At 65.2% G+C, this 110,645-nt stretch carries 104 protein-coding genes, 1 tRNA gene and 4 pseudogenes (2 of these 109 running past the window's edge); 53 read left to right on the forward strand and 56 right to left on the reverse strand.

Going from position 1 to position 110,645, the window contains the following annotated elements; translation table 11 throughout:
* From pstC to uvrA, 3 genes are all read right to left on the reverse strand, one after another.
* Positions 1-918 carry the 5' portion of a phosphate ABC transporter permease subunit PstC gene (gene pstC, locus B5X69_RS06455; RefSeq protein ID WP_079637873.1) on the reverse strand. The gene continues 459 nt to the left of window position 1, outside the view, so only the first 918 of its 1,377 coding nucleotides appear in the window; it begins with the start codon at positions 916-918; its stop codon lies off the left edge, out of view.
* A 64-nt stretch (positions 919-982) separates the two neighbouring features.
* Positions 983-2,032 carry a substrate-binding domain-containing protein gene (locus B5X69_RS06460; RefSeq protein WP_079638010.1) on the reverse strand — a complete coding sequence of 350 codons (1,050 nt, stop codon included), beginning with the start codon at positions 2,030-2,032 and terminating at the stop codon, positions 983-985.
* Positions 2,033-2,181: 149 nt separating this feature from the next.
* Positions 2,182-5,073: an excinuclease ABC subunit UvrA gene (gene uvrA, locus B5X69_RS06465; protein WP_079637874.1), complete on the reverse strand. Its 2,892-nt coding sequence runs from the start codon at positions 5,071-5,073 to the stop codon at positions 2,182-2,184.
* A gap of 167 nt (positions 5,074-5,240) precedes the next feature.
* Here uvrA and B5X69_RS06470 point away from each other — a divergent pair, with 167 nt between their 5' ends.
* Entirely contained in the window at positions 5,241-6,392 is a 1,152-nt protein-coding gene (locus tag B5X69_RS06470; RefSeq protein WP_139375691.1) for a hypothetical protein, read from the forward strand.
* A gap of 298 nt (positions 6,393-6,690) precedes the next feature.
* Here the strand turns inward: B5X69_RS06470 and B5X69_RS06475 are convergent, their stop codons facing one another.
* A complete protein-coding gene (locus B5X69_RS06475; RefSeq protein ID WP_079638011.1) occupies positions 6,691-8,226 on the reverse strand; it encodes a BCCT family transporter in 1,536 nt (511 codons plus the stop codon).
* Positions 8,227-8,343: 117 nt separating this feature from the next.
* Here B5X69_RS06475 and B5X69_RS06480 point away from each other — a divergent pair, with 117 nt between their 5' ends.
* Complete coding sequence (locus tag B5X69_RS06480; RefSeq protein WP_139375692.1) at positions 8,344-8,802, forward strand: hypothetical protein; 459 nt, start codon at positions 8,344-8,346, stop codon at positions 8,800-8,802.
* A gap of 9 nt (positions 8,803-8,811) precedes the next feature.
* Here the strand turns inward: B5X69_RS06480 and B5X69_RS06485 are convergent, their stop codons facing one another.
* The gene (locus tag B5X69_RS06485) at positions 8,812-9,315 is read right to left on the reverse strand and encodes a hypothetical protein (RefSeq protein WP_079637877.1); all 504 of its coding nucleotides are present in this window, start codon (positions 9,313-9,315) and stop codon (positions 8,812-8,814) included.
* Positions 9,316-9,543: 228 nt separating this feature from the next.
* Here B5X69_RS06485 and B5X69_RS06490 point away from each other — a divergent pair, with 228 nt between their 5' ends.
* Complete coding sequence (locus B5X69_RS06490; RefSeq protein ID WP_079637878.1) at positions 9,544-9,882, forward strand: UrcA family protein; 339 nt, start codon at positions 9,544-9,546, stop codon at positions 9,880-9,882.
* Between the two features lie 53 nt (positions 9,883-9,935).
* Here B5X69_RS06490 and B5X69_RS06495 read toward each other — a convergent pair whose 3' ends face one another.
* The 6 genes from B5X69_RS06495 to B5X69_RS06520 form a co-directional block, all read right to left on the reverse strand.
* Complete coding sequence (locus B5X69_RS06495) at positions 9,936-10,667, reverse strand: LytR/AlgR family response regulator transcription factor (protein ID WP_079637879.1); 732 nt, start codon at positions 10,665-10,667, stop codon at positions 9,936-9,938.
* Between the two features lies 1 nt (position 10,668).
* The gene (locus B5X69_RS06500) at positions 10,669-11,841 is read right to left on the reverse strand and encodes a sensor histidine kinase (protein WP_079637880.1); all 1,173 of its coding nucleotides are present in this window, start codon (positions 11,839-11,841) and stop codon (positions 10,669-10,671) included.
* A gap of 88 nt (positions 11,842-11,929) precedes the next feature.
* The gene (locus B5X69_RS06505) at positions 11,930-13,390 is read right to left on the reverse strand and encodes an MATE family efflux transporter (protein ID WP_245798654.1); all 1,461 of its coding nucleotides are present in this window, start codon (positions 13,388-13,390) and stop codon (positions 11,930-11,932) included.
* A complete protein-coding gene (locus B5X69_RS06510; RefSeq protein ID WP_139375693.1) occupies positions 13,387-16,068 on the reverse strand; it encodes a valine--tRNA ligase in 2,682 nt (893 codons plus the stop codon). Before B5X69_RS06510 ends, B5X69_RS06505 begins: the two co-directional genes overlap by 4 nt.
* A 158-nt stretch (positions 16,069-16,226) precedes the next feature.
* Positions 16,227-18,302 carry a S9 family peptidase gene (locus B5X69_RS06515; RefSeq protein ID WP_079637882.1) on the reverse strand — a complete coding sequence of 692 codons (2,076 nt, stop codon included), beginning with the start codon at positions 18,300-18,302 and terminating at the stop codon, positions 16,227-16,229.
* 30 nt (positions 18,303-18,332) lie between these two features.
* Positions 18,333-19,199 (reverse strand): LysR family transcriptional regulator, encoded by an 867-nt coding sequence (locus B5X69_RS06520; protein WP_176141528.1) that lies wholly within the window; start codon positions 19,197-19,199, stop codon positions 18,333-18,335.
* A 103-nt stretch (positions 19,200-19,302) separates the two neighbouring features.
* Between B5X69_RS06520 and B5X69_RS06525 the strand changes: the two genes are divergently transcribed.
* The gene (locus B5X69_RS06525) at positions 19,303-20,064 is read left to right on the forward strand and encodes a hypothetical protein (RefSeq protein ID WP_079637884.1); all 762 of its coding nucleotides are present in this window, start codon (positions 19,303-19,305) and stop codon (positions 20,062-20,064) included.
* A gap of 4 nt (positions 20,065-20,068) precedes the next feature.
* On the opposite strand, the gene B5X69_RS06530 is transcribed toward B5X69_RS06525, so the two are convergent.
* Together B5X69_RS06530 and ypfJ are read right to left on the reverse strand one after the other, a co-directional pair.
* Positions 20,069-21,355: a Xaa-Pro dipeptidase gene (locus B5X69_RS06530; protein ID WP_079637885.1), complete on the reverse strand. Its 1,287-nt coding sequence runs from the start codon at positions 21,353-21,355 to the stop codon at positions 20,069-20,071.
* Positions 21,328-22,230, reverse strand: a complete 903-nt coding sequence (gene ypfJ / locus B5X69_RS06535; RefSeq protein WP_079637886.1) for a KPN_02809 family neutral zinc metallopeptidase — start codon at positions 22,228-22,230, stop codon at positions 21,328-21,330. Before ypfJ ends, B5X69_RS06530 begins: the two co-directional genes overlap by 28 nt.
* Positions 22,231-22,365: 135 nt before the next feature.
* Here ypfJ and B5X69_RS06540 point away from each other — a divergent pair, with 135 nt between their 5' ends.
* The 3 genes from B5X69_RS06540 to B5X69_RS06550 all read left to right on the forward strand — a co-directional run bounded on the left by B5X69_RS06540 (position 22,366) and on the right by B5X69_RS06550 (position 25,237).
* Entirely contained in the window at positions 22,366-23,184 is an 819-nt protein-coding gene (locus tag B5X69_RS06540) for a 3-hydroxybutyrate dehydrogenase (RefSeq protein WP_281250922.1), read from the forward strand.
* Between the two features lie 77 nt (positions 23,185-23,261).
* Positions 23,262-23,900: a DUF4893 domain-containing protein gene (locus tag B5X69_RS06545; protein ID WP_079637888.1), complete on the forward strand. Its 639-nt coding sequence runs from the start codon at positions 23,262-23,264 to the stop codon at positions 23,898-23,900.
* Between the two features lie 14 nt (positions 23,901-23,914).
* Positions 23,915-25,237: an amidohydrolase gene (locus tag B5X69_RS06550; protein WP_079638014.1), complete on the forward strand. Its 1,323-nt coding sequence runs from the start codon at positions 23,915-23,917 to the stop codon at positions 25,235-25,237.
* A 326-nt stretch (positions 25,238-25,563) separates the two neighbouring features.
* Here the strand turns inward: B5X69_RS06550 and B5X69_RS06555 are convergent, their stop codons facing one another.
* Positions 25,564-26,331: a crotonase/enoyl-CoA hydratase family protein gene (locus tag B5X69_RS06555; RefSeq protein ID WP_079637889.1), complete on the reverse strand. Its 768-nt coding sequence runs from the start codon at positions 26,329-26,331 to the stop codon at positions 25,564-25,566.
* 265 nt (positions 26,332-26,596) lie between these two features.
* On the opposite strand from B5X69_RS06555, the gene B5X69_RS20890 reads away from it, so the two are divergent.
* Positions 26,597-26,776, forward strand: coding sequence for a hypothetical protein (locus tag B5X69_RS20890; protein WP_139375694.1), 180 nt, complete (start codon positions 26,597-26,599; stop codon positions 26,774-26,776).
* 66 nt (positions 26,777-26,842) lie between these two features.
* Here the strand turns inward: B5X69_RS20890 and B5X69_RS06565 are convergent, their stop codons facing one another.
* Together B5X69_RS06565 and B5X69_RS06570 are read right to left on the reverse strand one after the other, a co-directional pair.
* Positions 26,843-27,142: a hypothetical protein gene (locus B5X69_RS06565; protein ID WP_079637891.1), complete on the reverse strand. Its 300-nt coding sequence runs from the start codon at positions 27,140-27,142 to the stop codon at positions 26,843-26,845.
* A 213-nt stretch (positions 27,143-27,355) separates the two neighbouring features.
* Positions 27,356-28,948, reverse strand: coding sequence for an isocitrate lyase (locus B5X69_RS06570; protein ID WP_079637892.1), 1,593 nt, complete (start codon positions 28,946-28,948; stop codon positions 27,356-27,358).
* A 138-nt stretch (positions 28,949-29,086) separates the two neighbouring features.
* On the opposite strand from B5X69_RS06570, the gene B5X69_RS06575 reads away from it, so the two are divergent.
* Entirely contained in the window at positions 29,087-30,475 is a 1,389-nt protein-coding gene (locus B5X69_RS06575; protein ID WP_079637893.1) for a helix-turn-helix domain-containing protein, read from the forward strand.
* Positions 30,476-30,572: 97 nt separating this feature from the next.
* Here B5X69_RS06575 and B5X69_RS06580 read toward each other — a convergent pair whose 3' ends face one another.
* The 3 genes from B5X69_RS06580 to B5X69_RS06590 form a co-directional block, all read right to left on the reverse strand.
* On the reverse strand, positions 30,573-32,342 hold the full coding sequence (locus tag B5X69_RS06580; RefSeq protein ID WP_079638015.1) for a tetratricopeptide repeat protein: 1,770 nt from the start codon (positions 32,340-32,342) through the stop codon (positions 30,573-30,575).
* A gap of 149 nt (positions 32,343-32,491) precedes the next feature.
* Entirely contained in the window at positions 32,492-33,526 is a 1,035-nt protein-coding gene (locus B5X69_RS06585; protein ID WP_079637894.1) for a mannose-1-phosphate guanylyltransferase, read from the reverse strand.
* A gap of 142 nt (positions 33,527-33,668) precedes the next feature.
* The gene (locus B5X69_RS06590; RefSeq protein ID WP_079637895.1) at positions 33,669-34,940 is read right to left on the reverse strand and encodes an MFS transporter; all 1,272 of its coding nucleotides are present in this window, start codon (positions 34,938-34,940) and stop codon (positions 33,669-33,671) included.
* A gap of 148 nt (positions 34,941-35,088) precedes the next feature.
* On the opposite strand from B5X69_RS06590, the gene pgsA reads away from it, so the two are divergent.
* The 3 genes from pgsA to B5X69_RS06605 are packed head-to-tail and all read left to right on the forward strand — an operon-like array spanning position 35,089 to position 36,357.
* The gene (pgsA, locus tag B5X69_RS06595) at positions 35,089-35,661 is read left to right on the forward strand and encodes a CDP-diacylglycerol--glycerol-3-phosphate 3-phosphatidyltransferase (RefSeq protein WP_079637896.1); all 573 of its coding nucleotides are present in this window, start codon (positions 35,089-35,091) and stop codon (positions 35,659-35,661) included.
* A gap of 7 nt (positions 35,662-35,668) precedes the next feature.
* Positions 35,669-35,920, forward strand: a complete 252-nt coding sequence (gene moaD, locus B5X69_RS06600) for a molybdopterin converting factor subunit 1 (protein WP_079637897.1) — start codon at positions 35,669-35,671, stop codon at positions 35,918-35,920.
* A complete protein-coding gene (locus B5X69_RS06605) occupies positions 35,917-36,357 on the forward strand; it encodes a molybdenum cofactor biosynthesis protein MoaE (RefSeq protein ID WP_079637898.1) in 441 nt (146 codons plus the stop codon). The genes moaD and B5X69_RS06605 overlap by 4 nt, the downstream gene beginning before the upstream one ends.
* A gap of 24 nt (positions 36,358-36,381) precedes the next feature.
* Here B5X69_RS06605 and B5X69_RS06610 read toward each other — a convergent pair whose 3' ends face one another.
* The gene (locus B5X69_RS06610; RefSeq protein WP_079637899.1) at positions 36,382-37,287 is read right to left on the reverse strand and encodes a hydrogen peroxide-inducible genes activator; all 906 of its coding nucleotides are present in this window, start codon (positions 37,285-37,287) and stop codon (positions 36,382-36,384) included.
* A 175-nt stretch (positions 37,288-37,462) separates the two neighbouring features.
* Complete coding sequence (trmFO, locus tag B5X69_RS06615) at positions 37,463-38,809, reverse strand: methylenetetrahydrofolate--tRNA-(uracil(54)-C(5))-methyltransferase (FADH(2)-oxidizing) TrmFO (RefSeq protein ID WP_079637900.1); 1,347 nt, start codon at positions 38,807-38,809, stop codon at positions 37,463-37,465.
* A 78-nt stretch (positions 38,810-38,887) separates the two neighbouring features.
* Between trmFO and B5X69_RS06620 the strand changes: the two genes are divergently transcribed.
* Positions 38,888-39,550, forward strand: a complete 663-nt coding sequence (locus tag B5X69_RS06620; protein WP_079637901.1) for a lysoplasmalogenase family protein — start codon at positions 38,888-38,890, stop codon at positions 39,548-39,550.
* A 13-nt stretch (positions 39,551-39,563) separates the two neighbouring features.
* Here the strand turns inward: B5X69_RS06620 and B5X69_RS06625 are convergent, their stop codons facing one another.
* The 4 genes from B5X69_RS06625 to gyrA are packed head-to-tail and all read right to left on the reverse strand — an operon-like array spanning position 39,564 to position 43,993.
* On the reverse strand, positions 39,564-40,025 hold the full coding sequence (locus tag B5X69_RS06625) for a host attachment family protein (RefSeq protein WP_079637902.1): 462 nt from the start codon (positions 40,023-40,025) through the stop codon (positions 39,564-39,566).
* 50 nt (positions 40,026-40,075) lie between these two features.
* On the reverse strand, positions 40,076-40,930 hold the full coding sequence (locus B5X69_RS06630; protein ID WP_079637903.1) for a TauD/TfdA dioxygenase family protein: 855 nt from the start codon (positions 40,928-40,930) through the stop codon (positions 40,076-40,078).
* A 31-nt stretch (positions 40,931-40,961) separates the two neighbouring features.
* Positions 40,962-41,270 (reverse strand): DUF952 domain-containing protein, encoded by a 309-nt coding sequence (locus B5X69_RS06635; protein WP_079637904.1) that lies wholly within the window; start codon positions 41,268-41,270, stop codon positions 40,962-40,964.
* Positions 41,267-43,993 carry a DNA gyrase subunit A gene (gene gyrA, locus B5X69_RS06640; RefSeq protein ID WP_176141533.1) on the reverse strand — a complete coding sequence of 909 codons (2,727 nt, stop codon included), beginning with the start codon at positions 43,991-43,993 and terminating at the stop codon, positions 41,267-41,269. The genes B5X69_RS06635 and gyrA overlap by 4 nt, the downstream gene beginning before the upstream one ends.
* A gap of 188 nt (positions 43,994-44,181) precedes the next feature.
* Here gyrA and B5X69_RS06645 point away from each other — a divergent pair, with 188 nt between their 5' ends.
* Genes B5X69_RS06645 through B5X69_RS06655 form a run of 3 tightly spaced genes read left to right on the forward strand, consistent with a single transcriptional unit; the run spans position 44,182 to position 47,877 of the window.
* Complete coding sequence (locus tag B5X69_RS06645; RefSeq protein WP_245798655.1) at positions 44,182-45,462, forward strand: glycosyltransferase family protein; 1,281 nt, start codon at positions 44,182-44,184, stop codon at positions 45,460-45,462.
* Between the two features lie 58 nt (positions 45,463-45,520).
* On the forward strand, positions 45,521-46,504 hold the full coding sequence (locus tag B5X69_RS06650; RefSeq protein ID WP_176141529.1) for a hypothetical protein: 984 nt from the start codon (positions 45,521-45,523) through the stop codon (positions 46,502-46,504).
* Positions 46,501-47,877: a sensor histidine kinase gene (locus tag B5X69_RS06655; protein ID WP_079637907.1), complete on the forward strand. Its 1,377-nt coding sequence runs from the start codon at positions 46,501-46,503 to the stop codon at positions 47,875-47,877. Before B5X69_RS06650 ends, B5X69_RS06655 begins: the two co-directional genes overlap by 4 nt.
* A 110-nt stretch (positions 47,878-47,987) precedes the next feature.
* Here the strand turns inward: B5X69_RS06655 and B5X69_RS06660 are convergent, their stop codons facing one another.
* The 10 genes from B5X69_RS06660 to B5X69_RS06705 form a co-directional block, all read right to left on the reverse strand.
* Positions 47,988-49,274: a citrate synthase gene (locus B5X69_RS06660; RefSeq protein ID WP_079637908.1), complete on the reverse strand. Its 1,287-nt coding sequence runs from the start codon at positions 49,272-49,274 to the stop codon at positions 47,988-47,990.
* A 37-nt stretch (positions 49,275-49,311) separates the two neighbouring features.
* Positions 49,312-50,766, reverse strand: coding sequence for a glutamate--tRNA ligase (gltX, locus tag B5X69_RS06665; RefSeq protein ID WP_425441507.1), 1,455 nt, complete (start codon positions 50,764-50,766; stop codon positions 49,312-49,314).
* A 338-nt stretch (positions 50,767-51,104) separates the two neighbouring features.
* Positions 51,105-51,782, reverse strand: coding sequence for a transcriptional repressor LexA (gene lexA / locus B5X69_RS06670; RefSeq protein WP_079637910.1), 678 nt, complete (start codon positions 51,780-51,782; stop codon positions 51,105-51,107).
* Positions 51,783-51,847: 65 nt separating this feature from the next.
* Positions 51,848-53,038: a molybdopterin molybdotransferase MoeA gene (locus B5X69_RS06675; protein WP_079637911.1), complete on the reverse strand. Its 1,191-nt coding sequence runs from the start codon at positions 53,036-53,038 to the stop codon at positions 51,848-51,850.
* Positions 53,035-53,508 (reverse strand): cyclic pyranopterin monophosphate synthase MoaC, encoded by a 474-nt coding sequence (gene moaC / locus B5X69_RS06680; protein WP_079637912.1) that lies wholly within the window; start codon positions 53,506-53,508, stop codon positions 53,035-53,037. Before moaC ends, B5X69_RS06675 begins: the two co-directional genes overlap by 4 nt.
* A 176-nt stretch (positions 53,509-53,684) precedes the next feature.
* Positions 53,685-54,470: an indole-3-glycerol phosphate synthase TrpC gene (trpC, locus tag B5X69_RS06685; protein ID WP_079637913.1), complete on the reverse strand. Its 786-nt coding sequence runs from the start codon at positions 54,468-54,470 to the stop codon at positions 53,685-53,687.
* The gene (trpD, locus tag B5X69_RS06690) at positions 54,467-55,465 is read right to left on the reverse strand and encodes an anthranilate phosphoribosyltransferase (protein WP_079637914.1); all 999 of its coding nucleotides are present in this window, start codon (positions 55,463-55,465) and stop codon (positions 54,467-54,469) included. Before trpD ends, trpC begins: the two co-directional genes overlap by 4 nt.
* Entirely contained in the window at positions 55,462-56,052 is a 591-nt protein-coding gene (locus B5X69_RS06695) for an anthranilate synthase component II (protein ID WP_079637915.1), read from the reverse strand. Before B5X69_RS06695 ends, trpD begins: the two co-directional genes overlap by 4 nt.
* A 6-nt stretch (positions 56,053-56,058) precedes the next feature.
* Positions 56,059-57,582, reverse strand: coding sequence for an anthranilate synthase component I (gene trpE, locus B5X69_RS06700; protein WP_079637916.1), 1,524 nt, complete (start codon positions 57,580-57,582; stop codon positions 56,059-56,061).
* An 8-nt stretch (positions 57,583-57,590) separates the two neighbouring features.
* Positions 57,591-59,534 (reverse strand): peptidylprolyl isomerase, encoded by a 1,944-nt coding sequence (locus B5X69_RS06705; protein ID WP_079637917.1) that lies wholly within the window; start codon positions 59,532-59,534, stop codon positions 57,591-57,593.
* A gap of 161 nt (positions 59,535-59,695) precedes the next feature.
* On the opposite strand from B5X69_RS06705, the gene tpiA reads away from it, so the two are divergent.
* The 4 genes from tpiA (at position 59,696) to B5X69_RS06725 (ending at position 63,465) form a co-directional block, all read left to right on the forward strand.
* Positions 59,696-60,439, forward strand: coding sequence for a triose-phosphate isomerase (gene tpiA, locus B5X69_RS06710; protein ID WP_079637918.1), 744 nt, complete (start codon positions 59,696-59,698; stop codon positions 60,437-60,439).
* Between the two features lie 154 nt (positions 60,440-60,593).
* The gene (secG, locus tag B5X69_RS06715; RefSeq protein ID WP_079637919.1) at positions 60,594-61,013 is read left to right on the forward strand and encodes a preprotein translocase subunit SecG; all 420 of its coding nucleotides are present in this window, start codon (positions 60,594-60,596) and stop codon (positions 61,011-61,013) included.
* Positions 61,014-61,122: 109 nt separating this feature from the next.
* Complete coding sequence (locus B5X69_RS06720; protein WP_079637920.1) at positions 61,123-62,754, forward strand: CTP synthase; 1,632 nt, start codon at positions 61,123-61,125, stop codon at positions 62,752-62,754.
* A 24-nt stretch (positions 62,755-62,778) separates the two neighbouring features.
* Positions 62,779-63,465: a Crp/Fnr family transcriptional regulator gene (locus B5X69_RS06725; protein ID WP_079637921.1), complete on the forward strand. Its 687-nt coding sequence runs from the start codon at positions 62,779-62,781 to the stop codon at positions 63,463-63,465.
* 38 nt (positions 63,466-63,503) lie between these two features.
* On the opposite strand, the gene B5X69_RS06730 is transcribed toward B5X69_RS06725, so the two are convergent.
* Complete coding sequence (locus tag B5X69_RS06730; RefSeq protein WP_079637922.1) at positions 63,504-65,864, reverse strand: coiled-coil domain-containing protein; 2,361 nt, start codon at positions 65,862-65,864, stop codon at positions 63,504-63,506.
* A 69-nt stretch (positions 65,865-65,933) separates the two neighbouring features.
* Here B5X69_RS06730 and B5X69_RS06735 point away from each other — a divergent pair, with 69 nt between their 5' ends.
* Positions 65,934-66,230 carry an Hpt domain-containing protein gene (locus B5X69_RS06735; RefSeq protein WP_079637923.1) on the forward strand — a complete coding sequence of 99 codons (297 nt, stop codon included), beginning with the start codon at positions 65,934-65,936 and terminating at the stop codon, positions 66,228-66,230.
* Between the two features lie 169 nt (positions 66,231-66,399).
* On the forward strand, positions 66,400-67,704 hold the full coding sequence (locus tag B5X69_RS06740) for a hypothetical protein (protein WP_079638016.1): 1,305 nt from the start codon (positions 66,400-66,402) through the stop codon (positions 67,702-67,704).
* A gap of 78 nt (positions 67,705-67,782) precedes the next feature.
* On the opposite strand, the gene B5X69_RS06745 is transcribed toward B5X69_RS06740, so the two are convergent.
* Positions 67,783-68,256, reverse strand: coding sequence for an Lrp/AsnC family transcriptional regulator (locus B5X69_RS06745; protein ID WP_053554032.1), 474 nt, complete (start codon positions 68,254-68,256; stop codon positions 67,783-67,785).
* Positions 68,257-68,424: 168 nt separating this feature from the next.
* Here B5X69_RS06745 and B5X69_RS06750 point away from each other — a divergent pair, with 168 nt between their 5' ends.
* The 5 genes and pseudogenes from B5X69_RS06750 to B5X69_RS06770 all read left to right on the forward strand — a co-directional run bounded on the left by B5X69_RS06750 (position 68,425) and on the right by B5X69_RS06770 (position 72,934).
* The gene (locus B5X69_RS06750) at positions 68,425-70,059 is read left to right on the forward strand and encodes a histidine kinase dimerization/phospho-acceptor domain-containing protein (protein WP_245798656.1); all 1,635 of its coding nucleotides are present in this window, start codon (positions 68,425-68,427) and stop codon (positions 70,057-70,059) included.
* 30 nt (positions 70,060-70,089) lie between these two features.
* Positions 70,090-71,112 carry a polysaccharide deacetylase family protein gene (locus tag B5X69_RS06755; RefSeq protein ID WP_176141530.1) on the forward strand — a complete coding sequence of 341 codons (1,023 nt, stop codon included), beginning with the start codon at positions 70,090-70,092 and terminating at the stop codon, positions 71,110-71,112.
* A gap of 51 nt (positions 71,113-71,163) precedes the next feature.
* Positions 71,164-71,239: transfer RNA gene (locus B5X69_RS06760), tRNA-Ile, on the forward strand.
* A gap of 157 nt (positions 71,240-71,396) precedes the next feature.
* On the forward strand, positions 71,397-72,440 hold the full coding sequence (locus B5X69_RS06765) for a tyrosine-type recombinase/integrase (RefSeq protein ID WP_079637926.1): 1,044 nt from the start codon (positions 71,397-71,399) through the stop codon (positions 72,438-72,440).
* A 39-nt stretch (positions 72,441-72,479) separates the two neighbouring features.
* Positions 72,480-72,934: pseudogene (locus B5X69_RS06770) on the forward strand (transposase).
* A gap of 53 nt (positions 72,935-72,987) precedes the next feature.
* Here the strand turns inward: B5X69_RS06770 and istA are convergent.
* Positions 72,988-73,719 (reverse strand): annotated as a pseudogene (istA, locus tag B5X69_RS06775) (IS21 family transposase); the annotation flags it as partial.
* 246 nt (positions 73,720-73,965) lie between these two features.
* Between istA and gdhA the strand changes: the two are divergent.
* The 3 genes from gdhA to B5X69_RS06790 all read left to right on the forward strand — a co-directional run bounded on the left by gdhA (position 73,966) and on the right by B5X69_RS06790 (position 77,768).
* On the forward strand, positions 73,966-75,315 hold the full coding sequence (gene gdhA, locus B5X69_RS06780) for an NADP-specific glutamate dehydrogenase (protein WP_079637927.1): 1,350 nt from the start codon (positions 73,966-73,968) through the stop codon (positions 75,313-75,315).
* Positions 75,316-75,581: 266 nt separating this feature from the next.
* Positions 75,582-76,388: an acetate and sugar kinases/Hsc70/actin family protein gene (locus B5X69_RS06785; protein WP_079637928.1), complete on the forward strand. Its 807-nt coding sequence runs from the start codon at positions 75,582-75,584 to the stop codon at positions 76,386-76,388.
* Positions 76,389-76,547: 159 nt separating this feature from the next.
* Positions 76,548-77,768 carry an acetate and sugar kinases/Hsc70/actin family protein gene (locus tag B5X69_RS06790; protein ID WP_079637929.1) on the forward strand — a complete coding sequence of 407 codons (1,221 nt, stop codon included), beginning with the start codon at positions 76,548-76,550 and terminating at the stop codon, positions 77,766-77,768.
* Here B5X69_RS06790 and B5X69_RS06795 read toward each other — a convergent pair.
* Positions 77,742-77,927 carry a hypothetical protein gene (locus B5X69_RS06795; protein WP_079637930.1) on the reverse strand — a complete coding sequence of 62 codons (186 nt, stop codon included), beginning with the start codon at positions 77,925-77,927 and terminating at the stop codon, positions 77,742-77,744. The two genes, B5X69_RS06790 and B5X69_RS06795, sit on opposite strands and share 27 nt — an antisense overlap.
* 86 nt (positions 77,928-78,013) lie before the next feature.
* Positions 78,014-78,238: pseudogene (locus tag B5X69_RS06800) on the reverse strand (helix-turn-helix domain-containing protein); the annotation flags it as partial.
* Here B5X69_RS06800 and B5X69_RS22220 point away from each other — a divergent pair.
* From B5X69_RS22220 to B5X69_RS06820, 4 genes are all read left to right on the forward strand, one after another.
* Positions 78,195-78,716 (forward strand): DUF4142 domain-containing protein, encoded by a 522-nt coding sequence (locus B5X69_RS22220; RefSeq protein WP_079637931.1) that lies wholly within the window; start codon positions 78,195-78,197, stop codon positions 78,714-78,716. The pseudogene B5X69_RS06800 and the gene B5X69_RS22220 overlap by 44 nt on opposite strands.
* A 247-nt stretch (positions 78,717-78,963) precedes the next feature.
* The gene (locus tag B5X69_RS22405) at positions 78,964-79,278 is read left to right on the forward strand and encodes a YkvA family protein (protein ID WP_217699102.1); all 315 of its coding nucleotides are present in this window, start codon (positions 78,964-78,966) and stop codon (positions 79,276-79,278) included.
* A gap of 40 nt (positions 79,279-79,318) precedes the next feature.
* A complete protein-coding gene (locus B5X69_RS06815; protein ID WP_079638018.1) occupies positions 79,319-80,035 on the forward strand; it encodes a cytochrome c oxidase assembly protein in 717 nt (238 codons plus the stop codon).
* Positions 80,032-80,697: a cytochrome b gene (locus tag B5X69_RS06820; RefSeq protein WP_079637932.1), complete on the forward strand. Its 666-nt coding sequence runs from the start codon at positions 80,032-80,034 to the stop codon at positions 80,695-80,697. The genes B5X69_RS06815 and B5X69_RS06820 overlap by 4 nt, the downstream gene beginning before the upstream one ends.
* Before the next feature lie 7 nt (positions 80,698-80,704).
* Here the strand turns inward: B5X69_RS06820 and B5X69_RS22410 are convergent.
* Positions 80,705-81,262, reverse strand: a pseudogene (locus B5X69_RS22410) (c-type cytochrome); the annotation flags it as partial.
* A 62-nt stretch (positions 81,263-81,324) separates the two neighbouring features.
* Here B5X69_RS22410 and B5X69_RS06830 point away from each other — a divergent pair.
* The 4 genes from B5X69_RS06830 to B5X69_RS06845 are packed head-to-tail and all read left to right on the forward strand — an operon-like array spanning position 81,325 to position 85,456.
* The gene (locus tag B5X69_RS06830) at positions 81,325-81,702 is read left to right on the forward strand and encodes a c-type cytochrome (protein ID WP_079637934.1); all 378 of its coding nucleotides are present in this window, start codon (positions 81,325-81,327) and stop codon (positions 81,700-81,702) included.
* Positions 81,692-82,645 (forward strand): cytochrome c oxidase subunit II, encoded by a 954-nt coding sequence (coxB, locus tag B5X69_RS06835; protein ID WP_079637935.1) that lies wholly within the window; start codon positions 81,692-81,694, stop codon positions 82,643-82,645. The genes B5X69_RS06830 and coxB overlap by 11 nt, the downstream gene beginning before the upstream one ends.
* Positions 82,642-85,167, forward strand: a complete 2,526-nt coding sequence (locus tag B5X69_RS06840; protein ID WP_079637936.1) for a cbb3-type cytochrome c oxidase subunit I — start codon at positions 82,642-82,644, stop codon at positions 85,165-85,167. The genes coxB and B5X69_RS06840 overlap by 4 nt, the downstream gene beginning before the upstream one ends.
* Before the next feature lie 4 nt (positions 85,168-85,171).
* On the forward strand, positions 85,172-85,456 hold the full coding sequence (locus B5X69_RS06845) for a hypothetical protein (RefSeq protein ID WP_079637937.1): 285 nt from the start codon (positions 85,172-85,174) through the stop codon (positions 85,454-85,456).
* Positions 85,457-85,504: 48 nt separating this feature from the next.
* Here the strand turns inward: B5X69_RS06845 and B5X69_RS06850 are convergent, their stop codons facing one another.
* Positions 85,505-85,765 carry a hypothetical protein gene (locus B5X69_RS06850; protein ID WP_079638020.1) on the reverse strand — a complete coding sequence of 87 codons (261 nt, stop codon included), beginning with the start codon at positions 85,763-85,765 and terminating at the stop codon, positions 85,505-85,507.
* Positions 85,766-85,947: 182 nt separating this feature from the next.
* Here B5X69_RS06850 and B5X69_RS06855 point away from each other — a divergent pair, with 182 nt between their 5' ends.
* Positions 85,948-86,211, forward strand: coding sequence for a hypothetical protein (locus B5X69_RS06855; RefSeq protein ID WP_139375696.1), 264 nt, complete (start codon positions 85,948-85,950; stop codon positions 86,209-86,211).
* A 67-nt stretch (positions 86,212-86,278) separates the two neighbouring features.
* Here B5X69_RS06855 and B5X69_RS06860 read toward each other — a convergent pair whose 3' ends face one another.
* Positions 86,279-87,502 (reverse strand): sensor histidine kinase, encoded by a 1,224-nt coding sequence (locus B5X69_RS06860; RefSeq protein ID WP_079637939.1) that lies wholly within the window; start codon positions 87,500-87,502, stop codon positions 86,279-86,281.
* Between the two features lie 150 nt (positions 87,503-87,652).
* Here B5X69_RS06860 and B5X69_RS06865 point away from each other — a divergent pair, with 150 nt between their 5' ends.
* Positions 87,653-88,066, forward strand: coding sequence for a hypothetical protein (locus tag B5X69_RS06865; protein ID WP_139375697.1), 414 nt, complete (start codon positions 87,653-87,655; stop codon positions 88,064-88,066).
* Positions 88,067-88,126: 60 nt separating this feature from the next.
* A complete protein-coding gene (locus B5X69_RS06870; protein WP_079638021.1) occupies positions 88,127-89,128 on the forward strand; it encodes a fumarylacetoacetate hydrolase family protein in 1,002 nt (333 codons plus the stop codon).
* Between the two features lie 59 nt (positions 89,129-89,187).
* Here B5X69_RS06870 and B5X69_RS06875 read toward each other — a convergent pair whose 3' ends face one another.
* The 7 genes from B5X69_RS06875 to B5X69_RS06905 all read right to left on the reverse strand — a co-directional run bounded on the left by B5X69_RS06875 (position 89,188) and on the right by B5X69_RS06905 (position 96,241).
* Positions 89,188-90,162 (reverse strand): type II secretion system F family protein, encoded by a 975-nt coding sequence (locus B5X69_RS06875; RefSeq protein ID WP_079638023.1) that lies wholly within the window; start codon positions 90,160-90,162, stop codon positions 89,188-89,190.
* A 67-nt stretch (positions 90,163-90,229) separates the two neighbouring features.
* Positions 90,230-91,195, reverse strand: coding sequence for a type II secretion system F family protein (locus B5X69_RS06880; protein WP_079637941.1), 966 nt, complete (start codon positions 91,193-91,195; stop codon positions 90,230-90,232).
* A gap of 58 nt (positions 91,196-91,253) precedes the next feature.
* Positions 91,254-92,531 (reverse strand): pilus assembly protein CpaE, encoded by a 1,278-nt coding sequence (locus tag B5X69_RS06885; protein ID WP_079637942.1) that lies wholly within the window; start codon positions 92,529-92,531, stop codon positions 91,254-91,256.
* Entirely contained in the window at positions 92,528-93,169 is a 642-nt protein-coding gene (locus tag B5X69_RS06890) for a CpaD family pilus assembly protein (RefSeq protein WP_079637943.1), read from the reverse strand. Before B5X69_RS06890 ends, B5X69_RS06885 begins: the two co-directional genes overlap by 4 nt.
* Before the next feature lie 26 nt (positions 93,170-93,195).
* Complete coding sequence (locus tag B5X69_RS06895; protein WP_079637944.1) at positions 93,196-94,695, reverse strand: type II and III secretion system protein family protein; 1,500 nt, start codon at positions 94,693-94,695, stop codon at positions 93,196-93,198.
* 1 nt (position 94,696) lies between these two features.
* Complete coding sequence (gene cpaB / locus B5X69_RS06900; protein WP_079637945.1) at positions 94,697-95,734, reverse strand: Flp pilus assembly protein CpaB; 1,038 nt, start codon at positions 95,732-95,734, stop codon at positions 94,697-94,699.
* A 48-nt stretch (positions 95,735-95,782) separates the two neighbouring features.
* Complete coding sequence (locus tag B5X69_RS06905) at positions 95,783-96,241, reverse strand: A24 family peptidase (RefSeq protein WP_079637947.1); 459 nt, start codon at positions 96,239-96,241, stop codon at positions 95,783-95,785.
* Positions 96,242-96,368: 127 nt separating this feature from the next.
* Between B5X69_RS06905 and B5X69_RS06910 the strand changes: the two genes are divergently transcribed.
* Both B5X69_RS06910 and B5X69_RS06915 read left to right on the forward strand, forming a co-directional pair.
* Complete coding sequence (locus tag B5X69_RS06910; protein ID WP_079638024.1) at positions 96,369-97,499, forward strand: NAD(P)/FAD-dependent oxidoreductase; 1,131 nt, start codon at positions 96,369-96,371, stop codon at positions 97,497-97,499.
* A gap of 85 nt (positions 97,500-97,584) precedes the next feature.
* Positions 97,585-97,761 (forward strand): YegP family protein, encoded by a 177-nt coding sequence (locus B5X69_RS06915; RefSeq protein ID WP_079637949.1) that lies wholly within the window; start codon positions 97,585-97,587, stop codon positions 97,759-97,761.
* Positions 97,762-97,785: 24 nt separating this feature from the next.
* On the opposite strand, the gene rnhA is transcribed toward B5X69_RS06915, so the two are convergent.
* From rnhA to ispH, 3 genes are read right to left on the reverse strand one after another with little or no spacing between them, the layout of a single operon-like run.
* The gene (rnhA, locus tag B5X69_RS06920; RefSeq protein WP_079637950.1) at positions 97,786-98,244 is read right to left on the reverse strand and encodes a ribonuclease HI; all 459 of its coding nucleotides are present in this window, start codon (positions 98,242-98,244) and stop codon (positions 97,786-97,788) included.
* Positions 98,241-99,200 carry a homoserine kinase gene (gene thrB, locus B5X69_RS06925; protein ID WP_079637951.1) on the reverse strand — a complete coding sequence of 320 codons (960 nt, stop codon included), beginning with the start codon at positions 99,198-99,200 and terminating at the stop codon, positions 98,241-98,243. The genes rnhA and thrB overlap by 4 nt, the downstream gene beginning before the upstream one ends.
* Positions 99,200-100,177, reverse strand: a complete 978-nt coding sequence (gene ispH / locus B5X69_RS06930; RefSeq protein ID WP_079637953.1) for a 4-hydroxy-3-methylbut-2-enyl diphosphate reductase — start codon at positions 100,175-100,177, stop codon at positions 99,200-99,202. Before ispH ends, thrB begins: the two co-directional genes overlap by 1 nt.
* A 155-nt stretch (positions 100,178-100,332) precedes the next feature.
* Here ispH and B5X69_RS06935 point away from each other — a divergent pair, with 155 nt between their 5' ends.
* The 9 genes from B5X69_RS06935 to tatC all read left to right on the forward strand — a co-directional run bounded on the left by B5X69_RS06935 (position 100,333) and on the right by tatC (position 107,649).
* A complete protein-coding gene (locus B5X69_RS06935; RefSeq protein ID WP_079637954.1) occupies positions 100,333-101,004 on the forward strand; it encodes a hypothetical protein in 672 nt (223 codons plus the stop codon).
* A 134-nt stretch (positions 101,005-101,138) separates the two neighbouring features.
* Positions 101,139-102,866, forward strand: a complete 1,728-nt coding sequence (gene argS, locus B5X69_RS06940; RefSeq protein ID WP_079637956.1) for an arginine--tRNA ligase — start codon at positions 101,139-101,141, stop codon at positions 102,864-102,866.
* Complete coding sequence (locus B5X69_RS06945) at positions 102,866-103,639, forward strand: SPOR domain-containing protein (RefSeq protein ID WP_079637957.1); 774 nt, start codon at positions 102,866-102,868, stop codon at positions 103,637-103,639. Before argS ends, B5X69_RS06945 begins: the two co-directional genes overlap by 1 nt.
* Before the next feature lie 105 nt (positions 103,640-103,744).
* A complete protein-coding gene (gene nagZ, locus B5X69_RS06950; RefSeq protein WP_079637959.1) occupies positions 103,745-104,752 on the forward strand; it encodes a beta-N-acetylhexosaminidase in 1,008 nt (335 codons plus the stop codon).
* Positions 104,730-105,533: a segregation and condensation protein A gene (locus tag B5X69_RS06955; protein WP_079637961.1), complete on the forward strand. Its 804-nt coding sequence runs from the start codon at positions 104,730-104,732 to the stop codon at positions 105,531-105,533. The genes nagZ and B5X69_RS06955 overlap by 23 nt, the downstream gene beginning before the upstream one ends.
* Positions 105,530-106,129: an SMC-Scp complex subunit ScpB gene (gene scpB / locus B5X69_RS06960; RefSeq protein ID WP_079637962.1), complete on the forward strand. Its 600-nt coding sequence runs from the start codon at positions 105,530-105,532 to the stop codon at positions 106,127-106,129. The genes B5X69_RS06955 and scpB overlap by 4 nt, the downstream gene beginning before the upstream one ends.
* 70 nt (positions 106,130-106,199) lie before the next feature.
* Positions 106,200-106,433 carry a twin-arginine translocase TatA/TatE family subunit gene (locus B5X69_RS06965; RefSeq protein ID WP_079637964.1) on the forward strand — a complete coding sequence of 78 codons (234 nt, stop codon included), beginning with the start codon at positions 106,200-106,202 and terminating at the stop codon, positions 106,431-106,433.
* Positions 106,434-106,465: 32 nt separating this feature from the next.
* The gene (tatB, locus tag B5X69_RS06970; protein WP_079637966.1) at positions 106,466-106,843 is read left to right on the forward strand and encodes a Sec-independent protein translocase protein TatB; all 378 of its coding nucleotides are present in this window, start codon (positions 106,466-106,468) and stop codon (positions 106,841-106,843) included.
* The gene (tatC, locus tag B5X69_RS06975) at positions 106,840-107,649 is read left to right on the forward strand and encodes a twin-arginine translocase subunit TatC (RefSeq protein WP_079637967.1); all 810 of its coding nucleotides are present in this window, start codon (positions 106,840-106,842) and stop codon (positions 107,647-107,649) included. Before tatB ends, tatC begins: the two co-directional genes overlap by 4 nt.
* Before the next feature lie 20 nt (positions 107,650-107,669).
* Here the strand turns inward: tatC and B5X69_RS06980 are convergent, their stop codons facing one another.
* A complete protein-coding gene (locus B5X69_RS06980) occupies positions 107,670-107,798 on the reverse strand; it encodes an entericidin A/B family lipoprotein (protein WP_079637968.1) in 129 nt (42 codons plus the stop codon).
* A 227-nt stretch (positions 107,799-108,025) separates the two neighbouring features.
* Positions 108,026-109,477, reverse strand: a complete 1,452-nt coding sequence (mgtE, locus tag B5X69_RS06985; RefSeq protein WP_079637969.1) for a magnesium transporter — start codon at positions 109,475-109,477, stop codon at positions 108,026-108,028.
* A gap of 172 nt (positions 109,478-109,649) precedes the next feature.
* Between mgtE and B5X69_RS06990 the strand changes: the two genes are divergently transcribed.
* A complete protein-coding gene (locus tag B5X69_RS06990) occupies positions 109,650-110,099 on the forward strand; it encodes a peptidylprolyl isomerase (protein WP_079638025.1) in 450 nt (149 codons plus the stop codon).
* Between the two features lie 150 nt (positions 110,100-110,249).
* On the opposite strand, the gene B5X69_RS06995 is transcribed toward B5X69_RS06990, so the two are convergent.
* On the reverse strand, positions 110,250-110,645 hold the end of the coding sequence (locus B5X69_RS06995) for an NAD(P)H-dependent flavin oxidoreductase (RefSeq protein ID WP_079637970.1). The gene runs 741 nt beyond the window's last position; only the last 396 of its 1,137 coding nucleotides appear in the window; its start codon lies beyond the right edge, outside the window — the gene reads right to left on this strand; it ends in the stop codon at positions 110,250-110,252.

Here is a 110,645-nt window from a genome sequence, read left to right on the forward strand (position 1 = left end):
CGAGGCGTTGGGTACCCCCAGCATCGCTGCAAATTCGCGCAGGGCAGGGGCGACGGTGAGCGCGGCGAAATAGCCATAAACTACCGTCGGCACGCCTGCGAGGACCTCAAGGCACGGCTTCACCCATCGCCGTACGCGCGGCGCGGCATATTGGGTGAGATAGACAGCGGTCATCATGCCGATCGGTATCGCGACGATCATCGCGATGATCGCGCCGATCAGCACCGTACCCCAGAAGAGCGGAATGCCGCCGAAGGTGCCGGGCTGCGGCGCGCCGCTTTGCGGGTTCCAGTGGGTACCAAAGAGCAGTTCAGCCGGCGAAACGAGGCGAAAGAAGCGGATCGATTCAAAAAGAAGCGACATCACGATACCGAAGGTCGTGAGGATCGCGACGAGCGAGGCGAGGAGAAGCATCGCCATCACGATCCGCTCGACCCGCGAGCGCGCGCGCAGGCCGGGCCCGACCCGCGAATAGCCATAAAGTCCGCCGGCAAGCGCGAGCGCGAGCATTGCCCCGATTCCGATCGCGCCATAGCGCTGCGCCGCCTGCCGGTAAGGCTCGACGAGCGGCGCTGCGGCGGGAAGCCGTACGGCCGCCTGCCGCCCTGCAGCCGTGCTGCGTGCATCGGAGAGGATCGCCCCGCGCTCGAAGCCGAATTCGGGCAGGCCTTGTGCTGCGGGGGTCTCGAGCACGGCGCTTGTGACCAGCGCGGGCGACACGCTCGACCAGAGGGCAAGGAAAAGGGCGGCGGGCGCGAACAGCCACAAGGCGACGTACCAGCCATGATATTGCGGGCGCGAATGGAGCTTCACTCCCGCGCGTGCGGCGAGCAGCGCGGACCGCGCCCGGCCGGCAAGCCAGCCGATCAGCGCGAGGCCGACAATCACGAACAGGAGAGCAGGGGCGTTGAAGGTCACTTGGCTTTCCTTGACCGGCCCGCCTCCCGCTCGGATCGAGCGGAGAGGGGGCTCGTCTCGTCTTCTACTTCAGCCCCGCCCCATCGAGCGGCGTCATATCCTTCGCTGCAGCCCGCGCTGCCTCGGCGACGCTCTTTGGCGACACGATCAGTCCCTTGGCGGCCAGATAGCCCCCCTCGCCCGCGCCATTGACAAATTCTCTGACATAGTCCGCGAGGCCCGGAACGACGCCGACATGCGCCTTTTTGACATAGAGGAACAGCGGCCGCGATCCGGGGTAGCTGCCGTCGGCGATCGTCGCATAGGTCGGCGCGACACCCTGCACCGGCACCGCCTTGATCTTGTCCTTGTTCGCATCGAGGTAGGAAAAGCCGAAGATGCCGAGGCTCTCCGGGTTCTTGTCGAGCTTCGAGATGATGAGATTATCATTCTCGCCCTGCTCGACATAATAAGGCGCACCGCGCAGGTTGGTGCAAACCGCCTCATGCTGCTCCTTGTCCTTGTCCTTCAGCGACTTCATGTCGGGGTTCGCGTCGCAGCCGCGGGCGAGGATCAGTTCCTTGAACGCATCATAGGTGCCGCTTGTCGATGGCGGGCCAAAGACCGAGATGCCGACCGCGGGGAGCGCGGGGTTCACATCCTTCCATGTCCTCGCCGTGTTGGGCTTGCCATAGGGGTTTGCGGCGAGCGCCTTGTAGACATCTTCCTCGGTGAGCTTGAAGCCCGGTCCGCGTGCCGCCTCGCCAAGAGCAATGCCGTCGATTCCAATCTGGATTTCGACGATTTCGGTCACACCGTTCGCGGCGCAGCGATCGAACTCCGACTTCTTGATCCGGCGCGACGCATTGGCGATGTCGGGTGTGTCGCCGCCGAGGCCGGCGCAGAAGCGCTCAAAGCCGCCGCCGGTCCCCGTGCTGTCAATCTTGGGTGTCTTGTTGCCGGTGGCCTCCGCAAAGGTCTCGCCGACTGCAGTGGCGAAGGGGTAGACCGTCGAGGAGCCGACTGCGCTGATATAGTCACGTGCGCCGCCGCCCATGGACGCCTGATCCTGACACGCGGACAGTGCCAGCGCGGCACATGCGACGCCTGCGATCAAAGCAAATTTCTGCAACATGACAATGTCCCGTTGGGGGTCGCTTCCAAACCAAGCCGCCACCCCCGCGGGCGACTTGCCGAGCCGCCAATGGGACATTTGTGTGACGGGTTTGTGACAGCGTCTTTAGGGGAAGCTGCTCGCCATGGGGTCCTGACCGCCGCCTGACCCTATCTGGCGAGCAGCGGCGCCAGATATTGCCCGGTAAAGCTGCGCGGTTCCTTCACCACCTGCTCGGGCGTCCCCGCGGCGACGATTTCGCCCCCCTTGACCCCGCCTTCGGGGCCGAGGTCGACGATCCAGTCAGCGGTCTTGATGACATCGAGATTATGCTCGATCACCACCACGCTGTTGCCCTGGTCGACCAGCGCCTGCAGCACTTCCAACAGCTTGCGCACATCCTCGAAATGAAGCCCGGTGGTCGGCTCGTCGAGGATATAGAGCGTCTGCCCGGTGGAGCGCCGTGACAGCTCTTTTGCAAGCTTCACGCGCTGCGCCTCGCCGCCCGAGAGCGTCGTCGCCTGCTGCCCGACCTTGATATAGCCAAGCCCCACGCGGCAGAGCATCGCCATCTTGTCGCGAATCGCCGGGACCGCCTTGAAGAAGTCGGCCGCATCCTCGACCGTCATGTCGAGTACGTCGGCAATGCTCCTGCCCTTGAACTTCACCTCCAGCGTTTCGCGGTTGTAGCGTTTGCCGTGGCACGTCTCGCACGTCACATAGACATCGGGCAGAAAGTGCATCTCGATCTTGATGAGGCCGTCGCCGGTGCAGGTCTCGCAGCGTCCGCCCTTGACGTTGAAGCTGAAGCGCCCCGCCTTGTAGCCGCGTGCCTGCGCCTCCGGCAGGCCCGCGAACCAGTCGCGGATCACCGTGAAGGCGCCCGTATAGGTCGCCGGGTTCGACCGCGGGGTGCGGCCGATCGGCGACTGGTCGATGTCGATCACCTTATCGCAATGCTCAAGGCCCGTCAGCGCGTCGTGCGGTCCCGCGACCAGCCGCGCACCGTTGAGCGTCCGCGCCGCGCTCGCATAGAGAGTGTCGATGACAAGGCTCGACTTGCCTGAGCCTGAGAGACCCGTGACGCAGGTGAAGGTGCCGAGCGGGATCTTCGCGGTGACATTGCGAAGATTGTTCGCCCGCGCGCCCTGCAATATGAGGTCAAAGCCATTGCCGGGACGGCGATGCGCCGGGACTTCGATCTTCTTCGCGCCCGTCAGGTACGCAGCCGTCAGGCTCTTCTTGTTCGCAAGGACCTGTTTGAGCGTCCCTTCAGCGACGATCTCGCCGCCGTGGACGCCGGCGCCGGGCCCCATGTCGACGACATAGTCGGCGCTTCGAATCGCATCCTCGTCATGCTCGACGACAATGACGGTGTTGCCGAGATCGCGGAGGCGCTTGAGCGTCGCGAGCAGCCGGTCGTTGTCGCGCTGGTGGAGGCCGATCGAAGGTTCGTCGAGAACATAGAGCACGCCCGACAGCCCGCTGCCGATCTGGCTGGCAAGGCGGATACGCTGACTTTCGCCGCCGGATAGGGTGCCGCTCGTGCGGTTGAGGTTGAGGTAGTCGAGCCCGACATTGTTGAGGAAGCCAAGCCGCTCGTTGATCTCCTTCAAGATCGCATGGGCGATCTGCTTTTGCTGATCGGCCAGTTTCTCCTCGAGCGTGCCGAACCAGTGGAGCGCATCGGCGACGCTGCGCCGCGCAGACTGGCTGATGTCCTCGCCCGCGATCCTGACCGCGAGCGGTTCGGGACGCAGGCGCGCGCCGTGGCACGTCTCGCACGGCTGCGCGGTCTGATATTTGCCGAGCTCCTCGCGCATCCACGCGCTTTCGGTCTGCAGCATCCGCCGGTTGAGGTTGCCGATGACGCCTTCGAATGCCTTGTGCGTCGTATATGTTCGGCGCCCGTCCTTGAAGGTCAGCTCGACGGGCTTGCCGCCGCTGCCATAAAGGATGATGAGCTGCACCTCGCCCGGCAGCTCCTGCCAGGGCGTCTCGAGCGAGAAGCCATAGGCTTTGCCCAGGCTCTCGAGAACTTGCATGTAATAGGGGGAGGGCGGGTTCGATTTTGCCCACGGCACCACCGCGCCCTTCTTGAGGCTCAGCGCATGATTGGGAACGACAAGCTCCGGGTCAAACTCGAGTCGCTCGCCAAGCCCGTCGCATGCGGGGCAGGCGCCCTGCGGTGCGTTGAAGCTGAACAAGCGCGGTTCAATCTCCGCGATGGTGAAGCCTGAGACCGGGCAGGAGAATTTCTCGCTGAAGATCAGGCGATTGTCGGGTATCCCGGCGCCCTTCATCGCGCCGCCCACCTCGCCCTCGCGCCCAGGAACCTTCGCGTCGGCCATGTCGACATAGGCGACACCTTCAGCCAGCTTCAGCGCCGTTTCGAAACTGTCGGCAAGGCGCGTCTCGATTCCTTCGCGCACGACGATACGGTCGACGACAACCTCGATGTCATGCTTGTATTTCTTGTCGAGCGCGGGGGCCTCTTCGATCTCGTAGAAGGTCCCGTCGATGCGGACGCGCGTGAAGCCTTCCTTCTGCCACTGCGCCAGTTCCTTTCTATACTCGCCCTTTCGGCCGCGCACGACGGGGGCAAGCAGATAGGCGCGCGTGCCCTCGGGCAATTCCATCACCCGGTCGACCATCTGGCTGACCGTCTGCGCCGAAATCGGCTCGCCGGTCGCGGGGGAATAGGGGATGCCGACGCGCGCCCAGAGGAGGCGCATATAGTCGTAGATCTCGGTCACCGTCGCGACGGTCGAGCGCGGGTTGCGGCTCGTCGTTTTCTGCTCGATGCTGATCGCGGGCGACAGGCCGTCGATATGCTCGACGTCGGGCTTCTGCATCATCTCGAGAAACTGGCGCGCATAGGCCGACAGGCTCTCGACATAGCGCCGCTGTCCTTCGGCATAGATGGTGTCGAAGGCGAGGCTCGATTTGCCGGAACCTGAAAGTCCGGTGATGACGATGAGGCTGTCGCGCGGCAGGTCGACGTCGACGCCCTTCAAATTATGCTCGCGCGCGCCGCGCACGGAGATGTGAGTGAGACTCATGGGAGAGGCTTGTTCCAGATTTGTTCTTGGTGCGCAAGGGGCCGCGTCGGATGAAGATAGGAATGCCGCGGCAGTGTCGCAATGGCCTGGATTTGGCGCTTTCGTCCTATACGCCGCACAGAATTTTTCATCTTCTTCCGGAGGATAGGATTTCGACGGGGGACATGATGGACATTAGGGAATTTGCGCTGCTGACCGCTGTTAGCGCGGCCGCGGCAGCTCTGGGGGGCTGTACGACGCTCAGTTTCGCGCCGCCACCGGTCGAGGTAGACAAGGTGATTTCCGAATCTCGGCCCTCGACTTGCCGTCAGCTCGGCCTGGAAGGGAGTCGCGCGATCGATCGGAATGTCGATGGGGCGCTCGAGCTGACGAACAATTTTCTGCGCGCCTACCGCTGCGCGGCGCACGAAGCCGCCGATGGGCGCCAGATGTTTCAGGTTCCCTCTTTCCTTGCAGCGATCGCCGCCGCGGTCGGCCCCACCTTCGGGCTGGACGACGATGGGCGGATCGCGGCGGCGGCAAGCGCCGCCGTGCTCGACCGCAGCAACGCTTATTATGCGCCGAAGGAAAAGGCGCAAATGCTCGATTCAGCGCTCGATGCCGTGCTTTGCGTGAAGACCGAAGCGGCCGGGATCAGCTTTTTCGACACGAGCACGGCTCAACCAGATCCAGCCGCCGCTGAGACCGCACAGGCCGTTCGGCAGGTCGCGGAGTCCGCCGAGCGCGCATCAGAAGCGCTGGGAGACCAGCTCGCGGCGCTCAGGTCGAAGAGCGCAAGTCTGTTGGGCGAGATGGGAGCAGACCCGCAGCGAGCAGAAACGAGCGCAGCGCTCGCCGAGGAGAGAGAGCGTGTCGATGCCATGATCAGGGATATCGCGGGCCGAAAGGGTGAAATCGATCAACAAGCTGCCACCTTGCGAAAGGAAGCCGCGCGTCTTGCGCAGCTTGCCGCAAGCCAGGTGCAGCCGAGCTTCCGCATCGAAAAGTCCGTGCCCGGAGGTACCGTCAAGATTGATGTGCAACGCCAATATTTCGAAATGGTCGCCGCGGCGCTGTTTTCGGTCGAGCGGGTCCTCGCGCAGCGACTGCGCGATGCCGGGAGCGCCTTTGATGCCGCTGGGATCGCGGCTGAACTTAAGGCGCTGACGACGGCAGAAGAGGCCGCAGACAAGGCCGTAGTGGCGGCCCAGAATTCGGCGGTCGGGGGCGGGGCCAAGGCATTTGTATCGGACGAAGCGAAAAATGCAGCGCTCGCCGAACTCAGCCTGGATGCGCTTCAACCCAAGCTGCAGGCATGTGTCGTGCGCGCCAAGATATGATGGGTTCCACCAACGCCCCCAAGGCTTCGACCGGTGCGCGCACCCTCGCTTGACCCGGGGTGACGGCGAGCGAAATTCCTCTGCCATGACCGCCGCTCCATTGGATGCGGCGACGGGGCCGAGGAGACGGGGTATGAAGCGAGCATATATAGGAGCCGCGACGGCCGCGCTGGCTGCCGCGCTGCCGGCTTACCCCTTGGTGGCGAATGGTATGGGGCGAAGCCGGCGCTCGTTGCCGAGGGCGGCGCGCCTGCCGCCGCGGACGCTCTGAGGATCGCACCCGCATCGGTTAAGCCGTCTATCCTGGCTTTGCGGGGGTAGTATCCTTGCGCCCCCGCACGGCCAGCGCGCCCAGCGACAAGGCGGCGCCCGCGATCACGAAGAGCGCGGGAAAACCACCGAGCACCGACATCATGCGAATGCCGTCGATACCCGATGCGGCGACGAGGACGATCGCAACGAGGCCGACGGTCGTGCCCCAGACGATCTGGACGGCGAGCGGCGCCTCGGGCGCTTCGGGCGAGATGCCGTGCGTCGAAAGCGCGCTCATCGCCGAGACATTGGCATCGGCGCCGGCGACATAGGAGAGGAAGATCGCAAAGAGTACGGCCGCAGTCACGAAGGAGCCGCCGCCCAGCGCGTCGAAAAGGCGGAACAGTACGGGATCGGGTCCCTCGCTCGCGAGGATGGCATAAAGGCTTGCACCGCTATGCTGATCGATGGCGATCGCCGCGCCGGCAATCGCCGTCATCCAGAGCGCGCCGAACAGCGCAGGCAAGACAAGGTTCATCAAGATGAAGGCGCGCACGGAATAGCCGACCGCGAGCCGCCCGAGAAACAGCGCAGTCACCGGCGCCCACGCGAACCAGTTCGCCCAGTTGAAAATCGTCCACTGCCGATGCCAGTCGGCATCGACGTCGAGCCCGAGGTTGCGGGGAATGAAGGTGCGCACATAGTCCGCGCCGCCGCTCAGCGACAGGGCGAGCATCTCGGTGAGCGGTCCTGCGGCAAGCACAAAGGCGATGATGGCGAAGAAGAGCCAGGTGTTGAGGACCGACAGGCCCGCTATCCCCTTTTGGAGCCCGGTTGCGGCCGAAATCAGGAAACTCGCGACGATCAGCCCCGCTATGGCCCAGCGAAGCGGCACCCCGCCCACAAAGCCGCTCAGCCCCTCAACGCCGCCGGCAAGCGACAGGATGCCGGCGCCGAGCGAGGCTGCCATTCCGGCGACGAGCGCGTAGAGGCAGAGAATGTCGACCGCCGTGCCGACCGGCCCGTGCGCGCGCTGGCCGAGCAGCGGCACGAAGAGGGAGGAGAGACGAAAGGGCTCGCGCCAGTTGTAGTAGATGATGGCGAAGGCGAGCGCGGCAACCGTGTAGATCGCATAGGGCGTGAGGGTCCAGTGCAGGAACATTGTCGACATGGCGAAGGTCGCCGCGCCATCGCTGCCCGGCACAAGCCCCAGCATTTTGGGAGGCGCGTTGAGGTGGAAAAGCGGCTCGGCGACGCCCCAGAAGAGGATGCCCGTCGCGATTGTGGTGCACAAGGTGACCGCGAACCAGCGCCAACGGCCGAGCAGCGGCTTTGCGTGGGGGCCGCCGATGATCGACCCGCCGTAGGGCGAGAGTGCGATCGCCGCGAGCAGCGCGAGAAAGAGAACGCTCGCGACCGTGAAGACGGGACCGAAGTGCAGCAATATCCAGTCGTTGGACGCGGTTTCGGCAGCGAGAAAGGCGGGCCCTTGCCACAGGCTTGCGGCAAGCGCGGTCGCAAGCACCGCAAGGGGGATGAGGAAGACCGGGCGGTTGATCGAGCGGGGCGCGGGCGCTGTCATGAAGCCGCCAGCATGACGGGGCGAACAGGAGGCGTCAAATTGGGCGAGCGAGGGGAACGCAATTTGGGGCGAGGCGTTCTCGGGCAGTTGTTGCAAGGTAAAGAAGGAGGCGCTTCGATGACAGGAGCGATTTTGACAGCGATGGGCACTCTGGCGCTGCTCGGCGCGGGATCGGCCGCTGCCTTTGAGGGCGCGGCGCAAGCGCCGCCGGCTGAGCAGACCGAAAGCGCGGCCGGCGACCTCGATGCTGTGGCCGCTGACCTTGCCAAGGACAAGGAAGCCCCCGACGGCACCACGGCGGAGGAGCGCGCGAACACCGCGCGGCTCAACGCGGAGCAGGCCGCGCGCGCCAAGGCCGAGAATGTCGCTTACGAACAGCAGGTCGCTGCGATCGCCCAGGAACAGGCGGCGGCTGAGGCTGCCTATGCCGAACAGACCGCCGCGTACGAAGCGGAGAAAGCACGGGTCGCCGCCGAGGCCGCCGCGCAGCGCCAGCAATGGGAAGCGGACGTCGCCGCCTGCAGGGCCGGCGATATAACGCGCTGCGCCCAGCCCGCTTCGCCGCCGAAGCCCTAGCTCAGCCCCTTATTCGCTGGCGGCCGGAATGGGAACGGCGACGGGGCGAGGCGCCCCGGGAACCATATCGTCGGAAAGGACGATGAGCCCAGGGCCGCCCGCCGCGCGCGCGTCCGGCGCGGAGGGGAGCGGGGGCGCAGCGTCTTCAAAATTCCCTCCATAACGATACCCATCCTCGGCCGCCGGAGGCGGCGCATAGTCGAGGAAAACTGCTTCAGGCGGATCAAAGGCATCGACCCCATAAGCGGTAAAAGCACGCGTCGGCGGCACATATCCCGCAGCGCAGCCATCGCAGAGCGAGGCCGGCAGGACGTCGGCGCCGACAGCGTCGGGATTGCTGCTGAGCTCTGCAAAACTCGCGTGCGCCGGGCTTGAGGCGGCGAAGCGTTCGCCGGCGACAAATTGTCCAAGCAGGATTCCGCTGATGGCTCCTACGCCAGCGAGGAGCAGGCCGGCGAGTGCCGCTTTGGCGAGCGCGTCTGCGCTGTGTCGTGATCCCCCATGCCGGGCCATGCGGGATATACGCTTCGCCCTGCGCAGAAGTTGCACGCCCTTGCAGCCGGCCATTCGTCGATGCCTGAACGCCTTTCGTCTCCCCATCGAGAGGGCGCCGTGACCCGTCGAACATCGCAAGCAACTGCCGTGCGATGGGGGCATCACCACCGTGCGGGATAGGAGGCAGCGGTCTCCCCGGTCCGGGCCCCCTATTCCGCATCCCCCTGGTTCGAAAGGACTATTTCAATGGCGAAACTTCCCCTCATATTCCTCGCGGTTCCCCTTGTCGCGACCGGCGCACCCGCGGCGGCGGCCGAGGACGGCGCGGGGCGGCACGTCCTGGTGTCCTATAGCGACCTTGATCTTGCGAGCGCCGATGGACGCCGAAAACTGACCGCGCGCGTCAAGCGCGCATCGCACGAGGTTTGCGGAGGCCGCTCGACGGTCCGCCAGAACCTTAACGAGATTCTGGCGTACCGCGAATGCCGCGCCGCGGCGATGCGGAGCGCTGAACCCCAGCTCGCCAGCCTGTTCTCAGGCCAGAAGCTGGCGGACGGAGGTCCCTTGCACGTGGCGGCTAAATGACCGATCCGTGCCGGAAGGCGGTCATGCTTTGCGCATGACCGCCTTCGCGCCGTCTAAGGCTGCATGATCGTCTTGACGTCGTGGAGATAGGTGCGGCCGATACGGTGAAGGCCGCCTTCCCCAAGATCGACGCTCCAGGCGCCGTCGCCATGGTGCTTCAATCCGACAATGCCATCGCGGCGGACCATTTTCGAGCGGTGAATCCGCATGAACTGGTCGGGGTCCATCCGCGCCTCGAGCGACTTGATCGTCTGGTGAATGAGCCAGCTGCGGGTGCCGACATGAAGCCGCATATAGTCGCGCTCGGCCTCAATGAGGTCGACCTGGTTCGCGTCGATGCGCAGCATCTCGCCGCGATTCTGGACCCAGAATTCGCTGATCCATCGGCTCTTGCGCGCACGGCCATGGTCTGTCGCGCGCCATTCGCGCACCCGTGCCAGCGCCCGCGCAAGGCGATCGGGCGATACGGGCTTGAGAAGATAGTCGACCGCGGCGACGTCGAAGGCGGCGACCGCATAGCGGTCGAAGGCGGTTACGAAGACGACTGCAGGGGGATTGTCGAGCTTGTCGAGCGCGGAGGCGACCTCGAGCCCGTTGAGGTCGGGCATCGCGATATCGCAGAGCAGGAGGTCGGGCGCGAGCGCCTCGACCATCCGCAGCGCCGAGGCGCCGTCGCTTGCAGTTCCCACCAGCGATACATTGTCCTGCTGCCCGGCAAGAATCTGCAGCCGCTCGATCGCGAGCGGTTCGTCGTCGACGATCAGGGTTCTCAGCGTCTGGGTCATGTCAGCAGCCTTCGCGGGAGAGCGGCAGCCACAGCGAGACGAAGAAGCCGCCGCTGTCCGAGCGGCCCCATTCGCAGCCCGCCGCGGGGCCATAGCGGGTCAAGAGGCGCTCGCGGACGTTGCCGAGACCCACGCCCGTGCCAGGCTCGGGCATCGGAACCGAGGGGTCGACGTCATTCTCGACGCGCAGCACGAGCAGACCGAATTCGTGGCTCGCGGCGAGACGCACGCCGATCTTTCCCTTGCTGGGCGCGACGCCATATTTGAGCGCATTCTCGATGATCGGCTGGAGGATCAGCACCGGAACGCAGGCGCCTTCCAGATCGGAAGGCACCTCGACCTCGACCTGCAGCCGGTCGGGAAAGCGGGCCTGCTCGATGTCAAGATAGAGCCGCTGGAGGGCGATCTCCTCGTCGAGGCTGACAAATTGCTCGGGATCGATGGCAAGGCTCGTGCGCAGGAACGCCGACAAATTCATGATCATGGCTTCCGCCTCGGCCTTCGACCCGCGCATGACGAGGGTCGAGAGCGAATTGAGCGTGTTGAACAGGAAGTGCGGATTGACCTGGTAATGGAGCGCGCGGAGCTGCGCGTTCTTTGCCTCGAGGCGATAATTGTTGGCGCGCCGCTCGACCGCGCGCATCTCATTGGCATAGCCGAAGGCAACGTAGAGCGCCGCCCAGACGGCGAAGAAGAAATACCAGCGGATCGAGCTGTCGAGGATCAGCACCATTTCCCACGCGACGGGGAATTTGGCCTGCACCTCCGCGATGATCTTGTGCGTATCCTCGGATGGGAACCAGTAAAAGAAGACGAGCAGATTCACCGCCGCGTAGACGATGACCAGCGGGATGGCAGCGCCCATCGCGGTCGCGAGCCGCGCGCCGAAGCTGCGGGGCTGGACGCGCTGGAGCAGCTGATACAGCAGGAAGGTACAAAAGATTCCCGCGGCGACAACGATTGCGCGGCGGCCGACATACGCCCATTGATCGGGCGCGCCCGACAATAGGGCAAGGCCGGTGGTGATGAGGAAATAGAGCAGCCACATTGCGACGATCGAACCGATCGCGACGCGCGGGTTGACGCGCGCATCGGAGGCGCGCCAGTCGGGGGCGGCGGCGAGGAACCGCGCGCGCTTGTCGCGCTGCAAGAGGCGGGGGTCAGACGGGTTCATGATCCCTCCCTATCGCAGGGCGTCGGCCAAAGACCAGCGCGCTCTTCGCCGCCAGTCGAAGCGAGGGGGAGGTTTGTCGAATGCGCAATCAGGGCGCAGGCTGCGGCCCGGGCAGCGTGCGGCGCCAGTTTCCGCGCCGGTAGACGGCCCACGCCATGGCGAGCGCTGCGAGCGAAGAGAGCGGAAAGCTCCACCAGATCGCATCGCCGCCGAGCGCCGGGTAGCCCAATGCATAGATGCCGAGGCGGATCGGGAACATCGACAGGGCGACGATGATCAGGGGAGGGATCACCGACCCGTTGGCCCGCAGCGTGCCGATGATGACGATCGTGGTACCGAAGGGGAGGAAGGTCCAGGTCGCGACAAGCTGGATATGGCGAGCGACCTCGACCGCTTCGCTGCCGCGGCCAAGAAAGAGGCCGAGCGCCGCCCGATCGAAGGCGAGGAGGAGGAGAATCAGCGCGCCGGTCATCACGAGATTGATCGCGATCCCGCTGTTGGTGATCGAGCCGACGCGGTCCCAGCGATGCGCGCCGATATTCTGCGCGGCCATCGCGCTCACCGCGGCGCCGACGGCGAGCGCAGGCATCTGGACATAGTTCCAAAGCTGGAGCGTCGCGCCATAGGCAGCCGCGGTGACGAGCCCTTCGCGATTGACGAGGCCGACCATGACGAGGCCTGCGCCGGAGATGACGAGCATCTGCGCGCCCATCGGCAGCCCGCGCCCGATGATGAAGCGCAGCTCCTTGGCATCGGGGAGAAGATAGGAAAGCTCGTGTCCGCGCAGGCGAAGCACATGGTCCCTGGCATAGAACCACCCGAGCATCGCAGCGAGGCTGATCGTCCCGGCAACCGCCGTCGCGAGCGCGCTTCCGGCGATGCCGAGGCGCGGGAAGGGGCCGAGGCCGAGGATGAGGACGGGATTGAGAATGATGTCGAGCACGACCGAGAGGATCATGAAGCGCAGCGGCGTCACCGCGTCCCCGGCACCGCGCGACGCCATCATCAGCGTCACCATGAGCATCGTTGCAGGGATCGCGATAAAGGTGACGCGCAGATAATCGTGCGCGAGCGCGAATGCCTCGGGCGGGGTTTCAAGAAGGTGCAGGATCGCGTCCGAGGCAAACCAGCCGACGAGCGCGATGACGAGCGAAAAGAGCAGTGCGAGCCCGATCGCCCCGCCGCTTGCGCGCCGCGCGGCGGCGATGTCGCCGCGGCCGATCGCCTGACCGATCAGGACCGTTGCTGCCATGCCGAAACCGAAAAAGGTCGCAAACATCAGGAACATGATGATGTTCGCGTTGGCCGTCGCGGCGAGCGCGCTTTCGCCGAGGAATTGCCCGACCCAGATCGAGTTCACCGAACTCGAGAGCGTCTGGAGGATATTGGAGGCGAGCGTCGGCAGTGCGAAGATGATGAGCGTGCGGGTAATCGGCCCGCCCGTCAGGTCCATGCCGGTGCTGCCGCGTGCGGTCTGCCGCGGCGGCACCGGCCCCGCCGGGGGGTCGGCCGCAGCCGCAACGGGTGGGGCAGGCTCGCCCGCGCTCACCCCAGCCGCGCCAGCGCGGCGGCCAAACGGTCGGCTTCGGCGGCTTTGGCTGCATGGTCGGCGCGTGCCTTTTCCACCGCTTCGGGCTTGGCCCGTTCGATGAAGCTTGCATTGCCGAGGCGTCCGGCGAGGCTGTCGCGCTCTTTCACCGCCGCGGCGAGCGCCTTGGTCAGCCGTTCGCGCTCGGCGGCAATGTCGATCACGCCTTCGAGCGGAACGGTGATCGTCTCGCCCTCGACGACGAGCTGCGCCGAGGCGTCGGCCGGTGCGGGATCGAAGCGGATCGCCTCGAGGCGCGCGGCGCGGTCGAGCTGGGCTGCGAGTCTTTCGGTGCGAGCCTTGAGCGAGGCTGGGAAATGCGCGGTCAGCCGCGCGCCCGGCGGAAGACCCAGTTCGGCCTTTGCGCCGCGCAGCTCGCGCACCAGCTTGATAAGCCAGTCGATATCGGCGCTGGCTTCGGCGTCGCGCGAGGCGCCTGGCGCGGGCCATTTCGCCGTAATCAGGGGATAATTTTCCCGGTCTCCAAGACCGGTCCACAGCTCTTCGGTGATGAAGGGCATGAAGGGGTGGAGCATGACGAGGATCTGATCAAGCACCCAGCCGGCAGTGGCCTTCGTCTCGTCGTCGATCGCCCCCTTGATCAGCTCCAGATACCAGTCGCAGAAGTGGTCCCAGGCAAAGCTGTAGACAGCATTGGCTGCATCATCGAAGCGATAGGCGGCAAAGGCGCGTTCCATCTCGGCCACCGTGTCAGCGACCTCGCTGATGATCCAGCGGTTGACCGGCAGGCTCGCCGCTGGCGCTTCGAGGCTCGCCGAGGCCGCAATGCCATTGGCTTCGCAAAAGCGCGCAGCGTTCCATAGCTTGGTTGCAAAATTGCGATAGCCTGCAAGACGCGCGTCATCCATCTTGATGTCGCGGCCCTGGCTTTCCATCGCCGCCATGAAGAAACGCAGCGCATCGGCGCCATATTGGTCGATGAGGCCGAGCGGGTCGACGACATTGCCCTTCGATTTCGACATTTTCTGGCCATCAGGCGCGCGGACGAGGCCGTGGAGATAGAGCGTCTTCCACGGCACCTCGCCCATGAAATGCATGCCCTGCATCGCCATGCGCGCATCCCAGAAGAAGAGGATGTCGAACCCGGAGACGAGGACATCGTTCGGGTAGTGGCGGCGCAGCATCGCAGTGTCCTCGGGCCAGCCAAGGGTCGCAAAGGGCCAGAGCGCTGACGAGAACCAGGTATCAAGAACGTCGGGGTCGCGTTCGAGCTTCACCCCCGCGCCGGCCTCGGCCTGCGCTTCCTCTTCACTCTCGGCGACGAAGATATTGCCCTCGCCATCGAACCAGGCCGGGATCCGGTGCCCCCACCAGAGCTGACGCGAAATGCACCAGGGCTGAATATTCTCCATCCAGTTGAAGAAGGTTTTCTCCCAGCTTTTGGGGACGATGGCGATGCGCCCGTCGCGCACCGCCTTGATCGGCGCCTGCGCGAGCTTTTCGGCATCGACATACCATTGGTCGGTGAGCCAGGGTTCGATCACCACGCCGCCGCGGTCGCCGAAGGGGGTCTGGATCGTGCGCGGTTCAGCGTCGTGCTCAAGGCCTTCCTTGTCGAGGTGCGGGATGAGGAAGCCCAATTCCTTCATCTGTTTGACGACAAGTTCGCGCGCGCCGTCGGTGCCGTCGCGGCGGAAGCGGTGGAGGCCGAGATATTCCCTGGGGATGAGCCCGTCGCTCGTCTGGATCACATTCGCGTCGCCGTCGAACATGTTGAGCATCTCGCCGGGCCGCATTCCTGCGCGCTTGCCCACCTCGAAGTCGTTGAAATCGTGCCCCGGCGTAATCTTCACCGCGCCGCTCCCGAGTTCGGGGTCGGCATGCTCGTCGGCGATTACCTTGAAGCGCCGGCCGGTGATCGGCTGGAGGATCTCCTTGCCGATCACGCTCTTGTAGCGTTCATCATCGGGGTGCACCGCCACCGCCATGTCCGCGAGCATCGTCTCGGGGCGCGTTGTGGCAACCTCGATATGGTCGCGTCCGTCGTCGAGCGTGACGCCGTCCGCCAGCGGATATTTGAAGTGCCAGAAGCTGCCCTGTACCTCGTGCGTCTCGACCTCGAGGTCCGAGATCGCGGTCTTGAGCTTGGGGTCCCAGTTCACGAGACGCTTGTCGCGGTAGATCAGATTCTGGTGGTAGAGCTCGACAAAGACCTTCGCGACCGCGCGGTTCAGCCCTTCGTCCATCGTGAAGCGCTCGTTCGCCCAGTCCATCGAGCAGCCTAGGCGGCGAAGCTGGCCGGTAATCTGGCCGCCGCTTTCGGCTTTCCACTGCCAGACCTTCTCGACAAATTCCTCGCGCGTATAGTTGGTGCGCTTGTCCTGCCGCTCCTCCATTTGGCGCTCGACGACCATCTGGGTCGCGATGCCGGCATGGTCCATGCCGACCACCCAGAGCGCATCCTTGCCGCGCAGGCGCTCGTAGCGGATGAGCACGTCCTGCAGCGTATTGTCGAGCGCATGGCCGATGTGCAGCGCTCCGGTGACATTGGGCGGCGGGTTGACGATCGTGAAGGGTTCGGCATCGGGACGCGCGGGGCGATAAAGCCCGCGGCTTTCCCATTCACGGGCCCATTTCGCCTCGATAGCGGCGGGATCGAAGGTTTTTTCCATCGGCATAGCCGAGCGCCTTTGCCAGCCACGGTGCGACGCGGCAAGGGGGTAGCCGCATCGCATCCCTTCGCGCCGAGGAAGCGGGGCGGCTCACCCTCTTGAGCCTATGTCCCCACCGCGGCATCCAGGGCTTGCTCGGCGCGAAGAGGAGCCGAAGGGAAGGCTCATTTCTTCAAATAGCTTCCCAGCCAGTTGAACACCGTCTGGTGCCACTGAACGCTGTTCGCGCCCTTCAGCACCCAGTGATTTTCGTCGGGGAAGACGAGCAGCTGCGAGGGGATGCCGCGGCGCTGGAGGGCGGTGAAGGCGGCGATGCCCTGGGTATAGGGAATGCGGAAATCCTTCTCGCTGGTGATGACCAGCATCGGCGTCTTCCATTTGGCGACATGGTTTACCGGGTTCCACTTTTCAAACTCTTCGGGAACCTCGAAATAGGCGCCGCCATGCTCCCATTCATCAAACCACAGCTCTTCGGTCTCATAGGCCATCGCGCGCGCGTCGAAGACGCCGTCATGCTGCACGAGACATTTGAAGCCGTCGGTCCACTGGCCGGCGATCCAGTTCATCATATAGCCGCCGTAGGAGGCGCCGAGCGCGCAGGCGTTGGCGATGTCGAGCTGCGCATCCTGCCTGCCGGCCGCCGCGAGGCCGAGTTTTAGATCTTCGAGCGGCTTGCCGCCCCAGTCCTTGTTGATGCTGTCCGTGAAGGCCTGGCCGTAGCCTGTCGATCCGTGGAAATCGACGGTGACGACCCCATAGCCTTGCTGCGCGAAGAGGCGCGGATTCCAGCGCGTCGACCAGCTGTTGCCGAAGCTCGACTGCGGGCCGCCGTGGACAATGAAGGCGACGGGCAACTTCGCGGCGGCGCTTTGGGGCTTGAGGATCATGCCCCAGACCTTGTCGCCATTCGCGCCGGCGAACTCCATGCGCTCGATCTTGACGGGGTCGAAGGCCGCGAGACGCTCGGCATTGACCGCAGTGATCTGCGCGATCTTGCCCTTGGCGTCGCGGACATAGACATCGGTCGGCAGCAGCGCCGTGTTGCGCGTATAAAGAAGGCCGCCCCCCGCGAGCGGGGTCACGTTGCCGATATTGCCATCATAGGTCTCGTTGGAGGCCTTCAGCCGCTCGACCTTGCCGCTCGCGACGTCGACGCGGAAGACGGGGTGATCGAGCACGTCCTGCGCGGTGACGTAAAGCGCCTTGCCGTCGGGCGCCCAGGCAATCGAGGCGACCGAGCGATCCCATGCATCGGTGAGCTTGCGCGTCTCGCCGCTTGCAAGGTCGCGCAGCATCAGCACCTGACGGTCGGACTCATAGCCGGGGCGCGCCATCGCCGCATAGGCGAGCCACTTGCCGTCGGGCGAGGGGGCAGGGAGCGTGTCGGTCGCCTGATTGGCCTCGGTCAGGTTGAGCGGCGCCATGCGGGCGTCGACCTTCGCCTGATAAATGTCGAGGTTGGTCGAGCGCGGCTCGTCGCGGTCGGCCTTGCGCAGGGTGAAATAGACAGTGCGGCTGTCGGTGCCCCAGGCGAGCTCCTCGCCGCCGCCAAAGGGTTTGGAGGGGGTGTCGCCGACGAGGCCGCCGTCGATCGCGCGCGCCGCGGTCGCCTTGCCGTCGACGAGGTCGAAGACGAAGGGGCGGCTGTAGGTGCCCGGCGTTTCCCACTCGTCCCAATGGCGTACGAAACCCGCGCCATCCTTGTAGAGGCGGCCGCTGCCGGGGCCGACGAGCGCACCCTTGTCCTTGGCATCGCAGCCGAAGCTCGTGCATTCCTTGGCGATATCGCCCCAGGCGAGGAGGCGGGTTCCGTCGGGCGACAGCTTGAAGCCCGCGACGTCGGCCTTCTCGCTTGTGACCTGGGTCGCCTCGGCGCCCGGGGCGGCAGGATCGATGCGCCACACCTGGCTCTTGCCCGATGCATCGGAGATGAAGAAGAGCGTGCCGTCCGGGTGAAAGGCGGGCGAGGTTTCATTCTTCCCCGGCACGTCGGCGAGGCGGACCGGCTTTGAGGCCTTCGCCTTCCGGTCAACAAGCCAGAGGCCGGTTGAGCGTTTGTAGCTTCCCTCTTCGGTTTCGGTCATCTGGAAGACAACCCAGCGGCCATCGGGGGAGGCGGCGGGCGCCGCGACGCGCTTCAGCGTCGCAAGATCGACCTCGGTCATCGGCCGGGCGAGGGAGGGCGTGGCGCACAGGGCGGCGGCGAGCGCGATCGCGCTGGGGAGGAGATGGTTTCGCATGAAAACGGTTTAGCGGAGAAGGCGAAGCGTTCAAGGGGCGATCATGCGCGCGTGATCATGGGCGCGGTCTGCCGCCAGGCTTTGCAGAACGAGCTCCGCCTCTGCCGTCGCAAGTGCGTGGACCGTGCCGACAAGGTAGATCGCGTTGGCACAAGGCGGGCCGCAGGGCGCGAGACCGAAGGCCGCGCAGGCGTCGGCAGGTGCAATCGTTGCGCCCCGTCCCGCCGCCACGCTGGCGAGCGCCTCCTCAAGTTCGTCGAAATGATCATGCCGGGGAAGGCTCGGCGGTTGTCCGCCCAGCGCCTCGGCGAACCATCGGGCGAAGACATAGTCATATTCGTCATAGGTGACAAAGCGCAAGGAGCCGTCTTGCACGGTGGCCACAGGGTCGGCGCCATCAGCGCCCACGAGGACAAGCTCTTCGCTCGCGACAATCCTTGCCTCGAAGGTCGCGGCGACGACAGGGCGATAGGTGACGGCCAGATCAATCTCGCCTTGGGTGAGCGCGGCAATCAGCGCATCGTGACGATCGGTTCGCAGGAGCAGCGACTGCGTGGCAGCGAGCCGCGGCAGCAGGGCGGGCACGAGCCGATACCGTCCAAATCCCGTGACAGCGCCGAGCCGGAGGGGCAGCGGCGCCTCGGCAGGTTCGCTCGCGCTGGCGCACGCGCGATCGATGTCGCCGAGCGCGCGGCCGATGGCATCGAACATGGTCCGACCTTTTTGCGTAAGCCGGATCGAGCGGCCGACGCGTTCGGTGAGCGCGGCCCCGACCTCACGCTCGAAGCGGCGCAAGTCCGCGTGGACAGCGGGCGGCGATTTGCCGAGCCGCTCGCCTGCCGCCGAGATACCGCCAGCAGCTCCCACCGCGTGGAAGACCATCGCGCGGCGAAGCATGTTTCCATTCATTCTTCACCTCAGGTGAATGAGATATAGGAAATTTCCAAATTATCGAATGATAATTTCCTTCCTACACCCGCTCGCGAAAGGAGAGACGGGCATGAATGGATTGAAAGCGGCCGCGGCGCTGGCAGCAGCGTTGCTCGCAGCCCGGGCTGGAGCGCAGGCGCCGGTCAGCGAAAACGAGGGCATCGCGCAATTCTACAGCTACCGCGTTGCAGACCGCGCTGCGTTCGAAGCCGGCTACCGTGCGCATCTTGGCTGGCATGCCCGAAATGGCGATCCCCTCATATGGTACGCCTGGACAGTTCAGACGGGACCGCGCCGCGGCCTGTTTGTCGATGCGACGGCTGGTACCAGCTTTTCCGCGCTCGACCGGCGCGTGAAGCCCGCCGAGGATGGCGCCGATTTTCGCCGAACGGCTGCGTCCCACGCGGTAGCTGTCGATGTCGAAACATGGGAGCTGTGGGCGGGCGTATCGACGGCGACCCCGCTGGAGGACAAGCGTCCCAGCGCAATCGTCGATGTCTTCCGCATCGACGTAGCGCCGGGCGATACGGCGGCATTTGAAAGGGCCATGACGGCGCTTGCCACGCCGCGCGGGCAAGCTGGCGTGCAGCTGAGCTGGTACCGGCGACTGCGAGGCGGGGACGGGCCGGCTTATTTCGCCATGCTGGCGCGCGAGAATTGGGCCGGGCTCGGGGCGGCGGGCGGAACATTTGCGGCCATGCTGGCGCGCGCCTACGGTGCTAGCGAGGGCGAAGTGGACAAAGTGCTCGGCGAGGTTTCGGGGCTCAGCGTCGAGAGCTGGACCTACGAGCCGAGGCTTTCCCTCATCCCCGGCGCGCCGCTTGCTCTCTAGAGGTTCAGCGAACGATCGCGCCGCCCTTCATCACATGGTCGATCTTTTCAAGAACGGTGATGTCGGCGAGCGGATCGGCCTCGACCGCCACCAGGTCCGCATAGCGCCCGGGCAGAATCGCTCCCACGTCGCTGCGGCCCATTTCCTCGGCGGCTCGGGCGGTTGCCGCCTCGATCGCCTGCATCGGAGTCATGCCATATTTGACCATGTTGGCGAACTGCCGGGCATTGAGCCCGTGCGGATAGACGCCGGCGTCGGTGCCGTAGCCAATCTTGACCCCGATCTCGACCGCACGGCGAAATGCGGCGCGCTGCGTCTCGGTGGTCTCGCGGTTCTTGCGCAGATATTCCTCGGGCCAGCCCTCGCGCGTCCCTTCCTCGTCGATATAGGTGCCGTTGTATATGTCCATGACGAGCCAGGTGCCGTGAGCCTTTGCCATCTGGAGCGCTTCTTCATCGGCCAGACTGGCATGTTCGATGCTGTCGACCCCGGCGCGGATCGCATTCTTGATCCCCTCGGCGCCATGCGCATGCGCGGTGACGCGCTTGCCGCGCGCGTGCGCGACATTCACCACCGCGCGAAGCTCCTCCTCCGTCAGTTCGGGCGCGCCGGGCTCGGTCCCGATCGCGAGCACCGCGCCGGTCGCGATCGTCTTGATGAAGTCGGCGCCGCGGTCGAGGAGAAAAGCGGTTCTTGACGCCGCCTCTGCAGGCGTGGCCGCAACGCCGAGGCGCATGTCGGGGGGCAGCTCCTCGTTCGGGACAACGCCGTTCAATTCGCCGCCGCCTTTGGGCGCGGTGATATAGGCCCCTGCGACCCACATGCGCGGGCCCGGCACGTCGCCGCGCTCGATCGCATTGCGCAGCGCGACATCGGTGAGGCCGCGATAGGTTCCGACGTCGCGAACGCTGGTGAACCCCGCCTCGAGCGTCACGCGGGCGTTGCGCGCGCCGACCAATGCCGTCTCGGCGGGCGAGGCTTTCATGGGCGCGGCAAGGTCGGCGCTCTGACCAAGATCGGCAAGGTGCGTGTGAAGGTCGATGAGGCCGGGCAGTACCGTATAATCCGACCAGTCGATCCGCGTCGAACCAGCAGGCGCCGTGCCGCAGGGACCGACCGCGGCGATGCGGTCGCCGGTGATGGTGACGCACTGGCCGGTGCGGGCCTCACCCGACACGCCGTCGATGAGGCGTCCTGCCTCGACATAGAGCGTTGCCGCCGTCGCGGGGGTCGCCGCGGCGAGGGCGGCTGCGAGCGCGGCGGTCAGATGGACGCGCTGAAGGTGTCGCACTGGCGCGGGTCTCCCGTTTGCAGGCCGCGGCGTAGCCAGGTCATGCGCTGTGCGCTCGTGCCGTGCGTGAAGCTTTCGGGCACCGGCCGCTGGCCCGCTGAGCGCATCAGCGTGTCGTCGCCGATCGCGTTCGCAGCTGTCATCGCCTCCTCCATGTCGCCCGGTTCCATGACGCTCTGGCCGTCGCGCGTGCGGGCGCGCGCGGCCCATACGCCGGCGTAGCAGTCGGCCTGGAGCTCCATTCGCACCTGGAGTGCGTTGCCTTCGGCCTGCGATGCGCGCTGCTGACGCTGACGGACCTGGTCCGAAATGCCGGTGATCGTCTGGATATGATGTCCGACCTCATGCGCGACGACATAGGCCTGCGCGGCATCGCCGGCGGCACCGAAGCGCTGTGCAAGTTCATTGAAAAAGGCGGTGTCGAGATAGACGCCCTGGTCGGCGGGGCAATAAAATGGGCCCATCGCAGCCTGCGCAGCCCCGCAGCCCGACTGGTTCTGATCGGTGAAGAAATTGAGCGTTGGCTTTTGGTAGCCGTTGATGACGCTGCCCCACACCTGGTGCGTCGAGCCGAAGACATTGCACGCAAATCTCTCCGCCTGCGTGTCGCAGGCGACATTGGCTCCGCTGCGGCTATCAGCCATCGGATCGGAGGTGCCGCCCCCGGTGCTGAGCATGTTCGCGCCGGGTCCGAGGAAAACAAAGGCGAGGATGCCGAGGAGGATGATGGTCCCGCAGCCCATCTTGCGTCCAAGCAGCATCGGAAGCAGCCCGAAGAGAAGGCCGCCCATGCCGCCGCCGCCACCGCCGAACCCGCCGCCGCCGCGGCCGAGATCGCGGATGTCGTCGCCGGGATCATAATCGTCGAGGCGCATGGGAATTCTCCAGCCGGTTGCCGTGTCTTGCGCCCGTTGTGGCAGCAGCGCGGGCCCTTGGGAAGAGGCTTAAAGGGCGGGCTTGCAAAGCCAGTCCCCTCGGTTCACCTAGCGGGAGCTTCGCGGGCGTCCCCCATGATTTCCACTTTGGCGAAGAAAGGACAAGCTGTGCATCTTAAAGGCAAGACCGCTCTCGTGACCGGATCGACCTCGGGCATCGGGCTCGGCATCGCGAAGGCGCTCGCCGTGCACGGCGCCAACATCATCATCAACGGTTTTGGCGATGCCGACGCCATCGAGGCCGAGCGCAAGGCGCTCGAGGAGCTGAACGGAGGCAAGGCCGCCTACGACAGCGCTGATCTCACAAAGCCCGCGGCGATCGAGGCGATGTTTGCGCGCGCCGAGGCGGACATGGGCGGGGTCGATATTCTGGTGAACAATGCCGGCACGCAGTTCGTGTCGCCGATCGAGGATTTCCCGGCCGAGAAATGGGACCTCATTCTCGCGCTCAACCTCTCGTCGGCATTCCACGCGATCCGCCTTGCCGTGCCGGGGATGCGAAAGAAGAAATGGGGGCGGATCATCGCCACCGCCTCGGCGCATTCGCTCGTCGCCTCGCCGTTCAAATCGGCCTATGTCGCAGCAAAACACGGGCTGGCCGGGCTCACCAAGGCGGTGGCGCTTGAGGTCGCCGACGCGGGGATCACGGTCAATTGCATCAGCCCCGGCTATGTCTGGACCCCGCTCGTTGAAAATCAGATCCCCGACACGATGAAGGCGCGGGGACTGACGCGCGAGCAGGTAATCAACGACGTGCTGCTCGCCGGCCAGCCCACCAAGCAGTTCGTGACGGTCGAGCAGGTCGCAGCGCTCGCGGCCTTCCTGACGCGCGACGAGGCCGCTAATATCACGGGCGCCAACCTCAGCGTCGATGGCGGCTGGACGGCCGCCTGATAGGATAAGACCCCGCCCCTTGAGGATTTTTTCCCCTTTCCCTAAGCATGGGCGGGGACCAGACCAGGAGAGGGACTATGTGGGGGCGCAGCAAGCTGATTTCTCTCGCCGCGGGGAGCCTTGCCCTTGCCGCGTGCCAGGCGGTGCCGCCGGTGCCGCCCTCGGCCGCCGACACGACCGCGGCGGGCACTTGGCGCGCGACGGCGACCGAGCAGGACCGTGCGCGTATCCGCAACTGGTACAAAAGCTGGGAGATGGCGCTCGCCGACGCGCGGGCGCGGGGATATGGCGCTGACATCGAGCGCGAGGGTGTGCTGCTCGAGCCGATGGCGGCGCTGCCGAACCCGCACCTTCCCGCGGGCGAGTATCGCTGCCGCACGATCAAGGTCGGGGCGCAGACGGGGACGCTCGGCTTCATTGCCTATGACTGGTTCCGCTGCCGCGTCTCGGCCGAGCAGGGACTGGAAAGCCTGACCAAGCTGACCGGATCGCAGCGCCCGGTCGGACTGATCTTTCCCGACAATCTGAAACGGCAGGTGTTTCTGGGCACGCTCGAGCTCGGCGACGAGACGGTTCCCGTTGATTATGGGAGCGACCGGATGCGCGACATGGCGGGGCTGATCGAGAGGATCGGTGACAATCGCTGGCGGCTGGTGCTGCCTGCCCCCGCCTATGAATCGCTGCTCGACATCATCGAACTGGTGCCGGCTGCTTGAAGGGGATGGGGCATATGACACGCATCTGGTGGGCAGGGGCGGCGGCGCTGGCGTTGGCGACGCCTGCTGCGGGAGAAACGCTGGCCGAGCAGGTCAAGGCCGAGATGCCTTCGCTGATGACCATCTACGCCGATCTTCACGCCCATCCTGAACTCAGCTTCCACGAGGTTCGGTCGGCGGGCATCCTTGCTGCCGAGGCCCGCAGGCTCGGATTTGACGTGACCGAGAAGGTGGGCGGAACCGGTGTGGTCGCGGTGATGAATAATGGTGCTGGCCCCGTAGTCCTTGTCCGCGCCGACATGGACGGATTGCCGGTGACCGAGCAGACGGGCTGGCCCGGTGCCTCGAAGGTGCGCGTGACGACCGACGAGGGCGTCGAGACGGGGGTAATGCACGCTTGCGGCCATGACACCCACATGACCAGCTGGATCGGCGTCGCGCGGCTCATGGCCGCGAACAAGGCCCAGTGGTCGGGGACGCTCGTGATGATCGGCCAGCCGGCCGAAGAACGCGGCGCGGGCGCACGGATGATGCTCGAGGACGGTCTCTACACCCGCTTTCCAAAGCCTCAATATGCGCTCGCCTTCCACGATGCGGCGCAGGTCCCCGCCGGCATGATCGGCTATACGCCAGGCTATGCCCTCGCGAATGTCGACAGCGTCGACATCACGGTGAAGGGGGCGGGCGGCCACGGCGCCTATCCTCACACGACAAAGGATCCGATCGTTCTTGCGAGCCGGATCGTGGGCGCGCTCCAGACGCTGGTCTCGCGCGAGGTGAGCCCGCTCGATTCTGCGGTGGTCACGGTCGGCAGCTTTCACGCCGGGGCGAAGCATAATATCATCCCCGATGAGGCGAAACTGCAGCTCACGGTGCGCAGCTATAGCGATGAGGTGCGGGACCAATTGCTCACCGGGATCGCCCGCATCGCGAAAGGCGAGGCGATCGCGGCGGGGATTCCGGAGGACCGAATGCCGGTCGTCAAGGTCGACCGCACCGAATATACACCCGCTACCTACAACACCCCCGAGTTCACCGAAGAGATGGCGGCGCTCCTTCAAGCGCGCTTTGGCGAGGCGCGTGTCGTGCGCATGCCGCCGGTGATGGGCGGCGAGGATTTCGGCCGCTATGGCCGGGAGGACAAGAGCATCAAGAGCATGATCTTCTGGGTGGGCGGCGTGCCGCCGGCGGAGATTGAAGCGGCGAAGAAGGATGGGCGCACATTGCCGAGCCTCCATTCTCCCTTCTGGGCGCCGGATGCATCGGCCGTCATTTCTACTGCGACCGAGGCGCTGGGGGCGTTGACCCTGAAGCTGATGGCGAAAGCGGGCGATTAGTCGAGGAGCGAACACCCGCTCGAAAGCGTCGATGCGCTCAAGGCCGCGCTGAGCGAAGCTCTCCCCCGCGCCGCCGCACGCCTCGGCTATCCTGACGTCCTGTGCGCGGGGCAAAGCTCGCGCTTCATGCCGTCTGGACAGAGGTTCGAGAAAGCGCGGGCACCTGCGATTAGCCCACGGATCGGTTACGCGCGGCGCGGCTCTCCACACGAGGCGACGTTTCGCGCGCACCGCCGCGCCGACGATCCTCGACGTCGATATGCATTGCTTCGGTCGATGGATTTTGTCGATCCTTGCCTTGGAGCCTCGACTAAGCCGAGCAACAACTAGGCACCTCTGAAATCCTCGAAGGACCCGCCGCGGCCGGCGCCTTTTGCAAAGCGAGCGGCGCCCTCGGCTGCGCCTTTGCTGAGCGGGGCGAGTCCCGCATGGGCTTCGTGGGCGAGCGCATCGACCAGTCCCAGATCCCACTGGCGATAGGCGCTCATCCGGTCGCTTCGCATGCAAAGCTGCGGAAAGGCAGCGATCTGCTTTGCGAGCGCGATCGCGGCCGGCAGTGCCTCCTCGTCGGGAACGAGGCGGTCAGCGAGGCCGATGTGCAGCGCCTCCTCTGCCGCCACTGCGCGCCCGGTCAGGATCATGTCGAGTGCGCGGCCCTGGCCAATAAGGCGCGGCAGGCGCACCGTTCCGCCGTCGATCAGCGGCACGCCCCAGCGGCGGCAGTAGACGCCGAAGACCGCGCTCGCCGCGGCGACGCGCAAATCGCACCAGAGCGCAAGTTCGAGCCCGCCCGCGACCGCGTGGCCCTCGACCGCGGCGATCACGGGTTTGTCGAGGAGCATCCGCGTCGGCCCCATCGGTCCTGGACCATCGGGGTCGTAGCGGGTCGCCCCGACCGCGTGCAGATCAAAGCCCGCGCAGAAATGCCCCTCGCTGCCGGTGAGGATCGCGACGCGCGCATCCTCGTCCGCTCCAAAGGCGGCGAAAGTCTCGCGCAGCGCTGCGGCCGTCGGGGGATCGACCGCGTTGCGCTTCTCCGGCCGGTCGATGGTGATGATCGTGACGGGGCCATCGCGAGCGACGAGAAGGGGCATGGGATTTCCTTCGGGCGAGTAGGGGGATAGCGGCGGTCTCGCCCGCCAGCATGACGGATCGGTTAAGGGGTTGAAAGCCCCAAGGCGCGGTCCTAGATGGGTCTTATGCGGGCCGGGCCCCTCTGGCGCCTTCGACACTTTGTTTCGCGGGCGTGATGTCGGACCGCATCGGGTGACACCGATGCTTTGCGGCCCAGCTCTCCCCCCTCATCAGGGCCTCGGCATCGGCGTCACCTGTCTTGAGCATGCTCAGTCTGGAGGCCTTATGTCTGTCAATTCCCGCATTATCCGCTTTACCCAATGGCGCCGGCAGCTCGACGAAGCAGTAAGGCGCGAGGCGCGCCAGCGCGGTGCCACTTTTCGGCTGCTGCGCCTCCATGCGCTACGACTCACGGTCAAGCAGCGGCTCGCAGCCTTGATGCGGCGCCCGGTTCACGCCCAGTGATTCGTGAGCGATAAGAGGAACGCGCTGCCCTTTGCGGGCGGCGCGTTCTAACGCCAGGGCGGCGCGTCAGATCGCCAGGATCAGCGCATCGTCCTCGCGCGGCGCTACGGCTTCGAAGCTTGGCAGCGGTTCAAAGCCGTCTTCGAGCACCTCGGGCGCTCCCAGTCCGTCGAGCTTGAAATGACCGAGCCGTCGCTCGTCTTCCGAACGCCAGTTCTTGCCGAGGTTGAGGGCGCTGACGAACAGGTCGCCGCGCCGCTCGAACATCAGATGCGGTGCGAGCATCATGCGGTTGCCGTTGTAATTGGCTGCCACCATGCGCCGGCGCGCAATGGCTTCCATCATCTTCAGTCGGGTGTCGTTCATGGGGGAGAGTCGCAAATCAGTTTTGTTGTGCAATGCACCATAACCGATGAACGACACCGGTGGCAAGCTAAGATCCATAGAATGCTATACAATCTGGACAGAAAATGCCCGCCGGAAGCGCAGTGGCTTCCGACGGGCAGGCTTTCCTCCCCAGGAAAGCTCGGGAGGCGCGGGGGGCAACGAATTCCCCCGCGCCAAGCTCGGGATCAGCTCTCAGGCCGCAAACTGGTTCATGGTGTTGTCCTTGCCTGCGGCCTTGAGCGCGGCCTCGCCGGCGAAATATTCCTTGTGATCATCGCCGATGTCGCTTCCGCTCATATTCTGGTGCTTCACGCAGGCGATGCCCTGACGGATTTCGGCGCGCTGGACGTTCTTGACGTAGCCGAGCATCGCCTCGCCGCCGAAATATTCCCTCGCGAGATTGTCGGTGCTGAGCGCCGCGGTGTGATAGGTCGGCAGCGTGATGAGGTGGTGGAAGATCCCTGCCCGCTTCGACGCATCGCGCTGGAAGGTGCGGATGCGGTTGTCGGCCTCGATTGAAAGCTCGCTATCGTCATAGTCCGCGCTCATCAGCTTGGCGCGGTCATAGGCGCTGACGTCCCGGCCCTCGGCCTGCCAGCTGTCGAATACCTGCTGGCGGAAATTGAGCGTCCAGTTGAAGCTCGGCGAATTATTATAGGCAAGCTTTGCGTTCGGGAAGACCTCGCGGATGCGGTCGACCATGCCGGCAATCTGTTCGATGTGCGGCTTTTCGGTTTCGATCCACAAAAGGTCCGCGCCATTCTCAAGGCTCGCGATGCAGTCCATGACGCAGCGGTCTTCGCCGGTCCCGGGACGGAACTGGTAAAGGTTCGAGGGCAGCCGCTTCGGGCGCATCAGCTTGCCGTCCCGGTTGATGAGCACATCGCCAGGATTGCCCGCGCCTTCGACCTCTTCGCAATCGAGGAAGCTGTTGTACCGGTCGCCAAGGTCACCGGGCTCGCGGCTGTAGGCGATCTGCTTGGTGAGGCCCGCGCCGAGGCTGTCGGTGCGCGTCACGATGATGCCGTCCTCGACCCCCAGTTCCATGAAGGCGTAGCGGCAGGCGCGGATCTTCGCGATGAAGTCCTCGTGCGGCACGGTAACCTTGCCGTCCTGGTGACCGCACTGCTTTTCGTCCGACACCTGGTTTTCGATCTGCAGCGCGCAAGCGCCGGCTTCGATCATTTTCTTGGCGAGGAGATAGGTCGCCTCGGCATTGCCGAACCCCGCGTCGATATCGGCGATGATCGGCACGACATGCGTTTCATGATTGTCGATCGCGGCCTGGATCTGCTTCGCCTTGAGCTCGTCACCCTCGGCGCGGGCGGCGTCGAGGTCGCGGAAAAGGAGCCCGAGTTCGCGGGCGTCGGCCTGGCGCAGAAAGGTATAGATTTCCTCGATCAGCGCCGGGACGCTTGTTTTCTCGTGCATCGACTGGTCGGGGAGCGGACCGAATTCGCTGCGCAGCGCAGCGATCATCCAGCCCGAGAGATAGATGTAGCGGCCCTTGGTGGTCCCGAAATGCTTCTTGATCGAGATCATTTTCTGCTGCGCGATGAAGCCGTGCCAGCAGCCCAGCGACTGGGTATAGTTCGCAGGATCAGCATCATAGGCGGCCATGTCGGCGCGCATGATGCGCGCGGTATAGCGCGCGATGTCGATGCCGGTCCTGAACTTGTTCTGGGCGCGCATGCGCGCGACGCTTTCGCCGCTGATGCCGTCCCAGGTGCCGTCGTAATCGCGGATCAGGCGGCCTGCCTGCGCCATGTCTTCCTGATAACCCATCGTCTTGTCCTCGTTTCGAAGCTGATGGGGGTAAGCTGGCGAAAGTCCCGCGCAATGTGAAAAGCTTTGTCAATTTTATTTGTGAAATATGGCCGATCGGTGTAAATTGCTGTGTAAATATGTAAAGAAAGTTACAAGATGGCAGAGCGGCGGGTGTTTGCAGGGCCGGCGGTGCGCAGGGTGCGGCGCGAGGCGGGGCTGACGCAGGCGGCGATGGCCGAGGCGCTCGATATTTCGCCAAGCTACCTCAATCTGATCGAGCATGGCCAGCGGCCGCTTTCCGCCACGGTGATCGTGAGATTGGCGGAACGCTTCGGCTTCGACGCTGCGAAGCTGGGCGCAGAGGAACTGCCGGGCGGCCTCGCAGGGCTGAGGCGGCGGCTCGCCGATCCGCGCTTTGCCGACCTCGGCATCGGCGCCGAGGAGGTCGAGTCGTGGCTGCAGACCGCCCCCGCAACCGCCGCGGCCTTCGCGCGGCTGTTCGATGCCGCCCCTGAAGGAGGCGCGGAAAGGGAAGGCGATGCGCCCGAAGTTACCGCGGTTCGCCGCGCGATCGAGAAATGGCGCAACCATTTCCCCGACCTCGATGCCCGCGCCGAGGAACTGGCCGACGAACTGCGCCTCGCCGGGGGCGATCTTTATGGCACGATTTCAGAGCGTTTGCGCACGCGCCACCAGCTCGGCATCCGCATTTTGCCCGCCGATGTGATGCCCGACCGGCTCCGCTGGCTCGACTGGCATGCGCGGCAACTTATGCTGAACGAACTGCTGCGCCCGGCCTCGCGCACCTTTCAGGCGGCGGCGACGCTGGCACAGGTCGAGGCCAAGTCGGAGATCGACGCTCTGGTCGCGGGCGCCGAATTCGCCGAGTCCGCCGCCGCGCGGCTGTTCGAGCGCCATCTGATCCATTATTTCGCCGCCGCGCTGATGATGCCCTACAGCCGCTTCCTGCGCGCGTGCGACGCGACGGGCTATGATCTGCTCCTGCTCCAGCGTCGCTTCGGCGCGGGCTATGAGCAGGTCGCGCACCGGCTGACGACGCTCCAGCGCGTCGGCGCCCGAGGACTGCCCTTTTTCATGCTGCGGATCGACCGCGCAGGACAGGGGAGCAAGCGCTATAGCGGCGCGAGCCAGTCGCCGCTGGTCGACGGCGACGCGCGCTGCCCGCTGTGGGGCGTGCACGAAGCCTTCGCGCGCCCGGGCGAGGTGGTCGCCGATCTGGCCGAGCTGGAGGACGGATCGCGCTGGTTCACCCTGTCGCGCCTCGTTGCAGCCCCCGGTGCGACGGGAAGCGGCATGCCCGCGCGCTTTGCGATCTGCGTCGGCGTCGATGCCAAGGTCGCAGCGCCGCTGGCCGCCGCACGGGGGCTCGACCTGATGCGGGCGCCCGCGACCCCGATCGGACTGGGGTGCAGACGCTGCACACGCGCCGGCTGCGTCCAGCGCTCGCGGCCGCCGCTCGGCCGCCCGCTGCGGTTCCGCGAGGGCGAGCGCGGGGTGAGCGCGTTCGATTTCGCGGGGGATTGAGCGGTGTGCGTCCGTTGAAGAGTGAGGCCCCCCGGTTCAAGCCCGGGGCGTGGGGGAGGGGGCATGAGCAGGTGCGGGGCGAATTGCCGGCGAGGCTCTACAGTCGGTCCATGCGGAGCCAGCGGCGCTCGCCAAGCCACGCATTCGAAAGCGCCTTGTCAGCGGCCGCCGCCTCGAGCTTGCGGCCCCGCGCGGCTTCGCTGCGGCTGAGCCCGTAGAGCGCCCAGCCGTTATTGGGGGCCTGGCTCAGCGCGGCGCGGAAGGCGTCGCTGGCCTCGCCGTAGCGCCGGGCCTGGAACAGCGCGGCGCCGAGCGATTGGCGGACGGGATAATACCAATAGGTCGGCTCCTGATAGGGAAGGCGGCCCTCGATCTCGGTCGCCTCGCGATAGAAGGCGATCGCATCGTCCGGTCGGCCGCTGGCCGAGGCGAACCGTCCGCGCGCGACCCGGTCGGCGAGCCGTAGAAGCTCGTCCGCCGGCACGCCCTGTGCGATCATGTCCTGAAGCGCGTCGGACGACCCGATCTGTGCCATCGCGGCAATTTCCCGGTCGAATGCAGCGCGGTCGCGAAGGCCGGCATAGGCGACGGCGCGCGCATAATGGCGCATCGCAGCAGGATAGGCGAGGCGGGCGTCGGGGGCGGGCACCGCCAGGATCGCCTTGGCATCGGCGAATTGCGCCATCGCGAAATAGGGCGCGGCGTCGATCGCCTGAATCCACGCGATCCGCGCCGAGGTTGCGGGGTCGAGCACGGTGCGCAGGCGATGCGCCTCGCGGATCGCGGTGTTCATGTCGCCCGCCATTTGGGCCGAGGTGACGATGAAGTGGATATTGTGCGGATAATAGCCATAGCGCACCAACCCCTGGTCACCCGCGCTGCGGATGAACGCCTCGTCGGCGCGCGCGGCGGCGATGTTGACGCGGATCGAGTCGGCGTGCCGTCCGCGCAGCTGATAGATATGGCCCGGCATGTGGACGAGGTGCGCGGCGCTGGGCGCCGCCGGGTCCGCCAAGCGATCCGCTGCCGCCTCGGCGCGCTGGGGATCGCTGGCCTCCATCAGGTGAATATAGAGGTGGTTCGCCTGAACATGCGCGGGATTACGGCGAAGCACGGTTTCGATCAGCCGCACCGCCTCGCCGGTGCGGCCCACGGGCGTCCGCTTGTCGCCCTCCCAATAATTCCAGGGCGTCGTGTCCATCGCGGCCTCGGCGGCGAGCACCGCCACGTCGTCGTCGCCGGGAAAGCGGCGCGCGGCGTCGAGCATCGCATCGGCGTAGCCCGCGTCGAGCGCGGCGCGATCGGCGGCGGGGTCGGCCGAATATCGGAGGGCGACTGCCTCGATCAGCGCGCGCTCCATTGGGGAAGCTTTGCCGCGCAGCGCCATCGCGCGTTCGACCGCCGCGAGCGCGGCGGCATGATCGCGATCGTCCATTGGCGCATTGATATTGGGTCCGAGCGCTACCGCTTCGCCCCACCAGCAGATGGCGCAGTCCGGATCGCGCCGCTGCGCCTCGCGGAACGAGCGCACCGCCCCGGCGTGGTTGAAGCCATAGGTGAGGAGAAGGCCCTGGCTGAAATAGCGCCGCGTCTGATCGTCGCGCGTCGAGACGGGGAAGGGCGAGGCGGTGAGGTCGGGAAAGAGTGCGATGGGCGCCGCCTGGCTCGCGGGGGCGGCGAGCGCTGCTGCGGCGAGAAGATCGTGCGCCAGCGTCGCTCCTGCGCGGCGGGCACCACAGAACAGGGTAGCGAGGCGGCTAGGGTCAAGCGCATCGAGCGCGGCGGGCGAAAAACCGGTCGGCGGCGCGAAGCTGGCAAGAGAGAAACCGATGCCGGCGATCGCAGCGGCTCTGAACGCGTGGTGCATGCCCATTCCCCTTCCCCCGAGGCGAACCTGAATGGCGTCGGGAGGGTATCACGAATGGGGGAGGGCGCCCAAGCGCAATCGCGAGGGAGGAGGTGCGAATGTCTCGAACCGAAGGGAAGTCGGCGATCGATCCTCCCTGCGGGGGAGGATTATTCGCGCGCCTTTGCCGCGGCGCGGACGTCCTGGGCGCGGGCGAGGGGGATAATGAGAATATCGTCGCCGTCGACGATGACCGCGACATCCTCCATTCCAACGAGCGTGACGCGCTTGTCCCCTGCGCGGACCAGGTTGCCGCGGCTGTCGTGAACGAAGACGTCGCCGGCAAGTGCATTCCCGTCGGCGTCCTTGTCGGCGATGGCGTGGACCGCGTGCCAGCTGCCAAGATCGGACCAGCCCATCGCGGCGGGGACGACGGCGACGCGCTCGTCCTTCTCCATCACAGCATAGTCGATCGAGTCGCTTGGCGCCTGCTCGAACAGAAGCGCGTCGGCATAGAGCGCGTCGCCGTCGCGCTGCCCCGCGGCAACTGCGCGGTCGGCCGCCTCGAAAATCGCGCGGCAATGGGTCAGCATTGCATCGCGCATCCGCCCGGCGCGAAAGAGGAAAATGCCCGCGTTCCAACTGTAGCCGCCCGCGACGAGCATCGCCTCGGCCTCGGCGAGCGGGGGCTTTTCGACGAAGCGCGCGACAGCAAAGCCGTCTTCGCCGAGCGGCTCGCCGCTTGCGATATAGCCAAAGCCGGTTTCGGGGCGGTCGGGCGTGATGCCGAAGGCGACGAGCCAGTCCCGCTGGGCAAGACGCGCGCCTTTCGCGATCGCGGCATGAAAGGCAGCGATATCGGCGATGACATGATCACTCGGCATCACGAGGAGCAGCGTGTCGGCGTCAGCCTGCGCGACTGCGAGCGCGATCGCGGCGGCGGTACCGCGCGGCATCGGCTCGACGAGCAGCGCCGCCTCTCGCGCGTCCATCTGCTCGCGCACCAAGGCAACATGCGCATCGCCGCACAGGATCACCGGTGGCAGGAAGTCCGCGCCTGCAGGCGTGCGGCGCACGGTCTGGCAAAAAAGGCTGTCAGCACCGGCGAGCGCCAGGAACTGTTTGGCATGATTGCCGCGCGATTCGGGCCAGAGCCGTGTTCCGGCGCCGCCGCAAAGGATAACGGGTTGAATCATCAGCGTCATGCGGAAGGTCTATCGGGTTCGAAGGGACCGGTCACGCGCTATCGGCGGAAATGGGCGGGAGGGGGAGGATCTCATCTTCCGATGACGCGGCTGGGCTCGCAGGAGTTCCCCTCGATGCGAGAGAAAAAGAACAGGATCTTCCTCAATCGCAGGCCTTGTGGAGCTTCCACGCGAGCCAGGCGGAGACGAGGCACATGGCCGCGACCATCAGCAGCGTGTCGTCGATGGTCAGCCCCATGCCGATCAATAGGCTGAGGATCAGCGTTGCGGCGACCATGAACCCCGAGTTCACGATATTGTTTGCCGCAATCGTGCGCGCGGTCTGCGACTTGGCGACGGTGGTGGTGAGAAAGGCGTAGAGCGGCACCACGAACATGCCGCCCGCGATCGCGATTCCGAAAAGATCGAGAATGATGCGGTCACCCGCGCGCAGCGCTAGAAATTCGCGCCACGCCATCAGCGTGTTGTCGGCGTGCTTCCAGCCGCGCACCGACAGCCAAAGATCGACGACGAAAACCCCCATTACGATCACCGACCCCGGCGAATAGCGTGCTGACACATGCCCCTTGAGCAGCCGGTTGACGACGATCGAGCCGATCGCGACGCCGACCGAGAAAATGGCGGTGAACATTGTCGCGACGGTGTTGTCGGCGCCCAGCGCATTCTTGACGAGCGGCGGAAACTGCGCCGCGAGGATCGCGCCGATCGCCCAGAAGAAGCTGATCGAGACGATCGCGAGGAAGAGGCGCGGAATGTGCATCGTCGAGCTCACGATCTGCCACGACGAGCGGAATACATTATGGTCGATGACGAGGCCTTGCGCCTCTTCTTCCGGGGGAGCGGCAGGTACGAAACGCGCGGTGAGCCGGCCGATCACCGCGACGGCGATGATGCCCCCAATGGCGATGTGCGGCGGCGTCAGGCCGCCGACGATCGTGCCCCCGAGGATCGCGATATAGGTGCCCGCCTCGACCCATCCGGTGCCCGCGAGCACTTCATCTTCGTGCAGATGCTGCGGCAGGATCGCATATTTGATCGGGCCGAAGAAGGTCGAGTGCATTCCCATCGAGAAGAGCGCGAGGAGCATCAGCGGCACATTGTGAAGCCAGATGCCCGCGCCGCCGACGATCATGATCAGGATTTCCGCGCTCTTGATGATGCGGATCATCCTTGTCTTGTCGGTGCTGTCCGCAAGCTGCCCCGCGAGCGCTGAAAAAAGGAAGAAGGGCAGGATGAAGAGGCCGCCCGCAAGCGCGTTGAACCAGGCCTCGGTCTCCGGATCCTTGTAGATGGTGAAGGTGACAAGGATCACCATCGCCATCTTGTAGAAATTGTCATTGAAGGCGTTGAGGAACTGGGTCGCAAACAGAGGCAGGAACCGGCGTTGCTTCATCAGCGCAAAGGAACCGGTCATGCGTTACCCACTTTTTTCCACCCAGATTGACCCCGCGGCCCCTGATGAGGGCAATATGGTTGTCGCTCGGGGGGCTTATCGGTTAGGGGAAGCGGGGTCAAAGCCCATTTTTGGAACAGTCGCGCCGCCACGGTGGAAATCGGGGATCATGCTCAGCCTTCCCAACCTTTTGACATTGTCACGGATTCTTGCGGTTCCCATCCTGCTCTTCTTGCTGTGGCCAGGCGTGGTCGAGGGCGGGCAGCAGCCAAAGCCGATCGATTATGCCTTCGCCTTCGGCCTTTATTGCCTGATGGGGATTACCGACTATTTCGACGGCTATCTCGCGCGCGCGCGCGGAACCGTCTCGCGTCTCGGCATCTTTCTCGACCCCATTGCCGACAAGATCATGATCGCAGCGGTGATCCTTCTCCTTGTCTTCACGCGCGATGTCGCGGGCTATCATGTCATTGCGGCGCTGATCATTCTCCTGCGCGAGATCATCGTTTCGGGCCTGCGCGAATTTCTGGCGACCCTCCAGGTGTCGATGCCGGTCACGCAGCTTGCCAAATGGAAGACGACCTTTCAGCTCATTGCCTTCGGCGCGCTGATTCTCGCCGGGGCCTTGCCCGCGATGGCATGGATCAAGACGGTGGGGCTCGCCTCGCTGTGGGGCGCGGCGCTGCTGACACTGATTACCGGCTGGGATTATCTTCGCGTCGGCCTCAAGCACATGGACTGAAGAGAGGATGCGGATCGCCTATTTCGCCTGGGTGCGCGAACGCATGGGGGTGGCTGAGGAGATGGTTGCGCTGCCCGAAGGGATCGCGACGGTTGGGGATCTGGTCGGATGGCTCGCAGCACGCGACGCGCGGGGCGCGGGCGCATTTGCAGAGCCGCACCGGATCCGCGCGGCGCTCGGCGGGGCGATGGTCGGCCCCGAGGCGCTCATTGGCGATGCCGATGAGGTCGCGCTCTTTCCCCCGGTGACAGGAGGATGATCCGGGTCGCAGTCCAATCCGCGGCGATCGACGTCGCGGCCGCGCTTGCGGCGCATGATGCCGGCGGACATGGCGCGAGCGCGAGTTTCATCGGCCGGGTTCGGGGCGATGGCGGGCTTGTCGAACTTTTCCTCGACCATCATCCGGTGCTCACCGCGAATGGGCTTGAGGATCTGGCCGCGCAGGCCGGGGCGCGCTGGCGGCTGGAAGCGCTGACGCTCATCCACCGGGTGGGAGCGATGGCGCCGGGCGACACGATCGTCCTCGTCCTTGCAAGCAGTGCGCACCGCGCCGAAGCGCTCGCGGCGTGCGAATTTCTGATCGACCGGCTCAAGACCGACGTCATGCTCTGGAAGCGCGAAAGCTTCGCCGATGGGCGCTCGGCATGGGTCGAACAGCGCGAGACGGATCACGACCGCGCAGGGCGCTGGGGCTGAAGAGCCGGCGGGGAAGCGGGCGGATCAGTTCGCCTTGTGCTTGCGAAAAATATCGGCCAGCATTCGAAATTCGTCGGCGCGCGGACTGCCCTTGCGCCAGACCAGGGCGATCGTGCGCCAGTCATGATCCGAAGCAAGCGGCCGCGTGTCGATGTCGGTGTGGTCGAGGATGCCGGCCTCGATCGCCATCTGCGGCAGCATGGTAATGCCAAGGCCGTTGTCGACCATTTGGACAAGCGTGTGGAGCGAGGTGCCCATCATGCGCGCGCCGGCGCGCAGTTCGGGGCGATTGCATGCAGCGAGCGCGTGATCCTTGAGACAATGGCCGTCCTCGAGCATCAGCATTTGTGCCGGATCAAGCTGATCGGCGCTGACCATCGCCGGCAGCTCGTCGGCCTGGTCGCCAGGAAAGGCAACGAAGAGGGCGTCGTCGAACAGCTTTTCCGCCTCCACGTCGCCGCACGCATAGGGAAGGGCAAGCAGCACGCAGTCGACCGCACCGTGATGGAGCGATTCGCAGGCCTGCGCGCTCGGCTCCTCGCGCAGGAAGAGCTTGAGCGAGGGACGTTCCTTGCGCAATCGCGGAAGCAGACCAGGCAGGAGAAAGGGCGCGATCGTGGGGATGACGCTCATCCGCAGTTCCCCAACGAGCGGTGCCGCTGCCGCTGCCGCCATGTCGGCAAGCTCTTCGGCCTCGCGCAGCACCCGGTGCGCCTTTTCGACGATCGCGTTGCCGAGGGCGGTAAAGCGCACCACCCGCCGCGTGCGTTCGACGAGCGTTTGACCAAGCAGGGTTTCAAGCTCGCGGATTCCAGCCGATAGCGTCGACTGGGTGACGTTGCAGGCGTCGGCGGCGCGCCCGAAATGACCGTATTCATGAAGCGCGACCAGATATTGCATCTGCTTCAGCGAGGGCAGGTAATTGTGCATTGATCGACTATAATCATCGCGCGCCGACTTTTGAACAAGTTTCTCGATTGAACGGGCAGGGGCGGCGGGTGACGCGCACCCGGGGCTGCGCCGCGCGGCGGGTGCCTGCGCGGGGTGCGGTGCCGCTTACGGGATCATGCGCTGCCGAGGCCTTGGATCGCCGGGATCGCAGGGCCTAGGCGGCGACGCCGTCGGCGACTTTCATCCATTCGGCAAGCTTCGCCGCGGCGCGCTGGGTATAGCCAAGCTTGCGGTCCTTCTTGCGCACATCCTCGGCGAGCGGCGGGAACAAGCCGAAATTGACGTTCATCGGCTGATAGGATGCGGCATCGGCTCCGCCGGTGATGTGGCCAAGCAGCGCGCCGATGGCCGTTTCCGCAGGGGGCGGGGGGAGCGAGCGGCCGGTAAGCTCGGCGATCGCAAACCGCGCGGCGACGAGGCCGATGGCGGCGCTCTCAACATAGCCTTCGCAGCCGGTGATCTGCCCTGCAAAACGGATGTGCGGCGCCGACTTGAGACGCAGCTGCGCGTCGAGCAGCTCGGGCGAGCGAATGAAGCTGTTGCGGTGGAGACCGCCCAAGCGCGCGAATTCCGCCTTCTCAAGGCCAGGAATGGTGCGAAAGAGCTCGACCTGCGCGCCGTGCTTCAGCTTGGTCTGGAACCCTACCATGTTCCAGAGCGTCCCAAGCGCATTGTCCTGGCGAAGCTGCACGACCGCATAGGGCCAGCGCCCTGTCCGCGGATTGTCGAGGCCGACGGCTTTCATCGGTCCGAAGCGAAGCGTTTCGATGCCGCGCTCGGCCATCACTTCGATCGGCATGCAGCCCTCGAAATAGGGCGTGTCCTTCTCCCAGTCCTTGAACTCGGTCTTTTCGCCGTCGAGCAGACCCTGGACAAAGGCGTGATACTGGTCCTTGTCCATCGGGCAGTTGATGTAATCCTTGCCGTCGCCGATTGGCCCGACCTTGTCCCAGCGGCTCGCCATCCACGCAATGTCCATGTCGATGCTGTCGCGGTAGACGATGGGCGCGATCGCATCGAAGAAGGCGAGGGCGTCCTTGCCGGTCGCCGCTCCGATGCTCTTGGCGAGCGAGGCGGCGGTGAGCGGGCCTGTCGCAACGATGGTGAGCCCCTCGCCCGGCAGTGTGTCAATGCGTTCGCGCACGATTGCGATGTTGGGGTGGCTCTCCAGTGCCTGTGTTACGCCGCGGGAGAAAAGCTCGCGGTCAACGGCCAGCGCCGACCCTGCGGGAACTTTCGTGGCGTCGGCCTCGCGCATGATGATCGAGCCCAGCGCGCGCATCTCGCGGTGGAGGAGGCCGACCGCGTTGCTGTCGCCGTCATCGCTGCGAAAACTGTTCGAACAGACCATTTCGGCGAGCCTGTCGCCCTGATGTGCCGGCGTCGTGTCGCCGCCGCCGCGCATTTCGGAAAGCCGCACGCGAAATCCCGCCTCGGCAAGCTGCCATGCGGCCTCCGAGCCCGCAAGGCCGCCGCCGATGATGTGAATGTCGTGGCTCATTGACGCTATCCGTTGACTTCTCTTTGTGGAGCCGCGCACTAGTCCGGTTGAGTTCAAGATGCAAAGGGGAGCGGGGGCATGAGCAGCAAGCCGCGGTGGGACCGGGCCGGGTGGCTATGGTGGTTGGCGCTCGCCGGCGGGGTCAGCTTCTTCATCGCGGTTCATCAGCGGCTCGATGGCCCCTGGGTCTGGGCATGGAAGACGAGCGGCGTCGGCCTGCTCGCCCTCTGGGCGGCGGCGAATGCGCGTGAGCGAAACGGCTGGCTGATCGCAGCAACGCTCGCCTTCGGCGCGCTCGGCGACTGGCTTCTCGACGCGAAAGGGCTCAAGATCGGCGCGGTTGCCTTCGCAGTCGGGCATATTATCGCGATCATCCTCTATCTTGGGAACCGGCGCGCGGCGCTCGCCTTTTCGCAGCGCCTGCTCGCCTGGCTCGTGATGCCCGCAACGCTTGTGATCGTCTGGGCGGCGCTGAGCCCAGCGCCGGGCTGGGGACAGGCCGCAATCTATTCGCTGTTCGTCGCGGCGATGGCTGCGACGGCCTGGACCAGCCGATTTCCGCGCTATCGCACGGGGATCGGCGCGATGCTGTTTCTCGCGAGCGATCTGGTCATCTTCGCCGCCGAGGGCGGCGCCATGCCAAGAAGCGTGGCAATATGGCTCGTCTGGCCGCTCTATTTTGCAGGCCAGGCGCTCATCGCCCGGGGGGTGGTCGGCGCGCTCAGCCGCGAAAACAGCTAAAGGGATAGAAAGCTCAGGCCGGGGGCGCTGCTTCGCCAGCGAGCAGCGCCTCGATATCGGGGATCGGACGGCCGGTCATGTCCTTGACAAGCTCGCCTGCGAGGCGGGCGGTCACCTCCTTGTGCCAGAGGGGCCGCAGCACGCCCATTGTCCGCGCGGGCGCGACCACGACGAGCGCCTCGAACGCTCTGGCGAGCGCCATCGCATTGACCTTTTCGGCGAGACTTTTTGCAAAGCGGTCCTCTTCCTGCTGGTGGAAATCCGCTTCGCTCATCGTGCCCCCGCCAAGGCCGGTTCCAGCGGGTGCGGGCGATTGGCCGGCGGGTGCAGTCTTGATGTCGCTGTCTTTCCTGTCCTCGCGCTCCTGGTGCGCCTCGGTGCGCAAATCGATGCGCTGGGCGTCGCCGTGATTGCGCAGAAACAAGGCCTTGCGCCCGTCGGCGACGAGGACGAGCGTGTCGTGGTCGAGGGTCATGATCAAAGCTCCTTTTGAGGAGCAACGCACGGGCGACGCGCAGAGTTTCGCTATCCTCTCCAGGCGGCGATCGTCGTGCGGTGGAGCAGGCGGTCATGGCCGTCATAACCGCCCGTCGCCCGGTGGAGGACCGAGCGATTGTCCCACATGACGAGCATGTTCGGCTCCCACCGGTGGCTGTAGCGGAAAGCCTCGCTTCCCTGCCATTCCAAGAGCTGCATGAGCAGCGGTAGCGCCTGCGCCTCCTCCATGCCCTCGATACCGATGATATAGCCCGCGCAGCCGAACAGCCCTTCGCGCCCTGTTTCGGGATGCTTGCGGATAAAGGGATGAAGCTGCGTTGCCATCGCTTCCTCGCTCGAGCGAATATCCATGCTGCGTCCCCCGGCTCCCTTGGGATCGCGCGCGCCATACATGCCCGAGGGTGCATAGCCGCCGCGTGCGCTGTGGATCGCCATTTTCCCCTCGATCCGGGCACGAAGGTCCCCGGGCATTGCCGCGAGCGCGGCGTGCTGGTTCGCAAATTCGGTGTTGCCGCCGACGGGCGGAATGGTGATCCCGAAGAGGCAGGTTCCGGCAGGAGGGTGCGCCTGGAAACTCCAGTCGCTATGCCAGTTTTCAGCAAAGAGCGGCGCGGTCTCGTCGGCCCGGCGCTTTACTGCGATGATATGCGCGCGTCCGGGGATCGGGCGGATGAAGGGATCCTCGCCGAAGCCTCCGAAATATCCGGTGAAGCGTTCAAGGTCGTCGTCGCTCATCGCCTGATCGGGAAAGGCGAGGACATTGTGCTCAAGCCACGCGGCGCGGATCGCAGCGACAGTTTCGGGGGAAATGGGCTCGGTCAGGTCGACGCCCGTGACATGGGCGCCGCAGGCCTGGCCGCTTGGGGTGATGTCGAGCGCCATAGCGCGATGCTGCGCTCATTGCCGCGGCGGGTCAATCCCGCTTGCTGATGCTCACGACCGCATGCATCGGCAATTCGCCGTAAAGGTGCGGGAAGAGGGCGCCGCCGCGCGCCTCCTCCCACCTCACCATCTTTTCAACCTGGGCAAGGTCGATCTCGGCGATCCTGAGATCGCGCTCGCCCGCGAAATGCTTTTCGAGCGTTCCTTCAAGCTGCTCCGCGGTCGAGAGATGGATAAAGCCGTCCGCGACATCGACCGGCGCGCCGCGAAAAACGCGCTCGCGCTCGAAATCGGCCCATTGCTGGGCGGTCAATATCTTGAAGGCTCTGGCCGCGGTCATTCGGCGCCCGCCTCGCCCGCAGCGGCTGCGACCTCGCTTGCCGCGCTCTCGTCCGCTGCGCCCTCTTCGCTCTCTTCGATCAGCGCGGCCGAGACGACATGCTCGCCTTCGGCGACGTCGAAGAGCCGCACGCCGGCCGAACCACGCCCGATGACGCGCAGCGTGTCGAGCCCCATGCGGATCAGCTTTGCCTGATCGGTGACGAGCATCAGCTGGTGCGCCTGCGTGGCCGGGAAACTCGCGACCACCGGCCCGTTGCGCCGGATATTGTCGATATTGGTAATCCCCTGGCCGCCGCGACCGGTGCGGCGATACTCATAGGCCGATGACAATTTGCCATAGCCGTTGGCGCAGACGGTCAGGATGAACTGCTCGCGTCCGGCGAGTTCGGCGAAGCGCTCATCGCTCATCTTCGGCGCGCCTTCCTTTTCCGCCTTCCACGGCGCAAAGCGAAGATAATCCTCGCGCTCCTCCTGATCGCGCATTCCGCCGCGATGCAGGATCGACAGCGAGATGACCTCATCGTCATTCTTGGCAAGTTTCATCCCGCGCACGCCGGTCGAGTTGCGACTCTGGAACTCGCGCACTTCGTCGCCGGCAAATCGGATCGCCTTGCCCTGGCGCGTCGCAAGCAGCACATCGTCATTCTCGCCGAGCAGCGCGACGCCGATCAGCCGGTCGTCCTCGTCCTCGCCCTCGAACTTCATCGCGATTTTGCCGTTCGAGGGGACGTTGGTGAAGGCGTCCATGCTATTGCGGCGTACATTGCCCTTTGCGGTCGCGAACATGACGTGGAGCTTGCCCCACTCGGCCTCGTCCTCGGGGAGAGGCAGCACGGTCGAGATCGTCTCGCCCTGCGCCAGCGGCAACAGGTTCACCATGGGCCTTCCCCGCGTCGCCGGGCCGCCCTCGGGCAGGCGCCACACCTTCAATCGGTAGACCTTGCCCGCGGTCGAGAAGAAGAGCACCGGCGTGTGGGTCGAGGTGACGAAAAGATTGGTGACGACATCCTCGTCCTTCGTCGCCATGCCCGCGCGGCCCTTGCCGCCGCGGCGCTGGGCGCGGAAGGTCTCGAGCGGGGTCCGCTTGATATAGCCGTCGAGCGTGACGGTGACGACCATCTCTTCGCGCTCGATCAGATCCTCGTCGTCGATGCCGTCGGCGGCAGGGGCGACGATCGTCTTGCGGGGGGTGGCGAACTCCGCGCGCACCGCGACGAGCTCCTCGCGCATCACGCCATAGAGCTTGACCCTGTCGGCGAGGATCGAAAGCAGTTCCTCAATTTCGGCAGCCAACTCCTCGAGTTCCTTGCCGATTTCGTCCCTGCCGAGCGCGGTCAGGCGATGAAGGCGCAAATCGAGGATCGCCTTTACCTGCGTCTCGGACAAGCGATAGGTGGTGCTTTCCTCCATCTCGCCCTCGATCGCCTCGACGAGGCGGATATAGGGCGCTATCTCGCCGATCGGCCACTCGCGCGCGAGCAGAGCCTCGCGGGCTGCGGCAGGATTGGGGGCGCCGCGGATGATCCGCACCACCTCGTCGAGATTGCTGACGGCAACGACAAGGCCGAGCAAGATGTGCGCGCGGTCGCGCGCCTTTGCGAGTTCGAACTTGCAGCGGCGCGTGATGACGTCTTCGCGAAACGCGATGAAGGAGGAGAGAATGTCCTTCAGCCCGAGCATTTCGGGCCGGCCGCCGCGGATCGCGAGCATGTTGGCCGGGAAGCTCGACTGGGCCGGCGTGTGGCGCCAAAGCTGGTTCAATACGACCTCGGCCGTTGCATCGCGCTTCAGCTCGATGACGACGCGCACCCCCTCGCGGTTCGACTCGTCGCGGATATCGGCAACGCCTTCGATACGCTTGTCGCGCGCGGCTTCGGCGATCTTCTCGACGAGGCCCGACTTGCCGACTTGAAAGGGAATCGACGTTAAAACAATCGATTGGCGGTCGTTTCTACCTTCTTCTATCACATGGGTCGAGCGCATCATGATCGAACCGCGTCCGGTGGCATAGGCGTTTCGTGCGCCGCCCTGGCCGAGCATCATTGCACCGGTTGGAAAGTCGGGGCCCGGGACGATCGCCATCAACTCTTCGAGCGTGATGTCAGCGCCGCCTTCAAGCTGGCGGTCGATCATCGCGAGCGTCGCATCAATGACCTCGCCAAGATTGTGCGGCGGGATGTTCGTCGCCATCCCGACCGCAATGCCGCCCGCGCCATTGACGAGCAGGTTGGGGAAGCGCGCGGGGAGCACGGTCGGCTCTTCGCGGCTTGCATCATAGTTGGGCTGGAAGTCGACCGTATCCTTGTCGAGATCATTGAGCAGCACCATCGCGGTCTTGGCAAGACGCGCCTCGGTATATCGCATGGACGCCGGCGGATCGGGGTCCATCGAGCCGAAATTGCCCTGACCGTCGATCAGCGGCACGCGCAGCGACCAGTCCTGCGTCATGCGTGCAAGCGCGTCATAAATCGCGCTGTCGCCGTGCGGATGGTAGTTGCCCATGACGTCGCCGACGATCTTCGCCGACTTCTTGTAGGGGCGGCCCGGAACGAAGCCACCCTCCTGCGCTGCATAGAGGATGCGGCGGTGCACCGGCTTCAGTCCGTCGCGCACGTCGGGGAGCGCGCGGCTGACGATTACGCTCATCGCGTAATCGAGGTACGAGGCTTTCATTTCATCGACGATGTTGATCGGCGAAACGCCGTCCTCGGACGGCTGCATAGGCGTATTTTCTTCGGTCAAGACCCGGCCTTTTTGGTTCTTTCGGGAGATGCCACCGGACTAGCCGATGGCGGGAGAAAAGGCCAGCGATTCGCCCCGGTTCGGGGAGATTTTTTCGCGCCTCCTTGCGCTGCTCAATTGGGCCTTTTGCGCATCATTTTCTGGCGTCATGACGCCCGACAAGCGGCTTGCCAATCGCGTTCGCCGCCGTAAAGCTCTCGCGCGATGACCGCTTTTTCGCCTGGTGTCGCCCCGTGGCCCTGATTGCGCTGGTAGGGGCCAGCGAGACGCTTCCCGATGGCGGGCTGCGCGCGCTCGTCTCGCTCGCGGGCGAGACGCTGATCGAGCGGCAGGCTGCAAGGCTCGCCGACGTCGGCGTCACCCATATTGCCGTCGCGGTGGGATCCGTGCCCGCCGAGCTTCTCGCAACCTGCGACCGCATCCGCCGCCGGGGAATGCGGGTCACCTCGGTGCGCACGGCCGCTGATCTGATGGCGCTCGCCGAGGAGGATGACCGGATCATTCTGGTGGCCGATGGTCTGCGCGCGGGCGGAACCCACTATGCCGCGATCGCAAAGCCCGGGACGCCCGCCATCCTGGTCACCGGCGACACGGTGCTCACCCAAGGGTTCGAACGGATCGACGCGACCCGCCGCTGGGGCGGACTGGCGTGTCTCTCGCCCCCGATGGTTGCCGAGCTCGCGGCGATGCCGGGCGAATGGGACATGATGCTCACGCTCCTTCGTCTCGCGGTGCAGGCGGGCGCGCGGCGGCTCTATTGCGAGCCCGCCTTGTTCGAACAGGGCGAAATCGCGATCGTTGTCGATCGCCGGGTCGCGGCGCTGATCGAGCAATCGAGCCTGCAGCAGGTCGAATATGGCGGAATGGGGCTGGGGCGCTCGGCCATCATGATGCCGCTCGTCCGCCTCGCCGGGCCGCTGCTCGTCAAATCGCCCGCGACGGCGCGCTATCTGCCCTATGTCACCGGGCTTCTTTGGGTCATCGTCGCGCTGCTCGCGGCGAGCGGCCTCGTCGCGGCAGCGGCGTTGGTCGCCCTGTTCGGCGGTCTCGGGCTTGCCGCCATGCGATTTCTTTCGGCCTTTCGCGCCGAAAGCGCGGGTCAGGACCGGTGGCGCGAGATCATCCGCACCTTCGCCTGGGTCCTGCTCGCCACTTTCCCCTGGCTCATGTCGCTTGGAGGCGCCGCACATGAAGCGCCGCCCTTTGCCGAGGCAGCCCTTGCACCCTGCCTTGCCGCCGCGATCCTGCTTGCGCGGTGGCTTTATGAGGATTCAGGAGAAAAGCGCCGCTTCCACTGGCTTCTGCCCGATGCCGACCAGGCGTGGATCATGCTCGCGCCGTCGCTGCTTTTCGGCTTCGCAGCACCGATGTTCGCGAGCCTGCCGCTCCTCGCGCTTCTCCAGATCCTGCTCTGGATCCGGCTGGCGCGGCGCCCTGACGCGCGATAAAACAAGGTCCTTGAAGGTTTAGAGCGCGTTAACGCCATTCTGCTATTGGCGATCATCCATGCGTGATTCCTTCGCCTCGCCCGGTATCGAGCTGCCGTCGCCGACCCTGTCGGCGCGCCTTCGGGAAATGGCGGACTATCTTGCTGCACCAGGTGCGGAGCGGCTGACCGAGGAGCAGCGAGCGCTGGCGCTCGGCATCGCGCGCCGCCTCATTGTCGACGTGGCATCCCGTCTCGATGAGGGCATCGACCCTGCAGCATTGTGGGACGATTGGATCAGAGGCGGGATACCGGGAGCAGAGCGCCTCGCCGCCCCCTGTTTTGCGCGCGGCGAGGAGCATCGCTGGCGCGAGCAATCGGCGCAGCGTGCGGCGCCGCCGCTGGTTCCCCTGCCCGATGAGGTTGCAGGCGCAGCCGGGGAGGGCGACATTCCCGCCGCCGACGCGCCAATGAGCGACGCGAACCGTTTCTATCTCGCGTTGCAGATCGCCGACCGGCGCCGCGCCGATGCTCTCGGCAATCCCTGCATCGCGGTTGCTGATCTCGACACCGACCTTTTTCGCGCGCTGCTCCTCGATATCGCTGCCTGGCGGCTGGTCGAGCTGGGAAGCGCGCAAGCCGACGCGGCGCGGCTCGGCGACGCGGTGCGGAACGCGCTTGCACAGCAAGCAAGAGAGACCGGTATCGATGCCGCCGCGGCTGGCTGGCACCGCGCGCTCGAAGCCGAAGGCGCGCTCGCCGAAACCGCGGCGCACGCGATAGCACGGCATGACTGGCCTGCGCTCATCGCGCTCGCTGCGGCCGCGCACCGTCAGCGTTACAGCGCGATGGCGCTGAGGCTGCTTACCGCCGAAACCGCGGCGCTGCCGTCGCTGCTTGCACCGCTTCGGATCGACCGCGCGGCGATTGCACCGCTCGAGGCGTCGCTTTCGCTGCTGCCTTGCCGCACGATTTCGGGCAGCGCTGCGCCCGACGAAGATTATGCGGCCCTTCTCACCGCGCGTGCAGGGGGCGCCGCGCCGCCGGCGGAGGGTGGGACATGATCGCGCCCATTGTCTGCGGCCGGATCGACCGGGCAGGTGCGCTCATCAGCGCCGACCCGCCGCTGCTGCGCCTGCAGCAGCGCGCGGGAGGGGGGCTCGAGACGCCGCTTGCGCTTCCCCATCTAGCGCGGCTCGCCGCGCTCGCCCAGCGACTCCAGCGCGAGATCAGCCGTCCGCTCTATGCCGCCGACGATCACAGCGACGTCTTCGCGCTCGTGCGCATCATTCCCGATGCCGAGGGCGCAAGCCTCGAAATCAGCGATTGGCGCACGCGCCCGGTCGCGCCGTCACAGGCGCCGGTCGAGATCGATCTGCCGGTTGCGGCCGATGGGTGGAGCTGGGAATGCGACGCGCGCCTCCGCCTGATTGCGCTGCGTCCGGGCGCCGAGGCCGGGGCGATCCCAGAGGATTGGGAAGGCCGGTCTTTGTCGGAACTTTTCGAGTTGCAACCGGACGGCGACGGGCATTTCCCGGTGCTCCGCGCGCTCGCGCGTCAGACATCGTTCAAGGACCAGTCGGCGCGCTTCGGTGCAGCGGGAGAGCGGACGACCACCATGCTCTCGGGCGATCCGACCTTCGATGCGGCAGGCGGATTTACCGGCTTTCGCGGGATTGCGGCTGCCGCCGGGGTGCCAGGCGACGAGCCACCGCTGCGCTCGCCCACAGACCCGGTCTTCGGGTCGCTGCCGCTTTCAGACCCCCAGTTCGGGCGGCGGATCGATGGCGCGCTGCGGGGACCGCTCAGCCGGATCATCGCCACCGCCGAGACGATTTCGGGACAGTTCGACGGCCCGATCCGGGCCGATTATGCGCGCTACGCCGGCGATATCGCGCATGCCGGACGGCATCTTCTCGGCCTCGTCGACGATCTTGCCGACCTTCAGAATATCGAGCGTCCGGGCTTCAAAGCCGCGCGCGACGAGATCGACCTTGGCGATCTTGCGCGGCGGGCCGTCGGGCTGCTTGGGATGAAGGCGGAGGAAAAGGCAATCCGTATCGACGCGCCGCGCACCGACGACCAGGCGCCCGCCTATGGCGAATTTCGCCGCGTCCTCCAGGTGCTGCTGAACCTTCTTGGCAATGCGATCCGCTATTCGCCCGAAAACTCGCTGATCTGGATCCGCGTCGACCGCGATGGTGACCGTGCAACGGTGACCGTCGCCGACCAGGGTCAGGGGATTTCGGCCGAGCAGCAAGCGGTGGTGTTCGAGAAGTTCGAGCGCCTCGGCCGCACCGACAGCGGCGGGTCAGGGCTTGGCCTCTACATCGCCCGGCGGCTCGCTCGCGCAATGGATGGCGATCTCACGGTCGACAGCGCGCCGGGACAGGGCGCGCGCTTCACGCTCAGTCTTCCCGCGCGCGAGGGGGAATAAGGCTCCTCCTTTAGGCGCCTTTCGAATGGCCTCGAACGACCTCGCCCCAAAAAGAAAGGGCCGCGCCTCGGCGCAGCCCCACTCCTTTCGCCATTGCGAAGCTTTTGCGCTCAGCGCTTCTCCACCGGCACGTAGCTTCGCTGCACCGGGCCCGTGTAAAGCTGGCGCGGACGGCCGATCTTCTGCGCGGGGTCGGAAATCATCTCGTTCCACTGGGCGACCCAACCAACGGTGCGGGCGAGCGCGAAGAGGACGGTGAACATCGTCGTCGGGAAGCCGATCGCCGAGAGAATGACGCCCGAATAAAAGTCGACGTTCGGGAACAGCTTCTTCTCGATGAAATAATCATCGTTGAGCGCCATTTCCTCAAGCTGCAGGGCCACGTCGAACATGGGATCGTTGACCTGGAGCGCGGCGAACACCTCGCGCACCGTCTTCTGCATCACGGTCGCGCGCGGGTCGTAATTCTTGTAGACGCGGTGTCCGAAGCCCATCAGGCGGAACGGATCATCCTTGTCCTTCGCGCGCGCGATATATTCGGGGATGCGCTCGGGGCGCCCGATCTCGCGCAGCATGTTGAGCGCGGCTTCGTTGGCGCCGCCATGCGCCGGACCCCACAGACAGGCGATGCCTGCTGCGATGCAGGCAAAGGGGTTGGCGCCCGAGGAACCGGCAAGGCGGACCGTCGAGGTTGACGCATTCTGTTCATGGTCGGCGTGGAGGATGAAGATGCGGTCAAGGGCGCGCACGACGGCGGGATCAACCTGATATTCCTCGGCAGGAACACCGAAGGTCATGCGCAGGAAATTATGCGTATAGCCAAGGTCGTTGCGCGGATAGACGAAGGGCTGACCGACCGAATATTTATACGCCATCGCGGCAATCGTCGGCATCTTCGCAATCAGCCTGTGGCTGGCAATCATGCGCTGGTGCGGATCGTTGATATCGGTCGAGTCGTGATAAAAGGCGCTCAGCGCACCAACGACGCCGCAGAGGATCGCCATCGGGTGCGCGTCGCGGCGGAAGCCGCGGTAGAAGGTTGCAAGCTGCTCATGGACCATCGTGTGGCGGGTGATGGTGTTGTCGAACCGGGTGAGCTCGTCAGCGCTCGGCAATTCGCCGTTCAGCAGCAGATAGGCGACTTCCATGAAGCTCGAATGCTCGGCGAGTTCGCCGATCGGGTAGCCACGGTGGAGCAGTACGCCTTCGTCGCCGTCGATGTAGGTCAGTTTCGACTCGCAGCTCGCGGTCGAGGTGAAGCCGGGATCATAGGTGAAGGCGCCGGTCTGGCCATAGAATTTGCGGATGTCGACGACATCGGGGCCTACGGTTCCCGACAGAATCGGGCTCTCGACGCTCTTGTCTCCCAGGGTGATTTTGGCAGTTGTTTCGGTCATATCTCTTCCCCTGTATGGAGGGCCAAAGCCAAGGTGGCTACGCCCCTGCCGGAAAATTGTGCGCTGCGTCAAGTCGCGCCAGGCTGGCGTCGCGGCCAAGCAGCAGCAGCACGTCGAAAATCCCCGGCGACACCGCGCGGCCGGTCAGCGCGGCGCGCAGCGGCTGGGCAAGCTTGCCGAGCCCGAGCTCGGCCGCTTCGGCCGTCTCGCGAACCGCCTCCTCGATGCTCTCGCTGGTCCAGTCGGGCAGACCTCTGAGCCGCTCGGTCACGTCCGCAAGGAGACCCGGGGGCGCATCGCGCAGCAACTGAGCAGCTTTCTCGTCCAACTCCAGTCGATCAGGCAGGAACAGGAAGACGGCGCCCTCGGCGATCTCGCCCAGCGTCTTGGCGCGCGGCTTGAGCGCGCCCATCGCGCGGGCGAGAAGCGCGCGGTCCATATCGTCAAGCGGCCGGTCGACCAGCGCTTCGACGCGCGGCGCGACGAGGCCGGCGAGCCGTGAATCGTCGGCCTCGCGGATATAATGCCCGTTCAGATTCTCGAGCTTCTTGAAGTCGAAGCGCGACGGCGAGCGGCCAACATTGGCAAGATCGAACCATTCGATCGCCTGCGCGCGGCTGATGATCTCATGATCGCCATGCCCCCAGCCGAGGCGCAGCAGGTAATTGTTTACGGCCTCGGGCAGATAGCCCATCTCGTCCCGATAGGCATCGACCCCCAGCGCGCCGTGGCGCTTCGAAAGCTTCGCACCATCGGCCCCGTGGATGAGCGGAACATGCGCGTAAACGGGCTCGCGCCAGTTCATCGCGCGGATCAGCGCCGACTGGCGAAACGCGTTATTGAGATGATCGTCGCCGCGAATGATGTGCGTCACCCCCATGTCATTATCGTCGACGACGACGCTGAGCATATAGGTTGGCGTTCCGTCCGAACGGAGCAGGATGAAGTCGTCGAGTTCGGCATTCTGCACCGTCACTTCGCCCTGGACGCGGTCATGGATGGTCGCCGAGCCTTCCTGGGGAGCGCGCAGGCGGATGACGTGCGGCGCTTCAGGATCGCCGTTATCCCGATCGCGCCACGGGCTGCGCACGCGGAAGGGAACGCGCTTTTCCTGCGCCTCAGCGCGCATGGCGGCAAGCTCGTCCTGTGTGAGATAGCAGCGATAGGCCTCCCCGCGCGCCAGCAGATCGTGCGCGACCTCGGCGTGCCGGCTTGCGCGCGCAAATTGATAAACCGCCTCGCCATCCCAATCGAGGTCGAGCCACTTCATGCCATCGAGAATCGCCTCGATCGCGGCCTCGGTCGAACGTACCCGGTCGGTGTCTTCGATCCGCAACAGGAATTTGCCGCCGTGATGGCGCGCAAACAGCCAGTTGAAGAGCGCGGTACGCGCGCCGCCAATATGCAGGAAGCCGGTGGGAGAGGGGGCGAAGCGGGTCACCACGGCACTGTCGGTCGCTTCGGTCAAATCGCTCTGGTCTGGGGTTGCCACCACGAAGTCTTTCACTCGTTTTGCCGCGCTCCGGCGGGGGCCGGGACGGATCGGGGGTGCCCCTAGCATGGCGACATGGCCGCTTCAAACGCCCATTCGCGCCAGCGGCGCGCAAAGGGCGGGGCGGCGGGGGCACGCAATCGCAGCGAGGCGTGACGCGAGGATGGGGACCTGCGCTCTTGCAACCGGTCGCGCCGGGGACCGCCGGCCCTGAAGGGGCCCCGCTGCCCGCGATCGGGGGCGGCGCCGTGCGACCTGCTCGTCCGATCTGACGGTGCGGTGTCCCGCTGGACACCGAAGCGACGCCGCGCTCAATCGATAGCGGCGTCTGTTCAAGCTCAGTGGTAGCGGCGCAGCAATCCGGATAGTCGCCCTTGAACCATGACGCGCTCGGCCTCGTAGCGCTGCGGCTCGTAGGCGCTGTTCGCAGGGTCGAGCCGGATCATGCGGCCTTCACGGCGGAAATATTTGAGCGTCGCGTCCTGCCCGTCGACAAGCGCGACGACAATGTCGCCTTCGCGCGCAGTATTGGCCTTCTGGATCAGCGCATAATCGCCGTCGAGAATGCCCGCCTCGATCATGGAGTCGCCCGAAACCTCGAGTGCATAATGTTCACCCGAACCCAGAAGCGCGGCTGGAACCGAAAGCTGGTTGTGATCCTCGAAGGCCTCAATCGGTACGCCCGCTGCGATACGGCCGTGAAGCGGAACTTCGATGATGTCGTTCGCGGCGATCGGCCGCACCGCTGCAGGCTTGCGCAGCGGCAGCACATTATGGTCGTCCGGCGCCTTCGCTCTTGCAGCTTCGGGAAGCTTCAAGACCTCCAGCGCCCGCGCGCGGTTCGGAAGGCGGCGCAGAAACCCCCTTTCTTCAAGGGCGCTTATCAAGCGATGTATGCCCGACTTCGATTTGAGGCCGAGCGCTTCCTTCATCTCTTCAAAGGAGGGCGAAATGCCGCTGGCATCGAGCCTTTGCTGGATGAAGTGGAGCAGTTCGTGCTGCTTGGGGGTCAACATCACTCGATCTCCATAAGGGGCGCGCTGGACATATGGAGAACGATAGTGGAACAGAGCGGAACTTGTCAAGCAATCGCGATATAGTCCGCGCGCTCGCCCGGTGCGCGCGCGGGCGCGCGCGCCTCGCGGATCACGAGCGCATTGGCCTGGGCGAGCGGAACGGTCTGGCCGCTGTCCTGTGAGGCCAAGGGGGTGAGGCCGCTGGCATCGAGGCTGGCGCGCAGATAGTCTCGCCGCTCGCCGCCCGCGGCGAGCGGCGCGGCGAGCGGCGCCTGGCGGATGAGCGGGAGCGGCGCGCGCGCACCCGCGAGATGGCGGACAAGAGGGAGGAGGAACAGCGTTGCGGTGACGAAGGCGGACGCGGGGTTTCCAGGCAGTCCGAGCAAAGCGGCCGTGCCGATCGTCCCCGCGATCAGCGGCTTGCCGGGTCGCATCGCGACCTTCCAGAAATCAACAGATCCTCCCGCGTCGGCGATCGCGTCTTGAATATGGTCATGATCGCCCACCGACGCCCCCCCTATCGTCACGATGATGTCATGATGCCGCGAAAGTTCGCGCAGCACATCCCCGATCACTGCGCGATCGTCGCGTGCGTGGAGGGGCAAACTCACTTCGGCGGCCTCATCCTGGAGCATCGCTGCGAGCATCGCGCCATTGCTATCGGGGATCTGACCCACGCCGAGCGGATGCCCCGGCGGGACGAGTTCGTCCCCGGTGGCCAGAATGGCAACGCGGGGGCGGCGGCGCACCGGCGCAGCAGGTGCGCCCGCCATGATCGCCGCCGCGATCGCGCCGGGCGTAAGCCGCGTCCCGGCGGCAAGCAGGCGCGCCCCCGCTGCAAAGTCGCCCGCGCGCGCGCGCACATGTTTTCCGCGCGCCGCCGGGCCGTCGCCGGTCAGCACTAGGGCCGCGCCCGCTGCGGCGACATCCTCTTGTACCACAACGGTATCGGCGCCGCCGGGAAGCATGGCGCCGGTGAAGATGCGCATCGCCTCACCCGCGCTGAGCGTGCGCGTCGGCATCGTGCCTGCAGCAACCTCGCCCGTGATCGACCATGGCCCCGGGAGATCCTCGAAGCGTATTGCATAGCCGTCCATCGCCGATAGCGCGGCGGCGGGCTGATCGCGAAGCGCTGTGATATCTTGTGAAAGATAGCGGTCGAGTGCCTCCACAAAGGGCGTATTTTCGGGCGCGAGCGGCGCGGCGAGCGCTAGGATTCGTGCCTGCGCTTCCTCGACGTTCAAAAGCCGTTTCATTCGGCGCGCCAGTCGCCCGAGCGACCGCCGCTCTTCTCCAGGAGACGGATGTCCTCGAGCACCATGGCCCGGTCGAGCGCCTTGGCCATATCGTAGAGGGTGAGAAGGGCGACCGAGGCGGCGGTGAGGGCCTCCATCTCGACCCCGGTGGGACCGGTTGTCGCGGCACTCGCGCGGACCGAGATGCCGCCCGCATCCCAGGCAAACTCCACCGTCACCCTGGTGAGCGCGAGCGGATGACAAAGAGGAATAAGATCCGCCGTGCGCTTTGCTGCCATGATCCCGGCGATCCGGGCGGTCGAAAGCACATCACCCTTGGGCATGTTCCCGGTACGGATGGCCGCAAGCGCCGCTTCCGCCATGCGGATCCGCCCTCCTGCAACCGCGCGCCGCTCGGTCGCCGGCTTGGCGCCCACGTCCACCATATGCGCCGCGCCCGTTTCGTCGAGGTGAGTCGGTTTGTCTGTCATCGCGGGCCAAGCGAAGCAATGCAGGGCACAAAAGGCAAGGGGGGAGCGGTGATCCGCCGGCGCGGGGGCGCGCGAATCCACGTCTCCTGATCGGAGCGCTGCCCTGTTTGCTCGCAGGTCGCTACCGGATCGCACCTCGCAGGAGCTCGCCCCGCTGGCGCAGGCGGCGGCGCGCCCTATCCCTCGAGCAACGCTTTCGTCGCGGCGGTGACGTCGCTTTGGCGCATCAGGCTTTCTCCCACGAGAAAGGCATGGACGCCGCTCGCCGCGAGCCGTGCGCAATCGGCGTGCGCCCCAATGCCGCTCTCGCCGACGAGGAGGGTTCCCGCCGGCACGAGTTTTGCGAGGCGCTCGGTGACGCCAAGGTCGGTCTCGAAGGTACGAAGGTCACGGTTGTTGACCCCGATCAGGCGCGAATCGAGCTGGGTGAGTGCACGTTCGAGTTCGGCCTCGTCGTGAACCTCGACGAGCACGTCCATGCCGCGTTCGAGGGCGGCCGCCTCGATCTCGCGCATCACGCCGTCGTCGAGCGCGGCGACGATGATCAGAACCGCGTCGGCGCCGATCGAGCGCGCTTCGGCGACCTGCCAGGGGTCGATCGTGAAATCCTTGCGCAGCACCGGTAGGCTGCACGCCGTGCGCGCGGCGATCAGATATTCCTCATGCCCTTGAAAATAGGGCGCATCGGTTAGAACCGAAAGGCACGCCGCGCCGCCTGCTTGATAGGAACGTGCGTGCTCGGCAGGATTGAAATCCTCGCGAATCAATCCTTTGGATGGCGAAGCTTTCTTGATTTCTGCAATGAGGCCGAAGCCGCCCGCGGCGATCCTTGTCTCGAGCGCTGCGGCAAAACCGCGCACCGCGCCGCCGTCGACGGCGTCGAGCGCGGCGATGGATCGCGACTTGCGCCGCTCGGCGACTTCGACCGCCTTGGTCGCGAGAATTTCGGTCAATCTGTTCATTTATAGGCGATCCAGCAGTTGAGCAGCGCGTTGGCGAGGCCTTTGTCGATCGCCTCGGCGGCTTCCTCCACCCCGTCCATGAGGGTTTCCGCGTGGCCTGCGACGACGAGGGCTTCGGCTGCATTGTAGAGGACGGCGTCGCGGTAGGCGCTATGCTCGCCCATCAAAAGCGCCCGGAGCGCCTTCGCATTATAGGCCGCATCGCCGCCCCGAATGGCCGAAATGGGGTGCGTGGGCAGGCCCGCGTCGGCGGCCGCGCTGCGCTGCATCCGCACCCCTTCTGCGGTGATGACCGCGACCTCGTTGCCGCCCGCGAGCGACAGTTCGTCGAGACCTTCGTCGCCCGAGATCACGCGCGAATGATCGGTACCAAGTTGGTGGATCGCCTCGGCATAAACGGGGACATAAGCTGGGCGCGCGATGCCGATGAGCTGACGCCGGACGCGGGCCGGATTGGCGAGCGGCCCCATCAGGTTGAAAATGGTGCGCCGGCCGAGCGCCTTGCGGATCGGCATGATGCGCTTCATCGCCGGATGATGGTGCGCAGCGAAGAGAAAGCAGATCCCAAGATCGGCAAGCTGCGCCGCCGCCATCTCGCTCGCGCGCGTGAGGTCGAGACCGAGCGCTTCCAGCGTATCGGCGGCGCCGGCCTTCGAAGACGCGGCCCGATTCCCATGTTTGGCAACAGGAACCTCGCACGCCGCAACGACGATCGACACGGCCGTCGAAACGTTGAGCGTGTGATGGCCATCGCCGCCTGTTCCGCAGACGTCGATCGCGCCTTCGGGGGCCTCGATCGGGATCATCCGCTCGCGCATCGCCTGCGCCGCCGCAGCGATCTCGACCATCGTTTCGCCGCGCTCGGAAAGGGCCGCGAGGAAGGCGGCAACCTCTTCGTCGCGGCCGCCGCCGTCGAGCATCGTCTCGAATGCATGTGCCGCCTCGTCAGGACCGAGAAGCGCGCCGGGGTCGGGGAATGGGCCGAAGCGGTTCATGCCGCCTGCCGCTCGGCGACGGGTAATCCGGCGATCCGGAGGAAATTGGCGAGCATTGCGTGGCCGTGTTCGGTTGCGATGCTTTCAGGGTGGAACTGGACGCCGTGGATAGGCAGCTCAACGTGGCGAAAGCCCATGACCGCGCCATCATCGCTGGTCGCGTTGACGGCGAGAACGGGCGGAATCTCGACAACCTCGAGACTGTGGTAGCGCGTCGCGGTGAGCGGCGAGGGAAGGTTGACGAAAAGCCCGGTCCCGTCGTGACAGACGGGCGAGGTCTTGCCGTGCATCAAATGGCCCCGCTGGACGATGCCCCCGAAATGCTGGCCAATTGCCTGATGTCCGAGGCAAACGCCGAGCAGCGGCCGCTTCGCCTCGGCGCAGGCGGCGACGAGTTCGAGACTGATCCCGGCCTCGTTGGGGGTGCAAGGACCTGGCGAGATGAGGACAGCATCTGCCCCGCTCGCCATCGCCTCAGCCGCACTTAGCGCGTCATTGCGCTCGACCCGCACGCCGGCGCCGAGCTCGACCAGATAATGGACGAGATTGAACGTGAAGCTGTCGTAATTGTCGATGACGAGGATCATGCCGCCCTACTGCCCGTAACCTGGGGTGCCTGCAAGCCGCACCGCCTCGCGCGCAGCGGCGAAGAGCGCCCCTGCCTTGGCCTCGCACTCGCGCTGTTCATATGCAGGGTCGCTGTCGGCGACGATGCCCGCGCCCGCCTGGACATGCATTTCGCCGTCCTTGACGATCGCCGTGCGCAGCACGATGCAGCTGTCCATATTGCCATCCGGAGCGAAATAGCCGACGCCGCCCGCATAGGGCCCACGCGCGTCGGCTTCGAGCTCGGCGATGATCTGGCACGCGCGGACCTTCGGCGCGCCGCTGACCGTCCCTGCCGGGAAGCCCGCAAAGAGCGCGTCGATCGCATCCTTGCCGGGTGCGAGGCGGCCGATGACGTTCGACACGATGTGCATGACGTGGCTGTAATATTCGACCGTGTAGCTGTCGGTAACGGTGACGCTTCCCCCTTCGGCGGCGCGGCCGACGTCGTTGCGGCCAAGATCGAGCAGCATCAGGTGCTCGGCGCGCTCCTTGGGATCGGCGAGCAGACTTTCGCGGTTCTCGACATCCTCAGCACTGGTGCGCCCGCGCGGGCGGGTGCCCGCGATGGGGCGAATGGTGATCTCGCCGTCGCGGACGCGAACGAGAATCTCGGGCGAAGAGCCGATCAGCGCGAAACCGGGAAGGTCGAGGAAATAGAGAAAAGGGGAGGGATTGATCCGGCGCAGCGCCCGATAGAGGTCGAAAGGCGGCAGGTCGAACGGCGTCGAAAAGCGCTGCGAGAGTACCACCTGAAAAATGTCGCCCGCGGCAATATAATCCTTCGCCGTGCGGACCATTTCGGCAAAGCGCTCGGGTGTCGTAGCAGCGTTCCGGACGATCGCGTCGGGCTCAGCGCGGGTAGTCGCACCCGGGGTTTGCGCGCTCTGGGTCGCAAGCCGCGCAGCGATGTCTTCGAGCCGGTCCTGCGCTGCGTCGATCATCCGGTCGATCGGCGCGCTCGCATCGGGCCAGATCGGCGCGATCAGGAACAATTCGTCAGCGAGGCGGTCGAACACGAGGATCGTTGTCGCTCGCACGAAAATCATGTCCGGAAGTTCAAGCCCGGCGCCGGGCGCGCGCGGCACTCGATCTTCGACGAGACCGATGGTTTCATAGGCGAAGAAGCCAACGAGCGTCGCGAGCGCCTTGGGCAGGCCGTCAGGCACGTCGAAGCGGCATTCGGCCACAAGATCGCGCAGCGCCTGGAGAGCGGGGACCCCAAAGGGCACGAACGCCGCCTTGTCGTGGCGCCAGTCGCGATTGATCCGCGCAGCGTTGCCATGAACTTCGAACATCAGGTCGGGATCGAGGCCGAGCAGGCTGTAACGCCCGCGCGTCTCGCCGCTTTCGACCGATTCGAGCACCCAGTCGCCGCGCCCCGCCTCGATCAGCTTGAGCGCCGCCGACACCGGCGTCTCGACGTCGGCGATCAGGCGCTGCCAGATCACCGCGCCGCGTCCCTGCGCCAGCGCCTCGAGCGCCGCGGCCCTGCCTTCGAGCGCCGTCATCCCCGGGGCTACTGCGCCGGCGCCGTGCCGGTCAGCTCCTTGCGCAGCTTCTCGAGCAGGTTCTTGTTGATTTTCACACCAGCGCGGCGCTTCGCCTCGGCGACGAGCTGGCCCACCAGCTCGTTGCCGAACGCCGGGCCGAGCGGCTGTGCAATTGCAGCCACGCGCGCAGGATCGATATCCTTCGGATTCGGGCGGTCGACCTCGTCGAGCGCGATCACCATCCAGCCCCGGTTTCCAGGGATTTCGAGCGTCTTCACGCTGCCTTGCGCCATCGAGAATAGGAGCGCGAGCTCGGGCGGCACCGGCTGGCCATTCTGGCCGAGCTCGGCGCGGCTGCCGCCGATCGTCTGGACCGAGCCGACGTTCGGACCCGCTTCGCGGGCGGCGGCCCCGAGGCCCTTGCCGCCTTCAACGGCTTTCACGATCGCGCGCGCCTTGTCACGCGCCACTTTCTGCCCTTCTGCAAGGCGCCAGTCGGCAAGAAGGCCGGCGCGAATCTCCGCGAAGGGGGGCGGGGCAGCGGCGACGATCGATTTCACCGCGAAGACCGCGAACTTCTCATTCTCGATGATCGAGACGAGCTGACCTTCGCCCTCGGCGCTCGCCTGAAAGGCCTGCGAGATCATCGGCGCCAATTCGGGAGGAAGCGCAAAATCAGGCTGCTCCGGCGCGCGGCCGGTAGGAAGCAGCGCGGGCGTCTCGACGAGCTCGAGCTTGCGGTCGCTTGCAACCTCCTCGATCGCGGCGCCCCCGTTCACAGCGTCCTGGATGGCATTATAATAGTCGACGATCGCCTCGTTCGCCTTGTTCTTGGCAAGTTCCTCGCGAATCTCGGCGCTCGCATCGGCAAGGGTGCGGGCGGGATTGACTTGAATATTCTCGACACGGGCCACGGCCCAGCCGAGCTCGGTCTGCGTAGGGCCGAGAAGCTCACCTAGCTTTGCGGCAAAGCCGGCCTTGGCCGCAGCGGCGTTCGTTGTGGCCGCGTAAGCGGACTGCGTAAGGTCTCCCGTGGTCGCGGCGGACAGCCCTGCCGCCTGCGCCGCGGCGGCGAGCGAGGCACCGCTGCGCACCTTGGTCGCGATCGCGTTGGCCGTGGCCTGATCCGGCGCGATCACCTGGGCGAAACGGCGCGTCTCGCTCGCGGCGTAACGCGCAGCGTTCGCCTTGTAGACATCGGCGACCTCGGCGTCGGTCACCGCGGGCACCGGCACGGCGCTGCGGTCGAATAGCGCATATTGGATCACGCGGCGCTCGGGGACCGTATAGCGCGAGGCGTTCTGCGAGAGATATTTGCGCAGCGCCGCATCGCCAGGGTCAGTCGTGGGCGCAAAGGGGCTCGCGGGAACGAAAGTTGCCGATCCGCGCCGCTTTTCGAGCAGCAGCGCGGCATAGGGCTGCGCCATCGCCGCGGATACCCGGGGTATCCTGCCGATCGGTTCGGCGATCTGCTCAAGAAGCAGCTGCTGGGCCATATCGCCGCGCAGCTGCGCCTCGCTGATCCCGTTCTGGCGCAGAAACGCCTGATAAGCGCCCTGATCGAAGCGGCCCGACACGCCAGCGAAGATCGGCAGATCGGCAATGCGCCCGTCGATGAGGCGCTTGCTGACACCAAAACCCATCTCCTTCGTAAGCTGCTCGAAGGCTGCGCCTTCGATCAGCTGGTCGAGCACCTGGTCGAGCCCGCCCGATTCGACGAACGCCGTCTTGGTGAGCCCCGGCTGCTGCTGGCGCGCCTGGTTATAGGCGAGATTCACGCGGTCGCGCAGCTCACCAACCCCGATGTCGGTGTTGCCCACCTCGGCGACAGTAGCGCCGCCAAGCCCGCCAAAAGTCGAGTTGCCGGTGACGTCGCTCAGTGCAAAGGCGACGCCCACGAGGGCAACGAAGGCGAGTGCGAGAAACTTGCCGATCGCGGAAGAGAAGAGGTTGCGGATCGCGGTGATCATCGAGCGGGCAATCTTTCGAATGGGCGCCAAAGGCACGGTTGGGCGCTGCTTTAGTGCCTGAGTAGCGCAGATGGAAGCCTTGTCATTGCTCGGCTTGCCTAGCGCCGCCGTGCCCGGCTAGGGGGCTCAGCATCGGAAACGAATGGTGATGGAGCGGAGCGATGGCACGGCGCAAATATGTGGTCGGCAACTGGAAGATGAACGGTCTGCGCGCGGGGCTGGGCGAGGCCGAGGCCATTTTTGCTGCAGCCAGGGACCACGCGCCGGTTGATGTTGCGCTCTGTCCTCCCTTTACGCTGATCGGTGCGATGGCGGCGCTGGGCGGCACGGTCGGCGGGCAGGACTGCCATGCGCAGGACGCGGGGGCCTTTACCGGCTCCGTCGCGGCGCCGATGCTTGCGGATGTCGGTGCGAGCCTCGTCATCGTCGGGCACAGCGAGCGGCGCGACGGGTTCGGCGAAACCAATGACGATGTGAAGGCGAAGGCCGAGGCCGCGCTTGCGGCAGGTCTCGCTGTGATCCTTTGTGTCGGCGAATCCCGCGCTGTCCGCGAATCTGGCGGCGCAATCGATCATGTGCTGAAGCAGGTACGCGAATCCCTGCCCGACGATTTCGAGCGGGCAGCCCTTGCGATTGCCTATGAACCGATCTGGGCAATCGGAACCGGGCTCGTTCCGACCATTGAGGATGTCGCTGCGATGCATGGCTCGATCCGCGCAGCGCTCTCCGAACGGATCGGCGCCGGGGCGGCCGAGGTTCGCCTCCTTTATGGCGGTTCGGTCACAGGGGATAATGCCGCTGACCTTCTTGGCGCGGGCGATGTTGACGGCGCGCTCGTCGGTGGGGCGAGCCTGAGCGCTGCGAAATTCGTGCCGATCATCGAGGCGGCGGCCGGCCTCTCCTGACGCTGCGCCTACGCCCAGGCAGGGCGCGCCGGGATCGCAATGCCCCCGGGCGGCGCGAACGGTCAGCTATGGCTTGAAGCTGCGCCGCTTCGTCTCTATGTGCGCGTGCAACCATGGCCTGCGTGCGGCTATTCATGCTTTTCGGGAAAATTCGATGTCCAGCCTCTTTACCTTCCTGCTCGTCGTTCAGGCCGTCGTTGCGGCCGCGATGATCGGCGTCATCCTGATGCAGAAGTCGGAAGGCGGCGGGCTGGGTGTCGGGGGCAGCCCGGCGGGCCTGCTGTCGGCGCGCGGCGCTGCGGATTTCCTGACCCGCACGACAACGATTCTCGCCTGCCTTTTTGTGGGTTTGTCGATTCTTCTCGCCGCGATGGCGTCGGTCGGGCGCAGCGGTACGACGCTCGACACATCGCTTTCAAAGACCGCGCAGCAGTCAAGCGCGCCCCAGGTACCGCTGAGCCAGGCGCCCGCGGCACCCGCCGCGCCGGCGACCAACGACCCTCTGGCGGCCGCGGCCGCTGCGGCAAGCCAGCCGGCTGAGGCGCCTGCTCAAAACGCTCCTGCCAAGAAATAACCGCTCGCTTTCCCGGCGGCGCGGCTCCCTCGCGCGGCGGAATTTTTTCCGCCGCATGTGATTCGACGGCTTGCGCCGTCACCCCTCCTTTGAGTAAGTCTTTCCTCCCATGGCGCGGTTCATTTTCATCACCGGCGGCGTGGTCTCCTCCCTTGGCAAAGGTCTGATGGCGGCAAGCCTTGCGGCCCTGTTGCAGGCGCGGGGATTTCGCGTGCGCATTCGCAAATTTGATCCTTATCTGAACGTCGACCCGGGCACGATGTCACCCTATCAGCACGGCGAGGTCTATGTGACCGACGACGGGGCCGAGACCGACCTCGACCTTGGACACTACGAGCGCTTCACCGGCGTTGCTGCGCGCCAGAGCGACAATGTGACCTCGGGCCGTATCTATCAGCAGATCATCACCAAGGAGCGCCGCGGCGACTATCTTGGCGCGACGGTGCAGGTGGTCCCGCACGTTACCGACGCCATCAAGGCCTTCGCGCGCGCCGAGACCGACGACCTCGATTTCGTGCTGTGCGAGATTGGCGGTACGGTCGGCGACATTGAATCGCTCCCTTTCATCGAGGCGATCCGCCAGCTCCGCAACGAGGAAGGGCGCGAAAATACACTCTCGGTCCACGTTACGCTGGTGCCCTATATCGCCGCCGCCGGCGAGTTGAAGACCAAGCCGACCCAGCACAGCGTGCGCGAACTCGCCTCGCTGGGCGTCCAGCCGGACATTTTGCTCTGCCGCTGCGAAAAGCCGCTGCCCGACGGGGAGCGCGCGAAGATCGCGCAGTTCTGCAATGTACGCAAGGAAGCGGTGATCCCGGCGCTTGACGCCGATTCCATCTACTCGGTGCCCGTTCAATATCATGGCGAAGGGCTCGATTCGGAGGTGCTGCGCGCCTTCGGCATCCACGATGCGCCCGATCCCGACCTCACGGCCTGGTACGACATCATGGACCGCAAGCAGCATCCCGAGGGCGAGGTGACGATCGGCGTGGTGGGCAAATATGTGTCCCTGCCCGACGCCTACAAGTCGCTCAACGAGGCGCTTGTTCACGGCGGGCTTGCCCACCGGGTCAAGGTGAACATCCGCTGGCTCGACGCCGAAATGTTCGAGCATGACGAGGATCTGGCGGCCAATCTCGAACCGCTGCACGGCATTCTTGTGCCCGGAGGCTTCGGCGAGCGCGGCTCGGAAGGCAAGATTGCGAGCGTCCGCTTTGCGCGCGAACGCGGCGTGCCCTTCCTTGGCATCTGCCTGGGCATGCAGATGGCGTGCATCGAAGCGGCGCGAAACACGAGCGGGATAGCAAAGGCATCGAGCACCGAATTTGGCCCGACCGATGAACCTGTCGTCGGCCTGATCACCGAATGGATGAGCGCCGAGGGGCTGCAGAAGCGGGGCGCCGATACCGATCTTGGCGGGACGATGCGGCTCGGCGCCTATGCGGCCAAGCTTTCGCCGAACAGCCATGTCGCGAGCATTTATGGCGCGCGCGATATCTCCGAGCGGCATCGTCACCGCTATGAGGTGAACGGCGCCTATCGCGATGCTCTTGAAAAGGGCGGTCTGGTCTTTTCAGGCCTGTCCCCCGATGGCATGCTGCCCGAAATCGTCGAGCGGCCCGACCATCCATGGTTTATCGGGGTACAATTCCATCCCGAGCTCAAGTCGAAGCCGTTCGACCCGCACCCGCTGTTCGCTGGCTTTATCGAGGCGGCTGTCAAGCAGAGCAGGCTGGTCTGAAGCCATAGAAGGAGAAGAGGGACGATGGATCACGCGAAACTCGCCGAACTTCAGGGTCCCGACAGTATCTTCTCCGGCCTCACCGTCGAGGATTGGGCCGATATCGCGGGCCGCGCGGTGCAGATTCAGTTCGCCAAGGGCAAGGAATTGCTGAGCCAGGGCGACACGGGCGACAGTCTCCTGATCCTGACGGAGGGAAGCGCGCGGGTCTCGCTTCTCACCGCAAACGGGCGCGAAATCGTCCTGGCATATGCCGAACCGGGCGCAGTTCTCGGCGAAATCGCCCTGCTCGACGGCGGCGAACGAACCGCATCGGTCTTTGCAACAAGTGCCGGTTCAGCACTTCAGCTCGGCCGTAACGCGATGCGCGACTTTGTGACCAGCCATCCTGATTTCGCATGGTCGCTGATGCAGCAGCTCGCACGGCGACTACGCACCGCCGATCAAACGATCGAGAGTGATCGCGCATATGCTTCGGGCCCGCGCCTTGCGCGCTACCTCAAGCGGCTGATACGCAAGGACAGCCCCGACGCGGTCGCGCGCGTCGAGCTCAGCCAGACCGAACTCGGCAATTTCGCAGGAATGAGCCGCGAGCATATCAACCGCCAGCTGCGAAGCTGGGAAGAATCGGGAATCATCGCGCTCGACCAGGGCCGGGTGCGAGTGCTCGAACCCGAGATGCTCGAGGATATCAGCGAAGTCGAGGGCTAAGGACGGGGACACGGCGCACCGAGGCGATGAACCTCGCCTTAGCTGCGGAGCCGGTCGATCGCCTGCGCAAGCGCGACATAAAGCTTCCCGATGTCCGACGAGAGGAGCGTGACGCTGATCGCCGAACCGTCGCGCGCGCCAAGAAGCAGGCGTAGCATCGCCTCGAAATCGTGGATGAACTGATTGACCGCGGAATGGAAGCCGTCGTCGGCCTGATAAAGGCGCAGAATTTCCTTGGCCTCGCTGCTTTCGACCAGCTTGACAGCGCGCCGGGCAAAGACACCGCGGTCGCCTTTCAGATAGGCCTCCCAGGCCGCATCGCTGACCTCGCTCGACAAGATTTTGGTGAGATCGATCGCGGTCGACTTCAGCGCTTCGGTGAGCAGTCCGGCCTGTTTGGCAAGCGACTCGCGGTCCGAGGCTGCAATCGCCTGATCGGCCTCACGGGCGCGCTGCTCGACGTTCGCGCTGGTGTCCATGATCGTGATGAGCTGGCGCATCAAGCGGTCGGCGGCGCGGTTTGCTGCCTCGACTGCGCGCTGCGAGGCTTCCTCGATGGCGCTGAGCTGGGCCATGACCTCGGTCTTGAATGCCGCGTCGAGCGCCCCGGTCGCGCTTTCGTGCATCGCATCGCGCGCGCCGGCCACCAATTTCTCGAGTGTCTGCCGCGCCTCTTCGGCAGCGCTGTCGGCGGTTGTGCGCACCTCGCTGAGGGTCGCCATCATGCGCGCGCCGCCCTCGTCGGCAAATTCATCGGCGCCGGCGCGCAGCTTCGCGAGCGCCTCATCGGCTTCGGCGAGCGAGGCATTGAGCCGCTCGGCGAGCGCCTGCTGGCTTTCGGCATGCCCGGCCATCTTCTCTTCATTGACCTGGAGGGTCGATTGGACAGCATTGACGTGCGAGAGCGTCGATTGCGCAACCAGCTCCGAAGCTTCGAGAATCGGCTTGATCTGGGCCAGCGCGGTCTGCGTGGTCTGGCCGTGCGCGCCCATGCGGTCGAGCGCGCGCGGCAGTGTCTCGTCGAGTTCGCGGGTGACGGCATCGAGCGCGAGAAGGAGCGATTCGGCGTGGGTGATGAGTTCGCGCGCCGAGCCATTGCCCTTGTGCACCTCGGTCATGAAGGCGGCGAGCTGGCCCTTCGTATCGTCGATCGCCCGGCCAATGACGCCGGTGCTTGCCGAAACGCTGACGTCGAGAGCATCGAGCTGCTGGCTCACCTCGGCCACATGCGCCCTGATACGCTCGGCAAGCGCTTCGCTCGCTGCGCCATGGCCCGCGATCTGATCGCCGATCTCGGTGCCTGCGCTGCGCGCCGCGGCAAGCCGCATGTCCATCTCGTCTGCCGCGGCGGCCACACCCTCGCGATATTCGCGCCAGGTCGATTCGATCTTTTCGCCCAAGGCCGCAACGGTCGCGCTCATTTCCTCGCGCGCAGACGCTGCAGAATTGGTGATCTGGGCGAGCGCCGTGCCGTGCGCGCCGGTGACCTGCGCCGAGGCGGCGAGCAGGCTCGCCTCGGCCTCCTTCGTACGCTCCTGAAGACCTGCGATCGCATCGGAGAGGCTCGCGGTCGAAGCTTCGCCGGTCTGCGCGGCCTTCGCTGCTTCTTCTGCGAGCGCGGCAAGCTTCGCCTCAAGGCTGGCACCTTGCTGGTGCGCGACGAGACCCGCCTCGCGAAAATTGACGGCGAGCCGCTGCGCGACATCATCGATTCGCGGCAGCCCGGCAAGGAGCCCGTCCATGCGCTGCATCGCGACATCGCCCGAACGGGCCAGCTGGTCATTCGCGTTCGCGATGACCGACGCATTGCTTGCGAGCTTGTCGCTGCTTTCGTGCAGCCGGGCAACGGCGTCGAGTCCCAGCTGCTGGACGATCTTCGCCTGCTCGGCGAGCTGCTTTTGCGCGTCAGCGAGATGGAGACTGAGCGAATGCATCGACTGGCCGAGCGCCTGATTTTCATCGCGCAGCGCGGCCGCGACGCGCGCGAAACGCGCCTGCTCGGAGCGGCTCGAGCGCAGCGCCACCATCCAGAGCAGGAGAAGAAGGCTAAGCGGCATTGCGACCGTTGCGACAAGCGCGGGCCATTCGCTAAGCGCCGGCGCGCGGCGGAACCACGAGGTCGCGGCGCCGAGCGCGAAGCCGGTCCAGATGAGGCCTGCTGCGACGAGCAGGAGAGGAAGACGCTCGCGCCACACGGAGGCGGGGGCCTCCTCGCTTTCATCGTCAAGCAGCGCCGAACGGTCGAGCCAGCCGCGCTCAGCAGGCGCGTCTTCCGTCGCGGGCGGTTCCGCGGGCGGCAGGCTGTCAGGCGCAGCAGCCTCAGCGGACGCCGTCTCGTCCGCACCTTGGTTTGCCTCGGAATTCCGCCACAAACCGACGATCTTCTTTTCCCCCGTCATGCCACTATCTTACCTATCATTCGCGCCGTGCGAAACGGAAACTTAACCCTGCTGTGACAGGGCTGTGGAATGTCTTTCGACAGTGGCCCCCTCGACCGGTATCTGAGCGCTGCAGTCGGCGACGATCCGGCGATCGCGCTTGACCTTCGCGGCGCCTTCAAGGCCAGCGCACGCGACCTCAGCGATCTCATGCGGCGCTCCCGCTGTGACGCGAACTGGCATATTGCAGCGCTCCGTCTCAAGGGACTTGCTGCCACTTTCGGCATTATTCCGCTGATCGAACTTGCCGAAGAGGCGATGGCCGGCGCGCCGGGTGATCCCGCCGTGCTGCGGCAGATCAATAGGGCGATCGACAGCCTCGCCTAGGCGCTGCGCGACAAACCGGGTTCAATCCCCGTTCAGCCGCGTCCTGACATTCTCAATATCGACCACGGCCGTCTTGCCTTGGCAACGCTTGGGGTTTAGCCGCGTTACCGAACCGCGGCCGAACCAGCGATTGCAGGGCAAGGCGGCCGATTCAAAGGAGAGTTTCACGATGATCAAGCGTTTTCGCCCGATGCCCGCGACGGCGATGGCCGCCGTACTGGGCCTCGCGATGATGACGACCGCCGCCGTCCCCGCGGCCGCGCGCGAAAAGCCGAAGAAGGAAGCGGCGACCAAGGGCCCGCAGCTCAATCCGAGCAAGGATTTCAGACCCTTTGCCCAGAAGATGGATGCCGCCTTCAAGAAGAAGGATGCGGCGGCTCTTCAGGCGGCGATCACCGAAGGGCAGGGCGCGGCCACGACGAACGACGACAAATATTATCTCGGCTTCTTCACCTTGCAGCTTGGCATCCTGAACAAGGATCAGGCGCTGCAGGAGCAGGGCCTCAACACAGCGCTTGAGTCGGGGCTCGTGCCTGCAGCAGACGCGGCGATCTATAATTTCTTCTCTGGCCAGTTCGCCTATCAGAAGAAGGATTATGCGAAGGCTGCGCAGCGGCTCGAGGCCGCGCGCGCAGCCGGGTCGACCGAAGCCGCGCTGCCCGACGTGCTTCTCGACAGCTATGCAAAATCCGGCCAGACCGACAAGGCAGTCGCCTTTGCAAAGGAAAATATCGCGACAATGCTCGCCGCCGGCCAGCGGCCATCCGAGCAGATGTTCGTGGTCCCCGCGCGCGCCTTGCAGGAAGCGAACCGCACTGAAGAGATGCTCGATCTGCTTGCGCTGCGTGTCCAATCCTATCCGACGCCGCAGATCTGGCACCAGACGCTGATGATCGCCATTCGCGGTGCCGACAAGGATCGCACGCTCGATACGCTCAGGCTGATGCGCGCGACGAACTCGCTGCTCGAGCGCGGCGAATATGCCGAATATGCGACGCTTGCCTCGCAGGCGGCGCTGCCTGGCGAGGTGGTTGCGGTGATCCGCGAGGGCAAGGCGAAGCGGGTCATCCCGGCCGCCGACGCCGAGCTCGATGAGCTCGCCAAGACCCAGGTCGAGCGCGCGGGCGACGAAGAATCGACGCTCGCGGCCTACGCCAAGAGGCCCGCGACGCTTTCGAACCCGAAGGTCGCCGGCGTGACCGGCGATGCGCTCGTCGGCTATGGCCGCGCCGCTGAGGCCATCCCGCTCTATCAGGCAGCACTGAGCGCGGGCGGCGACAAGGATCTGTGGACCTATCGTCTCGCGGTTGCGCAGGCGATGACCGGGGACGCGGCTGCCGCGAAGGCCAGTTTCGGTCAGGTGACCGGCCCGCGCAAGACGCTTGCCAAATTCTGGCTCGCCAAGCTCAACGCCGAAGGGGCGCCGGCCGCTGCACCCGCGCCCGCCGCTGCTCAGCCCGTCACCGGCGGCTGATCGGCAGACAAGCCAGGAAAAAGGGCGCCCTCCTTGCGGAGCGGCGCCCTTTTTCGCCTTGTTCGCGTCGACGAACCGTCAGGCCTCCACCGGTATGCCGGCGAGCTGCTTCGCGGTGCGAATGGTCAGCGACGTTTTGACGCTCGTCACATTGGGCGCCGAGGTGAGATGCGCGGTGAGGAAGGACTGGAAGCTTTGCAGGTCGCGCGCGACGACTTTCAGCAGAAAGTCGATTTCGCCGTTGAGCATATAGCATTCGCGAACCTCGGGCAGGCCGCCGACATAATCCTCGAACGCCTGGAGGTCGGCTTCGGCCTGGCTGCGCAGGCTGACCATGGCGAAAACGGTGATCCCGTACCCGAGCTTCGCTGCGTCGAGATCGGCATGATAGGAACGGATCACGCCCGACTCCTCGAGCGCGCGCACACGGCGCAGGCAGGGCGGCGCGGTCAAACCGACCATTTGTGCGAGCTCGACATTGGTCATCCGCCCATTTTTCTGCAGTTCGCTCAAGATCTGCAAATCGATCTGATCGAATTTTTGGCTCGCCATTTTGTAACTTCCGCTTTCCAATCTCGCCGGAGACCATAATTATATTTCAGGCGATTGCAATTGTCCCACAATGCGACGACAGGGTTAACGTGCTTTCATGACCAGCCGATTCACGCTAGCCGGTAATCCTACGCTAACCAATGAAACTGGGTGTGGGGCCTGCTTTGCGTGACTGCTGACTCAATGATCGCAACGATCTTGCGCCAGACTCCGGCCGACCGCCGGGCGCGTATTGCTGCCTGGCGTCAGCTCTCCGATATTCTGGCGCAGCGCGGCAATCAACTGGCCGATGAGGATGTGCGCCGCGCGCTCCACGCGCTTGCCGTGCTGCGGCCTGAAGTTCCCGAAAAAGTCCGCCGCGATTGCGCGCGCGCACTGGCCCGGCACGGCCGTTTCGCCCCGCTCGTTGCGCTTTATGCCAATGATGTGCCCGCCGTGTCAGTCGCGATGATGCGCGAGGCGCGCCTCTCCGAGGAGGACTGGCTCGCGGTGCTCCCCGCGACGAACCCGATGGCGCGCTCGCTTCTCGCCGGGCGCGCCGACCTGCCCGAATCGGTGCAGCGCGCGCTCGCGGCGCTTGGCAGCGCTTCGGTCGCGCTGCCGCAGCCCCCGGCCGCGTCGGAAGAAGCAAGCGAAGATCCCGCGCCCAGCCAGATCAGCGAATTGGTGCGGCGGATCGACAAGTTCCAGTCGAGCCGAGGCCAGCCACTCGGCACGGCGCCCGCGCCGCCCCGGCTTCGTGCAAAAGAGCGCGAGGGCTTTTTGTTCGAGACCGGCCCCGACGGCGTCATTCACTGGGTCGAAGGCATTGCGCGCGGTGCGATCGTGGGGCTCTCGATCGCCGAGGCGGCCTTTGGGGGCGAGCCTGGCGTAGACGGCGTCGCAGCCGGCGCTTTTCGGCAGCGCGCCGAAATGATCAACGCGCGGCTCATTCTCGAGGGCGGCGCTGAGGACGCTGGCGAATGGCGCTTCTCGGCCGTGCCGTGGTTTGAGCCCGCAACCGGGCAATTCAGGGGCTATCGGGGGAGCGCGCGGCGACCTCGAAGCAACGAGACGCCCTATCGCGGGGCGACTGGCGATGCGGCGGGCGACTCCATTCGTCAGTTGATTCACGAGCTTCGCAGCCCCCTCAATGCGATTTCGGGGTTTGCCCAGATCATATCGGGGCAGATGTTCGGCCCGGTCAGTCAATCCTATCGGCGAATGGCCCACACGATCGTTGCCGACGCTGCGGCCGTGCAGGCGATCATCGACGATCTCGAAACGGCTGCGCGCTCGAGCGCCGACCCACCTGCCGAAACCGGGGCAGGCGAGGCGGAAACCGATATCGCGACCATCGTCACCAAGGTCGAGTCTGATCTTGGTGGATTGCTCGACGATCAGCAGGTGAGCGTGAGCATCGCGCGCATCGGGGGGCCTTTCGTCGCACGAACGAGCGACGCCGACGCGCGGCGCATGGTCGGCCGTCTCGTCACGGCGCTGGTCGATGTGTCCGAGCCGGGCGCGGCCGTCGTTGGCCAGCTCGTGACCGATCATGAGCATGACGACATGCTGCAACTGCGTATCGTCCGCCCCGCTGCGATTCGCTCTGCAACGGCCGCCGAATTGCTCGATCCTGGATATAGTCCCGAGGGCGAGGCTCCGGGCGCGGCGATCCTGAGCCTCGGCTTTTCGCTCCGCCTCGTCGACAGCCTCGCGCGCGCCGCTGGCGGGAGGCTCGATATCGGACACAATGCCTTGACCTTGCACCTTCGCTCCGCCAACCCCGCGAAGGCGGAAAAGGACGCATCGCAGGGCGACTAGTCCGAAAAGACAGGCGAGGGGAAAAACAGGGTGCAGCCGGCGGGCAATTTGTTCGACGTTCCGCAGGCATCGGATATGGTGAGGCTCGCGGCTGGCGAGCGCCCGCGTTTCTGGGTGACCATCGACACCGAAGAAGATTTCGACTGGTCCCAGCCCTTCAGTCGTACCGGCTATTCGCTTGGATCGGTCCCGGCGCTGGCCGACTGCCAGGCCTATTTTGAGCGCGCAGGCGTGCGGCCCATCTATCTCGTCGACTGGCCCATCGTCGCCGATGACCGCGCGTTCGACATATTGGGCCGCGCCGCGCACGAGGGGCGCTGCGAGATAGGGGCGCAGCTTCACCCCTGGGTCAATCCTCCCCACGAGGAGGAAGTGAGCGAGAAAAGCAGTTACACCGGAAATCTGCCGATCGCCCTGCAACGCGCCAAGATGACCATGCTTCGAGATGCGATCCGCGATCGCTTCGGTGCGGCCCCGCTCGCCTACCGCGCCGGGCGCTATGGTCTGGGCGCCGAGACAGCGGCGCTCCTCGCCGAGCTCGGTTTTCGGTGCGATACGTCGGTGCGAGCAGGTTTCGACTATCGCGCGGGCCACGGCCCCGACTATCGCCGCGCGCCGCTCCATCCCTGGTGGGTCGAGACAAATGGGGGCGCGGTGCTCGAAATCCCCGTAACGACGGTCTTTGGCGGCCTCCTCGGACGCCTGGGGCCCTCGGTGTATCATCGCGTCGAGCAGAGCGGCGCGCGCGCCGCACTCGCTCGCTTCGGGCTCGTCGAGCGGATCGCGCTGAGCCCCGAGGGCATCCCCGCCGAGCGCGCGCTCGAGGCGATCGACATCGCGATTGACCAGCAGCTACCGGTGCTGAACTTCTCCTTCCATTCGCCGTCGCTGCAGGCGGGGAATACGCCCTATGTGCGCAATACTGCCGATCTGGAACATTTCTATCGCTGGTGGGATGTGGTCCTTGATCATCTCGCGCGCCGCGGCGTTGAGGCGACCGCCGCCGCCGCTATCATCGAAATGGCCGAGCGGGCACGCGCGCCTTGCGCTTGAAGCCGCTTGCCAATGCGGCGTGGCCTCCGCTATCGCGCGCTAACCCCTCGGGGGCCTGTAGCTCAATGGTTAGAGCTGGCCGCTCATAACGGCTAGGTTGCGGGTTCGAGTCCTGCCGGGCCCACCACCCCTTCTTTTCATGTCATCGATATGGTATCAAAAAGCCCTTGTTTAACAAGGGTTTGTTGTGCGTTCTTTGTCCATATCATCTCAAGACAGATCACGACGTCTCGTCGAATCGAGGGGTGTTTTTTGGGGTTCGGACTCCGATTTTGGGGGTATCGATGACTCTGACCACTTTAGAGGTAAAAAACGCCAAGCCGGCTGGCCGAAACTACAAGCTCACTGATTCGAGAGGGCTCTACCTGCTCGTGACAGTCGCAGGCACGAAGTCGTGGCGTTTCAAATATCATTACGGCCGGAAGGAGAAGATGCTCACGTTCGGGCGTTACCCGGATGTCGGGCTCGTCGCAGCCCGGGAGCGCGCGGATAATGCGCGAAGGCTCCTGCGGGAAGGTAAGGACCCTGGCTTCGAGGCACAGCGGATAAAGCGAGCCCAGATCGATGCCGCTGAGGCAACATTTCGCAAGCTGGCGGAGATGTGGCTGAAAGACCACGCACCGCTTTGGTCGACAGCAAACGCTGTTCGCGTCAGCAATCGTATCGAGAGGGACCTTTATCCTGAGTTCGGCAATATGCCGATCGGGAATATCGATAGCGTGATGATCCTCCGAGCCCTTCGGAAGATCGAGGCCCGCGGTTCGATCGAAACCGCCAAGCGAGTGAGGGGCTATATCTACGCGATCTTCAAGAGGGCCAAAGGGGAGCGCCTCGTAAATGCGGCCCATCTCTTGGAAATCGATGAGATCAAGGACGCGCTCAAACCTACCCTGCCAGGCGCAAAGCAACCAGCGTTGACGACGCTGCCCGAACTGCTCGATCTACAGCTCTGCGTCGATCGGTCCACGTCGAACCTAATCACGAAACTGGCATCGCGGCTCCTCGCGCTCTCCGTCGTGCGGGTCGGCGTGCTTCGAACCGCGCTTTGGTCCGAGTTCCACGGAATTGACTGGTCTGAACCTGACGCACCCTGCGAGACGCCGACCTGGCGAATTCCAGCCGCCCGAATGAAGCTAGAAGTGGAGGACAAACATAACAGCGCGTTCGGCCACGACGTCCTTCTGTCCCGTCAGGCCGTCGATGCTCTCCGAATCCTGCGGGTGGTGACAGGCACGAGTCCGTTGCTCTTTCCCAGTGCCAAATCGTGGAGCGAGCCAATGACCGATGCGGCGCTCAGTACGATGGGCTCTGTTGCACAAATCGCGTGAGGGATTCATCTCGCGAATCCAGGGTGGTAGCTGGGATGCATGAGCAGACCCATACCCCCGACCTACAAGACCAGGAACTGGCCAGCCTACAATGAAGCACTCAAGCGCCGGGGCTCGCTGACGATCTGGTTTGACCCCGAGATGAGCTGGGATGCCGCGCCGACAGGCAGGCGTGGCCGCCTGCAGATCGCGGTGCCCATGCCGTCATCCCGCCCCGCAAGAACGCGAAGCCCTGGAAGACGATCACCGCCGGAGCCGTGGCCCGAAATGAGGCCCTGCGCGCGGCGAAATACCTGGGCCGCGCGCTCTGGCGACGATGGAGTGGATACCACCGCCGAAGCCGCGTCGAGACAAAGATGCATTGTATCAAGTTGCTGGGCCAGCGGCTCATGGCACGGGACTTCGACCGACAGGTCGCCGAACTCCAGGTCCGCATCGCCGTCCTGAACGGCTACACCGCGCTCGGAATACCCGTCACGGAAGCTGTGGGATAAGTCCGTCCGGGGAAAGGGGAACCTCGGCCTTACGCCGATTTGTGCAACAGAGCCTGCCCCTTCTCCCATCCCGCCGCAGGTGAGCAGGCGGTCGGCTCGATCATATAATGGGCGGTCATGATCAGGAACCGCCGGTTGAAGACCCGTTCCTTGCCGGTGAACACGCTGGTCACCGCCGTCTTCATATTATCGTAGATGCCGCGGCCTGGCACCCCGCCGAAGAAAGCAAAGCCGCGCGCATGCGCGTCGAACAGCATCTCCTGGCTCTCGCGCGGATACGCCCGGACATAGACTGCCCGCGATGCACACAGTCGCATATGCGCGACCTTCACCCGCATCGGCTTGCCCGCGATCTCCACATCCTCATGGCTCCAGTCGAACTGGTAGGCCTCGCCGGGCTTGAACATCAGCGGGATGAAGGCGGTGACACCATCGCCGGCATCCTTGCGCCGATCGGCCTTCCAGCGCGCCGCGTAGCGCCGCACGGCATCGTAGGAACCCTCAAAACCTTCGCGCTCCAACAGATCATGGATACGCGTCATCCGCAGCCGCTCGCGCCTGCCGCGCACCTCATTCTCTTCCAGCAACGTATCGAGCCGAGCCCGAAACGGCCCGATCCGCGGCAGCGGCTGAACCTTGCGCTGATAGTCGAATGCGCCTTCCGGCGCCCGGATCGCCTTGCGGATCACCTTCCGCGACACATGCAAATCCCGCGCGATCGCCTTGATCGCCTTACCACCGGCATACTCGCGCCGAATCCGAACCACTGTCTCCAAAACCAACATCCCGATCTCGCCGCCTGATTATCGAGCCGGCTGCTTAAACCATCGAAATGAGGGGTCCCTTTTAGACGCCGATCACCCCGCTAACGGGGTCCTTTTTGCACGCCGATCCACACCGGCATCACGGGAAGCCGGCCCGATTGCTTCCTTGAGCTCGGCTATCTTCCTCGTTTCTACTTCTTATTCGGCTTGCGAAAAGAAGGAAGGCTGTCCACAGGCACGATCGAATAATGCGCCAAGGAGGTTTATTTGAGCAAGATTGATGAGAAGCTGCAGCCGGTTCTTGATGAAGTATTGCGCCGGAATGCCGGAGAGGCCGAGTTTCACCAAGCCGTACGCGAGGTTCTTGAAAGCCTTGGCCGTGTCGTTGCCAAGCATCCCGACTATGCGAACCACGCGCTGATCGAACGGATCTGCGAGCCGGAGCGGCAGATCATCTTTCGCGTGCCTTGGGTCGACGATCTGGGCCAGGTACAGATCAATCGCGGTTTCCGCGTCCAGTTCAACTCGGCGCTTGGTCCCTATAAGGGGGGCATCCGGTTCCACCCATCGGTCAACCTGGGCATCGTCAAATTCCTCGGCTTCGAACAGATCTTCAAAAATGCGCTGACCGGCCTGCCGATCGGTGGTGGCAAGGGCGGATCGGACTTCAATCCGCGAGGGCGTTCCGATGGCGAAATCATGCGCTTTTGTCAGGCCTTCATGACCGAGCTTCAGCGCCATCTGGGCGAATATACCGACGTTCCCGCGGGCGACATCGGGGTCGGGGGACGTGAGATCGGCTATATGTTCGGTCAGTACAAGCGCCTCAACAACCGGTATGAGGCCGGTGTGCTCACCGGCAAGGGACTCGTTTATGGGGGATCGCGGGCGCGGACCGAGGCGACCGGTTACGGCCTCGTCTATTTCGTTCAACAGATGCTGGCTGCGAGGGATATGTCGCTAGATGGCCGGCGCGCGGTTGTTTCCGGCTCGGGCAATGTCGCGATCCATGCGATCGAGAAGATGGGCCAGTTCGGCGGCAGGGTGATGGCCTGCTCGGATTCCAATGGCTATGTATTCGACGACGAGGGGATTGATCTGGAACTCCTGAAGGAAATCAAGGATGTCCGCCGCGAGCGCCTATCGGAATATGTCCGGCTCAAAGGGGCTGGCGCGCACTATATCGAGAATGGCTCGATCTGGGATGTGCCATGCGAGATCGCGCTGCCTTGTGCGACCCAGAATGAACTGACCGAAAAGGACGCGCGGACGCTGATCAAAAACGGTGTGATCGTAGTCGGTGAAGGCGCGAATATGCCCTCGACTCCCGAGGCCGTGAACATGTTTCAGGATGCCGGCGTGATGTTCGCTCCCGGGAAGGCCGCCAATGCGGGCGGTGTTGCTACTTCGGCGCTTGAAATGCAGCAGAATGCCTCACGCGATAGTTGGTCCTTTGAGCAAACCGAAGAGCGGCTGGCTCAGATCATGCGGAACATCCACGATAATTGCGCCGCGACGGCTGACGAATATAGTGCGCCAGGCAATTATGTGCTCGGTGCCAATATCGCGGGCTTCGTCCGTGTCGCAGAGGCAATGCGGTCGCTTGGAGTGATCTGACCCGGGGCTGGGCCGACAGGCGGCGGGTGTGGCATTTGGAAGGCGATCACAGTTCATGCGCCGCTCGCTTCCGCCGGCCTCACCTGCCTCGAACGGCGGCAGGATGGCATCTGGTAGCCGACGCCGGGCAGGCAAATCGGCCAACGGCATGATAAATTCATGTCGATGCGTCCGGAATTGAGCCTCTGCTTGAAGGAGCATGGGGCATGCTGCTAGCCCCTGTTGATTGTCGCCAGTTCGCCGGGCGGTGTGGGGGGAAGTGATAATTGTCCAACAAGAAGTTGCCGTTCATTTCGTCGGTCAGTCTGGCTCAGGTCGACGGGCGCAATGTGATACCGACCGCAATTCATTATGATAGCGAAAAGCGGGCTCGCATCGGTTATGACGCACGCGAGCATTGTGGCGAACCCGAGCAATTGCTGGAAGATTTCAAGATCGAACTCGGTCAGCACGATCCCGATGCCGTCACCAAGCGCTCCGTTCGTAATCCGCATGCGCCGCGGTCGACCGTTGTGGGCATCGCGCAAGACTTCTTTTTCGAACTTCTGTCGAAGGTCAATTCCTGGCTGGAGCAGCAGGGGCGGCCGCTCCCCAAGAGTATCCTCATCGCCGAACCCCTCGCGTTGAGCGGCATCGATATGGCCGAGGAAAGCTGGCTGTCGAATTATCGCCGCGCCATCCGCCGGATCCTGCACGGCAAGTTCGAGCAGATCGACTTCATGCCCGAGCCTTTCGCAGTCTTTCAATATTATCGCTACGGGCTTCGCCATCCCGTTATCGCCGAGCAGCGCAAGCATATCGCACTGGTGCTCGATTTCGGCGGAGGGACATTCGACATATCGGTCATCGAAACAACGAAGAGCGGCGATGTCAGCCAAAGCGGGACGAATTCGCGCCCACTCAGCGCCAAATCCGTCCAGGTGGGCGGCTTCTACGTTAACCGCCTGCTCGCTGCACACTTGCTCTCGAAAGCCGTAGACCAGAATCTGCGCGGAGATGTCCGCAAATCGCTGGACCTGGTTGCGCGAACCAAGACGCCCGACGATCTGGCCGAACTTCACGAACGGCAGTAGACATTCTATCGTCACTACAAGCGGCTGCTCAATCAGATTGAAAGCGCCAAGCTTTCAGTCTGCAATTCGATCGCGAACTGGAGCTTGCAAGCGGACCTGTCGGGCCTCGCACCCTTCCCGATTTCGGTGCCGGTAAACCCCTATGATCCGAAGTCTCCCATGGCGAGTATCAAGCTCGATGCCGGCATGCTCCGGCAAATCTTCGAGGCCGAAATATGGAAGCCGAAGCTTTGCGATGCGATCAGGAAGACGATCGAGCGGGCTTCGAGGGATCTCAAGGGACAGGAGATTTCGGTCGTTCTTCTTTCGGGTGGCTCGTCTAACATCCGGTGGCTTTCCAAATTGCTCGAGCGTGACCTCGGCAAGAGTCATCTGCCTCATTCCGAAATCCTTCAGCTGAGCGAGAATTTTCAGGAGATTGTCGCGAAAGGGCTGGCGACCGAATGCGCGCGGCGTTTCTATACCGAAGGTCAGGGGGATTTTCGAGCGGTCACCTATAACCGGCTCTGTCTTGCCCTGTGTGCCGATGGCGGCGACCTTGAGGTGAAGAAGGCCCGCCCGATCACACCGGTGCTTGCCGCCGGGGCGAACGGGGATTTCGACGACGGCGTGTTGTTGCCGTCCGCGAGCAGCCTCAGGGGACTCGTCGACAAGCCGCTGCAATGGAAAATTCGCTTGGCCAGCCCGCCGAGGCGCCTGCTCGAATATTATTTCATGCGCTCCTCGTTCGATCCGGACGATCTCGAAGCGCGTCACAATATTGTCGATACGCGCGCGGCGACGCCGAAAAATGCCCGTTTCCAAGGGGCGATCGAAGTGGAGCTCACAGTCCGTGCCGACGGCACGGCAATCCCGAGATTCATCTATGGGCGCAACGATCGATTTGATGGGGACGTTGCCGAAGGTCGTCCCTTCCACATCGACATGACCTTCGCGTCGGATGAGGTCGGCGGATCGACCTATTTGGGCTTCGACTTCGGGACCAGTGCATCGGCATGCTCATTCGTCGATTCCGGGGATGTTCACATGATCCAGGAGCGCAGCAGGTCCGCCGAGTGGCGCGGGCTTAGCGAACTGCTCTCCGAGCTCCCTTATCCAGCAGCCGCGCCGCTTGCGCGCTTCATCTCCGAAATGGATGCCGATCGCCGCCAGCAGAAGGGCCGCGATGCCGCCGATGCGCTGCTGGCCGTAGCCGCCTATGTGGCTTATATGGACCTTTGTTCGAATGAGAAGGTGAACAATGCCCATTTCAAGGGCTTCACCCAGCGATCCGCGGGACCGCTCTGGGGATTGATCAGAACCTGCGTGGCTGCGAACGCCTCGAAGCTGCATTTCGCAGCGCCGCTCCTGGGGCTAGTGAAACCGGAGAATGCCGATTAAGTCGATGAGTGGATCGATGGACTCAATTCGGAGAAGCACGGCCGAAAGCAGAATGTCGATTATGTCGGCTTCCTGAGCCTGCTCGCGAACCATGTCGCCCGGATATTCGCGGGCAAGCCGATGGGCGTTTTTGAGGGCGTGGTCGCCAAGCGTTTTCACTCTGGCTCATACACCGGCATCTTTCGCGTGCTGCATGGCCCGTCACAGACCTTCGTCGATGTGCTCGACTATGCTGGCAGCCACTCTTGCTTTCGATGGACCTCGCGATCCCCCTCCAGCCAGCCATCGATGATCTCGGTGAACCCATCCAGCTTCGGCCGCTTCACCGGCGCCGTCCGCCGGTATCCAGGCGGAACCGAGAACGCCAACATCTTCCGAACGCTGTCGCGGGAAACTCCAAACTGACGCGCAGCCTCGCGCTGGCTCATGCCTTCTGAACAAGCCAGGCGAACCTTCCGATACAAATCCACGGTGAAAATCCTCCCGCCCTCCCTGTCGCCAGAAAGGGTAAAGGTGGACCACTTTTACGCCGCCCGCAGCGGGCTCATCCCCCCGCTACCGTGGTCGACTTTCTCACCGCCGTTCTCACCTTCGATCAAGGCGTTCGCGCGGAAGATGGTCGACGCCCATACGGCCTCGACCGACAAGCTGAAGAAGGAGGTCGCGACGCTAACGCCCGCGATCAAACCCGATCCGGCTCTCTCGGGCGACCAGCAGAAGAAGCTCGATGCGCTTCAGCAACTGACCGGCACCGCGTTCGAGCAGGCCTATATAGCGGACCAGGTCGCGGCGCACGAAGCCGCGCTCGGCGTGGTTCAGGCCTATGCGGACAATGGGACCGAGCCGGTCCTCAAACGCTTTGCTGCCGACGCCACGAAGATGGTGTCGGACCATCTGGACGAAGCCCGCCGGCTTGCAGCGTCTGCGCCGCCGGCGCCGGCGCCGTGACGCGGGGCGAGGTCATGGCGGGCGCGCGCATCGTGATCGAGCGCAGTCCGATGCGGGGGCGCGCCGTGGCGGGCGAGGAAACGCTCGCCGACTCGCAAGGTCGACAGACGGTTCGAGGAGGACGAAGAAATCTTCGGTCATCCCGCGCGGCCCTCATCATCGCATCGACGTCCGCTCCAGTTCGATGCCGATCCGCTGTCCGGCGTCCTGCATTACGGCGATTTGGCTTGCCTCGCACGATCCGCAGATGCCGATCGGCGCCAAGCTCATCGCCGGTGTCGCGGCTGCCTGCGCCCTGTCGCCAATCGACCTGATCCCCGACTTCATTCCCGCCCTGGGCTATGTCGGCGAACTTGTTTTAGTGTCTCTCGGATCGTGGTTGGCAATCGGCTTCATCGCGTCGAAATTGATGGCCGAGTTTCGCGGTCGGGCCGAAGCGCTGAGCCCGCTCCCGTCAAGCGGGGCGGGAGCGTATCGTCATCGTGATCGTTATCATCTGGATAGCGGCGACGAGCGGCATTTTGTGGGCGTTCTGGCCGAGGCCGGCCGATTGAGTTCTTAGCGCGCCTCGCTTGCAGCCTGAAATGCGCCAAGGAGACAAGATGGTTCAATCCTGGCTTCCCTATTGCGGTGCGGCACCGCTGCCCGGCGAGTGGCTTGCTCGCTGGAACGGGGATCCGCTTCTGCTGTGTCTTTTCGGAGGGGCAGCGTTGTGGGGCTGGCGCCGTGCGGACCTGTCTCCGCCCTTCTGGTGGGGCTTTGCGTCTATCGTGCTGCTTTTCGTGTCGCCGCTCTGTGCCTTGTCGTCGGCGCTCTTTTCGGCGCGGGTCGCGCATCACGTCCTGCTTACGGCCGTTGCCGCGCCGCTCGTCGCCTGGGGGCTGAGGCCGGTCGCGCTCGCCGCGCGGCGCGCAGCGACGGCAGCGGCCGTCCACATCCTTGCTTTCTGGTTCTGGCACGCGCCGCAGCCCTATGCAGCGGCGTTGTCGAACGATGCGATCTATTGGCTGATGCAGATCACTTTGTTCGGTAGTGCGCTCGGCTTCTGGATGGCCTTGCGGCGGGCGCCGACGCCGCTCGCGCTCGGGCTCCTCCTCGTGATGACGGCCCAGATGGGCCTGCTCGGTGCGCTCATCACCTTCGCCGGCGACCCGCTCTATGCGCCGCATTATGCGACGACGCAGCCTTGGGGTTTGAGGCCGATCGAGGATCAGCAGCTCGCCGGCCTTATCATGTGGGTGCCCGCTGCAGGATTTTATCTCGCGGCGGCGCTGGGGATGGCCTGGCGGCTGGTCTCGCCGCGCGCCGCGCGGACATGATCGAGGCGATCCGTAGCTGGGCCGCGCGGCATGCCGCCGAGGGGCGCTATTCGCCGGTCGGCCAGATATTCCATTGGGTCATGGCTGCGCTGATCGTCTTCCAGCTTGGATGGGGATGGACGATGGGCAGCATGGACGTTGGCGGCGACAAGCTCGCCGCCTATCAGGTTCATGCCGAAATCGGGCTGCTGATGCTGATCCTGGCGGCGCTGCGCGGCATCTGGCGACTGATCGTCCCGGGGCCCGTCAACGATGCCGATCGCCTCGGCTGGCAGACGCTCGCGGCTTATGCCACCCATATCCTCTTCTACATCTGCTTCTTCGGCCTGCCGCTCAGCGGCTGGGCGATGTGGTCGGTCCTCGAGGGCGGAGATCTGGCCGCGGCGGGCCTGCTTCCCTGGCCATCCATGCCCTTCGACACGGTGCCGACCGCGATCCAGTGGTGGATCCTCGATTGGGCGGAAGGCATCCACGCCCTGCTGATCATCCTGCTGGCGGCGATGATCCCGCTGCACGTCGGTGCGGCACTGAAACATCATTTCTGGGATCGCCACGATGTCCTTCGCGGGATGCTGCCCGAACTGCCCGAGGACGAGCCGCTGGAAGAGCCGCGACATGATCTGCCACCGCCCGGATCTCGCCGCCCGTCAGCCGGCGGCTGATCGCCCGCATCTCGCCCAGCGCATCATTGTTGCGCGAGCCGTCGCGAAACGCAGCGAGCTGCGCAGCGATATAGGCGGCGGGCTGGCCCGCCAGCGGCGGATTGCCGGGCCCTGCGCCTTCGCCGGTCGAGCCGTGGCAGGATGCGCAGGGCGCGAGATCGCGACCGGCATCCCCATTGTTGTAGAGTCCGGCAGCGCCAGAATCTTGAAGCTCGACCAACTGGTTCGCGGGAATGGGCAGGCCCGCATAATAGGCGGCGACCTTCGACCGGTCGCCACCATCGAGCCGCCGCGCGATCGCGCGCATCACCGCATGGTCGCGGCGTCCGCTCGCGAAATCGTCGAGCTGGCGATGGAGATAACCCTTGTCGAGGCCGGCGAGCCGCGGTGAGGCGCGCCCGTCGCCCTGGCCCTCGATCCCGTGGCAGGTGAAGCAGGCCGCTTCGGCGCCGCCATCGCCTCCGCCGAACGCGATCACTTCGCCGGATTCGCGAAACCGGCTTTCGGGCGCCGGCGCGCTGCAGGCGGCGATCGGCACGAGCCACAGGAGCGAGGTGAACCGCACGCTTTTGGAACCAATGGAAACGGCGGGTGGTTCCTTGAAGGAAATCGCCCGCAGGAGATGGTATGGCCCGCGAGGAGGTCATGATCGCAGCCGTGGGGACGCTGCTGCTCGGTGCCTGCCACCCCGCCGAAATCGCGCCCCATGACGCTGGTGCGGCCGCCATCGCACGCGGCCGGGATGCCGCCAGGCGGCTTGGCTGCGGCGCCTGCCACGCCATGCCCGACAGCGCCTGGCCGAAGGGGCGGGTCGGCCCGGCGCTGGATGGGTTCGGGGATCGCGCGATGATCGCGGGGCAGCTTCCGAACGACCCCGTCCGTCTCGCCGCGTTCGTTCGCGATGCTCCCGCGCTTGTTCCGGGCACGGCGATGCCGGCCATTCCGATGCGTGACGAGGACGCGCGCGATATCGCCGCCTGGCTGCAGAGCCTGCATGAGCAATAGGTTCCTTCTCGCCTCGACCAGCGCAGGTTGGCCGCCGCCGGTGCTGGACCCCGGTGGTCCCTATGCGGAGCCGGTGACGCTGCTCGCCTGGGCGTTGCTGATCGGGGGTGCGGTCGTGCTGGCAATCGTCGTGGCCGCGCTCGGCACCGCGCTGTTCGGCTCCAAGCGGCTCAAGGCCAAGCTCGGCGGCGAGCGCGCGATCTGGCTCGGCGGTTTCCTATTTCCGGCGGTGGTGCTGACCGGGCTCCTGATCTGGGGGCTTTCGCTGACGAGTTCGCTCTCGCCGCAGCCCGGGACTGATGCCATGCGCGTGCGGATCATCGGCGAAATGTGGTGGTGGCGCGTCCACTATCTCGACGCGCGGGGACAGGAGGCGCTGCGCGACGCCAACGAACTTCATATTCCGGTGGGGCGGCCGGTCCTGCTCGAACTCGAATCGGCCGACGTCATCCATAGTTTCTGGATCCCGCGCCTCGCCGGAAAGATGGACATGATCCCGGGGCGCACCAATAAGCTGCTGATCGAGGCCGACCGACCCGGCGTCTACAAGGGCCAGTGCGCCGAATATTGCGGCGGTCCCCATGCGCTGATGGGCTTCGTCGTGGTCGCGCATAGCGCGAAGGATTTCGAGCGCTGGCGCGCCGCGCGCCGGCCGGCGGATGGAGGCGGTGGGCCGGGGCTTGACCTTTTTCTCGCGAGCGGCTGCGCGGCCTGCCACACCATCCGCGGCACGGCGGCGAACGGGCTCGCCGGTCCCGACCTCACCCATGTCGGTTCGCGCCAGACGCTCGGCGCGGGCATCTTGCCCAACAATCCGGGCACGATGGCGGGCTGGATCGCCGACAGCCAGGCGATCAAGCCCGGCAACCGCATGCCCGCCTACCATCAGTTCAGCGGCCGGGAATTGCGCGCGCTCGCCGCCTATCTTCGAGGCCTCGAATGAGCTCGGAAACGGGCTTCGATCCTGCGCTTTACGCGCGCTTTCCAACCCGCGCGCCGCGGCCCGACGAAGAAAAGGAGGAACTCGCTCACATCTGGTGCGCGCCAAAGGGATGGGACTATCTGACCGCGGTCAACAACAGCTATATCGGCCTCTATTATCTCGGCACCGCCTTTCTCTTCTTCCTGCTGGCCGGAATCCTCGCGCTGCTGATGCGTGTGCAACTTGCTGCGCCGCTCATGGAGGTGCTGCCGCAGGCGGTCTATAATCAGGTTTTCACCATGCACGGCACGGTGATGATGTTTCTCTTTGCGGTTCCCGCGGTCGAGGCGGCAGGCGTTCTGCTGCTCCCCCAGATGCTGGCGGCGCGCGATCTGCCGTTCCCGCGCCTCTCCGCCTATGCCTTCTGGGCCTATGCGGTGGGCGGCCTGTGCTTCTTCGCGTCAATCTTCGTCGGTCTTGCACCCGACGGCGGCTGGTTCATGTATCCGCCGTTGACCTCCAAGGCCTATTCGCCGGGGATCAACACCGACTTCTGGCTGCTCGGCATCGGCTTCATCGAAATCAGCGCGATCGCCGGCGCGATCGAGATCATCGTCGGGGTCCTCCGGACGCGCGCGCCGGGGATGAGCCTCGACAGGATGCCGATCTTCGCGTGGGCGATGCTCGTATTCGCGGCGATGATCGTGATCGCCTTTCCCAGCGTCATCCTCGCAACGCTGCTGCTCGAGATCGAACGCGCTTTCGGCTGGCCTTTCTTCGACGCGGGGCGCGGCGGCGATCCGCTCTTGTGGCAGCATCTCTTCTGGTTCTTCGGCCACCCGGAGGTCTACATCATCTTCCTGCCCGCCGCGGGAATGGTCAGCATGATCGTCGCCACCGTCGCAAGAACCGAACTGGTCGGCTACCGGCTGATCGTCCTCGCGCTGCTCGCGACCGGCTTCATCAGCTTCGGCGTCTGGGCGCACCATATGTTCGCCACCGGTCTGCCGCCGATGACCACCGGCTTCTTCTCGGCGGCGTCGATGGCGGTCAGCATTCCCGCCGGCATCCAGGTCTTTGCATGGATCGCGACGCTGGCGGTCGGCAAGCCCCGGTACAGCGCGCCGGGGCTGTTCGTCATCGGCAGCATCCTCATCTTCGTGACCGGTGGCCTGACGGGCGTGATGGTCGCAATGGTGCCCTTCGACTGGCAGGCGCACGACAGCTATTTCATCGTCGCGCACCTCCACTATGTGTTGATCGGCGGGATGGTTTTTCCGCTGTTCGCCGCCTTCTATTACTGGATTCCGTCGATCAGCCGGCGGCCGCTGTCCGACCGGCTGGGCCGGTGGGTGTTCGGGCTGATGTTCGCGGGCATGAACATCGCCTTCCTCCCGATGCACCTGTCGGGGCTTCAGGGAATGCCGCGGCGCGTCTCTACCTATCTGCCGGGCCAGGGCCTTGCGCTTCCCAATCTCGTCTCGACGGTCGGCGCCTTTCTGCTCGCGGCCGGCGTCCTGCTGTTCCTGGTCGATCTCGTTCGGAATTTTCGCTTCGCGCCGGGGGGCGGAACCGCGGGCAACGTCCATGACGCCGGTACGCTCGAATGGTTGCCTACCGAACTCTATTCGGTGCGCTCGATCCCGGTGGTGGCCAGCCGCGAGCCGCTGTGGGACGATCCTGCGCTCGCGGCGCGGGTCGAGGCGGGGCGCTACTTCCTGCCGCGTTCGGCGACCGGACTGCGCGAGACGATCGTCACCAGCCCGCTCCGCGCCGAGCCCCAGTATCTTCAGATATTGCCCGGCCCCTCGCCGTGGCCGATTGCCGCGGCGATCTTCACGGCGGGCTTCTTTCTTGCGCTGACGGTGCAGGCCTATGGTTTCGGCCTGGCAAGCGGGCTGTTCGCGGTCATCGCCGTGCTGCGCTGGCTGTGGGAAAGCGATCGGCGGGTCGCGGCGGAGCGGGTAGACATCGGCGCTGGCATCGAGGTGCCGACCTATGTCACGGGCAGCGCGAGTCACGGCTGGTGGGCGATGGTCATTCTGCTGATCGTGATGGGCATGATCTTCGTCATGGGCCTGTTCAGCCTCGCTTTCCTGTGGTCGAACCAGCCGTCCTATTGGGCGCCGCCGCCTGCCTTTCGGGGCGCCGTGCCAATCCTGCTCCTCGACCTCGCCGCCGCGGCGCTGGCGATCGGCGGACGGCGCCTGCTGCTGCGCGGGGCTGCCTGGCCGGTCGTGGCCTTCGTCTTGTCGACCGCCGCTTTGGGCGGCGCTTTGTGGCTCGATCGGGGACAGTGGGCGGCCGCAGGGTTCGCGGCAGAGGCAAGCGGGCAGGGCGCAGCGGTCTTCGCGCTTCTGGCGCTGCAGGGCGCTGCAGTGGCGACCGGCGCCCTGATGGCGGGCTATTGCGCGGCCCGCGCGCTGCGCGGCCTGGTGACCCGGCCCGCCAACACGAGCATCGACCTGACCATGTTGTTCCTCGCCTATGCCGCGATCCAGGGTCTCGTCGGCGCGCTCTTTACGCGCGCGGTCGGAGCATAGCGCGATGCGGGCCTGGGCCATCATGCTGTCCGGCCTCCTCATTTGGGCGGCGCATTTCTTCATTCTCTACGGGATCGGCGAATTCATCGGCGATGGATTCGCGTCTCGCCTTGCTATCGCCGCGCTGACCGGAGTCTGCCTGGCGATCTGCGCCTTGCTGGCAGCGGCGGTCATGCGGATGCCGCCGCGAGATTTCTTCGGGAAATGGCGGATGCAGCTTGCGTTTGCCGGGCTGGGGATCGGCGCGCTCGCGATCCTTTGGCAGGGTTTGCCCGCGCTGCTCGCGTAGAGATCGTCGCGCGACCAATCGCCGGAATGACGGACGGGGAGGCGGCTCTCAGCCCGCTCCCTTCAGCGTGATAACCTCTCCCGACGCCCCCGCGTCGCCCGCGGCGGCGGCCAGCATATGATCATGCTCGGCAAAGACCCGTTCGATATCTTCGCGCTTTTCGAAAATGAGCTTGGCGACGCCGGCGGTCATGCCTCCTTCTTCGCCGACCCGGCCGAGGACACTCGCCAAGTCGGCAAGAGTCGCGCGCTCCGGCGTGGGGTGAAGACCCCCCTTGTCGTCGCGATAAGCTGTGCATTCGATCGCCATGAAGTCCATCCGCCTTGTTTCAAATGATAAAACGCTCTGCCGTGCAAATGGATGCATTCATCTGGCACTGGGGAACTTGAGCAAAAGGAGCCCGTTGGCACCGTCGAGGTCTGCGGGGAATGGCAGGCCTGCGGCGAGGGGCACTTCCTTTTGGCTCCTTCGCCTCATGCAAAGGAGTAACCATGCGTAAGATTGTTATGATGTCCGCTGTGGCGGCAAGCTTTGTGATGGCGCCGATGGCGGCGATGGCTCAGGAGACGAGCACGCCCGCGCCGACCGAAGAACCGGCCCCGGCGCCCGCGCCTGACGAGGAGCCTGCGCCGACCACTGACCCTGCTCCGAGCGACCAGCCGGCGCCCGCTCCGACGCCGGACAAGGAGCCCGCGCCTTCGGATCAGCCGGCTCCTGCTCCGAGCGAAGAGCCGGCTCCGGATCCGCAGGGCTGATCCGCGCTTTTTTTGCGCCTATCGCCAGGAGGGCGGCAAGGGAGACTTTGCCGCCCTTCGCGTGCGCTCATTGCGCGGGCGGAAAGCTTACCGATACGCAGCTTCCCCGGCCGACCTCGCTCGCGATGTCGAGCTGACCCTGGTGCCGCTCGCTGATATGCTTGACGATCGCGAGTCCGAGCCCCGTTCCACCCACCGCACGGCTGCGCGCTTCGTCGGCGCGGTAGAAGCGCTCGGTGAGCCGGGGCAGGTGCGCAGGCGCGATACCGTCACCCTCGTCGCTGATGCTGAGGCGCACGCGGCCGGACGTGCGTTCGAGCCTGACGATGATCGGCGTCCCTGCGCGGCCATATTTCATCGCGTTCGTGATGATATTGTGCGCAAGCTGTGCGAGCTGCGCTGTATCGCCCAGTATCGGCATAGGATCATCGGGCCGCGTCAGGACAATATCCTGCGCGCGCGCGTCGTCGGTTTCGCGCAGCTGCGCAACTGTGTCTCCCACGACGCCCGCAAGATCGACCGGCGCGGTCGGGCGGCGGAAGCGGTCGGCCTCGATGCGCGAGATCGACAAAAGATCGAGGACGAGTTGCTGCATCCGCCGCGCTTCACGCTCGATGATCGCGAGGAAGCGGCGGCGCAGAGCTGGATCGGCATCGCCGTCTGGGTCCTGCAGCGTCTCGACATAGCCCAAAATCGCCGCGAGCGGGGTGCGCAGCTCGTGGCTGGCGTTGGCCACGAAGTCCGACCGCATCCGCTCAGCGGCGTCAATCGCCGAGCGGTCGGAGAGGATGATGATACGCTCGTCCTCAGGCAGCGCGGCGGCGCGCATCGTCCAGCGCTGGCCCGGGCGCGGGAAATCGACGAGGCTGACCTCCTGCGGCGTCCCGGGCTTTCCCGCGTCTGCCAGCCATTCTGCCGCAGCTGGATGGCGAATCGCGGTGCGGATGTCGGCCCCGGCGATATGGGGGCCCAGCAACTCGAGCGCGGCATCATTTGCAAAGGTAACGACATTGCCTCTGGTGCCGATGAACGGATCCGCTTCCTGGCCGGCCCAGCGCGCAAAGCCGGGGTGGCGGAGCAGCGAGGGGGCGGAAGAGGACGGGGCCGAGGCCGCAGTATGCGCCTCGGTTGGCGCCGCGGGGACGGCTAGGTAGAGGATTGCAGCCGCGGCGAAGCCGGCAAGGGTAAGGAGGGCGAGCGCCAGTGCCTGGTCCGGGGCCAACGCTGCGAGAATCGCCGCAATTGCGATCAGCGTCAGCGCGATGATCAGGCTGGATAGGCGATCGAACATCGCGCTGGGGCCTCGCATGCGCAGACCTGGCGTGCAAGCCATTCGCGCATCTTAAATTCTTCCCGGGCGACTGTGCCAAAACGGGATGGGGACGGAGGGCTTGCGGCTTTTCCTTTTCGCGCGGGGGGCGGATGGGCTATGCGCGTCGACATGGAAAAGAGCGACACTCCGGCTGGGTGCATCGGCGAGGCGGATGAGGCCATTCCCTCGCGCCGCAGGATGCTTGCGCTCGGCGCCGCCGGCGTGTCGACGGCGCTCACGATCCGTCCGGCCTTTGCGCAGACCGCCGTGTCGGTGATGAACTGCGAAATTCCCGTGCCCGGCGCTACAGGGGCGGGCCAATATATCGACGGCCAGGGTCAGCTTGTTCCGGCCGGAACCAAGGGAGCCTTCCCCGGTTCGCCGCGTCCCTTCACGGGCGAGGAGGTCAAGCGTGCCTTCCGCGGCCAGACACTGCCGGGCGCAAGCTATGAACAGTCGCAGGCCTATCTCCAGTATATCCGGCGCTTGCAGGCGGGCCAGTCGGGCTTTACCTGTTTCGCATCGATCCAGATGCCTCGCTGACCATCGAATTCCCTTGATGCGATGGCGGCTTTGCTGCGCATCGCAGACAAAGGATATTGCGTGAAACTAGCTTCGCTCAAGGCCGGCCGCGACGGACGGCTCGTTGTCGTGTCGGATGATCTTGCCTGGTGCGCGGATGCTGCGTCCATCGCGCCGACGATGCAGAATGCGCTCGACAATTGGGATGAGGTCGCCCCGCGGCTCGCGGCGCTGGCTAAGGATCTCAACCATGATGTGATTCCGAAGGAGCGCTTTCATGAGCGCGACGCGGCCTCGCCGTTGCCGCGCGCCTTTCAGTGGGCCGATGGCAGCGCCTATGTAAACCATGTCGCGCTGGTCCGGCAGGCCCGCGGAGCCGAGATGCCCGACAGCTTCTGGCACGATCCGCTGATGTACCAGGGCGGCAGCGATGGTTTTCTCGGCCCGCGCGACCCGATTCCGCTTGGTGATCCGGCGTGGGGCTGCGACATGGAAGCTGAAGTTGTCGTGGTGACAGATGACGTGCCGGCGGGCATCGACGCGGCGTCGGCGCGCGACAAGATCCTGCTCGTCGGGCTCACCAACGACGTATCGCTGCGCGGCCTGATCCCGGCCGAGCTCGCCAAAGGGTTCGGCTTCTTTCAGTCCAAGCCCGCAAGCGCGATGTCGCCGGTTTTCGTGACCCCTGCCTCGCTCGGTGACCGGTGGCGCGATGGCAAGCTTCACGGAACGCTTTGCGTTGACCTCAACGGCAAACCGCTCGGCCGCGCCGACGCCGGGGTCGACATGACTTTCGACTTTGGCGCGCTCATCGCGCACGCGGCGAAGACCCGCAACTTGGGGGCCGGGACGATCATCGGGTCGGGCACCGTGTCGAACCGCGACGCGGGCGGGGGGCCGGGCAAGCCGATCGCAGAGGGCGGGCTCGGCTATAGCTGCCTCGCCGAGGTGCGGACGGTCGAGACGATCCTTGAGGGCGAACCCAGAACGCCTTTTCTGAAAAAGGGCGATACTGTGCGCATCTGGATGGATGACGAGCGCCACCACAGCATCTTCGGGGCGATCGAGCAGCAGGTCGCCTGACACCAAAAGGGGCGGGAGATGCCTCCCGCCCCCCTATGGCCGAACCTCGGTCCGCTTGGTCAGGACATCGACCCCGCGAGCGCGTCCTTGAGCGAACAAGCCGCGGGTCCGAGGATCACGATGAACAGGCAAGGCAGGATGAAGAGGATCAGCGGCACCGTCATGATTGCCGGGAGCCGGGCTGCCTTCTCCTCGGCGCGCATCATGCGCTCGTTACGGAATTCGGCCGAAAGAACGCGCAAGGCGCTCGCAAGCGGCGTGCCGTATTTCTCGGTCTGGATCATGGTCGTGACGACGCCCTTCACCGATTCAAGATCGACGCGATAGGCGAGGTTCTCGAACGCCTGACGGCGCTCGGTGAGAAAGCCAAGTTCAATCGAGGTCAGCGCGAACTCCTCGCCGAGTTCGGGATAGGCGCGGCCCAGTTCTTTGGCGACTCGGCTGAAGGCAGCGTCGACGGTCAAGCCGGCCTCGGCGCAGATCACGAGGAGGTCGAGCGCGTCGGGAAGCCCCTTTCGGATGGCGTCGGTGCGCTTCTGCCGTTTGTTATCGACGAAGAGGTCGGGCGCCTTGTAGCCGAGGAGCAGCGCCCCCATCGTCGCGGCGGAGCGCTTGAAGGGAGTGAGGTCGGGCCAGAGATCGATGCCATAGATCAGCAAGGCGGCAAGACCGCCGAGGAGGATCGGCAGCACGAGCCGCCCAAAGATCACCGCAACCGCCAGATCCTTCGAGCGGATGCCGGCCTGCGCGAGCCTTTGCTGCACATCCTTGATCTGCTCGTCCTGAAGCACCTGCAGCTTGCCGAGGAAGCTGCGCATCTTGTCGGCCGTCTGGTTCTTGCGAACCAGTTTTACGCGGCGCTTTGCGGTCGAGGCGGTGATGCCCGCTTTGAGCTGCTCGCGGCGGTCGTTGAGGGCCTTGACGCGCTTGGCCATCGGATCGCGCACGGTGAGCGCGCCGTAGACGGCGAGCAGCACGGCAAAGACGCCGACCGCAGCGAGCATCGTCGCCGCCCAGACGACGTCGACGCCCATCAGCGTGGGTCCGGCCTGGCGTCCGGAGAAGGCGACGAGGAGAAGATTGCTGTTCACGGCCGTCTCCTCAGATCTCGAAGCTGATCATGCGCGACATGATGAACGCGCCGATGCTCATCCAGACGAGGCCGCCGAGCCCGGTCACGATGAGCCGCTGTTCGTGAAAGAAGCCCGAGAGATATTCGGGATTCATCGTCCACACGATGCCGAACACGAAGAAGGGTAGGGCACCGACGATATAGGCCGAGGCCTTGGCCTCCGACGACATCGCGCGGATCTTGAGCTTCATCTGTGCGCGCTTGCGCAGCACGTCCGAGAGATTGCCGAGCGTCTCAGCCAGATTGCCGCCCGTCTCTCGCTGGATAGCGATCGTGATGCAGAAAAACTGGAACTCGGGGGTTGCGAGCATCTCGGCCGATTCCTGAAGCGCGGCCTCCATCGTGTTGCCGATGCGGATGCGCTCGACCACCCCGCGAAATTCCTCACCGACGGGCCCGGGAAGCTCCTGGCTGACGACCTGGAAGGTCTCGGTCACCGGAAGCCCCGATTTGAGGCCGCGAACGAGCAGGTCGATGGCGTCGGGAAAACGGGCATTGAAGGCCGCGACGCGCCGCTTGATCAGCCGGCCCGTCGCCAAATAGGGCAGGCCGACCGCCGCCATCACGCCGATCAATGCGGCGAGCACGAAGGGTGTGCGAAGGACGAGGAGCGCGCCGGTCATCACCACGAACAGCCCCATCGATGCGAACATATACTGGCTGACCGTCCAGCCCTTGCCCGTCCGGCGCAGGCGCAATTCCATCTGCTCGCGCCGCGGCATGAGGCTCGTGAGGCTGCTGCCTTGTCCGCTGGCCGCCTGGATCGTCTTGCGCATCTGGGCTGCAACCACCGCTTCTGTTGAAGCGGCATGACGGTCCTTCATCATCGCAAGGCGGCGGCTCTTCGCCTTGCTGACCGAAGGTCCGCCGAACAGCAGAACGACGAAGACGAAAGCCAGGAAGCAGGCTGCGATAATCAGCGTAGGCAGGGTCATGATCGTACGTCCGATTGGCGATGGGAACGATAGTGGGCCACTTTGACCGGCGGACTCGTCACAACTGTTTTGCGGTCTTTTTCGTCACCAGATTGCCAAGGCTGCCGAGCTTGCCGAGAAGCGAGGCACCCGATTGGCCGCGGGCCGAGGCGGAGACTTCCTCGGCCTCTTCGGCGCCGTCGAGGACGAGGCGCATCAGATGCGTCCACACCTGACCTGCCTTGGTGCCCTTGCAAATCTCGGCATAGGATTTGCCAAGCTTTGCCGACTGGCTGACCAGCCTCGGATCGAACGGGATGGTGACGTCCACATCGCGTTCGATCGAGGATTCGAACTCCTTGCGCGAAAGCTCGCCAATCGTGCTCTGGAACTTGTTGGCCACCAGGATGACGCGCGCGCTCGGCACATTCTGCTTGAACCAGGACAAGAGCCGGATCGTGTCGCGCGCCGCGGCGAGCGTGACGTCGCTGACGAGCAGGATCGTTCCCGCTTCTGCCACAAGGTGCGGGAAGGGGATCAGCACCTGGCGCGGAATGTCGACGATCGTCATTTCGAACGCGTTGCGCAGCTCTTCTTCCAGCTGGAAGAAGGCGGAGCCGTCCGTCATCACCGGCTGGTGGATCGGCGCTTCGGCCGACAAAAGGCTAAGCTTGTCCGAGGCGCGAACCATCGCGCGCTCGATGAACAGGCCGTCGATGCGGCTCGGATTGTCGATCGCGTCGATCAGGCCGCGCCCCGGCTCAAGGTCGAGCGTCAGCGCGCCAGTCCCGAAATGGATGTCGAGATCGAGGAGCGCCGTCTGGCGGCCGGCCTGCTCGCTCATCACCCAGGCGAGCGAGGTCGAAACGAGCGAGGCGCCCACGCCGCCGCGCACACCGACCACTGCGGTCATGTGATGCGGCTTGTCGTCGAGCATGTCCGCATGTTTGGGCGCAGCCAGCATCGCCTGCGCCATGGTCAGCGATTCACGGACCTGGTCAAGCGACAGGGGCTTCAGGAGATAATCCTGGATTCCGCTCGAAAGAAGATCGCGATAGAGGCGCACGTCATTGACCTGCCCGGCGGCGATCACGACGGTGCCCGGCTCGCACACTTCGGCAAGCGCGTTGATGTCGTTGATGGGATCGCCTGATTCGGACATGTCGACGAACAGGATGTTCGGGCTCGCCGACACGGAGAGCGACTGGACGGCATTGCGAAGACCGCCCTTGTTGCACTTCTCAATAGGCCAGCCCATGTCGGCCGCGGCGATGCGGATCAGCTCCAGCGTATCATCGTCGCACACGAAGGCGTTAAAGGGCTCACGCAGCCCGATTGCTTTGAAAGGCGCGTTCATTTGCCACCCCCGTTCGTCGTTTCACCCCGCAGTTCGCCGGCTCCCGTCGGCGGCTTTTCCCGATAGGTCTTGATGGCGCGGCTTGCGGTATTCGGATCGTACCGCTCGCCGGCAGCCCCCTTGATGAGGTCATTGGGGTCGGAGACCATCGCGGCGAGATTGCTGTTCGTCGCGCAGCCGTAGTTGGACGAGGTTGCGTTGTTGGGATTGATCGAGGACTTGCTCGCCCAATCGGGGCAGCCCGGCACATAGGCCGATGCGCGCGTCAGGACGATACGGATATGGCCCGGCGGGATTGCGCCCGTAGTGACGGGCGCATCGGTGCCAACGAGCAGGCCGCGGCGTTCGACGATCGCCCGCACCGCGGCTTGCGCGCCGTCATTGCCATAGGCGGCAGGGTCCTCGATCGCGATCCGGTCGCCGTAGCGCAGGCCCATCGCATCGAACCAGCCCTGAAGACGGCCCTGCTCGCTCGGCGGGAGTTCGCCGCCGGTGGCCGCGACGTCGAATTGGTAGATGTGATTGCGCACGACCGGCTGGTGCACCGAATCGAGGCCCATATTGCTGTTGGCACTGCCCGTGCAGCCCGCAAGCGTCGTGACCAGTGCGAGCGTCGTCCAAGTTGCGATTTTCTTCATCACTTTGCTCCCTGAAAACCAGCGCGTCACTTGATGCTGAAGCCAGGCGATACGTCGTCACCGCCGCGTAGCCGGTCGGCGTCGCCCGCCGAGGTGTCGAGGCGCGGCTTGGGCCGATCGCCGCCGCTCACGCCGTTGCTTGTCTGGTTGAGAAACAATCGCGCCGCGTCGTTCGCAACCTGATAGGCATCGGTTGGAAGCTTGATATCGTTCGCCGAAACCGGGTTCACCAGATAGGGGGTCACGACAATGACCAGTTCGGTTTCGCCGCGGCGGAAGCTGTCCGACTTGAACAAGGTGCCAAGGATCGGCACATCGCCAAGGCCTGGCATCTTGTCGATCGCGCCGATCGCGCGGTTGTTCATCAGGCCGGCGATCATGAAGCTCTCGCCTGAGCCGAGTTCGACGGTCGTCTCGGCGCGGCGGATCGTCAGCGCGGGGATCTGGAAGCCTTCCATCTCGATTGCGCCTTCGGTCGACAGCTCCGAAACCTCGGGCCGCACGCGCAGGCTGATGCGGCCATTCGACAGCACGGTGGGCGTGTAGGCGAGGCTCACACCATATTTGCGATATTCGATCGTCGTTCCCGCAAAATTGCCGGGGATCGGAATCGGGAATTCGCCGCCTGCGAGGAAATCGGCAGTTTCACCCGAGATCGCCGTGAGGTTGGGCTGCGCGAGCGTCACCACCATTCCCGAACGCTCGCCCATGTCGAGCGAGGCGATAAGGTCGAGACCAAAGAGGCGGCCCGCCCCTGCGATACTGCGCGTACCGCTAGGCGTCGTAATCTGGTAAGCCGTCGACCCGGGGGGGATCGGCGGATCGCCTTCTCCTGGATAAAGAATGTTACCGGCGGTGCGGCCGCCGAAGACCCCGCCGAGGAAGCCGTTACCAAGGGGGCCATCGCGGTCGCGGGTGAGGATATTGCCGCTGATTTCCTTGACCAGCGAGCGGTTCACCTCGGCGATGCGGACCTGCAGGTTGACCTGGAGCGGCGTCGCGGTGCGCAGGCGGGAGAGCACTTTGGTCCCTTCGCCGACGAAGGCCTGCACCAGCCGTTCAGCCTCGGCGGCATCGTCGGGCGACTCCACCGTGCCGGTGAGCAGCACGAAGCCGTTCATCGTGTTTGCCGCGATTTTCGCCTCGGGCATGGCGAGCGAGAGCATCTGGTCGATCGTCTCGATATTGTTCCCGACGCGCGCGACGGTCGAATAGACCACCCGGCCGCTGGCGTCGGTGGCATAGATGCTCGTCTCGCCCGGCGCCTTGCCGAATATGTAGAGCTGGCGCGCCGAGCGAACCTGGACGTCGGCTACCCCGTCGTTCGCGACGAAGACGTCGACCATCGGGGCGGGCAGGCTGATCAGACGGCCGCGGCCCACCGACAGGTCGATGCTCGAGCTCGCATTCTGGGTCGCTTGCGCCGAGGCCTGTTGCGACGGGGCGGAAATCAGGGCCGCCGAGACCAGGCCGATGGCCAGGGTCCGGGCCAGCGCGGCCGCCTTCATTTTGGCTTTGCGGTTCATCTTACTTTCCCCCAACCGGAACTTCGGTCGTCTTGTCACCGCGGGTCACGCGAACGACTGGACCGCTCGACATCGGCGCCGGGCGTCCGCCCGCTGCCGGAGCACCCGCATAGGCAGCCTGCTGCGGCGCGGCTCCGCTGCCTCCGACGCGGCCCCTCACCGGGATCCAGAAGCGCGATACGTCGCCGCCCGTTGTGGCCGAGGTGCGGCCTGATGTCGGGCGCGCCGCGACTTCGGCGAGCATCTTGCGCTCAGCGGCGGTGCCGCCCGTTGCGGGCACATCGATCTCGCCCGAGGCAATCGCGGCCTCGAGTTCGCCGCTCGTTTCAGCAAGCGGGCGCAGGGCGAGCGAAAGCTTGCCCATATTCTGCGCAACAGCGATCTTCTCGGCAATTTCAGGCGTCGCCTCGAGCGTCACCGAGCCGAAGGTGCGAACCGGCGTCTTGCCGGTTTCGTCTTTTGCGTCGTAGCGCTGGTCGGTCGCAAGAACGCGGACGTTGCGCACGATCGTCTCCGCCGTAAACAGCTGATCGTCGGGATAGGCGCCGCCCTCCTTGACCTCGATCGTCTGCGACAGCACGACGTCGACCCGGTCGCCGGGGAAGACAAAGCCCGCAACGCCCTGTTCCTGCGAGACCTTGACGGTCACGGCGCGCATGCCGGGGCCAAGGGCCGCGGCGAGGAAGCCGCGATCGTCAGGATGAACGAGCGCGCCCTGGGTGAGCGGTTCGCCCGCGGTGATCGGAAAACGCACGACCGTTCCGACCAGCGAATTGACGTCGGTATTCTCTTTCAGGAAATAGGCTTTCTCGACCAGGTCCTTCGGCCAGGGTTGAAACCTGAAGCTGTCCGGGCCGATGATCGTGCCAGCGGGCAGCTGCCGCGTTGCCACGAGGATTGTCGGTCCGGAAATTTCCGGCGCCGCCGCTGCGCGCGCGGTCGGTGCCGAGGCCCCGCGCATCATCTGGTTGACCCCAAAAGCCGCGCCCACTGCAACGATCAGCGCGCCGACGATCAGCATTATCTTTCGCGTATCCATGACGATTTTTCGCCCTCCTGCACGCACCGGAAACGGCCGTGCTTTCCCTCAAGCCGATGCGATAGACTGAAACTGGTTAAGATAATGTTGGTGAAGCGCCCAAAGACCCGCCGCCGCGATCGCAACCCCGTAGGGGACCTCAATCGGCGTGTCGGATGGACGCAGTTTGATGTATATGAGCATGGCGGCGGACAGCAGTCCGCCGGCGATCGCCATCACGGTGAGCGTCGGCATGAACAAAGGCAGCGGGATCCAGAGCATCACCGCGCCGATCATCTTGACGTCTCCGCCGCCCATGGCGCCGATTGCGAAGAGCCCGACAAAAGCCAGGAAGACGCCCAGGGCGGCCCCGAGCTGAAGCGGGATGTCGGGCCAGGCCATGAGACCGCTCGCAAGCCAGAAGGGGATGGCGAGAAGGGCCATCGCTCCGTTCAGCGCATTGGAAATCGTGCGCGAGCGCAAGTCGCTGATCGCAGCAGCGATCATCAGCGCGGCGAGAAGTGCCATCAGGCCAAGAGCGGTCGGATTGTGTCCCACAGCATTTCCGGTAGCAAGGATGGCTTACCAAAGCGTAACCATGTTGACGGCCGCCACCCGGCTTGCATTCCCCGCGCGGGGCGATATGCGCCTTGGCATGAGCGACGCGCCGACCCATGCCACCGATATTCTGATTGTCGGCGCCGGGATTGCGGGGGCGAGCCTCGCGGCCGCGCTCGCGCCGCACCGGCAGATTGTGATGATCGAGGCGGAGGATCGCCCCGGCGTTCACGCCACCGGACGTTCGGCCGCCTTCTGGCACGAAAGCTATGGCGGGGTCGGCATACAGCCGCTTTCGGCCGCCTCCTACGCCGCGCTCGCGCACCCCCCGGCCGATCTTTCCGATCGTCCCTTTCTTACGCCGCGAGCGGCGCTTACGATCGGGCGCCGCGAGGAAAGGGAAGCGGTCGACGCTTTTACGGGGGCCTTTGCCGCCAAGGGCGTCGACGTCGTGCGTCTTGGGACGGCCGAGATGAGAGAAAAAGTGCCGGGCATTCGCTCCGACTGGACCGAGGCTGCCTATGAGGCGGCGTGCAGCGATATCGACGTCGCGGCGCTCCACGCCGCCTATTTGCGCGCAGCAAAGCGCGCAGGCGCAATGCTGGTTCCGCGCGCGCGGCTCGTCGCGGCGAGCCGGCGGCGCGGGCGTTGGCATGTCGAGACGGGGCGGGGCGAGATGATCGCGGATGTCATCGTGAACGCGGCGGGCGCCTGGGCGGACGGGGTCGCAGCGGCCTGCGGCGTCGAACCGCTCGCCATTCAGCCGTATCGGCGCACCGTGCTCCAGGTGCGACTCGGCGTGCCGGTGCCGGCCGCCCTGCCGCTGATCGTCCATGTGGGCGGCCAATTCTATTTCAAGGGTGAGAGCGAGGGCCGCATTTGGCTGAGCCCGCATGATGAAACGCCTTCCGAGCCCTGCGATGCGGCGCCCGAGGAAATCGACGTCGCGCTCGCGATCGAGCGGCTCCAGGGGGCGGTCGACTGGCCGGTCGCCGCGGTCGAGCGCAAATGGGCGGGACTGCGAAGCTTCGCGCCCGACCGTCTGCCGGTGTTCGGCGCGGACCCTCGCGAGCCTGCGTTCATCTGGTGCGCGGGGCAGGGCGGATTCGGCATCCAGACCTCGCCTGCCATTTCCGCGCTGCTTGCAGCCCAGCTCGGGGCGCCGGCGCCCGGGGGCGCGATCGGGGCGGTCGATCCCCGCCCATATGCGCCGGGCCGCTTTTCCTGACCCATCGAAGCGCTTGCGCGCCGCGGCGAGCGCCTTAACATGGGTTAGCCGCGCATCCTGGCGGCTCCGCTTGGTGGAGGACCCGATGGCTCATTATTTCGAGATCAAGAAGAACAAGGCAGGCGAATTCGTCGCCTATTTCAAATATAATAGCGAAACCATCTTTTGGACCGAGGGCTACAGCAGCAAGGCCTCGGCGAAGAACGCCATCGAATCGATCAAGAAGAATGGGCCCGGCGCCGAGACGCGCGAAGCTGAGTAGGTTTGATAAGCCGGTGCGGGGCGCTTAGCGCGCCCGCGCCGCGGCAAGCGCCGCGTCACTTGCAAGCCGGTCGGCAAGCTCATTGTCGCCGTGCCCGGCGTGGCCCTTGACCCACAGCCATTCGATCTCGTGCCTTTTTGTCTCGGCCGCGAGGCGCTGCCACAGATCGGCGTTTGCGACGGGCTTTTTCGCGGCGGTCTTCCAGCCGTTCCGTTGCCAGCCGTGGATCCATTTCGTGATGCCGTCGCGAACATAGACGCTGTCGGTGGACAACTCGACGCGGCAGCTGCGCTTCAATGTGGCCAGCGCCTCGATCGCGGCCATCAATTCCATCCGGTTGTTGGTGGTCTCCGCCTCACCGCCCGATATCGTCTTCACGACATCGCCCCAGCGCAGCACCGCACCCCAGCCGCCCGGGCCCGGATTGCCCTTGCATGCGCCGTCGGTCGCAACGATCACGGTTCTGCCTGGGCTCGCCGTCATGCCGCAAAAAGGTCCATCGCATCGGGAGCAGAGTAGCGGCGCAGCCGCGCGAGAAAGGGCGAGGGGTCCTTGCGCGTCACGAGCGCGCCTGCGGGCGTGTGGATCCAGTCGTGGGCGCGTGTCAGCAGGAAACGGAGCGAGGCGCCGCGCGCGAGGAGGGGCAAGGCGGCGATCTCTTCGCCGGTGAGCGCGATCTCGCGCGCATAGCCGCGCATCAAGGCCGCGGCGCGCGCCGGATCGCAGCGTTTTCCGTCGGAGGAGAAGGTCCATGACGCGTGCGTGACGGCAAGATCATAGGCGCGATAGTCACTCGCGGCGAAATAGAAGTCGATCAGCCCCGTCACCTCGTCGCCGAGCATGAGCACATTGTCGGGAAATAGGTCTGCGTGGATAACATGCGAGGGGAGGCCGGAAGGCCAGTGCGCGTCCAGATAGTCGAGTTCGGCATCGACGATCGCGCCCAGTCCCGGCAGCACCGTGTCGAGATCACCCGCGGCCTTTGCGATCTCGCGCCAATGCCGATATCCCATATTGTTCTCGCGAGCGCCCGCGAAATCTTCAAGCGCCCGGTGGGTCCGGGCGAGCGCGGCGCCGGCAGCTTCGCACTGGGCGGCGCTCGGGCGGGTCAGCGAGATGCCGGGAAGGAACTGGATAATGCAGGCAGCGCGCCCCGAAATCTGCTGGATCGCCGCACCGCTGCGGTCGCGGATCATCGCGGGCACCGGGCAGCCCTTGGCAGCGAGATGGCCAAGCAGGTCGACGAAAAAGGGCAGCTCGTCGGCGCGGACGCGCTTTTCATAGAGCGTCAGGATAAAACGCCCGTTCGTCGTCTCCAGGAGGAAATTGCTGTTCTCAACGCCTTCGGCAATGCCCTTGCACGACCGGACGGTCCCGATGTCGTAGCGGGCAATGAGAGCGGCCAGGTCGTCGGGATCGACCTCGGTATAGACCGCCATCAGTTTTCGAGCCCGCGCGGCAGCTTGAAGATCATATTCTCCTGCGCCGTGACGACGACGTCCTCGACGATTCTGCGGTGCTTCGCCACGGCAGCGATTACTTCGCGCACGAGCGTCTCGGGCGCGCTCGCGCCCGCGGTGATGCCGAGCGTTGCGATATCCGCCAGCCATTCGAGTGCAATATCCTCGCCGCGCTGAACGAGGTGCGCGGGGGTGCCGAGCCGCTCGGCAACCTCAACGAGGCGAAGGCTGTTCGAGCTGTTCGGAGCACCGATCACGATCATCCGGTCGCACCGGCCCGCGATCGCCTTTACCGCGGCCTGCCGGTTCGATGTCGCGTAACAGATGTCCTCTCCGCGGGGCCCCTGGATGCCCGGAAAGCGGTGCTCAAGCGCGGCGACGATGTCGCGCGTATCGTCAACGGACAAGGTCGTCTGGGTGAGATAGGCGAGCATCCCAGGATCGGGCGGCGTCAGGCGGGCGACATCGTCGACCGATTCGACCAGCGTCATCGCGCCTTCGGGAAGCTGCCCGAGCGTGCCCACGACCTCGGGATGCCCCGCATGGCCGATGAAGACGATGTGGCGTCCTGCCTCATGCGCGCGCTCTGCCTGCCGGTGCACTTTCGAGACCAAGGGGCAGGTCGCGTCGATATAATCGAGCCCGCGCGCTGCGGCCTTCGCGGGCACAGCCTTGGGAACGCCGTGCGCGCTGAACACCACCGGAACGCCATCGGGGACCTGATCGAGCGATTCGACGAAGACTGCGCCCTGGGCCTTCAGCTTGTCGACGACATAGCGATTGTGGACGATTTCATGGCGCACATAGACGGGCGCCCCGAAGCGTTCGATCGCGAGTTCGACGATGCGGATCGCCCGGTCGACGCCGGCGCAGAATCCGCGCGGCGCCGCGATCAATACCTTGAGTTCCGCCGTTTCGGCCGGAAGCGGGGACGCCATTTTGAGCGGTGCGTTCATGCTGCAGCGCTCTAGCGTAGGTGGCCGTCTGCGGTAAAGCGGCTTGTGGGGCGGGCGCCTGCCTGTTGCGCCTCGTTCATCGCACCGATAAGAAGCGGCGCGCATGGAGCGGGAACGACCCCGCCCCGTCCCGCCGATTGGAAAGCCTGACCCTTATGAAGCCGACTTCCTCCTCGTCCCGCAAGACCATCGCCATCCTTTGCGGGGTCGCGGCCATGGCGACGGCGGCCGGCTGCGGACGCGACAATGAGCTCGACATCTCGGCGGGGGTCGGCGTCACCGCGACGCGCGACAAATGCCCCGCGGTCGCGATTCCGCTGCATACCGGCGACATTACTCTGTTCGACCCGGCGACGCGCCGCGACGCGGCCGCGATCGACGTCGTAGCGACGATCACCAAGCTCACGCCCCAGTGCAACGACACGGGCGAGAAAATCTATCAGCTCGCCGATTTCGACGTCGTGGCCACGCGCCGCGATGCGGGACCTCCCCGCAGCGTGACCTTGCCCTATTTCGCAACGGTCGTGCAGGGCGGGACCGCGGTGGTGGCGAAGCGCCTTGGTCAGGTGACCGTCAGCTTTGCCGATGGCGAGACCCGCGGGTCGGGCCATGCGCAGGCGTCGGCCTATGTCGATGCGGCCGCGGCGACCTTGCCCGCCGACATTCAGGAGCGCATCACGCGCAAGCGCAAGCCTGGTGATGCCGATGCGGCTATCGATCCGCTCAGCCTTCCCGAGGTGAGGGCGGCGGTGCAGCGCGCCAGCTTTGAACTGCTCGTCGGCTTCCAGCTGACGCCCGAACAGCTCGAATATAACGTCCGACGATAGGTGCCGCGATGGCGCGGCGGCGCCCGTCGCATCGTCGATGCCCTGCGGCGCCCGGCGGCGGCGCAGGGCTTTTCGTGCTGCCCAAGCTGCGATAGGGCGCGCTTCAATCCCTTGAACCAGTATAGGTCCCTTTCATGACCCTCTTCAGCCGCTTTTCCGATCATATCGGCGCCGCGCTCGATGCGCTTGCCGCCAGAAATGCCCTGCCGGCGGGGCTCGAGAGGAGCGCGATCAGCGTCGAGCCCCCGCGCGATCCCGCGCACGGCGATGTTGCAACGAACGCCGCGATGGTGCTCGCCAAGCCCGCAGGCATGAACCCGCGCGCGCTCGCCGAACTGCTCGCCGCCGAGCTCGGCGGGCTCGGCGAGGTCACCGAGGCGAGCGTTGCGGGGCCAGGCTTCATCAACTTGCGCCTCGCCGATGACAGCTGGCGCGAAGAGCTTGCGCTGATTCACGAAAAGGGCGCGGATTATGGCCGTTCGGCGATGGGCGAAGGCCGCCGGGTCAATATCGAATATGTCTCTGCCAACCCCACCGGACCGATGCACGTCGGCCATTGCCGCGGCGCCGTGGTCGGAGATGCGCTTGCCGCTTTGCTCGAATTTGCCGGGCACAAGGTGATCCGCGAATATTATGTCAATGATGCAGGCGCGCAGGTCGATGTTCTCGCGCGCTCGGTTCACATGCGCTACCGCGAGGCCCTCGGCGAGGATATCGGCGTCATCCCTGAAGGCCTTTATCCCGGCGACTATCTGAAGCCGGTCGCGCAAAGCCTCGCGGCCGAATATGGCGAGCGTTTCGTCGGTGCGCCTGAAAGCGCCTGGCTCGGCCTGTTCCGCGCCGAGGCGGTCAGCGCGATGATGGACATGATCCGCGGCGATCTTGCGAAGCTTGGCATCCATCACGATCTTTTCTCGTCGGAAGCTGAACTGCAGGCGGAGGGAAAGCCGGCGGCGGCCGAGGCGTGGCTGCGCGAGCAGGGGCTCGTCTATGACGGCTTGCTCGAAGCGCCCAAAGGCGAGACGCCTGAAGATTGGGAACCGGTCGAACTGCCGCTTTTCCGCTCGACCCAATTTGGCGACGATCAGGACCGGCCGATCAGGAAATCGGACGGTAGCTGGACCTATTTCGGCGCCGACCTTGCCTACCATTATCAAAAGGCCCAGAGCGCCGACGAGCTGATCGACATCTGGGGCGCCGACCACGCAGGCACCGTCAAGCGGATCAAGGCGGCAGTCGCCGCGCTGACCGGCGGAAAGACGCGTTTCGACGTCAAGCTCGTCCAAATGGTGCGCCTTCTCAAGAATGGCGAACCGTTCAAGATGTCGAAGCGGGCCGGCAATTTCGTGACGCTCGCCGACATTGTCGATGAAGTCGGCAAGGATGCGGTGCGCTTCACCATGCTGACGCGCAAGGCCGATGCCCAGATGGATTTCGACTTTGCCAAGGTCGTCGAGGCGTCGCGCGACAATCCGGTCTTCTATGTCCAATACGCCCATGCGCGGATCGCTTCCTTGAAGCGGAAGCTGGCCGAGGCAGGCATCGCGGCCGCTTCACCCGACGTGGCGCGCCTCGATGCCTATGAACTGGGCCTCGTGAAGCTTCTCGCGCAATTTCCCCGCATCGTCGAGGCAGCCGCATCGGCGCGCGAGCCGCACCGCATCGCCTTCTATCTCGGCGACGTGGCGGCTGCCTTTCATGCCTGGTGGAACATGGGCAACGATCGCCCCGAGGCGCGCGTGATTTTGCCTGCTGATCCCGGCCTGACGGCGACGCGGCTTTATTTGGCCGATGGAATCGGGCAGGTTATCCGCAATGGGTTGCACCTGATGGGGGTCGACGCGCTCGAGGAGATGGCTTGATGGGCGATAACGGGGATGGGGGGCTGGGATTGGAGGCCGAGGATCGGCTGCCCTGGCTGGAGGCGGCGGACGATTATGACGACGATCCGGAGGTTTCGCCGACCCGCCTGCTTGTCATGGTCCTGGGCGGCCTCCTCCTGATCGGTGCCGTGCTCGGGGGGCTCTGGTGGCTCCAGAACGGCGGGGCACGCGGCCATGGCGAACTGATCGCAGCGCAGCCGGGCGACTATAAGGTCGTGCCGAGCAACGATGCCTCGCGGACCTTCGAGGGCGAAGGGGATGCAAGCTTCGCCGCGAGCGAGGGCGTGGAGCCCGCGGGGCGGGTGGATCCGAGCCGGATGCCCGAGGAACCTGCGGTGACGCCCGCCGAACGCGAGGCGGCGGCGAAAGCTGCCGCGGCGAAACAGGCCGCTGACAAGGCCGCGGCGAAAGCCGAGCCGGCGCGTGCTGCCGCGGCGGGCAGCGGCGGGGCGGCCCCCACCGCAAGGTCGGTGAAAACCGCCGTCGACAGCGCGGCGAGCGCACCGGCCGAAGCCGGAGGCGCCCTTGTTCAGCTCGGCGCGTTCCGGAGCGAGGCGGCGGCGAACAAGGCCTGGGCGAACCTTTCGAAGCGCTTTGCCTATCTTGCCGAACTCAACCGCTTTGTATCGGCGGCGGATGTGGGCGGCAGCAAGGTCTATCGCCTTCGCGTCGCGGCAGGGACGGCTGCCAACGCCAAGACTTTATGCGGTAAACTACGGGTAGCAGGGGAGAATTGCGATATCGTCCGCTGATTCGGCCCGTTTCGCCGCAACCGACGTTGGTTCGTATCCGCCGCTATGGCATGATGCGTCCCTTGGTTGCCGCGTGAGGGGGCGCCAGCCTATGGAGGTTGACGCATGATACCCGCAATTTTCGGCCTTTCGGGCCTGACGCTGAGCGACGATGAGCGCGCCTTCTTTCGCGATAGCGGGCCCGCCGGTTATATCCTCTTTGGCCGCAACATCGAGAATCGCGAGCAGCTCAGGCGCCTTACCGACGATCTGCGTTCGCTCGATGGCCGCACCCATTTGCCGATCCTGATCGACCAGGAGGGCGGACGCGTGGCGCGGATGAAATCGCCCGAATGGCCCGATTTTCCAAGTGGCGCGGCTTTTGATGCCCTCTATGAGCGGGCACCGGCGAGCGCCATCGAGGCGGCGCGGCTCAACGCCATGGCGCTTGCCTCCATGCTCGCCGAGGTCGGAATTACCGTCGATTGCCTGCCGCTGCTCGATGTTCGCCAGCCAGGCGCGAGCGATATCATCGGCGACCGGGCGCTCGGAAGCGAGCCGATGCGCGTCGCAGCGCTCGGGCGCGCGATCCTCTCCGGGCTCCAGGACGGCGGCGTCGTTGGCATCGTCAAGCATATTCCGGGCCACGGCCGCGCTCTGCTCGACTCGCACGAGGAATTGCCTGTCGTCACGGCGAGCGACCACGATCTGCAGACCGACCTTGCTCCCTTTGCAGCGCTGCGCGACGCGGCGATGGCGATGACCTGTCATGTCGTGTTCAGCGCGTGGGACCCGGATCGCCCCGCCACCTTGTCGCCGCTGATCATCGACAGCGTCATCCGTCAGCGCATTGGCTTTCACGGCCTGCTGATGACGGACGATCTCGACATGAAGGCGCTGTCGGGCGATGTCCCCTCGCGCGCAGCCGCGGCGATTGCGGCGGGCTGCGACATCGCGCTCAATTGCTGGGGGAAGATGGACGACATGATCGGAATCGCGAACGCGCTCGACCCGATCAGCGAGAAAGCGCTCTCGCGCCTGGAAGGCGCGATGGACCGGATCGCGGGCGTGCGCGATCCCCGGAAGTTTGCGATGCTCGTTGACCAGCGCGATGCGCTGCTCGCGATCGCCTGAGGCGCCGGTGGAGGAGTTGCCACTCGATTTCGAGCTGGCTCCCCAAGCCGCGGAGCGCGAGGATGCGCTGCAACTCAGCCTCGAAAGCTGGGAGGGGCCGCTCGACCTGCTGCTGGCCCTCGCGCGAAGCCAGAAGGTCGATCTGCGGCAGATATCGATCCTCGCGCTGGTCGAACAATATCTTGCCTTCATTACGGAAATGCGGGCTCTAAAGCTCGAAGTCGCGGCCGATTATCTCGTGATGGCCGCCTGGCTTGCCTATCTCAAATCGGCCTTGCTGCTGCCCAAGGATCCGGCCGAGGACCCCTCGCCCGACGAACTTGCGCTGCGGCTCCAGCTTCGCCTCCAGCGGCTTGCCGCGATGCGCGAGGCTGCGGCGCGCCTTCTTGCGCGCGACCGGGTCGGCCGCGATGTCTTCCTGCGATCAAAGCCTGAGGGGCTGCGCGATGTCAGGGTTCGGCGATGGGACGCCACTCTTTACGACCTGCTTGCAGCCTATGGGCAGGTCAAGCTGCGCACCGAGCCCGTTGTCCATATGGTCGCAAGGCGCCCCGTGGTCACGCTCGATGCGGCCCTTCATCACCTCGAGCGCATGATCGGGATCAAGCTCGACTGGGCCGAACTGTCCGACTTTCTTCCGCCCGGTTATGTGGGGCCGCTACGCCGCTCGGCGATTGCATCGAGTTTTCTTGCAGCGCTCGAACTTGCGCGGCAGGGTCGGATCGACTTGAAGCAGGACGGCGCGTTCGAGCCGCTTTATCTGAAGGCTGCATCGGCATGACCCCCATCGACGATCGCGAGCGGGCCCTTGAGGCCATGATTTTCGTCAGCGACCAACCCCTCGACCCGCGGCGGCTTGCGGCCCGCCTCGGTGACGAGGTGACGGCAGGCGAGGTGCGCGCGATCGTCCAGAAGATCGCTGCGCGCCATGCGGGAAGCGGCATCGAACTGGTTGAACGCGGCGGGCACTGGCACTTCCAGACGCCTGCTGACCTTGCGCATCTCCTCCGCCGTGAGCGCGACGATCCGCGCAAGCTCTCGCGCGCAGCGTCAGAGGTTCTTGCCATCATCGCCTACCATGAGCCCGTCAGCCGCGCCGAGATCGAGGCGATTCGCGGCGTTCAGACCTCGAAAGGCACGCTCGACGTGCTGATGGAGGCCGAATGGGTCGCGCCCGCGGGTCGGCGCGAGGTGCCTGGCCGTCCGCTGATCTATCGGACGACCGACGCGTTTCTACAGCATTTCGGACTTGGCAGCCGCAAGGATCTGCCGGGTATCGATGATTTGCGCGCCGCAGGCCTCCTTGACCCCGTCGACCTTGCGTATGAAGAGGCGATGGGCGAGCTGGATCTGGTCAAGGACGGCGAAGAGGCCTAGGATTTTTTGATGTCGCCACGTGCAATGCGCGCCGGTCCCCCCTATATGGTCGGCGCAAGGAGATTTTGAGATGGGTGGTTTGAGCATCTGGCACTGGCTGGTTTTCGGCGTCATCGTGCTGCTCTTGTTCGGCAAGGGGCGCTTCTCCGACATGATGGGCGACGTTGCCAAGGGCATCAAAAGTTTCAAGAAGGGCATGGCGGACGACGACACGCCGCCGCCGGCGCCGCGCCACATCGAAGGGCAGCGCACACCGGACCCGTCGGTCACTCCCGCTCCGACCGCGGAAACCGAAAACCGCTGATTTTCGTCCGTCTGCGGGAATTGGGCTGGTAAATGTTCGACGTTGCGCCCACCGAGCTACTGCTCGTCATTGTCGTCGCCCTGGTTGTCATAGGCCCCAAGGACCTTCCCAAGGCGATGCGGTTCGTCGGCAAATGGGTAGGCAAGGCGCGCGGAATGGCGCGCCATTTTCGTGCCGGCCTCGACACGATGATGCGCGAGGCCGAGCTTGAGGAACTGGAAAAGCAGTGGCGCGCACAGAATGAGGCGATCATGCGCGAGTTCCCGCGTGTCGATGCCGAGCCGACCCCGCCGGCCATTCCTGCACCGGCCGGCGAGACCGCTCAAGACGAGGATGCGGCCGCCGCGGCCGCATCGCCCGAGCAAGATGAGACCCATGCCATGCCGCCGAGGGACGGACCCCTGCCATGACGGCCCAAACACCGCTGGCGGATGATGAGGATGACGGCGCCGGCGGCAAGATGCCGCTCCTCGACCATTTGATCGAGCTGCGCTCGCGCCTTTTGAAGTCACTGCTCGCCATTGCCGTCGCCTTTGGGGCATGCCTTTATTTCGCGCGGCCGATTTTCGGCATTCTTGTCCAGCCGCTCGTGCAGGCAGGTCAGGGAAAGCTCATCTACACCCAGTTGTTCGAGGCCTTTTTTGTCGAGATCAAGGTCGCGCTGTTCGCAGCGATGATGATCGCCTTTCCGGTGATCGCCAACCAGCTCTGGAAATTCGTGGCGCCGGGCCTTTATCGCCAGGAAAAGAAGGCGCTCCTGCCTTTTCTCTTTGCAACCCCTGTGCTCTTCGCGATCGGCGCCAGCTTTGCCTATTTCGTGACCGTGCCCTTGGCGCTCAAATTCCTGCTTGGATATCAAGGCAACGTCGGCGGGGTGACGCAGGAGGCGCTGCCCTCGGTCGGCAATTACCTCAGCTTCATCATGCAGTTCATCATGGCGTTCGGCATCGCGTTCCTCCTGCCGATCCTCCTGATGCTGATCGAGCGGTCGGGACTGGTCACGCGCGAGCAGCTCGTATCGGCGCGGCGCTACATGATCGTCGCCGCCTTCGGGATCGCCGCAGTCGCAACGCCGCCCGATGTGCTCAGCCAGTTCCTGCTCGCGGTCCCGCTGATCCTGCTGTACGAACTGTCGCTCTTTGCCATCTGGTTCACGCAGCGACGGCGGAACAAAACAGGCGCCGAAGCGGCGCCTGAGCCCCTCGAAGAGGGTTAGGGTAAGCGACGCTGGGGCTCTTAGTTGATCGCGTCTGAGCCGGCCTGGCCAACCGATTCGATATCGCGGCCGACGCCCTTCACCGTATTGCAGCCAGCGACCAGAAAGCTGGCGAGCAGGGTGAGAAGGATAATACGGACGTTCGTCATTCGATCACCTCTTGCGGGCTTCAATGGGCAAAATGGCCCGGCACGCGTTCGAGGGGGGGGGAGGGAATGCGGGCCGGGCCAATGTTGCTGAGCAGCGCTGCGGGGGGGCGATGACCGCTGCTCGAAAAGGAAACGAGCCTGATGGCGGATAAGTTCCCAAAAAAATGCGCCCCGCCCCACTTTTTTTCGCATTTCGTTTGAATCGCTTGGATTTCAAAAGTTTGCGATCAAAGCGCGGTAAGGCCGCTCGCCACTGCGAGCCCCAGAAAGGCGAGAAAGCCCATGGAATCGGTCGTCATGGTGACGAAGATAGAACTCGCAACCGCCGGATCCTGATCGAGCCTGTCGAGGAGCAGGGGTATGGCGACGCCCGCCACCCCGGCGACGAAAATATTCACGATCATGGCGGCTGCGATCACGCCGCCAAGGCCGGGGTTGGAGAACCAGAGGGCGGTCGCGCTTCCCGCGATCAGCGCGATCGTTCCGCCGTTGAGCAGCGCGATCTTCATCTCGCGCCAGACGGCGCGCCAGCTGTTCGAGTCGGTGAGCTGGTTCATCGCGAGCGCCCGAACCGTCACCGCAAGCGTCTGCGTTCCCGCATTGCCGCCGACGCCTGCGACAATCGGCATGAGCGCCGCGAGCGCCACCATATGCTCGATCGCGCCGCCGAACAGGCCGACAATCGTCGAGGCGACGAGCGCGGTGCCGAGATTGGCAATCAGCCAGCGCACCCGCGCGGCATAGGTTTGGCGGATCGGCTCATTGATGTCGCCGTCGCCGGCGCCGGACAGGCGCAAAATATCTTCGCCCGCTTCTTCCTGAATGATGTGGACGATGTCGTCGACGGTGATCATGCCGACGAGCCTACCTGCCTTGTCGACGACCGCGGCCGAGATCAGGGCATATTTCTGGAAGCGAAGCGCGACCTCTTCCTGGTCCATGTCGACCGGGATCAGCGTCTGCTCGCGCTTCATCACGTCGCTGATCGCTATGTCGCGCGGGGTGCGCAGGATCCAGCTGAGCTGGCACGTTCCCACCGGGCGGTGCATCGGGTCGACGACAAAGATTTCCCAAAAATCGCTCGTGAGCTCAGTGTCTTCACGCAACCGGTCGATGACGTCGCCGACGCGGACATGCTCGGGCACTGCCACAAGGTCGCGCTGCATCAGGCGGCCGGCTGATTCCTCGGGGAAGGAGAGCGCATCCTCGATCGCGGCGCGGTCCTCGGGCTCCATCGCCTGAAGGACGGCTTGCTGCTCATCCTCCTCCATGTCCTCGATGATTGCGACCGCGTCGTCGGTGTCGAGTTCGGAGGCGATTTCCGCCACCTGTTCGGGCGCGAGCAGGTCGATCAGCCGCTCGCGCACATGCTCGTTCATTTCGGCGAGCACGTCCGGGGAGAGCATGTCGCCAAGGACCGAGGCGAGCAGCGGCCGGTCCTCGTCGGACACCAGCTCAAAAAGGTCGGCGATATCGGCGGGGTGGAGGCGGCCGATACGCTCGCGCGCCGCTTCATGTTCGCCAGCTTCGGCGAGCGCGAGCACGTCGCTCACGAATTCGGGCTTCAGCCGATCATCCTCGTCGAGCTCGGTCTCCTGACTTGCACCTTCGCCGCCGCGGTCGCGGTCATCGGTCGGCATATCGTCTTGGGGGTGCAGGGAATCTTCGCGTTCTTCCATCGCGCGGCCCTCCCTGTCATGATCGGCCGAAACAGCCTCGTGAACCGAATTTCCCCCTAGTCCCGCAGGGCAGGCTTGGCAACGCCGGCCAAGGCAGCGCGGGCAATTAATGGGTGGCTTTGCCGGCTGCGCCCGCTATGGCACCGCCCATCCAATCCATGAGGAGCCCTCCATGTCCGACCAGACCCTTACCCTGTCGCTGTCGACCGGCGACGTCGTCATCCGCCTGCGCCCCGATCTTGCGCCCAAGCATGTCGAGCGGATCAGCCAGCTCGCCAGCGAAGGCTTCTACGATGGCGTTGTCTTTCACCGCGTCATCCCCGGCTTCATGGCGCAGGGCGGTGATCCGACGGGGACTGGCATGGGCGGCAGCCCGCTTCCCGACCTTCCGGCAGAATTCAACAGCGAACCGCACGTGCGCGGCATCTGTTCGATGGCGCGCGCGCAGAACCCCAACAGCGCGAACAGCCAATTCTTCATCTGCTTCGAGGATGCCCGCTTCCTCGACAACCAGTACACCGTCTGGGGCGAAGTGATCGAAGGCATGGAGAATGTCGACGCGCTGCCCAAGGGCGAGCCGCCGCGCGAGCCCGGCAAGATCATCAAGGCGGCGGTTTCCTGATAATCGCTCTTGGCCCCTCTCCATGCCCCAAGGCATGGGGAGGGCCAATGCGGGGCATCCCCGAAGGCAACCTGGACGCTTCGCATCCTGCGGCTTCACGCCGCGGACGGCCGCCGTCCCCGCAGCATCAGGAGGGGGAGGCCTTGCTCGTCACTCTCCCAGAAAGCCGTTCAGTCGCTCGCAGGCGGCGATCCAGTCTTCCTTGAATGCCTGGACGACCTGGCCGGCGCTCATCGCTTCGTTCATCAGCCCGACCCCCTGGCCGACCCAATAGGTTGCGAGCGCCTTTGCGCCTTCGTGGCCGCCTTCTGACAATTTATCGACCTTGCGCAGCGCAGGTTCGCTCACCAAGGACTGGAGCGGCATCGGAAGCGGCCTCGGTGCGCCTTCGGCCTCCCACGCATCGGTCCATGGCGAGCGCAACTGGCGCGAGGGCTTGCCGGTGCGGCTCTTCGAGCGCACGGTATCGCGCGCTGAAGCTGCGAGCATCTTTTCCTTCACGACGGGATTGGTTTCGGCCTCGGCGGTGGTCAGCCACACCGACCC

The sequence above is a fragment of the Sphingopyxis flava genome (assembly GCF_900168005.1).
GTDB classification, from domain to species: domain Bacteria; phylum Pseudomonadota; class Alphaproteobacteria; order Sphingomonadales; family Sphingomonadaceae; genus Sphingopyxis; species Sphingopyxis flava.

What these genes read in the sequence shown, in the direction of transcription:
- B5X69_RS06460 (WP_079638010.1), bottom strand. Translation starts at nt 2,032, where the DNA reads ATGTTGCAGAAATTTGCTTTGATCGCAGGCGTCGCATGTGCCGCGCTG.
- uvrA (WP_079637874.1), bottom strand. Translation starts at nt 5,073, where the DNA reads ATGAGTCTCACTCACATCTCCGTGCGCGGCGCGCGCGAGCATAATTTG.
- B5X69_RS06470 (WP_139375691.1), top strand. Translation starts at nt 5,241, where the DNA reads ATGGACATTAGGGAATTTGCGCTGCTGACCGCTGTTAGCGCGGCCGCG.
- B5X69_RS06475 (WP_079638011.1), bottom strand. Translation starts at nt 8,226, where the DNA reads ATGACAGCGCCCGCGCCCCGCTCGATCAACCGCCCGGTCTTCCTCATC.
- B5X69_RS06480 (WP_139375692.1), top strand. Translation starts at nt 8,344, where the DNA reads ATGACAGGAGCGATTTTGACAGCGATGGGCACTCTGGCGCTGCTCGGC.
- B5X69_RS06485 (WP_079637877.1), bottom strand. Translation starts at nt 9,315, where the DNA reads ATGGCCCGGCATGGGGGATCACGACACAGCGCAGACGCGCTCGCCAAA.
- B5X69_RS06490 (WP_079637878.1), top strand. Translation starts at nt 9,544, where the DNA reads ATGGCGAAACTTCCCCTCATATTCCTCGCGGTTCCCCTTGTCGCGACC.
- B5X69_RS06495 (WP_079637879.1), bottom strand. Translation starts at nt 10,667, where the DNA reads ATGACCCAGACGCTGAGAACCCTGATCGTCGACGACGAACCGCTCGCG.
- B5X69_RS06500 (WP_079637880.1), bottom strand. Translation starts at nt 11,841, where the DNA reads ATGAACCCGTCTGACCCCCGCCTCTTGCAGCGCGACAAGCGCGCGCGG.
- B5X69_RS06510 (WP_139375693.1), bottom strand. Translation starts at nt 16,068, where the DNA reads ATGCCGATGGAAAAAACCTTCGATCCCGCCGCTATCGAGGCGAAATGG.
- B5X69_RS06515 (WP_079637882.1), bottom strand. Translation starts at nt 18,302, where the DNA reads ATGCGAAACCATCTCCTCCCCAGCGCGATCGCGCTCGCCGCCGCCCTG.
- B5X69_RS06520 (WP_176141528.1), bottom strand. Translation starts at nt 19,199, where the DNA reads ATGCTTCGCCGCGCGATGGTCTTCCACGCGGTGGGAGCTGCTGGCGGT.
- B5X69_RS06525 (WP_079637884.1), top strand. Translation starts at nt 19,303, where the DNA reads ATGAATGGATTGAAAGCGGCCGCGGCGCTGGCAGCAGCGTTGCTCGCA.
- ypfJ (WP_079637886.1), bottom strand. Translation starts at nt 22,230, where the DNA reads ATGCGCCTCGACGATTATGATCCCGGCGACGACATCCGCGATCTCGGC.
- B5X69_RS06540 (WP_281250922.1), top strand. Translation starts at nt 22,366, where the DNA reads ATGATTTCCACTTTGGCGAAGAAAGGACAAGCTGTGCATCTTAAAGGC.
- B5X69_RS06545 (WP_079637888.1), top strand. Translation starts at nt 23,262, where the DNA reads ATGTGGGGGCGCAGCAAGCTGATTTCTCTCGCCGCGGGGAGCCTTGCC.
- B5X69_RS06550 (WP_079638014.1), top strand. Translation starts at nt 23,915, where the DNA reads ATGACACGCATCTGGTGGGCAGGGGCGGCGGCGCTGGCGTTGGCGACG.
- B5X69_RS06555 (WP_079637889.1), bottom strand. Translation starts at nt 26,331, where the DNA reads ATGCCCCTTCTCGTCGCTCGCGATGGCCCCGTCACGATCATCACCATC.
- B5X69_RS20890 (WP_139375694.1), top strand. Translation starts at nt 26,597, where the DNA reads ATGTCTGTCAATTCCCGCATTATCCGCTTTACCCAATGGCGCCGGCAG.
- B5X69_RS06565 (WP_079637891.1), bottom strand. Translation starts at nt 27,142, where the DNA reads ATGAACGACACCCGACTGAAGATGATGGAAGCCATTGCGCGCCGGCGC.
- B5X69_RS06570 (WP_079637892.1), bottom strand. Translation starts at nt 28,948, where the DNA reads ATGGGTTATCAGGAAGACATGGCGCAGGCAGGCCGCCTGATCCGCGAT.
- B5X69_RS06575 (WP_079637893.1), top strand. Translation starts at nt 29,087, where the DNA reads ATGGCAGAGCGGCGGGTGTTTGCAGGGCCGGCGGTGCGCAGGGTGCGG.
- B5X69_RS06580 (WP_079638015.1), bottom strand. Translation starts at nt 32,342, where the DNA reads ATGCACCACGCGTTCAGAGCCGCTGCGATCGCCGGCATCGGTTTCTCT.
- B5X69_RS06585 (WP_079637894.1), bottom strand. Translation starts at nt 33,526, where the DNA reads ATGACGCTGATGATTCAACCCGTTATCCTTTGCGGCGGCGCCGGAACA.
- B5X69_RS06590 (WP_079637895.1), bottom strand. Translation starts at nt 34,940, where the DNA reads ATGACCGGTTCCTTTGCGCTGATGAAGCAACGCCGGTTCCTGCCTCTG.
- pgsA (WP_079637896.1), top strand. Translation starts at nt 35,089, where the DNA reads ATGCTCAGCCTTCCCAACCTTTTGACATTGTCACGGATTCTTGCGGTT.
- moaD (WP_079637897.1), top strand. Translation starts at nt 35,669, where the DNA reads ATGCGGATCGCCTATTTCGCCTGGGTGCGCGAACGCATGGGGGTGGCT.
- B5X69_RS06605 (WP_079637898.1), top strand. Translation starts at nt 35,917, where the DNA reads ATGATCCGGGTCGCAGTCCAATCCGCGGCGATCGACGTCGCGGCCGCG.
- B5X69_RS06610 (WP_079637899.1), bottom strand. Translation starts at nt 37,287, where the DNA reads ATGCACAATTACCTGCCCTCGCTGAAGCAGATGCAATATCTGGTCGCG.
- trmFO (WP_079637900.1), bottom strand. Translation starts at nt 38,809, where the DNA reads ATGAGCCACGACATTCACATCATCGGCGGCGGCCTTGCGGGCTCGGAG.
- B5X69_RS06620 (WP_079637901.1), top strand. Translation starts at nt 38,888, where the DNA reads ATGAGCAGCAAGCCGCGGTGGGACCGGGCCGGGTGGCTATGGTGGTTG.
- B5X69_RS06625 (WP_079637902.1), bottom strand. Translation starts at nt 40,025, where the DNA reads ATGACCCTCGACCACGACACGCTCGTCCTCGTCGCCGACGGGCGCAAG.
- B5X69_RS06630 (WP_079637903.1), bottom strand. Translation starts at nt 40,930, where the DNA reads ATGGCGCTCGACATCACCCCAAGCGGCCAGGCCTGCGGCGCCCATGTC.
- B5X69_RS06635 (WP_079637904.1), bottom strand. Translation starts at nt 41,270, where the DNA reads ATGACCGCGGCCAGAGCCTTCAAGATATTGACCGCCCAGCAATGGGCC.
- gyrA (WP_176141533.1), bottom strand. Translation starts at nt 43,993, where the DNA reads ATGCAGCCGTCCGAGGACGGCGTTTCGCCGATCAACATCGTCGATGAA.
- B5X69_RS06650 (WP_176141529.1), top strand. Translation starts at nt 45,521, where the DNA reads ATGCGTGATTCCTTCGCCTCGCCCGGTATCGAGCTGCCGTCGCCGACC.
- B5X69_RS06655 (WP_079637907.1), top strand. Translation starts at nt 46,501, where the DNA reads ATGATCGCGCCCATTGTCTGCGGCCGGATCGACCGGGCAGGTGCGCTC.
- B5X69_RS06660 (WP_079637908.1), bottom strand. Translation starts at nt 49,274, where the DNA reads ATGACCGAAACAACTGCCAAAATCACCCTGGGAGACAAGAGCGTCGAG.
- lexA (WP_079637910.1), bottom strand. Translation starts at nt 51,782, where the DNA reads ATGTTGACCCCCAAGCAGCACGAACTGCTCCACTTCATCCAGCAAAGG.
- B5X69_RS06675 (WP_079637911.1), bottom strand. Translation starts at nt 53,038, where the DNA reads ATGAAACGGCTTTTGAACGTCGAGGAAGCGCAGGCACGAATCCTAGCG.
- moaC (WP_079637912.1), bottom strand. Translation starts at nt 53,508, where the DNA reads ATGACAGACAAACCGACTCACCTCGACGAAACGGGCGCGGCGCATATG.
- trpC (WP_079637913.1), bottom strand. Translation starts at nt 54,470, where the DNA reads ATGAACAGATTGACCGAAATTCTCGCGACCAAGGCGGTCGAAGTCGCC.
- trpD (WP_079637914.1), bottom strand. Translation starts at nt 55,465, where the DNA reads ATGAACCGCTTCGGCCCATTCCCCGACCCCGGCGCGCTTCTCGGTCCT.
- B5X69_RS06695 (WP_079637915.1), bottom strand. Translation starts at nt 56,052, where the DNA reads ATGATCCTCGTCATCGACAATTACGACAGCTTCACGTTCAATCTCGTC.
- trpE (WP_079637916.1), bottom strand. Translation starts at nt 57,582, where the DNA reads ATGACGGCGCTCGAAGGCAGGGCCGCGGCGCTCGAGGCGCTGGCGCAG.
- B5X69_RS06705 (WP_079637917.1), bottom strand. Translation starts at nt 59,534, where the DNA reads ATGATCACCGCGATCCGCAACCTCTTCTCTTCCGCGATCGGCAAGTTT.
- tpiA (WP_079637918.1), top strand. Translation starts at nt 59,696, where the DNA reads ATGGCACGGCGCAAATATGTGGTCGGCAACTGGAAGATGAACGGTCTG.
- secG (WP_079637919.1), top strand. Translation starts at nt 60,594, where the DNA reads ATGTCCAGCCTCTTTACCTTCCTGCTCGTCGTTCAGGCCGTCGTTGCG.
- B5X69_RS06720 (WP_079637920.1), top strand. Translation starts at nt 61,123, where the DNA reads ATGGCGCGGTTCATTTTCATCACCGGCGGCGTGGTCTCCTCCCTTGGC.
- B5X69_RS06725 (WP_079637921.1), top strand. Translation starts at nt 62,779, where the DNA reads ATGGATCACGCGAAACTCGCCGAACTTCAGGGTCCCGACAGTATCTTC.
- B5X69_RS06730 (WP_079637922.1), bottom strand. Translation starts at nt 65,864, where the DNA reads ATGACGGGGGAAAAGAAGATCGTCGGTTTGTGGCGGAATTCCGAGGCA.
- B5X69_RS06735 (WP_079637923.1), top strand. Translation starts at nt 65,934, where the DNA reads ATGTCTTTCGACAGTGGCCCCCTCGACCGGTATCTGAGCGCTGCAGTC.
- B5X69_RS06740 (WP_079638016.1), top strand. Translation starts at nt 66,400, where the DNA reads ATGATCAAGCGTTTTCGCCCGATGCCCGCGACGGCGATGGCCGCCGTA.
- B5X69_RS06745 (WP_053554032.1), bottom strand. Translation starts at nt 68,256, where the DNA reads ATGGCGAGCCAAAAATTCGATCAGATCGATTTGCAGATCTTGAGCGAA.
- B5X69_RS06765 (WP_079637926.1), top strand. Translation starts at nt 71,397, where the DNA reads ATGACTCTGACCACTTTAGAGGTAAAAAACGCCAAGCCGGCTGGCCGA.
- B5X69_RS06790 (WP_079637929.1), top strand. Translation starts at nt 76,548, where the DNA reads ATGGCGAGTATCAAGCTCGATGCCGGCATGCTCCGGCAAATCTTCGAG.
- B5X69_RS22220 (WP_079637931.1), top strand. Translation starts at nt 78,195, where the DNA reads ATGCCTTCTGAACAAGCCAGGCGAACCTTCCGATACAAATCCACGGTG.
- B5X69_RS22405 (WP_217699102.1), top strand. Translation starts at nt 78,964, where the DNA reads ATGCCGATCGGCGCCAAGCTCATCGCCGGTGTCGCGGCTGCCTGCGCC.
- B5X69_RS06815 (WP_079638018.1), top strand. Translation starts at nt 79,319, where the DNA reads ATGGTTCAATCCTGGCTTCCCTATTGCGGTGCGGCACCGCTGCCCGGC.
- B5X69_RS06820 (WP_079637932.1), top strand. Translation starts at nt 80,032, where the DNA reads ATGATCGAGGCGATCCGTAGCTGGGCCGCGCGGCATGCCGCCGAGGGG.
- B5X69_RS06830 (WP_079637934.1), top strand. Translation starts at nt 81,325, where the DNA reads ATGGCCCGCGAGGAGGTCATGATCGCAGCCGTGGGGACGCTGCTGCTC.
- coxB (WP_079637935.1), top strand. Translation starts at nt 81,692, where the DNA reads ATGAGCAATAGGTTCCTTCTCGCCTCGACCAGCGCAGGTTGGCCGCCG.
- B5X69_RS06840 (WP_079637936.1), top strand. Translation starts at nt 82,642, where the DNA reads ATGAGCTCGGAAACGGGCTTCGATCCTGCGCTTTACGCGCGCTTTCCA.
- B5X69_RS06845 (WP_079637937.1), top strand. Translation starts at nt 85,172, where the DNA reads ATGCGGGCCTGGGCCATCATGCTGTCCGGCCTCCTCATTTGGGCGGCG.
- B5X69_RS06850 (WP_079638020.1), bottom strand. Translation starts at nt 85,765, where the DNA reads ATGGCGATCGAATGCACAGCTTATCGCGACGACAAGGGGGGTCTTCAC.
- B5X69_RS06855 (WP_139375696.1), top strand. Translation starts at nt 85,948, where the DNA reads ATGCGTAAGATTGTTATGATGTCCGCTGTGGCGGCAAGCTTTGTGATG.
- B5X69_RS06860 (WP_079637939.1), bottom strand. Translation starts at nt 87,502, where the DNA reads ATGTTCGATCGCCTATCCAGCCTGATCATCGCGCTGACGCTGATCGCA.
- B5X69_RS06865 (WP_139375697.1), top strand. Translation starts at nt 87,653, where the DNA reads ATGGAAAAGAGCGACACTCCGGCTGGGTGCATCGGCGAGGCGGATGAG.
- B5X69_RS06875 (WP_079638023.1), bottom strand. Translation starts at nt 90,162, where the DNA reads ATGGGCGTCGACGTCGTCTGGGCGGCGACGATGCTCGCTGCGGTCGGC.
- B5X69_RS06880 (WP_079637941.1), bottom strand. Translation starts at nt 91,195, where the DNA reads ATGACCCTGCCTACGCTGATTATCGCAGCCTGCTTCCTGGCTTTCGTC.
- B5X69_RS06885 (WP_079637942.1), bottom strand. Translation starts at nt 92,531, where the DNA reads ATGAACGCGCCTTTCAAAGCAATCGGGCTGCGTGAGCCCTTTAACGCC.
- B5X69_RS06890 (WP_079637943.1), bottom strand. Translation starts at nt 93,169, where the DNA reads ATGAAGAAAATCGCAACTTGGACGACGCTCGCACTGGTCACGACGCTT.
- B5X69_RS06895 (WP_079637944.1), bottom strand. Translation starts at nt 94,695, where the DNA reads ATGAACCGCAAAGCCAAAATGAAGGCGGCCGCGCTGGCCCGGACCCTG.
- cpaB (WP_079637945.1), bottom strand. Translation starts at nt 95,734, where the DNA reads ATGGATACGCGAAAGATAATGCTGATCGTCGGCGCGCTGATCGTTGCA.
- B5X69_RS06905 (WP_079637947.1), bottom strand. Translation starts at nt 96,241, where the DNA reads ATGGCACTTCTCGCCGCGCTGATGATCGCTGCTGCGATCAGCGACTTG.
- B5X69_RS06910 (WP_079638024.1), top strand. Translation starts at nt 96,369, where the DNA reads ATGAGCGACGCGCCGACCCATGCCACCGATATTCTGATTGTCGGCGCC.
- B5X69_RS06915 (WP_079637949.1), top strand. Translation starts at nt 97,585, where the DNA reads ATGGCTCATTATTTCGAGATCAAGAAGAACAAGGCAGGCGAATTCGTC.
- rnhA (WP_079637950.1), bottom strand. Translation starts at nt 98,244, where the DNA reads ATGACGGCGAGCCCAGGCAGAACCGTGATCGTTGCGACCGACGGCGCA.
- thrB (WP_079637951.1), bottom strand. Translation starts at nt 99,200, where the DNA reads ATGGCGGTCTATACCGAGGTCGATCCCGACGACCTGGCCGCTCTCATT.
- ispH (WP_079637953.1), bottom strand. Translation starts at nt 100,177, where the DNA reads ATGAACGCACCGCTCAAAATGGCGTCCCCGCTTCCGGCCGAAACGGCG.
- B5X69_RS06935 (WP_079637954.1), top strand. Translation starts at nt 100,333, where the DNA reads ATGAAGCCGACTTCCTCCTCGTCCCGCAAGACCATCGCCATCCTTTGC.
- argS (WP_079637956.1), top strand. Translation starts at nt 101,139, where the DNA reads ATGACCCTCTTCAGCCGCTTTTCCGATCATATCGGCGCCGCGCTCGAT.
- B5X69_RS06945 (WP_079637957.1), top strand. Translation starts at nt 102,866, where the DNA reads ATGGGCGATAACGGGGATGGGGGGCTGGGATTGGAGGCCGAGGATCGG.
- nagZ (WP_079637959.1), top strand. Translation starts at nt 103,745, where the DNA reads ATGATACCCGCAATTTTCGGCCTTTCGGGCCTGACGCTGAGCGACGAT.
- B5X69_RS06955 (WP_079637961.1), top strand. Translation starts at nt 104,730, where the DNA reads ATGCGCTGCTCGCGATCGCCTGAGGCGCCGGTGGAGGAGTTGCCACTC.
- scpB (WP_079637962.1), top strand. Translation starts at nt 105,530, where the DNA reads ATGACCCCCATCGACGATCGCGAGCGGGCCCTTGAGGCCATGATTTTC.
- B5X69_RS06965 (WP_079637964.1), top strand. Translation starts at nt 106,200, where the DNA reads ATGGGTGGTTTGAGCATCTGGCACTGGCTGGTTTTCGGCGTCATCGTG.
- tatB (WP_079637966.1), top strand. Translation starts at nt 106,466, where the DNA reads ATGTTCGACGTTGCGCCCACCGAGCTACTGCTCGTCATTGTCGTCGCC.
- tatC (WP_079637967.1), top strand. Translation starts at nt 106,840, where the DNA reads ATGACGGCCCAAACACCGCTGGCGGATGATGAGGATGACGGCGCCGGC.
- B5X69_RS06980 (WP_079637968.1), bottom strand. Translation starts at nt 107,798, where the DNA reads ATGACGAACGTCCGTATTATCCTTCTCACCCTGCTCGCCAGCTTTCTG.
- mgtE (WP_079637969.1), bottom strand. Translation starts at nt 109,477, where the DNA reads ATGGAAGAACGCGAAGATTCCCTGCACCCCCAAGACGATATGCCGACC.
- B5X69_RS06990 (WP_079638025.1), top strand. Translation starts at nt 109,650, where the DNA reads ATGTCCGACCAGACCCTTACCCTGTCGCTGTCGACCGGCGACGTCGTC.